Origin of the sequence: Paenibacillus sp. FSL M7-0802, from assembly GCF_038004945.1 — a bacterium.
GTDB lineage: Bacteria > Bacillota > Bacilli > Paenibacillales > Paenibacillaceae > Paenibacillus > Paenibacillus polymyxa_B.
This window is the reverse complement of record NZ_JBBOSD010000001.1, coordinates 3,975,172-4,090,514: the sequence shown is the minus strand read 5'-3', so window position 1 is coordinate 4,090,514 and position 115,343 is coordinate 3,975,172. Positions and strand designations below refer to the sequence as shown.

The window sequence follows — 115,343 nt, the reverse complement described above, 5'->3', positions numbered from 1 at the left end:
GTTGTACTCCCGCTCCACAGCGGGCCAATGTTTTTTGGTTCCCATTTCATCATGCCAGCGGTAGTTAACCAAGGACTCGTTCAGAAAAGGAAATGGATATCCCGCTATCATTACTCGGTACCACATATCCAGATCATGTGTGTACGGTAGCAGTTCATCAAACAAACCGATATGTGCAAACAGCTCCTTTTTAAACATAACCGTGCATCCATTAACCGGATTTCCTTGCTGAAAAAAACGGTAAAACTCCGTCATAGACGGAAACACGGCGGCTGCCTGGTAGCTTGTGACTTGGCTGTATTGATTGATGAAATTGAAATTGGTGTGGGAGATGTACGCACCGTTTTCCACCATAAAAGAAACCTGATTATTAATTTTGTCCCTATGATAGGTATCGTCGGAGCTGAGCCACGCAATATATTCCCCGCTGGCATGTCGGATACCATGATTCAGGGCGCTGGCTGTTCCACCGTTGGATTTGCCCAAATAATGTATATACGGAAGATAGGCCTGAAGCATATCAACATGTTCCGTGGACCCGTCATCGACGACAATAATCTCGAGGGGCCCATAAGTTTGCTCTAGTGCACTTTGCAAAGCCTGATCCACATAGGCACAGTTATAAAAGGGAATGACGATTGTTACTTTTGGTCTCATATCGTTCCTTCCTTTCCAGCTCGGCGGTATTGAATCATATCCTCCAGAGATTGCCCCAGCTGTATGGTCGGCTTCCAGCCCATATCCTCCAGCTCTTTCGCACGATATGCCTCGGTGGATGCTGACTCTTCCACATCCCCCCATTGTATGGGAATAGATGTTTTGGCCAGCGCAACCATACGTTCCACGATATTGCCCAGTTCCACAATGCGGCCTGTGCAGACCGAGTAAACTTGGCCTGGCACCCCCTGTTCCAATAGCACACCGTATGCGCGAACGGCATCACGAACGTCGAGGAAATCACGTTGCGCATGTCGGGAAGATACCCGGAACGGGGCAGTTTCAGTTACGGACTGCCCCTCCAGACGTTCCGTCTGAACGATATACCCCGCGAGTAATGCACAAAATCCGGTAGATGGACCCGGACCGATCAAGTTGCAAGGCTCTGCTAGCATGACGGATTGTTCGAACAGCGCGCCCCACGAGAGCGCGACTGCCTCTTGAAGGCTTTTGCTAAGGCTGTATGGATGAGTTGGATGATACGGAGCCTGCAAAGCCGTCTTTAGCCGAGAGCCCGCCACGACAATTCTGGCTTTGGGGAAAGGTCGCAGTACATCGAGCAGATACAGGGTGGACAGTACATTGGATTCCATGTATAGCAAGGGACTCTGCCAAGATTCAGGGACGGAATTTTTACCACCCAGGTGAAGCACATAATCCGGTGCAATCTGTCTAATGACTTCGCCCAGACGTTTCTTGTCGAGCAAGTCACACACATAAGGCGTAATACAGTTACGTGTCTCCGCCTCTGGACTGTTATTTTCATCATCGCGAGCCAATAAGATCAGTTCTGAGACGGAAGCGACAGTGCGAGTCAGCGCCGCTACCTCCCAGCCGAGCTTTGCAAAATGGCGGCAGGCATGCATCCCGGTATAGCCCGCCGCTCCGGTAATGACTATGACAGGCCGACGTTGTTCCGCTGTGCTTCCGTCCATTCCAGCAGCTCCTTCAGCATGATGCTGTAGTGAGGAACATCGTAGAGCAGATCGGCCCGGGTAGAACGAAGCGTCCGGTCCTGCACCGGCTCATCTTTCGGCACGATCCGAATATCCTCCCTATTCCAGATGTCTTTGAACAGCAGCAGCAAACCATGCTTGCTGATCGGTTCAGGGTGAACCAGATGAATGAGTCCGTCCAGCGGCTCATTCATCTGCACCTGTATCGCCTTCGCTAATTCCAGCGTCGTAACCCCGTTCCAAAAGACCCGGCGATACCCGTTAACGTCTCCGCTCTGCTGCAAGAACCAGTGCAGCAGACCAATGCCTCCCGGCCGAATTTCCGGCCCGATAATGGAGGTACGGATAGTCAAATGTCCTGCTGCCTTTACTTCTCCGAGTATTTTCGTCAAAGCATAGGCACTTGTCCCATCGGGTTGATCCGTCTCTTTATATAAACCTGGTACCCGATTTCCCTCGAATACGCAATCCGTGCTGATATGAATCAGTCGGGCACCGATACTGTCCGCTGTTCGCCGGAGAAGATGTGGCAGCAATCCATTGATTTGGTATGCTGCGATCTGATTCTCCCCGGCATGCTGATTCAGTACGCCTACCGCGTTAATAATAACGTCTGGCCGTACACTCCGTACCAGCTGCTCCACCATAAAGCTGTCCTTTACATCCAGCAGCAGACCGCCTTTATTTTCGGGATCACGGGTGGTGTAGAACACGTTATACCCGCTCTGGTTTTGGAAATACTTAACCAGAACATGGCCCGCCATGCCGTTACCACCCAAAATAAGCAGCTTCATTTGATGAACCCCCCGCTTTGGAGAATGCTGCGAATCTCCTCTTTGGACATCAAATTGAACTCCGAGCTAAAGCTGCTGAACGACACCGGAGGGCACTGAGTATAGCGGTCCTTTAATTGAGGAATATTCAGCGTTGGGAGAATAACCAAATATTGCTCGTCATAGACTACCGTCGTCAGGCTTTCAAAGTCACTCATCAGAATTTCATGAATTTTCTCGCCGGGACGCACACCTTTTTCTACAATTTCTACGTTTTCCACACCTGAATCCTCAATGAGCACCTCAGCCAAGTCCACAATACGGCAGGTTGGCATGGTCATAATAAAAATTTCCCCGCCGACACTTTCCACCGAGGCTTTGAACAGGAGACTGATCGCATCACGCAAGGTCAGGAAGAAGCGGGTCATGTTCATATCTGTGATCGAAACCTTACCCTTTTGGCGAATCTGGCTTTGGAACAGATGCACCACGCTTCCGTTTGTGCCCAAAACATTACCGCCGCGCACCGTCACGAAACGTGTATCGCTATTCAGCAGATTGGCGTAAACAATCAGTTTTTCTCCAATCGCCTTCGTCATGCCATAAAAATTAGACGGATTTGCGGCCTTGTCAGTCGATATATAAATGACTTTCTTTACCTGATTGGCAACAGCGGCCTCGATCACGTTTTGGGTGCCTACGACATTGGTTTTGAGTGCCTCATAGGGCTGATCCTCACAGACGGGAACGTGCTTGAGCGCTGCTAAATGAAATACATAGTCCACTCCTTGACAAGCGGTAGTCAGCGCATCCTTATCCCGAATATCTCCAATACAGAAGCTGAGTCGTTCATCCTCAAACTGCCTGTTCATGGCAACCTGACTGGATTCTCCACGTGAAAAGATAATGACCTCTTTGGGGTTACGCGGCAGTAACTGGGCAACCAGCTCATGCCCCCAGGAGCCGGTACCGCCGGTAACCAAGATACGTTGGTTTTCAAACATGCCGTTTCCCTCCAAGCAGAAATTTAACTACCTTATCCGACACATCTTCCGCCAGATAGCCCGCAGGACATTGCCACTTATGGGTCATCCCGGTCATTATGGCTACCGCGTTTGCTATAACCTCGCCATCAAGACCAGACACGATATTGCTGCCGCAATCTACTGTTTCCGGCCGTTCGGTCGTCCGGCGCATCGTAACCGTCGGTACCCCCATGACACAGCATTCTTCCTGTACGGTACCACTGTCCGTCAAAGCGCAGCGGGCATGCCGCTCCAGCAGAACGAAGTCAAAAAAACCGAACGGTTCGTGAAATTCCACTAGCGGGTCAAGCTGGATCGGCGGATGGCTTGCGATTCGGGCGGCAGTGCGGGGATGAATACTGCAAATGACCCGCTGCCCGAACTGCTGGGCTACCCGGTTAAGACCATCTAAAATAGCCAGCAAATGCGGTGGATGGTCCACATTTTCAGCTCTGTGAGCAGTGACCAGGAAATATTCTCCCGGCGACAGTCCCAACTTTTTCAAAATTCCACTGTCCGATACCTCTTTCTTATAGTGCTGCATCACTTCGTAGATCGGATTTCCAGTCAGTATAATTCGTTGACTTGGAAAGCCTTCACGTAGTAGGTGCTGCTTGCTTTGCTCCGTATAAGGCATATTAATGCTAGATATTGCATCAATGACACGCCGATTCTTCTCCTCCGGCACATCCAGATCATAACAGCGGTTCCCCGCCTCCATATGCACGACCGGGTAACCCATACGTTCCGCAAGCAAGGCACATAAGGCGCTGTTCGTATCACCGAGCAATAACACATGATCAGGGCGTTCCTTGTTTAAAATATCCTCCATCTGCGAGTACATGACGGACAACTGTTTGCCCAGTGTCCCCGCTTTCTCCTGAAGTACATAATCCGGGGCACGCAGTCCCAGCTCGCGAAAGAACTGCCCGCTCAGGCTTTCGGTGTAATTTTGGCCCGTATGCACAAGCACATGTTCATCTGCATGGCGGTCCAGCTTCGGAATGATCAGGCTGAGCCGTATAATTTCCGGTCTTGTGCCGAGCACGGTCAATATTTTCATGGTTTTGGAACCCACCTTTGCTGTCGTTGTTTCATTGAATTGTGGCGTTCAATGAATGATAGCCATCCAGCAGACTGGCTGTGCTCCAGCTTAACGTTCATCTCAACGGTCCGGCGTAGATTCACCCGGACCGTTGTTTTGTATGCTGTCCAGCCTTGAGTGTGACTCGCTTCTGCTTGTGCGCGTTGTGCCGTCGTGACCGGTGCTTGAATTTCCGCTTGAGCTTCTGTCTGGACTTGGTTTTCGGATAAAGTCCCTTCGACAACGGGGACCCGTGAATTTTCTTGAGGCGACTCTTGCCGCCGCTTCTCTTATACCTGCGATTCCGCAATCTGGTACGCTTGCGGCCCTTTGGCCATCTCGCCCGAACACTACGCTTGCCGCGGAGCAATTCGGGCGGTGACTCAGGTAAAGGGGATGGTGGTTGTGGCAAGCCCTGAATGGCTGCATATTCGATTGGCGGCAGACCCAGCACAGGCAGTTGACACACCACCGATTCGGGAAATTCTCGAATCGTGCTGGTATATCCCTCCGGTATAGCAGTGACCTGACGCAGTCCTTCGCCTTCCCTCGTCCATACTGGTCCACCTGGCTGCTGAATCAACGGGAACCAATGCGGATGATGACATACCCATTGACTGACCATGAGGTGCAGACTGCTTCGGTAGGAATCAGGTCCGTATACACGTGTAGCCGCACTGTTGTTACGCACACCAATCCGTTCCACTTCCTCGGGATGATCGAGCAGATAGCCCACTTTTTGCGCCAGCATGTCGCTGTTGCCCGGCTCTACCAAAAAATCTGTATTTCCGGTCGCCTCCATCAATTCCACAAGTCCACCCTGCGCAAAGGCTACCACGGGCTTACCGTAAACTAGCCCTTCCAGGGCGGTCAGGCCAAAGCCTTCCTCCACCATACTTGGGATCACAACAATATCCATTGCGCTATAGGCCGTTGACACGGATTCCTCGAATGAATTGAACTGGAAGCGGCGGCTATAACGAGATTGGCGGATTAAAGAGACACATTTTACGTAATATTCCGAGTCCACCGAGCTGCCGATGATCCAGAAACGACACCGCGAATTGGTTTCGCACAGCTTTAGAGCCATTTGGACAAAAGGTAACAGCCCTTTGGCTTCGTAGATAAAGGAAGAAATATAACCAATGCAAATATGAAAATCCCGCAGCCCCAGTTTTTCACGTTTCCTTCTCCGTTCCAGCACATGCTCTTTGGGAGACGGCATATCCATATCCCGGCAGGGAGACAACACCGTATGCGGACGTGTCAGTCCCCCACCATGCAAAGGACGCATTACAGCTTGCGAAATGCCGATGACCCATTGGCTATAGCGATCTATGATAGAAACAGAAACGGGCGTATACGCATTCTGGTTAATGACCTCGGTTATTTTCCAGATCACTGGAATATTAAGCTCTTGGGCAGCCATTGCAGGCATGACGTTCACACAGGTATTGACCAGCACCACATCAGGTCGAGCATGCCGAAGCATTTGGAACAACGGTGCATACGCCACATGGGTCCGCAAATTCTCCGCATCTTGCGCCAATCCCTCATATGGGGTATACATGCCATGCAGCATGAACAGGTTCTGTGTCAGAACGGTGATTCCGCGCTTGCGGGCCATTGAGGTCAGCCGCCCTTCACCAGGCGTTACGAGAATACAATCGAAGTACGTACGCATGTCTAGACAAAATTGCAATAACAGTTTCTCTGCCCCCGTAATACTGCGGACGTTGCTAACATGGCTGAATAGCATCATTTTCGGCTTGATCGGAGTTCACCTCCTTTAAAATAGCAACCATCGGACGTGTGAATCACCTTATGGAAATATGACCGATAACAGTTGGTCAATCCGGTGACCATAGGTGTGCTCCCGCAGGGTTCGTTCCAGAGCACGCAGGGCAATCTCATGGCGCTCTTTTTCATGCGTTAAATAAAACTCAACCTTCTCCAGCAGTTCCTGCTGAGAGCTGTAGGTCTCTATCTCTTCCCCCGGCTTGTAAAAACGAGCCAGATCATCTCTTGTATCTGTCAGTTGCAACGTGCCACTGGCAGAAATTTCAAACGTGCGCGGGTTGGGCGAAGCCCCTGGAATTTTCAGTGAGTTGTTGTTCACCGAATCATCCTGATGGGAACGATGAAGATTAATTACGATTTTGCTGCCGTTATACGAATCATTGGTCTCGACCGGAGACATCCAGCGACCCAGCTCAATTTTGTCACCATACGACTGATAATCCGGGAGACGATCCCACCAGATTCCGTTGATTTTAATGTTACGGGCCATGAGCTGAGGCATAATCGGATTGAAGAAATAGATGCGGTTCCAGTAGGCTGAGCCTGTAAACCCAATCTCACGTCGTACCGAAGCGGGCGAGCTGAGTGGGAAATAGTGAGTCAGAAATGCCCCAAAGGGCAAATAGTGCACAGACGTGCAACCCAACTGACGGTACAGCTCCAGGCAGTTCATTTCTAACGTGAACACATAATCATAATTCGTAACGATTTTGGTCGTCGTGTCGGTGTAATACGGATCGTCCGTTAGCCAGATGGCGGTGGGGATGCCCAACTGGCGTACCGCAGTAACCTGCTCCAACGGAAGATCCATTCCATCCAGTGCCAGCATCAGATTCGGACGGAGCTGAGCGGCAATATCTCCTACCGGCTGACGTGGGTCTGTTACGGTAACCTGAGCCGTCATGCTTTGCAACGTGGTAATGACCGCCTCATCCAGCGGAGAATACGGAAGGCCTTTGCCGGAGACGACATACAGTACATGGATTTGTCGAAAAGGGAAAACTGCTTTCATCCGCCCAACAATTGCGTTAGCACGTCCGCGCAGATATCCTTCGTCGTATCCGTCATGCACTCCCGCAATTCTCCCCCTTTCCCAGGAGGCTGCCGCCGTCTGGTGAACAGCCGGGTCATACGGTCCTGTCGTAGATATCGTCATCACTTTCACTCCTCACTGTTTATGGTGTTTACTTTAGGCCATCGCCTTGTCCAGCAGTTCTTCCATGCGATTGGAGTACATATGCTTTTGCATAGTCGTGTGCAATGCGCGCCAGGCCATGCGTTCGCGTTCCCAGTCATGCTTGAGATAGTAGTCCAGCTTCACTTTCAGCTCCTCTGCTCCAGAGAAGGTTTCAATGTCATAGCCTGGTCGGTAATAACGGCTCAAATCCTTCCGAATATCCGTCATTTGAAGCGTGCCGCAAGCAGAAATTTCGTATGTCCGAGGATTGATGGACTCCGCTGAAAGCTGGTGTGTATTCCGATTATCCAGTCCGGGGTCTGTCGGGCGGTGCATATTGATGACAATTTTGGAGCCGTTATAATACTGAGCGGTCTCTTCCGGCTCCATAAAACCTGGACGGATAAAGCGTTCCAGCACATCCCGCCGGGTCAGCCGATCCCAGTGCCCACCTACGATCAGCACTCTTTTGTCCGCCAAGAAGGGAGCAAGGTAGTCGAACAGCTTCACACGGTTCCAGAAGGCATTTCCAATGAAGCAAATATCATGCTGATGTTCCCGCTCTACCCGCCGGGGATAAAAGATACGAGTTGACGCAGCCAGCGGCAAATAGTGAACCCTCGTTACTCCCTGATCGCGATAAAACGGCAGGCAAGAAATTTCGTGCGTAAATACGACATCGTAGGATTGACAGATCAACGCCGTATCCTCCGTAAAGTAAGGATCATCTACAAACCATATGGCCGTCCGAATGCCTAGGGCTCGTATTTGCTGTACCTGCTTCAGATGATCCACCGGAAAAACATGCAGCCCGTTCATGACCAGCACGAGGTCTGGACGTTGAGCCTCGGCGTCAGCTAGCATCGTAGCAGGCGTACCGATGGCGCATGAGCTGCATATTTGGCCTAATGCCTCTTGCACACCTGTGTCTATAGCTGCGAAACCTTGCGGAATATATAACACTTTCAAATGACGAACAGCAGGCTGTATTGCCACGACCTGTGACAGAGCAGCCGTGCAACCGCCCATTCTGCGTCCTTCCCGATAGCCGCATCGGTACGCTTCGCGTTCATTTCCGCTTTGTTGATCGTTCACATCCTTCACCCTGTCCTGTTGTGGGATAAACTTCTGTCACTCCTAAACTATATGCGGAGGGGTCAAACGCATCATGGACGACTGCCACTGCCCGGACAAAATTGGCGTTTGCCCGTCCAACTGCCGAACCGCAAATAACCCCAAAGCTGTTAGCTTCGGGGGAGAACAGTAATAGATGATTTGCACAGTTTACTGAGCTTTGTAAGCGAGCTGGTGTCCATCTTCATAACCTTTGGCAAAGCCTGAATTGAAACCCTCGTTGTAAGCTGCATCATATCCCTGCTGAAATGCCTGCGGATCATGCTCCAATACAACAGTCCCGGGCTGTGGATTGTCCGCAGAAGGGGCTGCCGCCGGGTTAGCTTGAGGTTTTTTCCGCCGCCGCAAAAGAGGATGTCTTCTACGTGCAGAATGAAGTCCTCTTTTACGGCGTCTTAGAGCAAGGAGACGTCTTCTTCTCCGTTTTAATCTCCGCATGCTGGAACGCCGGGCATCTTTACGTCTTTTGCGGGCTTTGTCCCGAGTGGCGCGTTCCCACCTTGTACTCATTTTCATTCCTCCTTTGCTTTCTCGTGGTGGTTTCATTTTTCTGAACAGGCACATGGAGCCACGGCTTAGTCGGTTTCCCATATACCTGTCGTCTTAATGGAATACCCGCCAACATTTGCGTGATTTCTCCCTGGTAGTTGCTGAGTATACGAATGGTTTCTTCCAGACGGGTAGCCGACATATCCGCATGGGGCGTCAAGTCCGCAAGACTGGTCAGCATCCGAGCAACGGCGTGCTGGCTGGCAGCAATAGACTCCATCATATCCAGCTTGATCTCACGTTCACGCCTCATGCTCATTAGTTCATATCCCCCGAGCCCATTCCTCCCATCATCCCTTCCATGCCGCCACCCTGCTGCTCATCCTGATCCAGCAATGCTTTGAGATTGCTGCAAAGTCCAGTCTGAAGCCGCGTTAATCCCTCCAGCATTTCCACCATTTGCTCGTGAATCTCCAAAGGTCGTCCCAGCTGTTCTTCATCGGTTTCAAAGGCGTGGGGCGCCAGATGGTTCAGCGCCCAATTACGCACTTTTTCTGCTTCGACCGCCTTGGCCTCCAGAATCATAGACACATTCCGCTGCATTTTGGAGGCTGCGTCCAGCATGTGAATCATTGCTTTTTCCCTACTCATGTGTTCACTCCCTGCCCTCGGTTGTTACGTTACTCCTCTTCCGGGTATGCCGTTTCCTTCACGACACGAACGAGCATTTCAGCCATTGCTTCCTGAAGATCGGCAATACCGTTCAGATAGGCCACAATGCTTTTGTTTACTTGTCCCGAGCTGTCGAGAATGCCCGGAATTCCATCAAAACGCGGCTCCTCATCTGGCAGTTCATGTATGATCTGCGCCATGCGCACAACCACCTGACGTTCCGCATCCAACAACCTTGACATCTGCTGCTGCGAGTGCGAAATGTGGATCAGCAAATCATCTAACTCGTTATGCATAAGCCCCTCCTTTATGTGCTCCGCCGTGCGGAACGCACGAATTACCTACGGGCTTTCCGCTACTACAGCGTATGCCGCAGCGAGTAGTCGGTTCCGCCTAAAAGCGCCTATTCAGATCATTACAGATGCCCGTGCAGCACTGGTGGAGCAATAATAGGCTGCTTCTCCACCAAAGCCGACAAATCTCCGGGAGACAAAAACTGAATTCGGTAGTCCTCTGCCCGCCAGCTCATCGCAGCGTACAGGGTAAGGAACGGCCTTTTCCAGCCGTTACCGATTTGATACAGTTGCCCGCCCTCAGCATACAATACCTCAATCCATCGCTTGCGTTGAGCCGGTATATTCAGTGTGGGCAGCATGGACATGTTCTCCAGATCGGGAGCCGCCAGTACAGGAATGGGTTCCTCTGGCGGCTCAGCTACAGGTGCATCAATGCTGCCGGAAACTGTGGCCTCCGGCTTCCCTACCAAGGGAAGCACCAACAAATCCAGCTGAGACACTCTAACAGGGCGCACATTTTCACCTCCCGCAGCACTGACTCCATGCAGATACCGCCTTCTTCCCGGCTCTAACCGAAATACTGCTCCAGACGGTCCCTGAACAACCGCTCCGATGGGATAAAAGCTTGCCGCTGATACGTGTGTTTCCTTACCTGTTGATATCTGGCCGTCCGTCTCCGCTGTACTGAATTTCAGGTTGTGGAACAGCTTATCCGCGTCCCCCCACTTTTGTACAAAAAAGGATCGGTTCCGGCTGCTTTCCTCCATTGAACCGCTTTTTTCGGTCGTTTGAGGAAAAGCATACACCGTATCCCGATCTCTTTCCTCATAATGGATAAAAGCATCTCCAGCAATTTCCATACGTATCCCCAACAAACGCACACGCAGTAGCCAATCTGCATGGGCTTCCTGAGTACTGTGGCAGCCTTCGTCCCAGTAGCCCGTTTTTTCCAGTGTCTCTCTGCGCAGCAATAAACAAAATCCGGCTAAGCTTTCGGTCTCTCGCCATGCATCCGGGTTAGGCATATTGTAGGTCATGGCAAATTGACGTGCTCCATTTTCGTTCATATAAGGAACCTCAATCTGCTGTTCTTTGAATGGACCATTCGTTACAGGCCCAACAACACCGATACGCGGATCGCTGTATAAACACGCTAACAACCGATCCAACCAGCCGGGGGTCACCATGGAGTTTTGATCCAGTACCACAATAGTTGTGCCTTTTGCCATCATCAGCCCCTGATTCAGGCTACCTATCATTTGAACATCCTTTTTTAACAGCGCATAACGCACAGCGATGCTTTTACGGAGCAAATAGGTGGATGTCCCGTCCGTCGAGCCGCAGTCCACCACAATAATTTCGTGAGGATGGCTCGTATTCTCCTCAATACGGTGAATGCATGCACGGAGCTGTTGAAGCTGATTGCAGGACGGAATGATAATACTGACGCCTTCAAAAACCTTGCCGAACGAAGCCTGGCCCAACCTGTTGCCTTGCTCCTGGCCCCTTTTAAATCCTGACCAATAGCCTTTCTTTCCGAGCCGCTTGCTGTGTTTCCTTTGCATATTCAGGCGTTTCATGCCGTTCACTCCTCCGGGTGGCATTATGCCTATACTATATGCCTGGCCCGGCCGGATGGTGTTTCATTGAGATCAGGGTAGAAGTCCTTTCATTTTCACTCCAGCTTCCTGGAGGGAATCGAAGGTTCCTGCGTCGCTCCAATAGCGCCGTAAAATATCATATTCCAGCTTGCCTTCAGCGGCATAACAGTTGTTAACATCCGTGATCTCAAGCTCACCGCGTGCCGAAGGTGTAATTTGCCGGATCTTATCGAACACGGCAGTATCGTACATATAGATACCCGTAACGCAATATTTGGATTGGGGATGCTGTGGCTTTTCTTCAATCCGCATAATGCTCTCCGGGCGCTCAGGATCAAATACGGGTACCCCGTAACGACGAGCATCTGCCACCTTTTTCAACAACACTCTGGCGCTCCCCGGGGGCTGTTGCTTGAACCGTTCGATCACAGGTCCCAAGTCTTCCTTGAACAAATTATCACCTAACAAAACAGTGAATTTCTCTTCTGCCTGCATATAGCTTCTTGCCAGTTCGAGTGCTTCCGCAATGCCGCCCGCCTTTTCTTGAATCCGGTATGTCAGTTGGACACCATAATCGCTGCCACTGCCCAAAAAATCGGTATACAGTCCGGCCGATTGTTTACCAATAATAATAAGCATATCGGAGATCCCCGCCTGTCGCAGCCTCTCGATACCATATACGATCATGGGATACTTGCCGACCGGAAGCAGATGCTTGTTGAGTAATGTAGTCAACGGATGAAGGCGCGATCCGGTTCCTCCTGCGAGAATAACCCCTTTCATATCTTCCTTCCTCCTTCGACAGCATGTTCAGTGCATACAACCCCAGCGTTTCCAGTTTCGATGAACATTCTGGGATCTATACTCCATTTCTCTATAAACAAACGATAGTTCCGCTCGATCAGCTCTTCCATCCAGGAAGTTTCCGAGCGTGAGAAGCTCGCATTCCCCTCGTGATAGACAAAACAGTCGTTGCACATGAGCAGCTTGTAGCCATGCACGCGTGCGCGTAGACAATAATCGTCATCCTCATAATGTCCGGGGCTGAACCGTTCATCCAGCAATCCGATCCGTTCCATCAGATCGCGCCGGAACAGCAAACAAAATCCGACCAACCGCTTGACCTCCTGCCATCTGGAGGGATTACTTGCATTATTCTGCTCCGCATATCTCAGACAACTGGCCAAATCTCCTTCTAATCCGTGTATCTGCTGAATACCGCTGACGTAATTCGTCACCGGTCCCACCAATCCCACTATGCTTTCGCTCTGCAATGCAGCCAACATATTCGATAGCCATCCCCGCGTAACCGTCACATCATTGTTTAAAATAACGAACTGGTCACCGGAAGCCAGCCGGAGCCCCGTATTACATGCTGCTGGAAAGCCTCTGTTTTCAGGAAGACGTATGCTGATCAGCCGCTCGGATGCGCAAAAATCATCCGTTCCGTCATTCGAAGCGTTGTCCACAACAATGATTTCATACGGTACATCTATCGTATGTGTCCGAATCGCCTCAATGCACGGCTTTAACAGATGCAGGCCGTTATAAGTCGGAATAATGATGCTCGTCAGACTCATTGTGCATTCCTCCCTTTGGCAACGTCTACCCGTGTTGGAACAGGCCCGAGCGGGGAATACCCGGCTACCTGAAACATCGCCGTCAGTGCCTCTGCATGATCACCGACGATCAACTGTTCCATAGCGTTCCCTTTGCCAACATTGAAGGTCCGCTTACGGTTTGTTTTAATGACATCGACAGCATGTACTGCCGCCACGATCATGCCATGCAGAATTGCCATGGCGTGGGCTTTTGGCGGTACGGCAAGCACGGCTGAGCCAAGCTGATCCAGTAAACGCCGAGATAAGGCATGCGGTACGGCAGTCAATGAGCTTGCTCCCAGATCCGGCCTGCGTAGTACGCGATTCAGGAATGCTTTGCACCGTGTCACGCTGTCCTGCTGGGCATAGGGCGGCAAATGTCTGCCCAGATCATTAAGCGCAACATCCGTTCCCTGATCCACCGCGTGGAGAAAAGGTAACAAATCAGATGCTGGAATCGGCAAATCTCCGTCCACGAACAGCACAATATCAGCCTGCGTCATACGCGCGCCTACTGCACGGCCAACATCATGCCCCAGTCGATCCGGCACGTTGACGAGAGTCACACTGGGATGATGTTTGGCTACGGTGGAGCGCGTGCCGTCCGTGCAGCCGTTCAATACGACAATGATATCCGTAAACGGAAGTTTTTCCAGCTCGCCCAGTACCCGGTCAATCGTTGACTCTTCATTACAGGCGCTGACCACGGCCGCTGCCGTTCCCTGTAACACAATATCTCCCGGAACTTCGCGTTCCACAGGCGGAGTCACTTCGGTCATTCCTTTCGCCCGAGGTGTGGGCTTTCTCACCCTACGGCTATGCATTGAAGTCGTCGTTCCTCGTTTTCGCTGAACACGTCTGATCCCCCAGCTCGGTTCTTCACGCTTCCCTCTGCGATACTGTCTACTCACAGTTTCACCTCGTCTCTGATCCGTTTGCGCCCCAAATCCGTATATCCCGCACGCGTTCCCAGACGCGATGTAAGCCAGGCAATGGCATCCAGATGATCCTGAACAATTACATCTGCCAGCGGGTCCTTGCCGTTCTGTTTTTTACGTGTCGCATTTATTTTACCGACAGCTATTCCATATACAGTCACCACTCGTAACCCGGAGGCGATGGACATAGCTTGAAATAAAGGAGGTTTCTCCAAGGGCTTTAGACCTATTTCCTTTAGAGCCTTTTGACTTATGGCGTGTGGAATGCCAGTCATAGATGCTCCCCCTAAATCAGCACGATTCGACAAGATATTCAATACATGCTTTGCCTCCACTACAGGATGTACGGGCGTACGATTCACAGGTCCATGGTAATCATTCAGCACCACATCCGCCCCTGCACATATGGCGTGTATAAACGGCCGGAGTCTAACGCAGGGAATGACGATATCCCCATCCAGGAAAAGCAGGATCTGTCCGGATGCCGCCTCCGCTCCAATACGACGGCCAACATCATGTCCGAGCGGTTCCGGGAAAGAAAGTACACGAGCTCCCGCCGCTGCTGCCACCTTCGCCGTTCTATCGTGTGATCCGTTCTCAACGACGATAACCTCTGTATGTGGATGGACACGGCGCGCTTCGCGAATCACAGCTCCGATTTTTTTTTGCTCATTCATGGCCGGGATAATGACAGATACGAAAAACTTTCCCACTGATGACAGTTCAGATGGTCGCTCTTCTCCGCTCTGTGCCCCTCTCTCCGTGTCGAGTACCTCCCTCATGGCAGGGGCTACCGGATTCTTATGCATGTTCGGCATTCGTAACGGCAGCCACATCTTGGAATGATAGTAAGCGCCGGAATGCCGCCTCCGTTTGATCTTGTATCCAGCTCTTCCCTGCTTCTTCATGCTCCCGTCTCACCTCCCTTCCTGCTGTATAGATGGACAGCATGATTAGGACAGTTCAACATAACCTATGCGGTCCAAAAGCCGTGTGTAACGGCAATCGTGGAGTCTTTTCGACACAGCAATTTTCGACTTTATTTTACAAAACTTATTAATCCTATTAAATAAATGAGTTATTAGGGTCTAAAGAATCATTTTGGATAAATTTGTGACATAGATCTTCTCGTCCGTCATTCTCTGTGCTAATATCAGAGCCAGATGATGGGAGTTCAAAAAATCAACATTTGTTTTTTTTGCATAAGTCATTTTTTTCCATTATCCACCATTATTCTATTTTCTTTATATACGACAGGAAAGGAGGAGTTTGTCACCTTTTTAGGCTACATGCTTCATATTGCAGTACCCTCTTTTCACGTACGCTTCATGAAAAACACTTCGGTATTTCTCTTCATGTTCCATTTTCTTCTATTCCAGACGACAACACGACCTACATAAATGGCGCAATGCCTTATTCAAGACAGGATGATTCATCCTGAAATTAATCGAGGAGAGTGAATTTTTAATGAAAAAAGTATGGGTTTCGCTTCTTGGAGGAGCTATGTTATTAGGGTCTGTCGCGTCTGGTGCATCAGCGGAGAGTTCCGTTTCGGGGCCAACTCAGCTTACACCGACTTTTCACGCCGAGCAATGGAAAGCCCCTTCCTCGGTATCGGGGGACGACATTGTATGGAGCTATTTGAATCGGCAAAAGAAATCTTTACTGGGTGCGGACGACTCTAGTGTACGTGAACAATTCCGAATCGTTGATCGCACAAGCGACAAGTCCGGTGTGAGCCATTATCGGCTGAAACAGTATGTAAACGGGATTCCCGTATATGGAGCTGAACAGACTATTCATGTGGGCAAATCTGGTGAGGTCACCTCTTACTTAGGAGCGGTGGTTACTGAGGATCAGCAAGCTGAAGCTACGCAAGGTACAACTCCAAAAATCAGCGCTTCTGAAGCGGTCTACACTGCATATAAAGAAGCAGCTGCACGGATTGAAGTCCTCCCTACCTCCGACGATACGATTTCTAAAGATGTTGAGGAACAAAGCAGTGTAAGCAAAGACACTTACGCCGAAGCAGCTAACAACGAAAAAACGCTATCTACTGATAAGGACGAGCTGAGTCTTGATAAAGCATCTGCCCTGAAAGATAGCAAAATTGAAGCGGTGGAAGCAGAAAAAAGTTCCATTGCCAAAATCGCTAATCTGCAGCCAGAAGTAGATCCTAAAGCCGATCTGTACTTCTATCCTAAAGGGGATGACCTGCAGCTGGTTTATGTAACAGAAGTCAATGTTTTAGAACCTGCCCCACTGCGTACTCGCTACATTATTGATGCCAATGATGGCAGCATCGTATTCCAGTATGACATTATTAATGAAGCGACAGGCACAGGTAAAGGTGTGCTTGGTGATACCAAATCATTCACTACGACTGCTTCCGGCAGTAGCTACCAGTTAAAAGATACAACACGCGGTAACGGGGTTGTGACCTACACGGCCTCCAACCGTCAAAGCATCCCAGGTACCATTCTGACCGATGCCGATAATGTATGGAATGATCCAGCCGGCGTGGATGCCCATACGTATGCTGCCAAAACATATGATTACTATAAGGCCAAATTTGGACGCAACAGCATTGACGGACGCGGGCTGCAACTCCGTTCGACAGTCCATTACGGTAGCCGTTACAACAACGCCTTCTGGAATGGCTCCCAAATGACTTATGGAGACGGGGACGGTAGCACATTTATCGCATTCAGCGGGGACCCCGATGTGGTAGGTCATGAACTTACGCACGGTGTCACAGAGTATACTTCGAATTTGGAATATTACGGAGAGTCCGGTGCATTGAATGAGGCTTTCTCGGACGTCATCGGTAATGACATTCAGCGTAAAAATTGGCTTGTAGGCGATGATATTTATACGCCAAACATTGCAGGCGATGCTCTGCGCTCTATGTCCAATCCTACCCTGTACGATCAACCAGATCACTATTCCAACTTGTATACAGGCAGCTCCGATAACGGCGGCGTTCATACGAACAGCGGTATTATCAATAAAGCCTACTATCTGTTGGCACAAGGTGGTACTTTCCATGGTGTAACTGTAAATGGAATTGGCCGCGATGCAGCGGTTCAAATTTACTATAGTGCCTTTACGAACTACCTGACTTCTTCTTCCGACTTCTCCAACGCACGCGCTGCTGTGATCCAAGCGGCAAAAGATCAGTACGGTGCGAACTCAGCAGAAGCAACTGCAGCTGCCAAATCTTTTGACGCTGTAGGCGTAAACTAAATCATATACGCTATAATCCTCATATCCCGTCCATAGACCTTTGCCGTTGTGCAACTGTCACTTGGCCCTGACTCATACAATGGACGAAAAAATAGGGGTGCAGTGTACAAGTCTGCGCCCCTTCCCCCCTTATTTATGGCGTCCCCTCAAAGGGGCGCCCTTTTCTTGTTCATCGGGTCCCTTCGATCATTTTCGACTAAATAAGACAAATAAACATAAATCAGGGACTAAAGATTCATTTTGGGGTATTTTGTAAAATTAACCTTCTCGTTCGACAACCTCTGTGCTAATATCAGAGCCAAGACGATGAGATTGCAAAAAAATAAACCTTAATATTTTACATAAGGTAATTTTTTTCAATCCTCTTCACGTTTCAAAGGAGCAACAAGACTTACATATATGACGAATAGCTTCTGCAAACAGGGTGTTTTTCACCACAATATTAATTAGGGAGAGTGAGTATGAATTGAAAAAAGTATGGGTTTCACTTCTTGGAGGGGCTATGTTATTAGGATCTATAGCGCCGGGGGCCTCCGCAGCTGAAAATTCTGTTCCCGATCCGACTCAGTTTACGCCAACATTCCAAACGGTGAACTGGAAGTCCCCTTCAACGGTAACAGGCGACAATCTGGTCTGGAGCTTTTTAAATCGACAACAAAAAACATTATTGAGTCTGGACAATACCCACATCGGTTCCCATGTGCGCGAGCAATTTCGTATCGTGGATCGTACCAGTGACAAATTTGGTACAAAGCATTATCGGTTAAAACAATACGTAGACGGAATTCCCGTATTTGGAGCCGAACAGACCATCCATGTAAACAAGTCTGGTCAAATCACCTCTTATTTGGGAGCAGTCATTTCAGAAGATCAACAAGCCGATGCTAAAGAAAATACAACTCCAAAAATCAGTGCTACTGAGGCTGTATATACGGCATATGAAGATGCAGCTATACGGGTTCAATCTCTCTCTTCCTCCGTCCAAATCGTTACTGAACCTTACGAGGATACAAGTAGTGTAAGTAAAGACACTTACGAAAAAGCATCTAACAATGAATTATCAATCTCTCTTGATAAGGACTCCTTGGATTTGGATAAAGCAGCTGAACTGGAGGACAGTAAATTGGAAGCGGTAGAGCCTGCATCCTCTATCCCCAAAATTGCCAATCTGGAACCAAGCGTGGACCCTAAAGCAGAACTGTATATCTATCCCGATGGAGACTCAACACGTCTAGTCTATGTAACCGAAGTTAATACTTTACAACCCACTCTGCTGCGCACACGTTACTTTATTGACGCTAATGATGGAAAAATCGTATTCAAGTATGACATCCTTAACGAAGTGATCGGCACAGGGCGCGGTGTATTCGGTGATACCAAAACATTTGAAACAACAGCTTCGGGCAAGAAGTATCAACTAAAGGATACGACTCGTGGTAAAGGAATCCTAACTTATAACGTCCACAACACCGAGACGCTCCCCGGCACCCTGTATACAGATTCAGATAACGTATGGGAAGATCCGGCTGCGGTGGATGCCCACGCTTACGCTATCCGCACTTACGATTATTACAAGGATAGATTTGGACGCGACAGCATTGACGGGCATGGCATGGCCATCGCTTCGGCAGTCCATTACGGCGCAAAGAACTACAATAATGCCCACTGGGGCGGCACTCATATGCTTTACGGAGACGGAGACGGCACGTTATTTGCCCCTTTCAGCAGCGACCTTGAAATTGTTGCCCATGAGCTGACACACGGTGTGACCGAGCATTCATCAGGGCTCGTGTATTTCGCTGAATCTGGTGCATTAAGTGAAGCCATCTCAGATATTATAGGCAACGACATTGAGCGTACCAATTGGGACTTCGGCAAAGTCGCTTATACCCCTAATATTAAGGGCGACGCCATTCGCTCCCTTTCCGATCCTGTCAAATACGGTCAAGTCGATCACTACAGCAATCTCTATCCTGATCCTAACAACGAGGATTATGGTGGAGCCCATATTAATAGTGGCATTATTAATAAAGCCTACTATCTACTGGCACAAGGAGGCACCTTCCATGGTGTCAAGGTAGATGGAATCGGACGTGATGCAGCCGTATATATTTATTATAATGCCTTCACCAATTATCTGACTTCCACGTCTAACTTCTCCACCGCGCGTGCCGCTGTTATCCAAGCGGCCAAAGATAGTTATGGTGAAAATTCAATAGCCGTAACCTCTGCTATTAAGTCTTTTGACGCTGTAGGTGTAAGATAAGTGAAAATAATACAAACTTCCCCGATATTATAAGTCTCCCCCCTTCCCTCTTATGTATACGGCGTCCCACTGTGGGACGCCTTTTTTCTAGTATGAAGTTGATTATTGGCGATTATATTTCCGGCTTCTTATTATTGCCCCATCGCAATCCAAAGGACCAACCCTTCACATAGCGGACCTGAGTGTATGCGTTCCACAGTAAGTACTGCTGAATACCTCTGACGTTGTGTGACGGATACCAGCACTCCCGGTATACTCGCACTGGCAGTGATTACATATTGTGTATCTATAAAAGGCTTCTCAAATACAACGCTCACTTCGCCCCTATCCGCTCGTGCGGGGAGGTGAAAAGAAATGCTCCCATATTGAGATGAAGCTATATGATCGTCAGAAGCCTCGTCACTGGTCGCTGATCCGTCGTGAATGGCATTCAAGTTTAATTCTTTCTCCGTATCGAAAGCTAGATCGATATCTTGCTCAGGCAAGACCACGCGTTGCTTTGGGCGGTGTCTTCCTTCCGCAATGTGAATACTGGTTATGGAACAATCCAGTAGCGAATCTTGCTCTGCCTGATCTTCCGTCGTAATAGACGGTATGTCGTTATCCGTCCTGTATTCCGTATCTGACTCAGGCACAGACAACAGCAGTACAGATGCTCGATTCATCTGCATCGCTTCCTCTAGCGTTTTGGGAAGCTTATGCTTCTTCCATGCCGCTTCCTCTACAGCTTGAACCGAGGTATCTTTCACTACGGGGGCAGGGACCGTTGCCGTCCCGCGCTGGCTCGGTCTATGACTGCCGGAAGTCGAAGCCGCTTTCTCCTTGTTAACACGGGGTGAGGGAACCGCATTGGGAAGGTTACGCCGCGCTGTTCTTTTATCCTTAGGGCTATGGTTCGTACGATGGTTCATGGTGATCGCTCCTTTGGCACAGGAGTGAACCAGCGGTCGCCCCGCTTCATTCACCCGGCTGGAAATCATGGCTAATGCCTATAAGATAGCCTATGCGCGTAACAGCACCTACGTCACTCCGTTGCGCAGTCCGTTATGATTTGTGCCCAGCGTTGTGCTGAGTGCTGCCATAAAAATCGTCTTCGTACCTCGCCAAGCCCGGCTTCTCCCATCCGTCGTCGCAAGCCAGGTTGCTGGAGCAGCCTGATGATGGCATCGGCCATTTCCTGCTCACCGTGAGACGGATACACAAGCCAGCCTGTCTCGCCGTGTTGTACAACTTCCGGAATACCGCCGATTCGTGAAGCGACCACAGGCACTCCTGCTGCCATGGCTTCCAGATTGACCAGCCCGAAGGCCTCATCCTTCACTGAAGGAACAACGGTCACATCGGCTAGCTGATATAGCGAGGCCAATGCTGGATGCGGAACATAATCTAGGAATTGCACATGCTTCCCCAACCTTAGTTTACGCATCTGCCGATGCAACGACGTCGTGTACGGCGTGAGGCGATCATGCCCGTAATAGGCACTGCCTGCAATGAGCAGCAGTACGTCCGGGCAGGTGCGGACGACATGCCGCAGGTCCTTGAGCAGTCGGTGAACGCCCTTTCCTGGCATCAGTCTGCCCGCGAATAACACGATTTGACGGCCTGACCAGCCGAAATCGTCCAATCGCGCCGATCTGGCCGCTTCTGCTACAGGAGTCCACCTTGGTAGGAAATCACCGGGATGGATACCCAGCTTGTTTATGACGATGCGTTCCCTGACCGCGTCGGGACAGTCAGAAGCTACGATTGCCCCCAAATACGCACTGTTCACGATAATGCGATCCATCGATGCCAGCAGCCTACCCATCTCCTCCCGTTTGAGGTGGGGCTCCCGGATGAACGTGGTCGAATGCAAAGTCAGCACAACCCGACTATCGGGTAAAGCCTCGCGAATTGCATACGCAACTGCCGGACGGTTGTGTACATCTACTACCGCTGGTAACCATCTCTTTAAATCAGCAATCACCTCAGAAATATAACCTGCTCCCCGCTTATAACGCATGCAGGGAATTCCGTCGACATCGCCATGATCAGGTGCCTCTGCTCCCTTTATGCCATAGATCTGCGCTTGGAGCTCATGACTAGCCAGCGGTACCATGTGGGCAATTACCCGCTCCACAGAACTGCTGCGGGGCGAAGGTATAACAAAGGAGCCCGGTGTAACGACTGCTACCTTCGGCCTCTGCATCACCTCACCTACTTTCTGACCCTATTCCAACACTCTTCAACAATCATCTTGTATCATATCGTCCGCCTCCCTGAAAGGTGCCTCGCTTCTAACTTTGGGCTTACCGCAAGGCTAGCGTCCATGCCTGGCCGGTCTTTGATACATATGATGGACTAGAATCACAGTATGATCAGTTGGAGTGACTACAAGGAGGGCGGACATACTCATGTTGCATGTCGGCGTCATGCTCAACCCGGCAACCTACCGGGGCATTCCCGCCATGAGGACGCGATATGAATCTATCGCCAATTACGAGGACGCCGGGTTAAGCTACGAGCTCATCCCCTGCTTTCTTCGTCTGGAGGATATTCATATAGCGACCGGAACATGCCGGGCTTTTGTTAAACACGGCAACGAGTATCGGCAGATGACTCTTCCGTTGCCGCCGGTCATCCACAATCGGACTCTCTATCGGCAAAATGAAAATGCTAGCGATATCAACAAGCTTGTACAAAAGGGATTCTATATTTTTAATGAACAAAACCGTTTCCACAAAGACCATATACATGCAATTCTGCAAGAAGACCCTTTGCTACGCATCCACCTCCCCAAAACATTGCAAGGCAACCTTTCCTCCATCCATACCTTGATGGAGGAAACCGGAGATGTTGTAATTAAACCCAGTAGCGGTAGCGTAGGTAGAGGAATTATGCGTCTGCGGCATTCCCGCGGAGGCTGGACTTTGCAATGTGCTCATCCGGCTATACCTGAGCGTTGGTCCACACTACGTTTGAATGTTGGGGAACTCCCATTATTTCTACACAAACGACTGCTGCATGTGCCTCATATCGTACAGGAAACCATACCGCTTGCTTTGAACAATAATCGTCCGTTTGATGTCCGTGTGTCAGTTCAGCGCGGATATGGCGGTATCTGGGGTGTGACAGGCATGTATGCTAAAATTGCTCCTTCCCACACCTTCGTTTCCAATGTTGCACAGGGCGGTACGGCCCGTTCCCTACTGGAGGTATTATCACAAACCGAGACGGTTCAGACTTCGAACGCAGTCCGGCTGATGAATGAATTGGAGCGACTCTCGTTACAAATCGTGCACCGACTGGCACAAACCCTTCCCCGTCTCGCCGACGTCGGTCTGGATCTGGGAATTACCCATGAGGGCAAGATTGTTTTTATCGAATGCAACGGTCGTGATCAGCGCTATGGCTTCAGCCAGGCGGGCATGCACAATGTCTGGAAAGAAACATACACTCAGCCGATGGCTTACGCTCGTTGGCTTCTCGAACGGATGCCTTCGTCAGACACCGAACGTTCACCAGGCCGTCCACTGTATTGATTTACGTCACATTCTGTGTCAATATAGTTCAGAGCGGCCGGACAGGTTCCGGCCAAGACGGCTCGGAAATGAACAAGGGGGATCTGTAATGGCAAAACAGTGGCTGCGGCTCATGACGGAGCTATCATCGCGCAAGTGGGTGTGCCGGATTGTAGGCTCCTTCGCGCAAAGCGGTGCAAGCCGACTTTTTATCCCCACCTTTATACGTACGTACCAGATCCAGACGCATGAGGCGGAACAGGAATGGAAGGAATACCGTTCCCTAAACGCCTATTTTACACGCAAATTAAAAGCGGGCATGCGCCCGATTGATACGAACGCCGAGGTGATGACCAGTCCGGTGGATGCACGGATTACTTTCACTGGCCCAATTACGTCCGGCACTCTTTTGGATGTCAAAGGGCAGGACTATACGCTGGAAGAGCTTCTTAACCGTTCTCCGCGTCTTGAAAAATACACACACGGCTATGCTTTTGTACTCTATCTCAGCCCGACGGATTATCATCGCATTCATGCACCAGTATCCGGTACGCTGGTAGAAAAAGAACATCTGCGCGGCAAGGTATACCCAGTGAATGACTTCGGCTTGCAACATATGCGAGCAGTTCTTAGCCGCAATGAACGACAGATTACGTACATTGCCCATGAATATGGTGAGGTGGCGGTCGTCAAGGTTGGCGCAATGAATGTGAGTAGCATCAAATATACGGATGATAAAGCCGTCTCATGGACAAAAGGAGACGATCTCGCCTATTTCGAATTTGGATCAACTGTCGTTTTGCTAACTGAAAACGGCACGTTTGATCCAGACCCCGCATTGAAGCCGGGGGATGCGGTGAAAATGGGACAACGTCTGGGTTGCTTTCGACATGATCCCAAAGCATAAGTGAATTTACCGTAACCGTATTATAGCTACACATATGAGCATCGGGATCGGATGATGCTAAATTGCTCATAAAAAAAGGACCCGGCGTAACTGCTCGGGTCCTTTTTGGAATTTATCCTTTATATTCGTTATTCGTTAATCCCATTACGCCTAAATCCGAAACAGCTTGTCCACTGTCCATAGCATTACCGGATCTCAGACGGACTTTTCCCCGTATACTGCTTGAATTGGCGGCTGAAAAAAAAGATGTCACGATACCCCAGAGCCTCTGCCACCTCGGTCACATTCATTCCGGCATGTAGTAATAGATGCTGTGCACGCTCAATCCGCATGCTGATAATATGAGATTGCGCGGACACACCCAGCAGCTCCTTGAATTTAATCGAAAAATAACGCGGTGACAGCCCCGCCCGTGCAGCCAAATCCTCGACGCGATGAGGAAGTCCCGGATGCTGACGCACATAGTTGGCCGTTTCCCGAATGACCTCGGTGAGCTGGTTACTGGCCTGTTGCTCCTGAGGCTCCTTGCGGTCCGCACGCAGCAGATGAATCATCAGTTGTTTCAGGATTAGCTTGCCTTCCTCGTCAGCTCCGTAAGCACGCTCCAGACGTAGTCGAACGTATCTGGCAAGCATATGCTCTACCTCGAACGTTTCCTCCAGCATACGGTAGCTTGCAGGGATAAGCTTTGGCTGTTCGATAAGATCAAAATGAATATAGGTAAGTATGAGCGGCTTTTGCGGGTTATGTGTGGCACGGGTATCATCCCCCGGCTTGAACAGGAAGCAACTCCCCTTGCTTACCGGATACGACGTCCCGTTTAAGATCACTGTTCCTTCTCCGCTCCATACATAAAATAAATCATAGTTTGGCATCGGCTTCTCGCGTACCTGCCACTTCCAGCCCGGCTCGCACACAATTTTGGCGAAAGCCGACAACAGGATAAACGATGACGCAGATGTATCCAGCAAAATCTGCACCTCCTCTTGTTCATCTTTGGTTGTCCTTTATCCCGTTAATTTATAATATAAGCTCAGCGCCGTCATTAAGCAAAAAAATGCGCTTTTATGTTCCAGATGCTTTTGCGTGACGCTTACCGTGTGTAATGCTATAATATGTAATCAAAATGACTTGGAAGGATGAAACGGGAATGAATCCACTGGCAGCGCAGTTAAACCAAAACATTCAGACAGGCAACGAGCATGTATATCAAATGCTTTCTCTTTTAGGGAAAGAAATTTATTTCCCAAAAGAAGGGATTTTGAGTCAATCCGCAGAAGCAGGGAAGCTTGCTAAAAAGTACAACGCCACGATTGGCATTGCTACTGAAGGCAATGGTCCTATGCATTTGGAGGTCATTCAGGAGAAGTTGTCCGCTTACAATCCCAAGGATTTATACCCTTACGCTCCCCCTGCGGGCAAACCTGAACTTCGTAGTGTATGGCGTGACAAAATGCTGAAGGAAAACCCTTCATTGGCTGGGAAAAATTACGGCCTTCCCGTAGTTACGAACGCGCTGACCCACGGTTTGAGCATCGTTGCCGACCTGTTCACGGATGAAGGGGACGCTGTCATTTATCCAGACAAAAACTGGGAAAACTATGAGCTGACTTTCGGTATTCGCCGTCATGGACGTTTGGTGAATTTCCCGTTGTTCACAGAGGATCAACGTTTTAATAGTGAAGGATTACGCGACGCGCTACTGGCACAGAAAGAATACGGCAAAGCGATCGTTGTGCTGAACTTCCCGAATAACCCAACAGGCTACACACCGGGAGTGGAAGAGGGTAAAGCAATTGTTGCTGCCATCCAGGAAGCCGCGGAAGCGGGCATCAATGTCGTAGTTGTGACGGATGACGCTTATTTTGGTCTGTTCTTCGAGGACTCCCTGCATGAATCACTATTCGGTCAGTTAGCTGGACTTCATCCGAGAATTCTACCCGTCAAAATTGACGGAGCTACCAAGGAAGAATTCGTTTGGGGCTTCCGTGTCGGATTTATTACCTTTGCTTCGGAACATCAGGATGTACTGAGCGCACTGGAACAAAAAACATTAGGGATTATTCGGGCAACGATTTCGAGCGGTCCTCACCCATCTCAAACCTTCGTCCTGGATGCCCTCAAGTCAACGGACTTTGAACAACAGAAGAAAGAAAAGTTCCAGATTATGAAGGGACGGGCTAACAAAGTCAAAGCGTTGCTCGATAGTGGAAAATACGGAGATGTATGGAGCTACTATCCTTTCAATTCGGGTTATTTTATGTGTCTCAAGCTGAACGGCTTGTCCGCTGAACGACTGCGCACACATTTGCTGGAACAATATGGGGTAGGAACAATTGCGCTGGGTGAATATGACCTCCGAATCGCATTCTCATGTATCGAGGAAGAGTATCTGGAAGACCTGTATGACATTGTTTACCGTGGCGCACAAGATTTGTTGAACACCTAATATGTAACAGATTAAATATAGCATCATTAGCGGTATGCCAGATGTTGCGCATACCGCTTTTTAATGGGCTGAATCATTGTGAATGACACTTCGAAACAAACTATCCTTCAGCAGCGAGCAAAGATTTCTGTGCGAGTGGCAGCAGGATGACTACCTCAGTTCCGACTCCGGGCTCACTCTCATAGTGTATACTTCCGTTCATGGCTTCAATGATTCGAAAGGAGACGACCGTTCCCAGTCCTGTTCCTACCTCTTTGGTTGAAAAAAACAAAGTCCCCACTCGCTCCAGGTGCTCCTGACTCATGCCTTTTCCCGTATCCCTAATATGCAGACATGCCTTCTCTTCCTGAATCGCCAGCTTTATGTATACCCTGCCTCCATCATCCGCAGCTTCGATCGCATTTTTCGTCACATGTATTAACGCCTGTAACAGCTGATTACGATCCATATGTACGTATATTTCATTCCTTAGCTCAGTATACAGTCTTACGCCTTGCTTGGTCGCCATCGGTTTCAAAAGCAAAACAATTTGTTGAACCATGCCAGACAGATCCATCAGCTCTGTGTTCCCAATCTGCGGTCTGGATAAGTTCAGATAGTCGCTAATAATTCTTTCAGCCCTATCGACCTCTGCTAGTGCCAAAGCAATATATCTGCGATTTTTCCCTTCTAGCCCTGACTGAACCATTTGCAGGAACCCTTTAACAACAGTCAACGGATTCCGTACTTCATGAGCCATAGAGGCAGCAAGTTCACCTAACGTATTCAGATGCTCAGCATATTTAACCTTCCTTCTCATTTCTTCCCGTTCCAAACTAAACTCCATCCAGAAAGAGGAGGCTCCAATGCTTAGGAATTGAATCACACCGAACCAGAGTATTGCCCGGATCAGCTCGATCTCATCCTTATCCAGCCTGCCATTGGCCCAGGAATGTATTAACAGAATTATAAGCATGGCAATATTGGTCCATATACTCATTAGCATATTCATGCCCACCCGAAGCAACATACTATTGAGCTGCATAAACTTCTTTCTCACCAAGAGAGGGCCCAAATAACACAACATCATACTGGGAAATCCTACCACAATAGACTCAGGACCTATATACATACGAGCCATCACCATCAGCGTTATATTTAGAAGTCCTGCCTTAGGACCAAAATATAAAACAGAAAGGATCAGAGGAACATATCGAAGATCCCAATATAATCCATACCAGATGTACGAAAACATAAGGCAAAGCACAGAAGACACACCCAACACCCCTCCCATAAGCAACGGGGTATGTTTCCTATGCCGATGATCTGACAAAGAGCTATATACTAATAATGGTACAAACACAAGAAATATGTTCACGAGCAGCTTATCTACCAGCATCTCGTCTTTCCCACTTTCCAAGTGATAATGACTACGTACTTCTTCTATTCTCGATAATACGTGCCTTTTCCTCTCTCCTCCCCTACATCTGATGAAAAATATAAGGCGATTCGGCAACACAACTGAGCATTGGCCCACGCAATCTGAAAATCCACTTCATAAGATACGATGTATCCTTTATCACAATGACCGAGAGGAGAATGAGCATGGGAGCAGAAGAAACAAGAGGCGGTTACGGTGGTTACGGCGCATTTACAAGCACAGGAACAATTCTGGTACTGTTCATTTTATTAGTTATCATCAGCAAAACGATCTTCATATAAGCAGACGATTATCTGCACCCACAGCTACGATAGCAGTGAGCATACAAAAAAAGGCTAATTCGCAGACAGCTCTTGCTGCTTGCGAATTAGCCTTTACTTTATTCACATAGATACACATTACACTTCTTCTTCATCCTGCCCGTCCAAACGCCATTTTTTGGCTTGAGCGCCTCGTAACAGGAACACTACTGCAACTCCCCCAAGCAGCGTGAGCAGTGTAGACAGTAGATCTTCCGTTCCTTTTGCCAGAAAAGGAAGCCACAGAACCACAGCAGCCGGCAACGTCAACCGAACAACAAAGTCGAGAAAAGACGCACGACGACTATGCGCAGGAATCGGATATAACTGAAGCCATAACGAATCCTTGTGATACTGCCTTAGTGAAGTGACCTGTACACCAATGAGGAATATGAAAAATAAATATACTGCAATCCCAATCCAGCTAGCATGGGTGATATATATAATTAACAACCCCAGAATTCCAAGCCGAATGACAATACCTGCTGGCTCTGTACGCAGGAACGTCTTAAACAGCAGGTAACGATACGCTCCCCTTCTGTTCCAAGGTATGTTACCTCCCAACCAGGACAGCCAACGACGTGGCGTCACTCTCTGCGTAAGGGCGGGCACATCGACAAACCAGCCCAAAGTGCGCATCACCCGAGCAGCCTGCATACCCTCTGTACGAATCAGCTTTTCCCAAGCCACTAGCAGCTTGACCGGAAAACGCAGAACAAGCACGTACACCACACCGACCAATATGATAAATGGCACGCTGTGTAGTGGAGGCTGCCATAGCCATGCGGCTACCATCAGCACAGCCAACACCCACCGAAGCAGACGATAGCCTACACTCCCGCCAATCGATACCATGCGAAGCTCTTGCCAGCCGCCGTAGCTGAATAGCAGCTTTAACAGCACGAACAGTAGCAGGGTCAGTAGCAGCGGCTTAGGCGCGGTATCACTGCGAATATACAGCGGCCACACGATAATAGACAGCAATAGCAAACCGAATATTTTATACACCACACCCCGAATCCGGCTGGCCTTAAAATAATCGTGCATCGCGTGCTCCTGTGGACGGAGGAAAACAATATCCGCCGCGTTTAAATACGTACGAAAGCTCGCATGAGCAATCGGAATAGCCACAATAAGCATGATCCAGCGGATGGGCAAATCCGGTGGAGTATGCATCAGCAGCGACGTGTACCATGCGGCAAAGGCAATCAGTGCAAAGCCGAAGACCACCGCCAGACCGCTCTGAATGACATAGCCCAGATAGGGCAGCACCTGTCCCCAGAACGCTACACGTCTTTCTTTATGCAAACGTTGCAAATCCATGCTCATTCCCTGCCCTGTACCAGCTCATAAAATGCATCTTCCAGCGGCATGCCCGGCTTACCCGCCTGTGCTGTCACTTCGTCCAGCGTACCCTGTGCAATGATGGCACCCTGATGAAGTACAATGAAACGATCGCAATAATTTTCAATCGTGGACAAAATATGAGAACTGAGCAGAATGGACGAACCCGAACGCTTCATCTCTAACATAAAGTCAAGCAGGGAACGAATACCAAGCGGGTCCAAACCCAAAAAAGGCTCATCTATGACATACAACGGCGGTCCCGCTAAAAATGCGCACATAATCATCACTTTCTGGCGCATCCCTTTAGACAGATGCATCGACATACTTCCACTTTTATCCCGCATACGGAACAAGTCCAGCATTTGATCACTGCGTGTGCGGAAATCTGCTTCGCTAACTCCGTACGCTCTGGCCGTGAATTCCATATGCTCCATCACCGTCATTTCAGGATACAGCTCTGGAGATTCAGGTACAAAAGCAATGGCTCCCTGATACTCCTCGGGATTTTCATCCTGCTTATGACCCTGCACACGAATTTCTCCGGCCTGCGGTGTCATCAGGCCCAAAATATGCTTCATGGTCGTACTTTTCCCGGCCCCGTTCAGACCGATCAATCCTACCATTTCGCCCGGTTTCACATCCAGCGAAATCTGATGCAGCACCGGGCGCTTGGCGCTATATCCGCCGGTCAGTCCGTTAATTTGCAACACAGGCTGTTGTTCCATGGCTCCCCCTCTTCTCCCTTACTCGTTCGGTTTTGATCCTTTTTCCTTCAGCCATCTTGGTGCACCCTTGTTTTTGCGATCACGCTCACGCTGTGCTTTTCCTGCTTTGGACAAGGCTGCTCCTTTGCTCTTGCCTGGAGCTGAACCGTTCGCGGAATTCCTGCCAGGACGTCCGTTTTCGGTACGAACAGGTGCCTTACGGTTTTCCGCCTGTGCTCCGTCAGACATGGATCTGGCCTCGGATGGTCTTACAGATGCACGCTTAGCATCCGCCGGACGCGGCACAACTACTCGACCTCCATGCAACGCACGCTCTGCGATCTCAATGCCCAGTTCACGGGAGAACTTACGCATGATGAACGTTTCACGGTCGGTGACAACCGACGCCACCAATCCTTTGCGTCCCATCCGTCCTGTCCGTCCTGCACGGTGAACATAAGCTTGACTATCCGTAGCAGGATCAAAATGAATGACCATTTCAAGTCCCTCAATATCCAGACCACGGGCTGCCACATCCGAAGCGACCAGCACTTTGAGCTTGTCTTCGCGGAATCGGGCCAACACGTTGCTACGCGTGACTTTATCCGCATCTCCATACAAGGATGCCGTAGTCAGCCCCATATGCTTGAGCTTGGCTTCAATCTCCCCGATGGCATTGGTTGTATTCACGAACACCAGCGCTTTTCTTGGATTAAAATGACGCACCAGACGGCGCAGCATATCCACTTTATCCCGTTCTTCAGATACAAAGTAATAGTGTTCCAGTCCACTGGCCGTCTTTTGGTCGGGATCAATCCCAATTTCTACGTATTCACGCATCTCCCGTTTCGCCAGCGACTGAATCTCATCGTTCAGCGTTGCGGACAGGAATACCAATTGACGATCACGTTGGGCGGTGCCCAATATGTTTGTTACATCGCCTGCTCCGCCGAGCTGGAACATCTGATCCACCTCATCAATGACAATGGCTGTAATATTGTGCATTTTCAACTTTTTCGAAGCGATGAGTTCCCGTACACGTCCTGGTGTGCCCACGACAAGCTGTGGATGATCCTTGAGCTTTTCGATTTGACGTTTGATAGCCGCCCCACCAATCAGACCGAGTACACGGATTCCGCGATGCTCTCCGTAGCGCTGACCCTCACGTACAATTTGCATGGCCAGTTCCTGGCTTGGAGCTAGTATCAGCTTTTGTGTAGCCTTTTTCTGTGGATCAATCGCTTGCAACAGCGGCAACAAATAAGCCAGTGTCTTGCCTGTGCCAGTTTGTGAACGCGCCAAAACATGCTTTCCCTTCATTATTTCCGGTATAGCCTCTGCCTGAACTGGCGAAGGCTGTGTAATTTCATGCTCAGTCAGTTTGTCCAACAGATCTTGTTCAACGCCGAGCGATTCAAAATTCAATGTCATGAAAAGGTCCAACCCCTATACGTAAATTCGTTACTCTCCATTATATGCGAAAATAGCCCTGTTACCAAATCACAAAAATAAAAGATGTCCCTCACCATAGCTAATGGCTTACGGGACATCTTTTATTTCTTATTCATCACGCCATGACCCAGCCTATCGGTTAGTCTGGGAGCTAACTGATACAGCTTGAGAAAAGGAGATACCCACCGTGGCAGATTAACCTCCTCTTTGCCAAGCTCCATCGCTCTTACGATATGCCGTGCTACCTTATCAGGTTGTAGCATAAACCAGCTTACATTTCGAACATATCCTCCTGAAGGATCTGCCAGCTCAAAAAACGGTGTGTCGATCGGCCCCGGGTTAATCGTCGTTACAGTCACTCCACTCCCGCGCAGCTCTTGCCGGAGCGCATTGCTGAAACCCAGCAATGCATGCTTCGTCGCCGTGTAAGAAGACGATTTGGCTGTCCCGATTTTCCCAGCCATTGATGCTACATTGACAATCTGTCCATGGCCCCGCTCTGTCATTTGCGGCAGAAACGCCTTGATGCAGCGAACAACACCCATGTAGTTCACGTCCATCATTTGTTCAAACTCCGTCAGGTCGGTTTCATTAAAATACTCAAACTTTCCGTAGCCCGCATTGTTAAGCAATATATCGACCCGTCCGTACTGTTCCAATACTCGTGCAGCAACAGCCTCTACCTGCTCCTGGCGGGTGACGTCCAGTTGGATAAGCTCATGCCTACCGCTGATTCCCGCAGATACTTGCTTCAGTCGCTCCTGCGAGCGTGCTGTTAAAATAGGAATCGCGCCCTTTTCGCTTAACAACTGAGCGCAAAGGGCGCCAATTCCACTAGATGCACCTGTAATCACAACTATCTTGTCCTGTAGTATACTCACGGTCATCCCTCCACATTAAGGAAACTTGCTCCTTTAATATTAAGAGATCATCACCTGAATATCCAGCTCGCCGATTCCTTCCACCGTGAGCGGAATATAAAGGGCACGCTGAGGCACAAAAGTGGTCAAGTTTTCTGATTTCATGACCTGCGGAGGCGTAATATCCACGACAATTCCCTGATTGGACAAAATCGTACTGGCATTACCACTAATCATATTGCCCAATTCTGAAATTGCGCTTTTTCCCATCTCATCAATTTCAGTCAACACAAATCCGCCCATCATCGCTGATACCATACGTAGCGCCACCTGTTCATTCAGGCCGAACACAATATTTCCGCTAAGCTGTCCGGTCATCCCGATCATAATCCAGATGTGGTCGTCCACCAGCTCGACATTTTTCACACCAAGATTTCCGGGTGAAGGAGATACTTGGATCAATTGTTCAATGACCCGTCGCGCCGACTCCAAAAAAGGATTTATCACTTCTGCCTTCACGATCAAAGCGCCCCTTTACGATGGGCTTTTAGACATACAACAAAAGTCCCATTTAAATTAGAATTTTTTAATTAAATATTACTGTAAAACGCATCGATCCTCAACAAAATGCTCTCTCTATCACTTATCGACAGCTGCCCGGTAATTTTTTATAGCTAAACCACAAAAAATGTGAATAATGTCCTATATCTTTGCTTCTTACCGATTTTAGACTGATTATTTTTGAAGGATATCAGGACTTTAGTCTTTATTTCCCAATATACCACACTTTAAGGTGCTCTGCTTCGATTCATTGCCCTTCCTGCTCGAATAACCTATAATTTAATGAAATAAAGCATAACGACGGTTTTACATATGAACCTATGGATTGGCTAAAAATATTCATTCTATACAGCTGCGACAAGATTAAGAAAAGAGAGGAGGAACTTCATGAACATCAGTCAACTTGAAACACTTATCATGATTTCCAAAACAATGAGCTTCCGCAAAGCCGGAGAACTTCTCAATTTGACGCAGCCGGCGGTGTCCGCCCAAATTAAAAGTCTAGAGGATGAGTTCAAAACCATTCTGATTGACCGCAACCAGCCCGTCACCCTGACCGACCGGGGAGCTGTTTTTTTGGAACACGCCGAGCGCATATTGGAGGTTGTTGAGGAATTAAGACAAAAATTGTACGATCTAAACGAAACACCGCAGGGTCACATTGCGCTGGGTACCACAACATCCATCGCTATTCAAATTTTACCGCGCGTGCTTTCCTACTTTCAGGATCAGTTCCCTCTCATCAAAACCTCCATTCAATCCATGGCTTCCTCAATGATTTATCAGCAGGTGGAGAACGGACTTATTGATGTTGGCATCGGCTATCTGATCGAACGTAATCCCAATTTAAGCACTTCGGTTCTGTATTACGATTCCTTCGAGCTAGTCGTGTCTCCTACTCATCCGCTGGCCTCACAACCACATGCTACCATTGAAGCCCTTCGGGAAATTCCGCTTATTCTGCTCTCTCCCGATACGGTGGGACGAAAATTCGTGGACGATGTATTTAAAAAGCACCAAATCGTACCTCATGTAGTGATCGAGTTGTCCAGCAGTGAGGAAGTCAAACGGATGGTCGAAATTAATCTCGGTGCTGCCATTATTTCCAGACTGTCGGTCACTTCGGAACTGCGTGCAGGCACATTAAAAATGATCCATATTCCCGAGCTGGAAGTTAGTCATCCGGTAGGAGTGATTTATAAATCCGGCCGATATCTAAACTCAGCCATGCAGCAATTTTTAAGTGATCTGAAGGGGATGCCGGAGACGAATTTTACCAGTTCTGAATAACGTAATTCACTATGAACAACATACGCAATATAAACTTGGTTACGAAAGGAAGACAGGCTATGAAATTTGATCTGCACACCCATCATTTCCGCTGCGGTCATGCAGACGGCAACATTCGGGATTATATTGAAGCAGGTATTCAATCTGGCTTACAAGCTATTGGCATTTCGGATCATTCCCCCTTTCTATGTAGCGAACAGGATCAGGCTTTTCCTAAAATTTATATGGCTAAGTCACAGCTTGCTGAATACGTAGAAGAGGTACAACAGCTCAAAAAGGAATACGAAGGCCGTATTGACGTGCTCCTCGGATTGGAAACGGATTATTTTCCTGATTTCGCTGAATTATATCGTTCTACTCTGGCTCCTTATCCATTTGATTACCTCATTGGGTCGATTCACAATGTCGAAGGGGACAGCATTTTTAACCGTAACCGTTGGAACAAATTAAGCGACGCTCGTAAAATTGAGGTCAAACAAGCCTACTATGCGCTCATTCAGGAATCTGCGCGAAGCGGCATGTTTCAGATATTAGGTCATATTGACGCAATGAAGGGGAACTTCCCTGCCTTTTCAGACATTCCTGCCGATACAGCCATTGATGAAACCTTGCGGGTAATTGCGGAATCCAATGTGGCGATTGAAATTAACACTTCGGGTAAAACCAAGCTGAGTGGCGGATGGTACCCGTCTGCTTCTATTTTAGAAAGAGCGCACCATTTTGGTGTGGAGGTCACTTTTGGTTCGGATGCCCATAAGCCTTCGCGGGTAGGCGATGATTGGGAAGAAGTAAAGGCAATGCTGAAGGATATCGGCTTCCGGGAATGGGTCTATTTTAAAGAAAAACGTAAAATTCCTGTGGCGCTTTAAAATTTAAGGTGGGAATTGCCGCTCCGCAAATCATTTGATCTTACGAACGCTGCTGCAATGGGATTGTTGGGGATTGTAATTTATAAGGTGATAATCCCATTGCAAAGGCGAATGCTTAGCAAGATTATGACATCTATGTGTGAGGAGAATTACATATGCACTTGGAAGATCCTATGGACAAGATCAAAAAGCTAAAGCATGACATCACGCGATTTATGCTAATCTATAAATTTGCGCTGGACGAAATGGAAACCAAGATTGAAATATTAAAACAGGAATTTCAAGCATTGCACGATTACAGCCCTATTGAGCATACCAAATCACGCCTTAAATCTCCTGAGAGTATCATGAACAAAATGCTTCGTAAAAATAGCGAGTTATCCCTGGATGCTGTCAAAAATCATATTAAGGATATCGCCGGCTTACGTATTACTTGCTCTTTTATTTCTGACATTTACGATGTCAGTAACATGCTTCAGAGACAGAGTGACTTGAAGGTGCTGGAAATTAAGGATTACATCAAGAATCCCAAGCCGAACGGTTACCAGAGCCTGCATTTGCTGGTTCAAGTTCCTGTATTCATGTCGGATTGTGAGGAGCTAGTCTGCGTAGAGGTGCAAATTCGAACCATTGCCATGGATTTCTGGGCCAGCCTGGAGCATAAAATCTTTTATAAGTACAACCAGTCCGTTCCCGAAAGTCTGACACGTGAATTAAAGAACGCAGCAGATTCCGCTAATGCGCTAGATCTCCAAATGGAGCGTCTACATCGTGAGATCAAGGAAATTAAAGACGCTAGAGGTGAAGAAGACTCCATAGAGGAGCTTCGGAAGATTATGATTAATAATCAGCAAATTACGGTGCCGGCCAATTTCTTGAAGCTTCTAGGAGAGTAAGATTAGGCGGTGCTCCACCGCTATGCGAATAATTTGATCTTATGATCAACGGATTGCATGCTTGTTCAAAAATGAAAGAATAGAATCATTGATTAGGACCGGCTTCTCTCTAAGCATGTGCGGTCGATGACTACAACCCGGAGCAATTAGATAACGTGAGTCTTGGACCCATAAGCATAATTCCAGAAGCTGCTCTTCAGTGGCAAAATCATCATGTTCACCCGCGATAAATAATGCAGGGCACGTAATGCTGCTTAGCTCGTTACGTGTCAATTGCGGATATTGGCGCCAATCCTGTGCGCTCTGTCGCATAAACTCTTGCCAATTCCCCTGATGTGCCTCCTCATGCCGTTCCATCATTTGATGGATCATTTCATAACGTTCGTTTTTGATGAGCCACTCCGGTTCAAATTCATCTGCCCCTACAGGACATGCGACTCCACTACAGCCTATGATCCTCCTCTTTTTACTTAACTGTTAGATGAACTATGTAAATAAACTAAGTATATGATAGATTGCAAAATGGCTCCTCACTAAGAACACTTCATCAAAGTATGTTAAGCTCTTTTCATTCGCTCTGTACCCTTTACAGTCATTATTTCGTCTACCTTAATATCTGAGGATTTTGCAAAAAAACAATAAGCGACTGGAATCGAATTTTGCAAAATCCTGATCTATGAAAACCATTCCGAAGGAGTGATAAAGTATGAGAAAGGTACTTGTATTGGGAGGAACGCGCTTTTTTGGCAAGAGACTAATGGAACGTCTGCTGGAGAGTTCCGAGAACTCGGTTACCATCCTCACACGAGGCCAAACAAGTGATTCGTTTGGTGACCGCGTTCAGCGGATCTGTGCAGACCGTACCGACCCGCAGGCACTCGCAGAGGCGGTAGGTGAGCAAGTGTGGGATGTTGTTTATGATAATATTTGCTTTTCTCCAGATGAAGCCAGCGAAGCCTGCCGCATTTTTGATGCTAAAGCCAAGAGGTATATTGTGACCTCCAGCCTATCCGTCTATGATTCGAGCCCGGAAGTGCTGACAGAGAGCATCTTTGATCCTCAAACTTACCCGGTTCGCAAGGGCGGGAAAGACGATTTTACATATCAGGAGGCTAAACGGCAGGCAGAAGCAGTTTTTATGCAACAAGCTACATTCCCTGTAGTCGCTGTTCGTTTTCCGATTGTATTGGGAACAGATGATTATACGAAAAGGCTTCATTTTCATATCGAACATGTTCGTGAAGGAAGAGAAATCGGAGTACCTAATTCCGCAGCACAAATCTCATTTATTCGTTCCGATGAAGCCGCAGATTTTCTACTTTGGCTTGGTCACACTCCTTTAACAGGGCCTGTAAATGCTTGCTCCGACGGTACAGTGAGGATTGGGGAGATCATTTCGATCATTGAGCAGACAACGGGAAAACAAGCTGTGGTGAAAGAAAAAACAGCAGACGAGCACATGTCTCCATTTGGTATTACACAATCGTGGTACATGGATACGTCCAAAGCCCAGTCAGAGGGGTACTCATTTCTCTCCCTAAATGAATGGCTTCCAGAGCTGATAACCAGCCTGAACCGTTCCTAAAATCATAAAAAAAGAGGACCCGAAGCTTCGGGTCCCAGCAATATATATAATTCAAAGGGGGTCATATCTATGTTGTACCCACTCTATGTTAAAGTAACTTTGCAGTTATGTTTCATCTTTGTAACAAAATGAAATGCAATTGAGTCCAGCCAAGGCAAGAACTCCACTCACTGCCACAGAAATAGAGAATGCTCTGATATAATCTGACAGATTAGCTTCTGAAAGCGTGTGATGGAGCAAGGAAGAGAACAAGATACCGATCAGAGCGACTCCCAACGAATTAGCCAAGTACATAAAGGTCGTAAACAAGCCTGAACCCGTTCCTGCCTCTTCAGCCGATACAGCACCAAGGACGACATGGGCCAGTGGCGTTGTGGCCATCCCGAGACCCAGACCATATACACCTAGTATCATGATATTTTGAATATGACATAAATGGATTGCATCTAGATGTAACGATCCAATGAGCAGAAAGCTACAAATCCCCATGATTAGCATACCTGATTTCAACACCTTGCTCCCCCACTTCTTTACTAGCCTGGACGACCATAATGAGGTGAGAAAAAAGCCAACACCAAGCGGCAAAAAGACCATACTTGTGGATCGAACATTGTATTTCAAACCGGATTGTACATAATAATTTAAAATAAAGAAGAACGAAAACATACTAAGATAGATGACAATTACCGTCAATATCCCTGCGCCGAATGAACTCTTTCTAAATATAGATAGACGAATAAAAGGCGAGCCTTCCCTCTTTTCTTTTCCCATCTGCGTAACTATAAAAGCAACCAAAACCAGAATGGACAACAGCAGACACCCCCATGTCCATAAAGCCCAGCCCTGCTTTTGCCCGGTTGTCAACGGATAGACAAACAGCAATAAACCAAGAAGCAACAGAAAAGCCCCACTCCAATCCATATTCGGCACGGATCTGCCATAGGATTCCGTAATAATAGGACAAAAGAGTAACACTAACAGCCCAAAGGGGACATTAAAAAAGAAAATGATGCGCCAGCCCAGGCCGAAAAGGTTCCAGTCTACCAAAAATCCACCCAGAATTAAACCAAGTGTAAATCCAACCCCAATGATAGCTCCGTAAATTGCAAATACCAGTCCCTTCTCTTTGGGAAGAAAGCTGCTTTGCATGATAGATAGAACCTGGGGTTGAATCATGGCAGCTGATATCCCTTGAAGCACACGAATCATAATGATTAACGTAGGCTGCGATACGATCCCCCCTAACAGAGCCATCAATGTAAACCCCAACACCCCGATACATAACATGCGTCTTCTACCATACATATCTCCAAGTTTGCCGCCCAATATCAAGGCCACAGCCAATCCCAGAGAATATCCCGTAAATATGAGCTGTGCCTCGGAAAAACTGGCATGCAGGTCCGCCTGCATCATCGGAAGGGCAACCTGCATCATATAGTTGTTCAGTGAAATTAATAAAGTAGGAAGTAAAATAAGAGCTAATGCGTACCAGCGACGCGAATCTACCTGCTGTACTGCTTGAGGATTAGTCATGGCTATGGCAAATTGATCTTTCATTGTAGTTCCTCCAACCTATAATGGGCATCTTTAATCTTTTCATTTCTTATCTCAACTGATAACCATTATCATCTATAAAGCAAGGAGGTCTCTACCTGCAAAGGTATTTTCTATCCCTATAGAAGGAGCACCAATAAAAAACCCTCCAAACATGATGGACATGCTTGAAGGATTGTTTCATTAAGATTTATTCGTAAATGTATCTGGATTACGTATTTTTTTGATATATTCGCTAGGATTACAACCATAATACTTTCGAAAGGTTGTCGTAAAATTACTGGCGTTGCTGTACCCGATTGAAAATGCCGTCTCTCCAATGTTTAATTGTTCAACTTCCAAGTACCAGAGAGCTTTTTCCATTCTTTGCTTACGCACCATTTCAAAAATAGTCATTCCGAATAAATGGGGGAATCCTTTCTTTAGCTTGAATTCATTAAGCCCAACCTTTCGGGCCAACGCTTGAATGGACAGGGGGTGCTCAAAATGAAGAATGACGAATTCACGAGCCTTATGGAGCTTTGATATATCTTCACGACTTATAAAATGGCTTGTCCCCCTTGTTACATGTCCATCCATCACCCCAAACAATGCAATAAACTCCATTGCCTTACTTTCCATGTATAACCGTTTCATCGTCCCATTGTAGTTACAATGTATCATGTCATAAACACACTTGTGCATGGCGGGCGTATCCGCGTAGGCGTCAATATTCCCTTTGTAACGTTGTAACCATGTTTCTATGCTATGCTTTTCTGCAATATCTCCGGCGTAAGAAAATAGCTCTTGTGGAGAACACCTTATTTCCACTATTTGTTGGTGAACGCCTGCCTTCTTTTCCTCATAAACCAGTTCATCCTCTAAATATAAAACATTCCCGGTCAACCGATTGGTATGACTTTCTTTGCCGTTCCATTCACAGTATATTTCACCGTTTAAGCAATAGCTGAGTTCAAAGAGCGGACAAGCCTCCTGAATATGAAGCTTCATATTCTGTTCAAAGGTGAGATCCGTGACCACGATTTCCATACCTGGACGAATCCGTGTGCGAGTCATACTTCCCTTACCTATATGCGGGGGAATCGTGAGTTGTTGCTCCGATTTTTTATGATGAATATGACCATCCACAAGCTCAGTGAATTGGTCAAATAAATGATGAATGTCTGCACTCCATATATTCAAAGCCAATGCCAGTCCTTCTTTCCTGTTCAGTTCTAACTATAGGATAACAAAAAAAGAGGACCCGAATCATCGGGTCCCAGCAACATATATTATTCAAAAGGGGGTCATGTCTGTATTGTACCCGTCCTGTGTTAGAGTTGTTTTGCAGTTATATTTCATCTTTGTAACAAAATATTCCACTGCCATTTCTACGCATAATCCCCTTGGGTCATCGAAAATACCAATACACTCGGTACCTCGCCTGAGGGATCATAAGCACCAATTGTACGCAGCAGGCGCATCTTATTTTTAATAAGCACGCGCATGGAAGCCTGATTATCCTCTTGGCAACGACTTTCGATCCGCTTGAGCTTCAAAGATCCGAAACCAAAATTCAGCATTTCTCCTACCATTTCTGTAGCCAGCCCCTGTCCCCAAAAAGGACGATCCAGAATATAGCCCAGTTGTGCCTCACCCGTTCTTTCATTCCATTGCTGAAAAGAGACGATACCGAGCAACGGTGAGGAGGTAAGCTCATTGGATTCACTAAGTAAATTGCTTTCTCCTGTATTTCTCTGATGCCATTCCACCGCAAAATGCAGGGAATCTAGTGAATCAGCAGATATTTTAATTTGCGCAACCAGACGCCGCATTCGTGTATAGACTGGCTTGCGAATTCGATTCACATATTGGATCACCAATGGATCGGATAGGATCCGTTCCAGCGCGGGATAATCCTCCGCTCTTAACTGGCGCAATCGGACTCGACGGGCGTAAAGCTCCGGTAGCCCAAGACGAAGCATTTCTCTGGTCAGCACAATGTTCCCTCCTGCGGATGGATTGGCTTTTAGAAATGAATGTTTCCATACTTAATCCAGGTCCTGAATCCCCCGATAAATTCCTGTGCGCAGCTCTCGAATATAATACGGCAAAGAAGGTACAGCAGCTTCCTCCGCTTGTTTTACCGCCAGTTCTATATCATAAGGTACACGTACAAAATGAATGGAGAAGGACGTAGGCTGCTCCTCTCCCATCTCCCCCTCTAAAATGCAGTAGGAAGCCTGCGTAACATCCAACGGATTCCCGACACTACCGACGTTAAAAAGTGTTTTTCCCTGAAAATGCTGGATAAAAGCATTGTGCACATCACCATATCCCACGACATCCGGAGCAAAAACAACTTTTCCATTTTCTTCTGCTAACGGATCGAACATGGCAAGCCGTTTTTCCGGCTCATCCCATGGCTGCACACGGTGATATACACTTTGCGGCGAGGCATGCACCAGACGGATACGGCGTCCGCTCATTCTGAAATCATAATGAAACGGTAACTGTGCCAAATACTGCACTCGTTCTGCCCCCAAGCGTTCGGCTTGCCAGCTAAAATTGAGATCATCCGTAATACTAACCAGCTCATCCCAATTCCCCCGCACGACCACTTCACAACGTTGACGGACAGCATCCAGAACCTCGCACGGGCTAGGCCCTTTGCCGATCAGATCCCCCAAACAAAACACACGGCTAATGCCTCGGGAAGCAATATCCTCCAGCACCGCCTCACAGGCAGGCCAATTGCCATGAATATCTGAAATGACAGCAATACGATCCATCTGAACCTCACTCCTTTGTCCGAAACGACTACATCTCTACACTACATTCGAGCCATCTTTATGTAGTTCCAACATATATGATAAAGATGAAAAAAAGATCATGGCCTATTGGCCGGATTTTAACGTAATGACACTAAGCTCCGGTCTGCACAGCACGCGAATCGGCAGATGTGTCATGCCAATGCCTCGGCTGACATACAGCGGCATTCTCTCCGTTCCCACATGAAATAATCCCTGGATGTACTTGCGTCCACCCGGAGGCGGCATCGGCGCTCCAATGACCGGCAAGCGTACCTGTCCTCCATGCGTATGCCCTGACAGTTGAAGATCAAAGGACATTTGCGCCGCCACATCTGCATAGTCCGGCTCATGCATCAGCAGGAGCTTGCACATCTCATCAGGTAGTCCGTGAATGGCACGCTGCGGATTGGGCTTGCCCATGATGTTATCCTCTAAACCGACCAAGGCTACACGCTGTCCCGCAAGCTCTACAATCGCATGCTCGTTTCTCAGCAACGTAAACCCGGTTTTCGGATACAATTCCTGTACTCCGGCTGGTAAGCCTCTATAATCATGATTGCCCAGAATAGCAAATTTGCCAAGTGTGGCGTGCATAGAAGCCATAACTGGAACAGCAGCCTTCATGGATACTGCATAGTCATCCACAATATCGCCTGTAAAACAGAGCAAATCTGGCTTCAGACCTGCTATACGGTCCGCAAGCTCGCGTAGATCCTGCTCATCCATGTGAAAACCCAAGTGCACATCACTAAAATGTACGACCCTGATTCCGTCAAAAGCAGACGGAAGACGAGGGAGAGACAAGTTGAAGCGTGTAATTTCCAAATGATTAGGCTCCCATAAGGAAGCATATCCTCCAGCCAGAAGCGCGGTTCCGGCTGTGGCTAAAGCCGCTTTTTTCAAAAAATGGCGGCGCGAAGGATTGGCTGGTTCATTTGAAATGGAACGCCGCGAAGAACCGGGAGGGATAGCGGACCCCTGATGCGGGCCATCCTGACTCTCGCGGCGGGTGTGCGGCGTCTTCTCCATATGCATTCCCCCCTGCAATCTATTCCTTGATCTCACTTTTTAGAAATTCTTACTGTCCAGAAGCTTTAGCGGTAGTTGGACAACCACTGCTCCGCATAGTCTACCAAATCACGTTGCCTCGCGAAAAAACATGAAGCCTCCCCAATGTTCACCCGCGTAAAGGCTGAGGGACAGTCCCGTTCAAAATCAAGTCCCAGCTTCTCAAAGTCATCTGAGGTAATATTAAAATCCTGAAAAGATACCCACGCTTTTGCTCCATCCACCATCATAGGAGCTTGATGCGTGATCACTTCTCGTCCATTATAGGCTGTTCGATATTCCGCCAAATGCAAGGACGTGTTGCTGTCATGTTCGCAGCCCAACAGCAGTACATAGGCATCTGCCTCATACAGCTTTGCCAAGGGCGAATGCTCACCCAGCCCAAAATCAAGCTCATGCGCCTCCAGCAAGTCTGAAGCAGCAGGTCCACGTGCCGCCAGAGAAACATGCGGATGCCCGCTGCGCTTGGTTCCCGGCAGACCACGGAACGTTTCTACAATGACGCCCATCCCTCCGGTCAGCGTCCAAGCCGGATCATAAGCGGGCATTTCCTCGCGTACCAGTTCCCACCATGACTCATCCAGAGGCGGGTTCATCCAAGTCGAGGGATCAGTCAAGTCATGAGACTGTGTCGGCATTACCAGCGTCCCTTCCGGACCAACCGCTTCGGTTAGCGCGGCAAGAATGGCCGAGGCCCCGCCTGGAACAAAGCGTCCAAAGCTGCGCATCGACGAGTGAACAAGCAATGTCATGCCGCTCCGAACTCCCAGATCCTTTAATCCCTTCATTACATCCGACCTAGTGACAGGTCGATTCGTTATCGGTTGCACAGTCACCTGTCCAGCCTCCTTTTCACCAAAAACGATACACAATACCATAATTATACCATAACTGCTATCCCGCGCTCCTTTCTCCATGTTACCCTCCATCATTCCTGAGCGCAAAAAAAACAGGCTTTCTCCAGTTTGAGAAAAAGCCTGTTTGTGCATAACCTATTCGCTGTCTAGTGCTATACAGTCAGCCAGCGCTTGAACATATGCTTGGTCGTTTCCTTGTTCATTTCGGCAATAGAAGTTGTCAACGGAATGCCTTTCGGGCAAGAGCGTACGCAGTTTTGCGAGTTCCCGCACCCTTCCAGCCCGTCGTCCGTCATCAACGCCTCCAGCCGCTCTTCCTGATTCATTTCCCCTGTCGGATGGCTGTTGAACAGGCGAACCTGAGAAATCGCCGCAGGTCCGATGAACGTCGTCTTCTCGTTGACGTTCGGGCAAGCTTCCAGGCAGACACCGCAGGTCATGCACTTGGACAGCTCATACGCCCACTGACGCTTTTTCTCTGCCATTCTAGGACCAGGACCCAGATCGTAGGTACCGTCAATCGGAATCCACGCTTTGACCTTCTTGAGCGCATTAAACATCCGGCTGCGGTCGATGACCAAATCCCGAACTACCGGGAACGTGCTCATCGGCGCGATCGTAATTGGCTGCTCCAGCTTATCGACGAGCGCTGCACAGGCCTGACGCGGCTTGCCGTTAATCACCATGGAGCATGCTCCGCATACTTCCTCCAGGCAATTCGACTCCCAGCACACCGGAGCCGTCTCTTTACCGTGGCTGTCCACCGGGTTACGCTGAATTTCCATCAGCGCGCTAATCACATTCATCCCCGGACGATAAGCCAATTCGAATTCTTCCGTATAGGAACTGGCTTTAGGATCAGCTTGACGGGTCACAACGAACTTCACTGTTTTATTCGACTTCACTGCTTGCTCCGACATCTAAATACACTCCCTTCCGTTATTTGTTCTTGGAATAATCCCGAATACGCGGCTTGATCAGCGAAACATCCACCGCTTCATACGAGATTTGTGGTCCTTCCGGTGTCCAGTCCGCAATCGTCGTTTTCAGGAAATCCTCATCGTTGCGATCCGGGAAGTCTGGTTTGTAATGGGCCCCGCGGCTTTCGTTGCGCAATAGCGCACCTTTGGTCATCGCTTCGGCCAGCTCCATCATATTCCACAGTTGCCGTGTAAACGCCGCACCCGCATTGTTCCAGCGCGAAGCGTCATTGATGTTAATGTTAGAGTAACGCTCCTTCAGCTCCTTGATCTTGTGGATCGTAGCTTCCAGCTTGTCATTATAACGAACCACAGTCATGTTGTTCGTCATCCACTCGCCCAGCTCTTTATGAAGAACATAAGCATTTTCTTTTCCGTCCATATGCAAAATACGCTCATACTTCTCCGTCTGCTGATTCACTGCCGCATCAAATACGGAAGTAGCTATATCCTGTGCAGATTTTTTCAAGCCTTTGATATATTCCACAGCCTTAGGTCCAGCTACCATCCCGCCGTAAATGGCTGACAGCAACGAGTTCGCACCCAAACGGTTCGCACCGTGATATTGGAATTCACACTCACCAGCCGCGAACAAGCCCGGTATATTCGTCATCTGATTGTAATCGACCCACATGCCGCCCATTGAATAATGAACAGCCGGGAATATTTTCATCGGGATTTTGCGCGGATCGTCACCGACGAATTTTTCATAGATTTCAATAATGCCGCCCAGCTTTACATCCAGCTCTTTCGGGTCCTTGTGGGACAGATCGAGGTAGACCATGTTCTCGCCATTAATACCCAGTCCATCATCAACGCATACACTGAATATTTCACGTGTTGCAATATCGCGAGGGACCAGATTTCCGTAAGCCGGATACTTTTCTTCGAGGAAATACCATGGCTTACCGTCCTTATACGTCCAAATACGACCGCCCTCTCCCCGTGCCGACTCGGACATGAGACGCAGCTTGTCATCCCCTGGTATAGCCGTCGGATGAATCTGGATAAACTCACCGTTCGCATAGCGTACGCCTTGCTGATACACCGCACCAGCAGCTGTGCCCGTATTAATGACGGAATTCGTGGTTTTACCGAAAATAATCCCGGGGCCACCAGACGCCAAAATAACTGCATCCGCTGCAAAAGTCTTCACTTCCATCGTACGCAAATCCTGCCCGCAAATCCCTCGGCAGATGCCTTCATCATCCAGTACAGCCTGTAAAAACTCCCAGTTTTCATACTTGGTCACCAAACCAGCAGATTCCCAGCGCCGTACCTGCTCATCGAGAGCGTACAGAAGCTGCTGTCCTGTCGTCGCGCCAGCAAAGGCGGTCCGATGATGCTGGGTACCGCCGAAGCGACGGAAGTCCAGCAGTCCTTCCGGTGTCCGGTTAAACATGACGCCCATGCGGTCCATGAGATGAATGATCCCTGGAGCCGCTTCGCACATCGCTTTTACCGGAGGCTGGTTGGCCAGAAAGTCCCCGCCATAGACCGAATCATCAAAGTGAATCCAGGGTGAGTCTCCCTCACCCTTGGTATTTACCGCACCATTGATGCCGCCTTGAGCACAAACGGAGTGGGACCTTTTGACCGGAACCAAAGAAAATAAATGAACGTGAACTCCCGCCTCTGCCGCCTTGATCGTAGCCATTAGACCTGCCAGACCGCCGCCCACGACAATAATGTTGGATGCTGCCATTTCTGCTCACTCCTTTTTTTCAGGATTTTAACCAAATCCCCTTTTACGTTTAAAAATAGAATCTCAACACGATGTATAATGGATATGACTCATTTACAGTAGCTGTTTAAAAGCGCTGCATTGCACCAAGGCAGTTGCCGTTTCCTGAAATTCCGCGCTGCGGAATGCAAGCAGGGAAGCGATGAAGCCGATAGACACCACCACGAACAGGGTCATACAGATATAAGAAGATACTTTTTGCGCACGTGGTCCCACAGTAATCCCCCAACTGACCATAAATGCCCACAGTCCGTTAGCAAAGTGAAAGGATGCCGAAACGACACTGATTAAATACAAAATGAAATAAACCGGGTTCGTCACGATGCCATGCATAACGCCGCCTAGCTCCTCATGAGTTACTTTACCCAGAGCTACCTGAAAGCGTGTGTCGTATACGTGCCAGATAATAAATACAAATGTAATGACGCCAGAAATACGCTGGAACAGAAAGCGCCAGTTACGTGAATAGCCGAACCTTTTGACATTCGGGTCAGCCTGATAAGCGATATACAAGCCATAAATCCCGTGGAACAGTAATGGCAAGTAGATGAATAACGTTTCTAGCACAATAACCAGCGGCAAACCATTCAGGAAGGCCACGCTGCGATTAAATCCTTCCTTGCCGCCCTCCACCGCTGTGAAGTTCGTCACCAAATGCTCAACAAAAAATAGAGCCAACGGAATGACGCCAAGAAGCGAATGCAGCTTTCTGGAATAAAATCCTCTCATCTAGGTCATGCTCCCTTCTCCCAATAATAGCGTTTTCAATAGTAATATAACATATAAAATGACAGTTCCCGACAGGAAATGTCCAACAAGGTGTCCCTTATTAGGAAAAACAAAAGTGTGAACATCTTGTGTCGCTTTCATGTTACTCCTTTTCGGCTTATAATGGAATTGCAATATACGTATTAATTATTATGTCTTTTTTGCATATAGAGAGGAAGTGGATGATTTGTTTGAGGATTTGAACGCTTTTGCCGTCATTGTCGAGCAGTCCAGCCTGAATAAAGCCTCCAAACTGCTGAATCTGTCCCAACCTGCCCTGTCTCGCAAAATTGCCAAGCTGGAGGAAGAGCTGGGTGTGAATCTCTTTGATCGTCGGGGCAAACGGCTCGAAATTACGTCCACTGGCCGATTTGTTTATACATTCGCACTAGAGCAACGGCAACGACAGCTTCGCTTTTTACAAAAGCTGTCCCAGCACAAAAATGAAGCCCAGAGTATGCTTACACTCGGCGCAAGCCTCACAACACTCCAAACGACGCTGCCTACCCTCGTCGAAGCTTTCATGAGCAAGCATCCTCAAACCGAGCTGAAGCTGCTCACCGGTAAAACCCATGAAATCGTCGCCTTTGTACGTGATAAAAAAGCAGACGCCGGTATTGTCGGGTCTGCCATTCATGAAGCTGGACTGCGTTGCATTCCGCTATTTGATGATCATTTGGAGCTTGTTGTTCCCATTGGACATGAATTAACCGTCAAGACAGGAACGGCCTCGATGAAAGACCTGCAAGGATTGCCGATGATTATTTTCTCCAAAGGAACCTGGTATCGCAGTCTGACGGATGACTTATTCCAGCGCAGCGGCATCATGCCGGATATCCGCATGGAAATCGACTCCTTCGAGGCAATTGTACGCCTGCTTCCAACCTGTAAGGCTTCCGCCTTGCTACCCAAATCCTATTTGCGCAGCGAACTATTACGGGATAATGGACTCACTGCATTATACTTGCCCGATTTGAAGGAGACACGCCGAACGACCTCCCTCATTTACTCGGAGACGACCGATCTCGGTCCGACAGCACGACGCTGGATTAGCGAGACACGTGCGTCGTTTGCAGGCTACCGTATGGTGTAGAGGGTTTAGCCCTCTTCATTGACATTAACAACCTCATCCTCAAAGCGACCGATATTGTCATTCGAGCCGATGATGACCATAATATCGTCTGCTTTTAGCCGATCCATAGCCGTCGGTGCGATCAGGATACCGTTCGCCGTATGAAGCGCCACGACACTACAACCAAAGCGAGTACGGGCATTTAGCTCTGCTAGCGTTTTTCCATTCAGACATGCAGGTACATTGAGTTCCACAATACTGTATTCTTTGGACAACTCCAAATAATCGAGCAAATTAGGCGTGACTAGCTGATGAGCCACCCGGATACCCATATCCCGTTCTGGATAAATGATCCGGTCCACACCGAGCTTCTCTAACGCACGCCCGTGCAGCACAGATATGGCTTTGGCTACGACTTTTTTCACACCCAGCTCCTTCAGCAAAATGGCGGTCAGGATGCTTACCTGAATGTCATCACCAATAGCAACAATGCCGCAATCGAAATTACGGATGCCCAGTGATCGCAATGAGTCTTCATCGGTAGCGTCCGCCACGACAGTATGTGTCAACATCTCACTCATACTGTCCACCACATCCTCATTCCGGTCAATGCCTAGCACCTCGCACCCCATATCCACCAATTGCAAAGCCAGGCTTGAGCCAAACCGCCCCAAGCCAATAACTACAAACTGCTGCGTTTTCATATCTACTCGAAAACTCCCTTATCTGAATCAATTTCATAAATGAGGATTTTACAAAAATCCTGAAATAATTAAACCAACGAAATGAATATGAAATGATTCATCCTATAATCATTTTGCCTTCCGGATGACGATATAATTCTTTACCCTTTTTCGGCCCCAGTGCATAAGCTAGCGTGAGTGGCCCCAGTCTACCTGCAAACATCGTCAGGGTAATCACCAGCTTGCCTATGACTGTCAAATCAGGTGTAAGCCCTATCGACAGCCCCACCGTACCAAACGCAGACACCGTCTCGAACAAGATCATCAAAAAATGATGATCTTCGGTTGCCGACAAAATCATGGTCACCCCGATCACGAACAGCAGCCCCAGCAGTGTAATGGTCAAAGCCTTGTAAATTCGTCCCTGCGCAAGTCGGTACCTGAACAGCACAATATCTTCACGCCCCCGTAGCATCGAAATCACGGCTCCAATGAGCAGCGCGAATGTTGTGGTCTTAATCCCGCCTCCAGTAGAGCCAGGAGAAGCCCCGATAAACATGAGTATGATGATAAAAAACTGCGTAGCCTGCCGCAAGCCTCCAATGTCCAGCGTATTGGCACCTGCGGTACGGGGGGTAACGGACTGGAATAAAGATCCCAGCAGTTTACCACCCCAATCAAGCGAGCCAAGAGTCTTTGGATTCGTAAATTCAAATACAAAAATCACGAGCGTGCCGACTACAATCATAGCGCCCGTCATGCTGAGTACCACCTTAGTATGCAAGGACAGTCTCTTGCGCTTGCGATATTCTGCCAGATCCGACATCACTACAAAACCAATGCCGCCTGAAATAATCAGGAACATAGCTGTAAAATTAACAATCGGATCATATACATAACCTGTCAGGCTGCGAAAGTGCCCGAATAAGTCAAAACCAGCATTGTTAAACATGGAGATGGCATGCCAAATCCCAAAATAAATCGCCCTGCCTACAGGCATATCAAACGACCAGCGAATCGCAAATATTGCAGCACATACGCCCTCAATGACCAGCGAGTACAGCAGCACCTTACGAATCAATCCGACAATTCCTTCGACAGAGGTCTGATTCATCGCTTCCTGTAAAATGAGGCGCTCCCGTAAGGAAATCCGACGTTTGAACACCAGCGCGATCAAGGTAGCCATAGTCATAAAGCCCAGGCCGCCGATCTGAATGAGCGCAGCGATAACAACTTGACCAAAGGTTGTAAAAAAGGTCCCCGTATCCTTTACGACAAGCCCTGTAACACAGGTCGCGGAAGCGGCAGTAAACAAAGCGTCTATAAACGCAAGTGGCTTTCCTGTTGTATTGGAGATCGGCAGCATTAACAATAAACTACCTATTAGAATGATAATGGCAAAGCCCGCAACGAATATCTGCGGTGGAGAAAGCCGGAGCCAGCTTGCATTGGGATTCATCTATTCATCACTTCTCTCCTAATCCTTAAAACTATAAAAACAGTGATTTAATACGGTGTAAGCCCGCTACGCGTTCCATTTGATCTTCCGATCGTCGTTGCCCCTAATTTTTTTGATTTTTCCAAACCTTTAGTAACTATAATTAGCATTCCCTGAATACAGGAAGAATGCATGTCAAGCACTACTCTGCCCCCTGTGCTATTGGCGGGCAGCAGCGAAGGAAGCAGAATTGTTCTGAAGAAGCGAAGCGTTTGCCTTTATCTCCGGATTTTAACCATTAAAGGGGTTATACAATCAAAAAATCCGGGGATAACAGCAATCGGAAGAATAATCTGCACCCGCAGCGGTCTAACCAATCCAAACACTTTTATACGCACAAAAATAGACACCGGAAAACCGAGTGCCTGACTTGGTTCCTGCTCATAGCCTACGAGGTTAGCTGACGGATTCGGGCAGCACAGTATGCCCTATTTACACATCCAATCCAGCAGGATCGGCTGTAAAATTCACCCCAGTAACATGGTTCCCCCGTTTTCTCATAGAAATTCGGCTCAACTGTATATCATTACCTATGTATTTTATAGGCATTGCCTCAAGATTATAATCCTTCTATATCCAGATCACAAAACCGATTTCGCCGAAAAAACGTGAAATTGGCTTTATTTTGCGAATGGGCATCGTTTAATCGCAGCTTATCTTATTTTATTGGAACTTTAAAGTGCTTTCACTCTATTTTCATGAATATCGCTGGTCTGTTGGCGGGAACCTGTGCAGTATGATATCTTTAATGGATGTTCTTATTTACAGATTAAGGAGGAAACTCATGAATCCTATCGGGAAACCGGTCGTGCTCACGGCCAACTTCAAAAAATTAGGCTTGCTGGGCGGGATTGGCCTGATTTGCTTTTTTATCTTTCAATTGCTTATTCCCTCGCTTAGTAATCCGAGTCCAGAATCAGTAATGAACGCAAAGGTCATCAGCAAACAAGAAGCGGTCATACACGCATTGGACTTTGCCCGCTCCGAGTTGGGCTATACTGAATCACAGCCAGAGGAGCCTGTCGTGACCTATCAGGCCGAAACAGATTTGTACGGTTATTTATCTAGAGAAAAACTGCTTCAACAGTACGACCGTACATGGAAGAAAAATTACCCTTACGAAACCTTTCGGGTTGATCTGCCTGAATCCTCAGCGAAAAGCAAACTGCAAATTCATGTGGATTTATCCACTGGGAAGGTCGTTAGCTTTAAACGGATCACCTCCAGTACCAATTACACACAGGCTGATATTTCTACGGATGAAGAAGCACGTAACAGGCTTATACGTGTAGCTGAGGACGGCATGACGCTTGAAGCCAAGGAGCAGGCGGCCGCAGTATGGGTCAAGCGCTTTGGCTTTAAGCCGTCGGACTTGAAGCTCGCCACCACTGAAAAAGAAGGTGGATTAAAGTATACCGTAGACGATAAAAAAATCGGCGCCTCGGTACTTACACTGGCTTTTACTTTCGAAGACGGTGATGTTCGCTCCTTCTCTCAAAGCTTTTCGGCCCCGTCGTCCTATACCGATTATATCGAAAAGCAAACATTTTGGGCGAATTGGATGACCTATGCGGGTTATGCCCTATTTAGCTTTGTGCTGGGTGTTCTTGCCATTGTGTATGCGTCACTCACCCGACGACATACTTCATTTGTACGCGGCATTGTTCTGTCCCAGCTATACTTTATTGCAAGTATAGCTGGGACAATGAACATGCTGCCTTTATTGCAAGCAGAAGCAGGCGGTAAGGGCATGCTTATATTTCTTATGGTGTTCCAGATTGGTGTTACCTTCTTCATGGCAGTAGCGCTCTACTTCTCCTTGGTCGGCGGTGACGGACTTATGCGTCAGGTTGGACTGAATGCATGGCCGCGTGCGAAAGAGCCGGGCTACGGGCTGTATGTGCTTCGCAGTATGTATGTTGGCTACTTGTGGGCCTTTATTTTACTCGGGGTACAATCCATCTTATTCTTTATACTGGAGCGCACATTTAATACATTCTCCACAACAGATGCCACGCAATCCCCTTACAATATGGCTTATCCATGGTTACTGCCGATTATGGCCTGGATGGCAGGTATTGGAGAAGAGACTGTCTACCGTCTGTTTGGTATTCCGATGGTCAAAAAAATAGTGAAAAACACTTTTGTTGCTTGTCTGATCACCACGCTGATTTGGGCACTGGGACATACACTTTATCCGATCTATCCGGTGATTTCTAGACCTATTGAGCTGACTTTTCTTGGTTTGCTGTTCAGTTTTGTGTTCCTGCGTTACGGTTTTATTGCCGCCATGTTCAGCCACGTTATTTTTGACAGCATTCTAATGGGGCTTAGTGTAATGAGTCTGGGAGACACTGTGAATGTGAGCGCTGGTCTATTCTGGATCTTACTTCCAGCCATTGTGGGCTACATCATTTATTGGTTTAGTCCTAAAAAGCCAAATCGAATTATGTTTGAACCTATTAAAAAAGAGGAGCCGTATTCTACGACTCCTCCTCCCGAAGGGCAGCTATAATCTGACGCGCAAGCTTATCCCCAATAGAGAGAGGCCGGAATTCTTCAACGCTGGCCTCTCTTATTTTTTTGAGTGATCCAAAATGCTTGAGCAGTAACTTACGCCGTTTCTCGCCGATGCCTGGAATAGAGTCCAACCGAGAAGTCACCATAGATTTGCCGCGTTGCTCGCGGTGGAACGTGATGGCAAAACGGTGAACCTCGTCCTGAATCCGTTGCAGCAGATAAAATTCTTCGCTATTGCGTGCAAGTGTCACGGCCTCAGAGGACTCTCCCACTAATAGTTGGGAAGTTCTATGTTTGGCATCCTTCACCAGACCACACACAGGAATGAACAAACCCAGCTCATTTTGCAGTACATCGGTCGCCGCCTTAATTTGTCCACGTCCACCATCCACAACGATCAAGTCGGGACGTTCCAGATTTTCCTTAAGCACACGTTCATATCTACGCCGAATAACCTCACGCATCGTTTCATAATCATCGGGTCCCTGTACAGAACGGATCTTATATTTTCGATACTCCTTCTTGGCAGGCTTGCCATCAATAAACACGATCATGGCGGAGACTGGATCGGAACCCTGGATGTTGGAGTTATCAAACGCCTCCACCCGGTGCAAGCTATCCAGCCCAATGGCACGTCCGAGATTGCTTGCAGCTTTGGATGTCCGTTCCTCATCCCGCTCGATCAGCTTAAACTTCTCATCCAAAGCAACACGTGCATTTTCCGTCGCCATGCCTGTCATTTGCTTTTTCAGTCCACGCTGCGGTACAAGTACCTTAACATCCAACCATTCAGCCAGAGCGAGAGCCGCCGTAGCTGGGTCCTCCAGTCCACCGGATAGTTGGGTTTCTGTTTCCTTTATCTCTGCATCTTGGTCACCAACTTGACCTTGATTCGTTGCTGCTGCATAAGCTGCTCGTTCTTCAGCCACCAGCAATGAGTCAGCAGAATGCTCTGTCTCCGTTTGTATCGCTTTGTCATCTGTCTGTCCGGTAGCATCGGCTATAGGTGCACTGTGAAGTGCAGTTTCTGCCGCAACCGGTTGATCGACATTGACCTGTTCCGCCTGCATCATCTTAGGAGAATCCGGCAGCAATATTTCCTGCGGCACTGCTGGGTTGTCACTATAATATTGCGTCACATAGGACATAAAATCACTGTAAGCCTCACCGTAGAAAGGAAAAGTCGACATATGGCGCTCGATCATTTTACCTTTGCGGACATATAGGATTTGTACACACATCCAGCCCTTATCTACTGAAAAACCGAATACATCTCGATCTTTCGCATCCGATGTGGTGATTTTCTGCTTTTCCATCATCGCGTCGATGCTGATAATCTGATCTCGCAGCTCCTTGGCCCGCTCAAAATACAATTCCTCTGCGGCCTCCTGCATTTTACGCTGAAGATCCTTTTTAATTTCCTCATGTCCCCCGCTCAAAAAGGAACCAATCTCCTGACCAATCTGCTCATACGTTTCCTTCTCGACCTCTTTCACACAAGGCCCCAAACATTGATGCATGTGATAATACAGGCACACTTCCTTGGGCATCACACCACACTTGCGTAACGGATACATACGATCCAGCAGCTTCTTCGTCTGATGTGCCGCGTAGGAATTGGGGTACGGTCCAAAATATTTTGCTTTATCTTTCAGAACGCGACGGGTCACCTCCAGCTTAGGGTGTGCCTCGTTCGTAATTTTCAAATACGGAAAGGTTTTATCATCCTTCAATAGCACGTTATAGCGCGGCTGGTACTTTTTAATGAGGTTGCACTCCAAAATGAGCGCCTCCATATTACTGCCTGTAACGATATATTCAAAATCACGGATATCGGAAACCAGTCGCTGCGTCTTGCCGTTATGGCTACCTGTAAAATAGGAACGGACCCGGTTTTTCAACACTTTGGCCTTGCCGACATAAATAATGGTGCCTTCGCTGTTCTTCATCAGGTAACAGCCTGATGCATCCGGCAGTAACGCTAATTTGTGCCGTATGTTTTCCAGCGCCTTCTCCTGATTCTGCAAGTCCTCCGCATAAGGTTTCATTCGCCCGGTTCCTCCTTCCATTCTTAATGACTGCTCAACTAACTACTTATAATATATAGGAATAATACACAAAAACGCCCCCGGTATTTACAACCGGAGGCATTGACCTTTCATGGCCGCTCCACCAAGCCCCCGCGGGAGCATGGGTCACATGCGATGATTATTGGTGTTTAGTAAGCATGCTTTTCAGCGCTTCTTTGGAGTTTAGACCTACCACTTTATCAACAGGCTGTCCGTCTTTGAAAACGATCAGGGTAGGAATACTCATCACGCCGAAACGGGAAGCAGACTCTGGATTTTCATCCACGTTCACCTTCGCGATTTTGACGCTGTCGCCAACTTCTGTGGACAGATCCTCCAGAATGGGAGCGATCATTTTGCAAGGACCGCACCATGGCGCCCAAAAATCAACCAAAACGGTTCCTGTGCCTTCGACTTCTGCGTTGAAGGATTGATCGGACACGTTAACAATTGCCATTGTATGTTCCTCCTTTATAGAAAAGTCAAGATTATTATAACCTGTAATGTCTGTTTCGACACCTTTTAATTATATCACAATAGTCTTTTAATTGTAAGATATCAAAATAGCAGACGGATAAACGCTTACCCCCGCTGATTTTTTCCCTTTACGGTAATGACATCTACAAAAGGACGAATCCGGTCCATCAAGCGTTGTCCTTTGTACATTTCCTCTCCGTCCTTGCTCGTAAAGCTGAGATGCTTCTCCAGCCCCTGCAACGAATAATTGGAAGTATAAAAAGTAGGTTTGCGGTTCATTCGGTAATTCAAAATGGAACCCATCACATGGTCCCGTACCCACGGGCTTAGATTTTCGGCACCAATATCGTCAAATACGAGCAGATCACAATTTTTGAGCATTTCGGTCGTTTCCTTCAGCTTCTGTCCATCCTGAATCATGGACTTTAAGTCCTCCACAAAATCAGGCATATACACGATCACACCGTTCAGACCCGACAGAGCCAGCTCGTGCAATAGATAGCCCATCAAAAAAGTTTTACCCGTACCAAACGTACCTTCCAGATACAGTCCTTTTTTGGATAGACCCTGACTTTTCGTTTCTTCAATATAACGGAATAGCTGTGTGACGGCAGGCATACGTTGTGAATCTTTGCGCGCAATCTCAAGAGCGTTATATCCCTCCAGAAGTGCCCGTTCATCCACATAAAAGCTTTTAATTCTCTGACGCACCCGTTGTTCATGTTGGGAAGCAACCAACTTCGCACATGGGGTCCGAATGTCCACGATTTCGGCTGTTCCATTCGGATATTCCACGCCCAGCTTACAAAAGTGGCCCTGAAAATCGTTAGGACACCGTTCCAGCCCCGGACAATTGTCGCAATTTCGACGATCCCGGGCATACTGAAAGAGCATGCTCATGTTGAGTCGCAATTGTGTTTCGTCCACATCAGGATGCGCAGCACAAAACTCCTGCACGAGCGGATCATTTAGAACTTGATCGGCTACATTGCGAGTGCGCTGGCGAAACGAAGGGTTCTGCATCTGCTGTAGCAAATCGCCCAGTGATTCCAAGAACGCTCCTCCTTTCTTAAAATGTGCAGAGTTATGGGGGAGACGCTTCGCGGATGGATCATTCTTACGATGCTGTTGCCACCAGATTTTTTCTATCGTAATAGAAATTTAAAGGTGAAAATCCGGTGGCAAAGGCGAACGCTATCGCTTCTCCAGAACGATTCCATCCGCTCCGCTACTGACCGCCATAAAGTCGACATCTATTTGAATTGGCTTCGCTTAATAGTTTCATAAAACCTAAAATTCACTAGACTTTTTTCTGTTTTCCGGATTGCATTCGTTCGGCCAGACGCAGCAGTTCATCCAATTCTTCCTCAGATACAGACTCCTCGGAAGGGTGATCCTGAACGATTGGAATGGATGGCTTGGCTGGCCCGTTATTTTTGGCATATGCGCGGGATCGGCCGCCGGAAGGAGAAGCAGAGGACTGTTTTCCTTTTACCTTGGCTTGATCCCTTATATATTGAACGGCTTTTTCGTAAGTGTTTACCTGCTTAAGCAGCATGTTGGAAGCAACGGCCTCGACAAAGTTTCGGTTAATTCGCTGATCGCTCCCCGATACGAGCAGTGACATCAAATAATGGATCAGCACATTGATGACTTCACCGGGCAGCTTATAGCTGATATCAATTTTCTCAAATATATCCAGCAGGTTACCGGGAACCGTGCCGGGGAAAAAGGTTTGCAGCAAACGGCGATAAGGCTCGTTGCGCAACATCATATTATATTGGTGAATGTCACACTTGGCTGTGAATTGTGGTGGAACCTCCACATAAAATTCCATTTCCACAGCCTGTTCTGCAGGCGGCTCTTCAGGTGTGGAAGCTTCTCTTTGGCGCAAGGCGACCACTTTGGCGGCCTGTACCTGCTGTTCCTCCTGACGCTTCCGATCCTGTCTGGAGTGCTGACTAGCCCGAAGCTGAAGCTCGTCAAGCAACAAGTCGCCTGCTTCGGTAAAAATACCATCCTCATCCAGCAAGCGACTAATATCCTGTACAGAAAGGTCAAATTTGCGAACAACGTAATTGACCATGCCTAACTGCTCGTGTTCAAACCGGAGACGCTCCACGTGCTTGCGATTGGCAGATTCACGCGGAAAACGGAGAATAATATCTGCATAATTCAATGCTTCCTCCGATTCTGACGCTAGTGGTCCAGTCTGACGGCTAGTGGACACCTCGGACAGCGCCTGTTCCAGTTCGTAATCTATAACATGGGTATTCAATTCAAATAACTCGTAGAAAGGAATCGAAATATTTTCTTTATTATAAGAAGATTGCGACCATTCGCTAGATTCCCTACTCCACAACGATTCTCTCAGAGAAAGCACTGCAAACTTACCGATTTTGTCTCTCAACAAAAGGGTGAGATGCTGCGTTCTGAAAAATTCAGCAGGTGCGAGCGGCGGCTGCATCTCATATTCATACATATAGTCGTCCGTTTCGGGTGCATACAGCCTGGACGTCTGTAACAGACCGACGGCCTCCAGCTTGGAGGTCTGTTCAATCAAATACTTGCGTCCCTTCTCACTCGGCTCCAGTCCCAGTGTCAGAAAAAGGCGACGCTGCTGTTCCAACGGCGAATAACCGATTTGTCCGACTGGCACATGCTGGAACAACAGTCGATACAGACTGACCGCAAATGCGCCTACCATCGGCTGATAGACGCTTCCCAGCATCAATTCATCCAGTGCGCTCAAGCCAAATTCCCGATAAACGCAGTAGCGGTGGTTCTCAGTATAGTGCAGCAGGTTTTTCATCCGCATTCCAACATTCTTCCTTTCCTGACATAACGGTCTCCAAGATGTTTTTCTATTCTATCATACTTGCCTTCTCGTGGGACCAACAAAATAAGGGCAATTGTTCTCCTTTTTGGCAGCCGTATTCGTCTGAGTTCTACTTTTTTCGAGAATACTAACTATTTTAAGACTTTGTGACCTGTATCATGGTAAAAATAAAATTCTTCACACTTCTTTCATTGGTGAAAAGCTTTACTTTGAGCTACAATATAATGGTTAAGCATCACGTATTGGATACAGGAATGATATAAGGAAGTACACATATTTCGGCTAAGCTGATTATCATTTACAGACGTAAAGGAGTGTAGATCGTGAGTCAACATCAACCTCAACAAACCCCAGCAACTCCCAACGAAGTAGCCTCCACACTGGAAGGCTGGTATGCGCTTCACGATTTCCGGTCCATCAACTGGACAGCATGGAAGACCGCAGACGATGAAGAGCGCGCCGGAGCACTGGACGAGCTTCAAGAGTTTATGAAGGAATGGAACGTTACCGAGGAAGCGGGTCTGGGCAGTTCAGCTGTCTATACTGTTGTCGGACAAAAGGCTGATTTTGTCATGATGCACCTGCGCGAAACGCTGGAAGACCTCAATAAACTGGAAAATGATTTTAACAAAACAACCTTCGCCAAATATACAACCAAAACCTATTCTTATGTGAGTGTGGTGGAACTGAGTAATTATTTGAGCAAGGATGAAGATCCCATGCAAAATCCACAAATTGTCGCACGCTTGAAGCCCGTATTAAACAAGGCCCGTTATATTTGCTTCTATCCAATGAACAAAAAACGTGATCTGGACGATAACTGGTACATGCTTTCGATGGACGAGCGTCGCACCTTGATGCGCAGCCACGGTTTAATTGGACGCAGCTATGCTGGCAAAGTAAAGCAAATTATTTCCGGTTCCGTCGGCTTTGACGATTGGGAATGGGGCGTAACACTGTTCTCCGATGACGCACTTCAGTTCAAGAAGCTAATCTACGAAATGCGTTTTGATGAAGTCAGTGCCCGTTACGGTGAATTCGGCTCCTTCTATGTCGGCAGTGTGTTAAATGAAGAGACATTTGAAGACATGTTGAAGCTGTAAACCATAAGCGTCGGAACTATGTCGCAACATACAATCAAGGATTCCGCGAACTCCCACTTTCGGGACGACGGAATCCTTTTTTATAAGACCTAAAGCTATAATAGAAGAGAAAAGGCCCCTCACGGGTGCCTGATTAAATCGTATTCTTTATGATTGCCAGGTCATAACCAAGGAATGATATCTCCGATTATTGCAGCACAGGCTCGCCCCCTACGGATGTATCCTCACTTTTCGCCAGCTTTCTTTTCTCCAAAGCGATCAGGATAAAGATAATAAGCAGCAAACCACTTAGTAAGATCAAAAATCCCCCCAATTCGGGAATAAAATATTTTAAGCTTCCACCTTTAAAGCCCATACCTCTTAAAAACTTGAAATGCCAGGTCAATGGGAGAATGTTACTTATATATTGCAGCGATGGAGGCAGCATAGCCACTGGCAATTGAGCGCCGCTCAGTAAAAACGAAGGCAGTATAATTAGCATGAGGCGTGGGGAAGCTTTTCCAGGATTGGCCGCATTCCACCCTAAAGCCATCGCAAACAAACCCAACGTAATCGTGTACAGGAGAAATGGAATACTGAGCTGCCATACATTCGCTTCAAAGCGTAGTCCGCCAATTTGCTTAAGTAAACCAATGGACAGGTAAAAGGACACACATCCTACTAACGCATACGGCAACACCCTAAGAATCAAGCTATACGAATGCTGAAGCTCCTCTTTTAATCTTCCTTGCTCCCGCAATCGCGGGACAATTGTCAGTACAGTAGCACCAATTAGTGAAATCATGACCGTATTAATGAACCCCATAACCGAGGTCATCAAAGTAGCATTGGTAGGATTATATAACAGGCGCTGCTGAAGCAGCATATTGGAAGTAAGCCCTGTAACCTGACTGTCACTCATTCCCATACCCTTTAATCCACCACCAGCCAGCATCGCATTTTCCGTCGCCATGATCTCTGTGACTGCCGAGCGTAGATTTCCAGTAGCCTGACCTACCGTATTATCTACATAAAAACCGATGTTGCTCTGAACTCCTTTAATCCTATTTTCCTCCAACCCAGCTGGAAGGTAAATCACCGCAAAAAACTTTTCATTATATAAAAGTAAATTCGGATCGGTTTCGTTCTCTTGCACATGGCGTACATCAATATACTGCGATGCATCTAATTTATTAATAAGCTGTCGGCTATAACTGCTATGATCTAAATCGACTACAGCTACAGAGGCATCGTTAAGCTGATTATTTTTAAAAACAAATCCAAAGGCAACAGCTACAACGATAGGAACGAGCAGCATAATAAAAACCATTTTGCCGCTGATCATCAGCTTCCATTCTTCTATAAACGCCTTCATTTCGTCACAACCTCTACCGTCATTCCAGGTAATAATTCAGATGTTCGCTGGACATCCACCCGTATTTGGAAGGAGCTGATATCCGACAGACCTTTGTCCCGACTCATTCTCATGTTGGTATACTGAGGGGCAGAAGTAATGTACCTCACCTTGCCTTGGACATCTTTATCTAAAGCTACAACGTGCGAAGTCACATTTCCCCCAGCTTTAAACTGTGATATGGAATCCTCGCCCACATAAATATCGTAGTATAGCTGATTGGTTTCAATAACGGCGCCCGTTGCCCCCGTAGAAACGATCTCTCCCATTTTAGGTACAATACGTGCCACTTTACCATCTGTAGATGCCTTCAGCACCATACGTCCGCGCTGCAATTCCAAAGTTTTGAGTTGAACACTCAATGCCTGCTTTTGTTGAGCCAGAAGATCCACATTGTATTCGCTATTCTTAACATCTTTTCGTGTTTGCGAGGTTTGAGTCAAGGCTTCCTTGGCTTTTTCTGTTTTGATACGAGCCTGCTGGCGTTCCTCAGCAGTCGCGCCAGCCTCCATTTTATCCAAAGCGGTTTGCTGCTGAGCGATCCCATTTTTAGCAATGTCCGATTGTTTGCTAGCCGCTGTAATCTGGTTATTGGCAATTTCAACCTGATCCTTAGCTGTATCTAACGCGATTTGGGCATTATCCAGTTGGTTTTTGGCGTTATCCAGTTCTGCTTTGGTTCCAGCTCCGGCATCATATAACGCTTGGATACGGTTGTAATTCACTTTAGCCAAGTCCAGAGCCTGTTGTCTGGATGCTACTGTTTTTTGCGCGATTTCCGCATTTCTTTTGGCTGTCTCTACTCCTGTCAGAGCTGCGTCCAACGATTGCTGTGCTGCTTCAATAGCCAGCTTTTGTCTTACAATATCCTCCGCACGTGTGCCTTGGTTTAATAAGGACTCTCCCGCTTGCGCGGCTTGAATGTCCAATTGCCCCTGTTTTTCTGAATTCGAAATTTTCTCCGACTGATTTTGCAGCGCGTCTTTAGCCTGTTTTATTTTCACATCAGCCTGTGCGATATCCGTTTTTAATTTCTCAATTTGCAAATCAAGGTCTACAGGATCGAGGGTCATGAGCACATCCCCTTTTTTCACCTGTTGTTCTTCCTTCACCTCAATCGTGTTTACTCTTCCCCCTACGCCCTGAAAAGCAACATTCACGGTATCTGCCGTAAGCAGTGTATTTTTTTGTTGGGCTGCCATACTCACAGCATCCTTGCCGCTCATTGCCATTAGCGTACCCCCGGTACCTAACGCGACAATAAGTAATACGTACACAATGATCTTTTTGTTCATTACAATAAACTCTCCTTCATGATGATTTAGCCAATGATAGTTAAAAATAATAGTCAAAAACAAATAAGGAGCCTGATAGTACGACGTCTAACTATTTAAGCCGGGAAATTTGATTATTCCTGTTTTATCCGTTCAACACCTGAGGAAAGCTTCTGTAAGAGTGTTGCAAAAAGATCATGATCCTCCTGCGTAAATTCATTCATCAAATCCGAAAAAAGCTGAATGAACAGTGGAATTCTTTCCGTCATTAACTGTTTTCCTTCATCAGTCAAAGAAATCGCGGTCATACGTCGATCCGTTAGCGTACTTCTTCGGATGATCCCGTCCCGTTCCAGCTTGTCAATTACGCTGGTTACTGTTGAACGTGTAACTCCGGAATACTCAGCCAACTCGGACGGAGTTAATGAACGGTCATACAAATACAAAGGCATTAGAATTTTAAGATTTCCAATAGATACCCCATACTCAGACAGTCTGGAAGACACCCCATTGTACACCTCGTGAGCTGTCTGCACGAAAAGTACTAACGTATTCAACGATCGGGAATCCACATTTGGAAACTTTTCAGTCAATAAATTTATTTTCCTGGGATCAGCATTGATGTTAAAATCAGAATTCAATGTGAAGCTCCCCCTCTGTAATTAGTAATCATACTATACGTCGTCTAATAGTTATGAGTCAATATCTTTTTTTGTTCACCTAAATAAAAAAGGTCTCCAAGCTCCTTTAGAGGAGTCATGGAAACCTTTTGGCCTTAGAAAAACCGTCCTTTTTTCAGTACCAGTGGAATTCCGCCAATGATGAATAGGTAGCGTAGATCTACGATTTTTTTCAACTGTGCTGCGATCCAGCCTTTTATTTTACGTTTGCCCACCACGGCGACGGCTTCGCCTTTTCCAAGCGAAGCAACCGTCCCTTTGTTGGAAAATACGAACTTGTGCAGCTCCTTTTTGCGAAGAGTAGCGGCCAGATTCTTGGCACAAAGGACCCCTTGCTGCATCGCAATTTGGGCAGTCGGTGGATAAGGACGTCCTTCGGGATTAAACATCAGGGAGCTGTCCCCGATAATAAAAATATCATCGTGGCCCGGTGCACGCAGAAAATCGTCAATTTTCACCCTTCCGCGCATCACTTCGAATCCGGCTTTCTCAATTAATCCGTTCCCACGAATCCCTCCCGTCCAGACCACCGTGCAGGCTTCGATTTTCTCACCCTCACCAACGATTACACCATCCTGCAAGCATTCCTTAATCGGAATTCCAATGCGGAAGGTAACTCCTTTACGCTTAAGGACATCCATCGCATACTCCACCAGTTCAGGATCGAACCCTGGCAGTGCCGTAGGAGCTGCCTCGACGTTAATGATTTGAATCCGGTTGAAATCGATGTCATAGGCTCTGGCCAGCTGTGGCAATCGATCCGCCAATTCTGCTACAAACTCAATGCCGCTAAAACCAGCGCCTCCTACGACGAAATTGAGGCGACCTGGCTTACCGTCATTTTTATACAAGGCCAGCTGGTATTCAATATGCTCACGAATCAGGCGAACCGAGTTAATACTGCGAATCGTCAGCGCGAACTTATCCATCCCCGGAATACCGAATGTTTCGGGCTCCCCGCCTAGTCCGATGACCAAATAATCGTAGGACAGCGAGCCATCCTCCAGCACGATTTTTTTCTCCTTTGGTATGATTTCCTTAACCGTTCCTTTGACTAAATCCACCTTGAACTCATCGATTAGCTGCGCAATCGGAATCCTTGAATGTTCAATCGTATCTGTACCTGCCGCAGGCATATGAAGATGTGTCGTAATATAGTGGTAATCATGTCGATTGATCAGTGTGACATCCGCCTCATTGTGCTTGAGCTCCTTTTGCAATTGCTGAGCCGTCAATATACCGCCATATCCGGCGCCCACAATGACAATTTTGGGAATACTGCTCATGCTTCTACCCCTTCCGATATACATAATCATTAATTATTCACAGCTGTTCTCTCAAAACGGTTAATTTATACTCACAGAAAAGTCTTCATCAAATATTAATCGCTTTAACTTTGCAAGCGGAACCCAGCAGTTTATAATGATAAACAGTGAATCATGCGTTCGGCGGCTATCTGAACCTCTATGCGGCTGATTCAATATCTACAAATCCCATACTATCCCTTTCGGAGGTGTTTTAGAGTGACAGCTCAATCCACAGGTGCGGAAATCCGCGATCTGATTATTATCGGAGGCGGTCCAGCCGGTATTTTCGCCGCTTTTTACGGGGGAATGCGTCAGGCGTCCGTCACCTTAATTGAAAGTATGCCCCAACTGGGCGGCCAGCTTGCAGCCCTTTATCCTGAAAAATATATCTATGACGTCGCTGGCTTTCCTAAAGTGACTGCACAGGAACTGGTTAACAATTTGGTTCAACAAATGAACCACTTTAATCCAGAGGTGCAGCTAGAAGAGAAAGTCGTATCATTAGAGAAAAAGGAAGAACGCCACTTCATCGTAAAAACAGACAAAGGTGGCGAGTATCATGGTAAAGCGGTTATTATTACCGCTGGTGTGGGTGCTTTCGAGCCGCGCAGACTGGAGCTTCCAGGTTCCGAACGTTTTGAAAAAACGAACCTGCATTACTTTGTCAGCGACCTGAGCAAATTTGCAGGCCGAAAAGTGCTAATCAGTGGTGGTGGTGACTCTGCTGTAGACTGGGCACTTATGCTGGAACCGATTGCAGAACAGGTTACATTGATTCACCGCCGTGACAAATTCCGTGCGCATGAACACAGTGTCGAAAACCTCCTCGCTTCCAAAGTAAACGTTATTACACCAACGGAAATTACAGAATTGCATGGAGAAGACACGATTACAAAAGTCACTCTTGCTCATGTAAAAACCAAAGAAACACAGGAAATCGAAGTGGACGATGTGATCGTTAACTTTGGATTTGTATCCACACTTGGCCCAATTGCTGAATGGGGAATTGAAATCGAAAGTAACTCTATCGTGGTCGATTCTCGCCAGGAAACTAATATTCCCGGCATTTTCGCCGCTGGGGACATTACGACCTATCCAGGCAAGCTCAAGCTGATTGCGGTCGGCTTTGGTGAAGCTCCTACGGCAGTCAACAACGCCAAGGTCTATGTAGATCCAGATGCCAAGTTATCTCCTGGTCACAGCAGTAACATGAAATTGTAGTCTAGTTTAGACTATGACAAAAAAGGGTATTTTACTCCAAATTTGAATCTTTGGAGTGAAATACCCTTTTTTACGGTGTGCCTATTCGTTGCAGTGATTGTCCGTAAAGTCATCCGAACCCTGAATGACTTCACAGTCGCAGTACGAGAGCTTGTCCGGTCTAATGAAGGACTACGGCTGTATTCATCTCTAACTTTCTTTTGTGAATCTCAGCCAGCAACAGTGCAATGAAGTCACATTCAAGTTTAAGCTCGATTGCCATCTGATAGGAATCCAAAAGCATTTCATCCGTCAGCATAGCCATCCTCGACACAACCTTTCCTTTTATTTCAAAATCTATTCTATCAAAATACCAAAATCGGAACAAGCGTTCTGTTATCCACAGTCAATTGTGGAAATCCTGTGTATAAATTGTTGGTAAGTGTCGTTAACCCATATATGTGACAGGGGATAATGTGGACAATATTTATACACAGAATTTTGACGCTCGAACACAAAAAAAATATTTTTATTATTTATATAAATATATTATATTTAGCGTCTTGTTAATAGATTATATTGGAATTTTTTTAAAGAAATCAGAAATTTATTGAGGTCTTGTATTAACCTCTAAAATCCATACCCGTCCACTCTGATCAAGCCCGTAATCAAATCCCAGTTGTCCGATCCCAGGAAATCTTCTTTCCAGTACAGGAATACAGCGCTGTGTAAGTTGAATGATTTCTCGCCGCTTTTGAATAGCAAGCCGCCGGGGATATATCATCCGAAGCGCCTCTGTTCCCTTCAGCAAAGTTCCCCCTTTGCACAGATTTGTAATGACCAGTCCGGGACGAGCATGACGTGCAACCACCGCACGAAAATCCCATCTCTGCCCTTCCTTCACGACTTTGACTCGATAGTCGACAGGTCTACCTTGAATACTTGCCAGTTGGATGCCTTGTTGAATGAGATATGGACGTTGGATTCGGAGCTTATTGATTCCGAATACAAGTGCTCTAAAATGACTGAACCGATGTGTATGCTCCATACGCGTACAGGCGTATCCTCTACGCTCCTTTGCCACACGCATGACTCCGATTCCTCCGCCTCCTTTTACAGGTTTTATAAATACAAAAGCATGCCGCCGCAGCATCATGCGCAATTGATCTTCACTATATAGACAGGTTTCCGGTATATAAACGGCGGTATGTGGATGGTGCAGCAGCGCCTTCGTCTTTAGCCATTTGCTTGCAAGTTGTCTCATCTAACCCTCTCCTTTCGCCGTCAGGTATACTTATACATACTCAACAGGAAGGTTCTATTCTTGGATGATTGTCGGTGGCATGTGTCTATTTCGACAAGATCATGGCGAACGGTAGCATGCACCGAACATCACTGGTACAATGACAATAATCTACTACCATTTGCACGGAGCAGCGGAAATTACCGGCAAATCGTTTTTTTCAACAAGGAGGTCAACTCATGAATAGCAAAATTGGCATCATGGACATTGGCTCAAACTCCATACGTCTGGTGATCTATGAAATGACAGAGACAGGAGCCTATCGAATTGTGCAGGAATGCAAAGAAGCTGCCCGACTGAGCGAAAAGGTTGGGGCCAACGGCCGTATGGAACGAGAGGCGATTCGAAGCATCGCTCCATTGCTGCGCCAATTTATGGCGGTATGCCATATGCACGGGGTTGTCCGTATGCGTGCAGCAGCAACAGCAGCCATCCGCAATGCCACGAATTCGGACGAAATCGTCCAATGGATCGCGGAGGAGACAAATTTAACACTGGAAATACTGAGCGGAGAGCAAGAAGGCTATGCCGGTTTTCTGGGAGTAGTGAACACTATGAATGTGAGTGACGGAATCATTATTGACATCGGGGGTGGCAGTACCGAAATTACGTTGTTCCGCGATCGAGAACGACTGCATACTGTGTCATTTCCCTTTGGCGCCGTCAATATGAATTGGCGCTTTGGACGTGAGGTCAAGAATGGCGAATGGTCTCCTCAGCAGATTGAGGAAATGGAGAGCTTTGTCCGTTCTTCCCTGCAAAATCATGATTGGATCTTCTCCAATCCGGGTCTGCCATTCATCGGGCTAGGTGGAACCCTGCGTACTTTGGCTAAAATCAATCAGAAACGATTGGATTACTCACTTCCTGTGACGCACCATTACGAAATGACGATAGAAGATGTCAATTACTTCTATGGAAGTCTGCCCCATCTGCCCTATGAAAAACGCAAAAAAACAGCCGGCCTGTCCAAGGACAGAGCCGACATCATTGTACCGGGTCTTATTATATTGAAAACGATATTTGAAGCTGCTCAAGGCTCCGCGTATTTGGTCAGTGGAGCGGGTCTGCGAGACGGCCTATTTCATGAGCTGGTCAACGCTGAACAGCCCGTGGTAGCTAATCCGCTTATCACATCCATTCGCAATATCCTTTCGTTTGCTGTCCCGGTTAGCGAAGCGCATGTCAAGCGAGTTAACGAGTACGCCGTCCGGCTCTATGACACATTAGCTAGCGGAACCTCAGCTGCTATGGACAAACGCTTGTTACTGACCGCAGCAACTCTTTACAAAACGGGAGCTGCCTTGAATTACTATCATTTCCGCCAGAATTCCGTATTCTGGATCTTACATGCAGGCATTGGCGGTTTATCCCATAGGGAAACGGTACTAGCCGCGTTGATCGCGGATTACCATCCCAAGAACCGGACACCCCGTTTGCTACGCACACATGCGGATATTTTGGAGCCTTCCGACGAGGAACGTGTACATCGGCTCGGCTCGCTGCTCCAGCTCGCGATTGGCATGGATCGGAGTGAGTCCGGAATGATTAGCAGCATCAATCCCACTACAGGGGATGATGCACTGCATCTTCGTCTGGAAAGCAAGAGTGAACCCATATTAGAACAACGGGAGCTGGAATCAGTTGCCAAGGATTTCCAAAAGGCATGGAATCTTACATTGTCGTGGTCCATTCTACCTTCTTCCAATTTCTAACCTTCATCGCTTCAGATTGGCTCCTGATGGGAGCCTCTTTGTCGTTTCTGGACACAAATTGATAGCTGCCGTTAGGCATAAGCTGGCGTGCCTTCACATTATCTCTTAACGATAAATGCAGAATATCTGCCAGCATTTCTTTGATCCCGTCATCATAAATCGGGCACATCAGTTCAATTCGGCGGGTCAAATTTCGCGTCATCCAATCCGCACTGGACAGAAACAACTCGGAATTGCCTCCATTTTCAAAATAAAACAATCTGGAATGTTCCAGGAAGCGGTCTACAATACTGATGACACGTATGTTCTCGCTGAATCCTTCCACACCCGGACGCAAACAGCAGACCCCTCTAATGATAAGATCAATCTTCACACCTGCTTGGGAAGCCGCATATAGTTCATCGATCATCTCCTGATTGGATAAGGAGTTGATCTTGGCAATAATCCGGGCGGGCTTACCTGCCAATGCTTGCTCAGCTTCCCTACGGATGAGTTCAAACAGCTTGTTCTTCATTCCCGTTGGAGCCACCGTAAAAGCTTGCAAAGTCTTGAGCGCAGAGAATCCCGTAATTTCATTAAACAGTTCGGAGGCATCCTCGCCAAGTACCGGATCCGACGTAAACAATCCGATATCTGTATACACGCGCGCCGTGCTTTCATTATAATTGCCTGTGCCTACGTGCACATATCGTTTGAGTGCGTTGCGCTCATGGCGTATGACAAGAATGATTTTGGCGTGCGTCTTCAAGCCAACCAGCCCATACACTACGTGACAGCCTGCTTTTTCAAGCGTACGCGCCCAGGCAATATTACGTTCCTCGTCAAAACGGGCTTTCAGCTCCACCACCACCGTTACCTGCTTGCCCGATTCGGCCGCACGTGCCAATGCCGGAATCAGCTTCGATTCCCCGTTGACACGGTACAGGGTCATTTTGATTGCCATCACATCCGGGTCCTCTGATGCCTCAATGATAAAATCAGTTACCGCATCGAATGATTCATACGGATGGTACACGAGCACGTCCCGTTTGCGAAGCACGTTGAAAATATCCTCTTGCGGGGGCAGTTCTTCCGGATACAGTGGTTTGATTGCCGGAAATTTCAAATGCGAATACCCCTCCAAATGATCGGCAAAAGACGACAAAAACGTCAGATCCAACGGCCCGTCCATCTCAAACACATGATCGAACAGCTTGAATTCGCGTTGAAGCTCCATCAGGGCATAGGGATGAATCCCTTTTTCTACTTCCAGTCTTACCGGCGCCCCCCGTCGTCTTCGACGCAGCTCTTTTTCAATCTCTTCGAGCAAATCTTCGATCTCTTCTTCATTAATGGACAAATCGGAGTTACGCGTAACACGAAAGGCATGAACCGCCTCCGGAACATATCCGGTGAACAGCGTTTGAATGTGATGCTTGATTAGTTCCTCAATTAAAATAAATGATTTCTTCTTGCTGTTCGACCGCAAAGGCACCGTAACAACACGTGGAATATTCGAAGGCACCTGCACAATGGCAAAAAGTGGTTTATCCTCCTCTGTATCCCCGGGACGTCTCAAGACGACCGCTAAATATACGTATTTATTGTGAACGAGTGGAAAAGGACGGCTCTGATCGACCGCCATCGGCGTGAGCACCGGAAATATAATTTCATGAAAATATGCATCCAGCGACTTGCGCTGTGTCGTATTTAAGCCTTCATATTCGAGCAGTAAAAGACCCTTTTTCGTCAAGAGGCGAGAAATATCACGATAGGTCCGGTATTGTTCCGATACCATCGAGACGGTACGCTTGATCAGGCGTTTGTACAAACCGGAGGGGGTATATCCCGTAAAATCCTTTTGCATAAAACCCGCCTTGATCTTCTCGCGCGTCTCTGCAACACGTACAGCCATAAACTCATCCAAATTGCTAGATACAATCGCCAAAAATTTGGCTCTCTCCAGCAACGGTGTATCTGCATCCTGAGCTTCCTGAAGCACACGGCGATTAAATTCAATCCAGCTTAAATCTCGGTTAAAGTAACGTTCTGACCCGGCTTTATCCTTATTCTGACTCTCTATCAACATATGGCCTCCATCAATTCATGCAGTATAGTTACCCTTTATTGTACTATTAGATGAAACGCACTAGCATCACAGCAGTGTAAACGCAATGTAAAATGTGTGTAAACACAAACTGGATGTTTGAAAAGGTCAATCGGATGCTTTACAAAAATAGCATTAAGCGGTACAGTGTTTACGTCTGTTTCATAGAGTAGATTGACGAACCGTTCCTTTTTCAGTTGTTTATGTTCATTATGATGTGTAGTAACCACTTAGAAGCCACGTTCAATTGCTGATTTTCAAATGGCATGATATAGGGAGGATTTACGTTATGGAACCCAAGAAAACGCCACGCGTACTGCAAAAAAACATCGAATTTTTCACCGCGGCGCTATCTCAACACCTCGTTTCGGTCTGGCAAGAGGACCCTACAGGTGTATACTGTGAGATTGGCTGTGGATATATCGAGTTATTCAGTAGCGAGATGATTCGGGTGCGCAATCAAGATGGAACCCCAAGCCATTATGACCGCAATATTACCATGTTTCAGTTAATCACGAAGGATCAGCCGATATAATTATTATATGCTATGCCTGCGCTGTTCTTCCAGATTAGAATTGTTTTATGTTACAATTACCGATTTTCATATCTGCTGAATCCTGCAGTTTTTCCAAAAAGCGCCTCAGAGCGCTTTTTTTGTCGACTTTTTTTGAACATCGTTTCGAAAAGCAGTATGATAAGGGAGCATATTACCTAAATTTAAAGGGGAATCAACCGATGGAGCATACAACATCAGATGGACGCATCCTGGTTATGACCGCGGTTGAAGGCGAACGGGAAGCTGTACTGCGGGGCCTGAAAGGCGATACCCGTTTTGTGGTCGAGCTGGCTGGCGTGGGCGCACCGTCCGCAGCGGCTTCAACCGCGCTAGCACTGGCGGCGGCTGGTGACTACCGACTGGTTATCAGCGCCGGAATTGGTGGCGGCTTCGTGGAGGTCGCTGAACTGGAAAGCGTCGTTGTTGCTGACGCGATCATTGCCGCCGACCTGGGTGCCGAGACGGCAGAGGGCTTCAGCAGCGTGGACGAGCTGGGTTTCGGCTCAAGCCGAATTGCCGTGAATGTTGCCACCGCGCAGCGATTCGTTCAGGCGTTGCGTGCCGTTGGACAGACAGCTGTCGCGGGGCCGATCCTGACCGTCTCCACGGCCACCGGTACGGCGGCAACAGCGGAACGACTGGCCAAGCGCGTTCCCGGAGCCGCTGCCGAAGCGATGGAAGGCTACGGCGTAGCCGTGGCGGCAAATAGGCTGGAACTGCCGACGATGGAAATCCGTACGATTTCCAATGCTGTCGGTCCACGTGACCGTGTAGCCTGGCGGATCAAAGAGGCTTTGCAAGCGTTGGAAGCCGCATTTTCTACATTAACGGAGGTTATATAGATGCAAATTGCTTTTTCACCTTGTCCTAACGACACTTTTGTCTTCCATGCCCTGGCGCATGGATTGATTCCGGGCGCACCCGCGCTGGACATTACATTTGCCGATATCGACATCACCAACAATCTGGCGATCACACCAGACGGACTCGATATCATGAAAATTTCGTATGCTGCACTCCCTTGGGTGCTAGATGAATATGCCCTGTTGCCTTGCGGGGGCGCACTGGGCCGGGGTTGTGGGCCGCTCGTGCTGACCAGGGAAGGTTCCACGATCGAAGGCCCGGAAGCCCTGTCTGGCAAGCGTGTAGCCGTTCCGAGTGAACGTTCCACTGCCTATCTGCTGTTCCGCCTGTGGGCAGCCAAGCATGTGCCTGGGGGTGTCGGCGAGATCGTCGTGATGCCGTTCGACCAAATCATGCCTGCTGTCCGTGACGGGGAGATAGATGCCGGACTGGTTATTCATGAAGCACGGTTCACGTATCCGTCCTACGGACTTAGTAAGCAAGTCGATCTGGGGAACTGGTGGGAAGAAGATACAGGGCTGCCGATCCCGCTCGGAGCTATCATTGCCCGCCGTACGCTGGATCTGGATGCGATCACAAACTGGATACGCGCCTCTGTCGAATATGCTTGGAAGCATCCTGAAGCTTCGCGTGAATATGTATTGTCTCATGCGCAGGAACTTTCACCCGATGTCGCCCAATCGCATATCGACCTTTACGTAAACGATTTTACCGCCAATCTGGGCGACAGCGGATATGCCGCCATCGAAGCTTTGCTTGGTCGCGCTGCGCAGGCAGGGCTGGTACCTTCGTTTGATTTAGCCCAACTGCGCCCTACTTCCACAACAACACGTTAAAAGGGACAGACATGCCATGCATGTTTTCATGCTGAATAGAGTAGTTTAAACATATAAAACCTCCCGAACGAGCACATGGCCTAGCCAGGCGCCCCATTCGGGAGGTTTTATCATTTCATATGGCGAATCCTCATTCGGACTCGCTTGATCCTTATTCTTAGTTCTGTTCCTGCTCCACAACCTCGGTCTTAAATACGTTATCCAGTTTGGTACCCAATCTTTTGACCAGCGGCACCTTGATATCCCGGCTCAGCTCCTTGAAAAAAGCGTCCATGTCACAATTAATCTTATCCAACACGACCTTCACGGTACCCTCTTCCAAGATCTGCTCATTCAGATCCTCCGGTACGGTAACCGAGATATCATACTTCTTGCTTAACGTTTTAATGTAGCGGGTAAAGATTTCGATAAGCTCCTCATTGTTGAACTTCTCAACTGCAACTTGCCCTTTGTTAGTAAATTTCAAATTCACTCTCACGTTAGCATTTCCCCTTTTCCTTTTGACCATTTATTTTGGATAAACGTTGAACCTTTCAGAGGCTCTTCAAAGAAAGGGCCTTACCGGTCGTTTTAGACTCTTGTCCTTTGATATACTAAGTATAACACATTAAGGCCGTTTTCATTTCCCAACTTGTCGTTTTATGATAAAAAATGATACAATTTGCGCATTTTCAGCATAAATTCTTTCTTTTCATGCCAATCATTAGAAATAGTTTATACACAAATACACAAAAAAACGCCTATCTCGCAAAAGAAAGACGTTTCCGTATAGATGCCTAAGTGGTATGCATTTACAGAGGTTTCGTACATTCCCAACCGTGTGAACGATACTCACGCACAGCGTCTCGTATATCCTCAATATCATCAGAATGCAGCAAAACGGCAGGTAGAATTACCCAATATTCATTCTCCGCTAGATCAATAAATACGTCCTCGACATCGTAATATTGCATATCGCCAAATGCCGTATCCCTAATTTTCTGTCCAACCAAAGGTGTAAACTGGGAATCAAATGTTTTCATCACCTTCGTATATTCCTTCACGCCCGTTGCCGAGATCTGCTGTGAAATAATGACGCTCAATGCTGTTACCTCCCTGACCTAATAATGCTCATTATACCCTTCTCTCAGACCTTCTACAAAACCTTGTGCAAAAAAAATCATAAAAATCAATAGGCCGATGCCAATAGCTACGGAGCTGATTACGATAATGAAGATCCCCTGCGTGTCTCTTTGTTCCATCTTTTTAGTCAAAATTCCGAAAACAAGACCTATGATCCCCAACAAGCCTCCAACGACAAAAAAACTAAATACGAACCCCAAACCTGCAAAAATCCAGCCAAATAGAGCGAGCACCCAGCCCTGCGGCTGTGGCTCACTCTGTTTCATCTGCCAGCGTTCCCTCGCTGTAGGTGTATATCTGTCCATTCCTTAGCTCCCCCGCTCATTGCATCTCTTAAGAAAAAAATTCGCTCGCCTTCTCCCGATGGACAGGCTTGATATGCATGTCCAACACTTTCAAAGCTGCCAGCACAATCCCCGCATCATCTGTAAAACCCAACATTGGAATAACATCTGATATAGCATCTAATGGAGAAATAAAATACGCTAAGGCTCCGAATGCTACCCCTTTGGCATACAGAGGCGTTTCAGGATCTATCGCACAATAGTACATAGCCACCGCATCCTTCACAAAGGGAACTTTTCCAGCCGTGGACTTTACCTTATTGAAAAATCCCTTTTTCACCTGTTCTTCCTGTTTTGGATCATACTTGGCTTTGGTTACGTCAAAATCCTTCATAGGTTCCTCCTCTTGCTGACTGGTGAGTTTGAAAGTGCCACCTTCCCGCTTACCAAGCGGATAATTTTGAACCGTCATTTTCACTAACTCAACAGACTTATAGTCATATTTTACTATGACCTCCTTTGATATTCTAGTATATTTTTCCTATTCCTTGCTCCTATGTATTTGTACATGCTTTTGCTTACGATTCCAGAACAAACTAAACGACCTTTCCCATTAGAATTTCGAGAAAAGGCCGTTACTAAAACAATATGAATCTTTTACTGTTTACCGTTGCTATAAATCGTGCTTAACTTGGATGTTGCTCTGATGCCATTCGGACCTTCAATAATGGCATGTCCTTGTTCAGTATAGCTCGATCCTGCCCAGTCGTTTGACATATCCAAATATTCTAGACCTGATCCATTTCCTTTCCAAGACCATCCAAGATAACCTACACCTTTTTGTTGGGCATAACTCATAATGGTGGCCTCGTCAACATCACCATTTGTATGCTTGATTCCGAATTCTCCAATGATGAGAGCTAGATTTTTGTTTAATACATTGTCAATATTGCTTTTTACTGTTTCGGCATTTCCCCCAGCGTATTCGTACATATGAATGGAGAACATCGTATTTTTAAGCGGATCGGCATCAAACACTTGCGTTCCGTAGTCAAAAATCGACTTCGGATATTGCCCCCACCCAGCGGCGTCAACCATAATGGTATTTTTGATGCCAGCATTTCTTAGCTTTGGAATAACTGATTTGTACCCCTGTGCCCAGCCGTTCCCATCCCAAGTACCAAACCATTCATTCGCGATGTTGAGAATGACTGTATTTTCTTTTCCAATCAGTGCACTTTTCATTTCAATCCAGTAATCTGCGATTTTATTCAACACAGCAGCATTATCATTTCCCGTACCATCATGTACTTCAAGGATAACAACCAATTTGTTTTGTTCTGATAAAGTGATCAGGTTTTGCAACGCTGACAAATCATCTTTCGTCCATTGTTGACCGTCAGACAGCACGATTCTAATCGTGTTCGCTCCGGTTTTGGCAATTGCAGGTATCGCAACCGACTCTTGACCTTTGTACCAAGTGTAAGCGTGATTAACTCCTCTCATGACAAAGGGATTTCCGTTGCCATCATAAAGCGTCGTACCTTTAACATAAAATCCTGTATTTTGAGAGGAGTCGGAACTTGTTGTTACTTTTAAGACATTACTTGGTTCCGAAATATTGCCTGCTGCATCTTTCGCTTTTACAGTGAAGTTGTAGGATGTGTTCGCAGTGAGACCCGTCACTGTATAACTTGTTGTGGTGCTCGTGCCTACCAGATCTGTTCCGTTATAAATAACGTAGCCAGTTACACCTACATTGTCTATTGAGGTCGTCCATGTAAGAGTGACAGATGTGCTCGTCTTGGATGAGCTTTGGAGGTTTGTTGGGGCGGTTGGAGGTGTCGTATCTGTTGTCGTATCAATCTGTGTGAATCTCCACCTTTGCTGAGCGCTACCGTTGTCGGCCCATTGTTGAACGTTTGCACCGTCATGGGTATAACCACCGACAACATCCAATGCTTTACCACTAGATTGCGAGATCAGCTTATAATATCCACCACCAACGTCAATGATTTTCCATTTTTGCTGAGCGTTCCCGTTGTCTGTCCATTGTTGAACGTTCGCTCCGTCATGGGTATTACCACCGGCTACATCCAATGCTTTGCCACTAGATTGCGAGATCAGCTTATAATATCCACCACCAACGTCAACCACTCTCCACTTCTGTTGCTCCTTTCCGTTATCGGTCCATTGTTGAACATTCGCTCCGTCATCCTTTGATCCCCCTTCAACTTCCAGGCTTTTTCCGCTATGCTGTGCAGTAATTTTGTAAACAGCATCTGAAATAATATCCGATTGGGCAGACGGTGTTGAATTAAGCGCTAGATTAGTAACTCCATCATTGTTAGCGCTTACAATCATGGTCGGCAATATATAAACAAGCATACTCAACGAGATCAAACACGACAATAACTTCTTCATTTTGTAACCTCCAGGTAACCAGCGTTACAATTCACCGTTTGCTCGAAGTTTCCAACATTTCTATTTAACTGCATCTCGACTTACCCCTCTCCCTTAGCTTATATATTCAAATTTCCATCCCTTAGGCACGTACTACGATCTCTCCCTTCCGGCCATAATTCGGAAAAGAAAAAAGAACCAAAAAGAGCTCTATCCTAATATTAGGTAAACGCTTTCAATTATTCCAAACTAATTATGTGATTGGGAAATGAATTCTTACTCATTCTAGTTTACGTTATACTAAATGTCAATTGTTAGCATAACAAAAATACGTAAAATACAATAATTATAAAAAACAAATATCCTATAAACATAACAAATCAGTGATATTGAGTACCAAGGTTCTTCCATTACCTCCTTTTTTGCTCTGAAAAAATTATATTCATTGTTTTTTTTACACAAGGACGAAAAATAGAAAAAAACAAAAACATTTAACTTCATTTTGTTAGTCTAATGTTTTTGGAACAACCATCTTGTTAGCTAATTTTAGCACGACAAACCTCTACCATAAATTTAAATTTTTTCGATGATCTTGAATAGCATAGCAAATGAGTTCTTTGAAAATCATAGTTAAAAAAAGCACGCTATATTGGTACTACCAATATGCGTGCATGAAAGAAGATATTGAAGTTCTTCTTGATCCATCACCCCCGTTAATCCTCAAATGTATCACCGTTCTGATCCTTGGTGGATAACTCTATTCTTTCTTTAATATTTACCAGATACACACTGCCTGCAATCAGCACCAGCCCCACAACAAACGTCAAAGTAAGTGATTCATTGAGCATTACCATACTAAAGACCGTGGACAGCACCGGAATCATAAATGTATATGAGCCGACGGTTCCCGCATCTCCGTTGTCGATCAGTTTAAAATAAATCATCCAGCCCATTGCAATTACAAATATCGAAATAAACAATAAAATCGCGATAAAAGAGGTCGTCCAGTGAATATCGCTCCATTTCTCGGTCGTAAATCCAATCCCATTGAGTATGATCCCCCCAAAAATGAGCTGCATCGTCACCGCCCAAATGGAATCCAACTGCTGGCTTTTTTTCTTCATATAAATCGTTCCGAGCGCCCAGCACAGTCCTGAAGCTAGCCCCAACGCAATGCCCAGTACCGATAAATGCCCTGCCATTCCACCAGAGCTAATCACGATCACCCCGCCAAAACCCAGTACCAGTCCAATGACCTTCAGGGGAAACATGCGCTCCCCCAACCACATCCAGGAGAATAATCCCAACAGGATCGGCTGAAGGAATACTAAAGTGGAAAATAACCCAGCAGGCAAATAACGCAGCCCTACCGTCTGCAAGCCATAGTAGCCTGCAATATTAAATATGGCCAGCACAAGATAAGTCCACCCATTCTGTCTAAGGCGCAAGGTTTCCCGGCGACGCATAGCGAACAACAGTAGAATCACACCACCCAACAGGGTGCGGATTCCTGAAAAAAATATCGGCGGCGTATCTGGCAAAGCCAGCTTGGTCAACGGCCAGTTGATCCCCCATACCATCACTAATATCAAGACAAGCCACAGTGTAGCTTTAGGTGTTAATTTTTTCATAGATGTCTTCTCTCCCTTAGATTTTCATCGCTCATTGCTACCGACTAAAATCTGAATAGCCGTTTGCAAAGTTTTGCTTTACTAGCGTATACTGTGATCACTAATAAATAAAATGAATGTTTTCAATAAGGGAGATAACTTTTCACTTATGACCATTACTCAAATTATGATCTTCGTTCGCGTAGCTGAAACGCTAAGCTTCACCCAAACTGCTCATGAGCTGCATATGACGCAGCCCGCGGTCAGCCATGCCATCGCCAGCATCGAAAACGAGCTGGATGTTCAGCTATTGCTGCGCGACCGAAAAAAAGGAGTGCTGCTGACAGACATCGGGCACAAGGTACTGCTGCAATTCCGTATGATGCTGCAAAGCATGGAAAAGGTACAGCAGCAGGTGGCTGCTGAAAAAGGTCTAGACGTGGGCACGATCACGATCGGTGCCTTTCCTTCTGCCTCAGCCTATTTTCTGCCCCCGATTATTCATCATATTCGTCAGCATTATCCGAACCTTGTTTTCGACCTACATGAAGGCTCCACGAATGAAGTCAAGGAGTGGGTTCATACCAGAGAAATCGAAGCGGGTATCATCCTGCTACCAGACCCTCAGGTAGATGTCATCCCTTTATGTCAGGATGACATGGTTATTCTCCTGCCAGACGGTCACCCTCTACAATCGCACAACAAAATCGCCATTCGAGACTTGAATGAGCAGGATATGATCTTTTGTAAAGGTGGACATGAGGTCGCCATTATGGAAGGTTTTGAACGCGAGCAAAGTCAGTTGCAGGCACAGTTCATTACTCATAATATCAGCACCTTGGTCAGCATGGTTCGACAGGGACTAGGTATGGGTATTGTTTCTTCACTTGCCTTGTCCACGTTCCCTCATAATCTGACCGTCAAGGAGACTTCACCTCTGATCACACGGCAAATCGGTATCGCTGTACCATCTCTGCACAATGCTTCACTTGCTGTACAGTTATTTGTGCGGACCGCGCAGGAGCTATTTACGGATTCGAAGCAGTAGAAGCATTGGATCATGATCATAAGGAGGTCTATTCATATGCAGAGAAATCAAATCATTCGACCAAATAGCTAAATTTCTAACCCATTTCAGGTGGTTTTAGGGAAAGACGGAAACAATTCGTGGGGCCGAAATAATTGGTTGCCTATGCTGGACTACGACAAAGAGCAAATCAAAAATTAAAGGTCTATTAAGAAAAGAAAAAGAAAGAAGGCAAGCCTTACAAGGTAGCTCGGATCGCCTGCGCCAACAAGCTTATACATCACATATAATGCATTAATTCCACTGGTATATTATTCTAGTGCAGCGGGTAACCTATACTGAATACCTGCAATTTTTAAACTAGGAGGGTTTTGCATGGACCATCTCGTTATTTTGATCAGAAGTTTCTCTGCATTCGTTATACTCATGCTAATTGGTAGAATATTGGGGAAGCAAACCCTCTCCAATATGAACTTTCACGAATTCGTGACGGCGGTCATATTAGGGGCTATAGCAGCCAACTTTGCCTTTAACGAAAAAATAGAAGTTGTCCACCTATTAATAGCCCTGTCTGTTTTTACAATTACTTCTTATGTTTTATCCAAGTTTTTTTTGAAATTCAGAAACTTTAAGATGTGGACAGAGGGAGCACCCACCGTGCTCATAGAAGGAGGGTTCATTCTCGAAGATAACTTAAAAAAAAATAATATGACATTAGATTCTTTAAATCAACAGCTTCGCCAGAAAGAAATTTTTAATATAGAAGAAGTGGAGTACGCCCTCCTTGAGATTAACGGAAAACTATCTGTTCAAAAGAAAAAGGAACTGCAAGCCGTGACATTAAAAGACCTGCAGTTGAATGCAGGTAATGCCACACAGTTCCCAATTGAGCTTGTAATCGACGGACAGCTTTTACATGGCAATTTAAACTCCAATCATATTCCCGAATCATGGCTGCTGTCTCAACTGAAGGCACGCGACAAAAAGTTAGAGGACGTATTCTATGCCGTTAAAGGCAGCAACGGCCAACTCTATGTGGATGAATATAAGGATAAAATCCAGCATCCAATTGATGTGGAGTAGTATTGACTTTCGATCAATAGTTACCTGAGATTCAACGTAATCAGATAATTGTATTTGGCAGCGTGCTTAAGCTCATCCAATATGATACCGTACACCGTGTCCTTATAGATGCCAGCAGGCAATCCAAACCAGATGTTGCGGTATCGTTCCACCGCACCCAACTCTCCCATCAAGGCGCGCTGTAAACCTTCTGTATAAGATTGCACCCTCTCATATTGCTCACTACTGATGCCTGCAATTTCTTGTCCTGTCAAAGCCCGATACATCTCTCTGAACATTTTATTGTGGCCGCGCTCATCGTTACGGATGCTTTCAATAATAGCCACCTGCTCTTGTGAGGGAGCCAAATTGATCAATTCATCGTAGAACAACTCATCGTTACGCTCCCCTTGTACCGCTTCCTTTATCATTTGTACTGCTTTCGGAAATCCTGTGTTCCAGATAGGTACAAAATTGGCCCGCATATAGTATGAATTTCCCCAGTAAGAAGGTACTTGATACAAGTTTATCTCCTCCCGATGTTAGTTTTTAGAAAGTATATGCGCATCTGCCCATGTCGGTTCCTAGCATTAGGAAAATATACTGATGATAGCTAACACCGGGGAAGAACTCACTAAAAAATCAATTACAATTTGTGTCCTAGTTGAAAGTGCTGCATCTATTGCTATAAGCTACAGAGAAATAGACGAGGGACTCCTTGACAAACATTAGCTGGTTTTCTTGTCTTAATATGGTCTACTAAAAAATAAAAAAGAGTTTTCCATAAACGGAAAACTCTTTCGCACTTTAAACAAACTGCTTCTATACTTTCTTCAATGTCGGACCAATCCACCAGCCAAATCATCCCATCGCCAAGAAACCTCATGTCCATGGAGATGCAGCCCCCCAAACCACTCGTCGATCCCTTGAACTGCAATGCGGTCCGCTGATCCATTCAGTACCTCATTACCCAACTCTGTCAGAATTACCTTTCGGTTCAGAAAATCCGGAATTTGTCTGAAATCCAAGCTGGCCTCATCCCCGTCAATGATCAGCAAAGGATGTTCGCCTTGCGCCAAAGCACGAATAAATTTCCAGTATTCGAGATCACCCATCCCAAGCACATGCAGGACGTCAGTTACCTGACGAAACAATTCCAATGGCGTATTCACTCCATTATGAACGGCCTGAAGCGTGGTCTGTTCCACAATGCCAAGACCATTCTGCTGCGAGGGCAGCCGCTTGAGATGCGCTGTGAAGGCTTCATAGGCAAAAGGCAGGCCGGATGCTGCCAGTTCTGCCTTCTTGTCTTCCAGCAGATTAGCCATTTGAACAGGATCAGGAGAAGCATACGCCTGCCAAAGCTCGCTTCCAAGCTCCATTTCTTGCCGCCCAATAGTCCGCCAGGTCCCGGATAATGTTTGAAGCTGTGCCGGAGTGAGCTGTCCCAGACCATGAAACCGTTCGATTCCCGGAAACTCCCCAATACAGAGCAGGCTCAGCTTCGTGCGGCCCAGTTTCTGTCTTTTGAACCAGTGGAGCAGATAGGCGAGCATGCTCTGATCAAACAGGTCATGCTCAAACCACAATACGACTTCATCATACTTAATAAACTCTCGAAGTTTCTGCTCTTGTTCCTCACAGCTCGTAATATATTTGCTGGCCGGAATACCCATCGTTTCTTCCAGGACCTGGGCCCGCAGTACCCGTTCTTCAGCCCCCGCTGGATTTGTAAATATCGGTCCTGCCGGATATACCTCTCTCCATACAAGCACGTCACCTTGTACAACACCCTGCTTCAACATGTCACCTACAACATCACCGTTAACAATATGTAGCATGTTTTGCCCTCCCTCATACAAATGATTGAACACGGAAACGAGGTCGGCTACCGGGAGTGTACCTTTCAACTTTCGGCGGGCATCGTGCAGCCGCTTCTTAAGCGTCGGGACCGGAGTGCCCAGATAATCGGAAATTTCCTGCAGAGAGTAGCCGTAAAAATAAAACAATCGCAGAGGAACGCGCAGCTTGGCAGACAGTGCCTTCACCGATTGTTGCAGAACTTGACTCTCCTCCCTACGCTCCGCAATTTCTGCTACACCCGGTACTCCTCCGGAAACCTGCACAGCCTCTTCCAGAGGAAGCATCGAATGATGCTTGCGCCGCAGCATCCTCTGGCACTGTCTTACCACAATGGTCTTGAACCAGCCTGGAAAAGCGGACGGGTTCTGTAGCTTCTCCAGATTCTGATAAGCCTCTATGAACGCATCCTGCACGGCATCTTCCGCGAGATGAACATCCTTCAGCATGTCATAGGACACCGCATAGGCCATCCCGCGAAAATGCAGCATCAGCTGACCGAACGCTTCCGCATCCCCTAGCCGCGCCTTTTCAACCCACTCCCTCATACGTTCCTAGCCTCTTTTCTTTCGTGTTCTTAATCTTAAGTGCTGGCTTAGTGGGGAAAGGTTACAAATCATGTTGATGGAAAAATGAAATGATTGATAAATAGCGTCACTGAATACAGCTGTACACAGCAACCATATTAACAGATTCTTTCTCAAAAGAAGCATAAAGTAGCTACAGGTTGTTGGTTTTCAATAGAAATATATCATCCTTTATTTTTCACGAGGTTAAGCTCAATTCCATTATCCCTATCCTTCTGCATTAAAAGCGCATACTAAAATTATAGAGAAGATAAATTATCACTATAAGAAGTTATGCAATAACAAATGCTGATTAAATGTACAGCCATAAAAAAACACTAAAAGGTGCCCGCCTTTAATTGGCAAGCACCCATTTAGTGAGTCAATTTAAAAACTAATTAATTTACCACGTAAGAGATTGGGCTGTCTTTATGTTGTGTCATTGTCGACTCCTCTGCCAATCCATACATATGATAGAAGCAACCCTGAAGCTCTATTAATTCACAAAATGTCCCTTTCTCTATAATTGCTCCATCAGCGAATACAAATATCATATCATAGCGCTCTAATACTGGTTTTGATAACCGATGAGTAACCATCACGCATGTAGTATTGTCTAAATTCAGAACTGTTTCTTCAACAGCATTTGCTGTTTCCTGATCAAGTGACGAAGTCGGCTCATCCATTAACAATAGGGGAGTGCGACGTATTAACGTCCTTGCTATGGCTATTCTTTGCTTTTCACCTCCAGACAAAAAACTTCCTTTCTCTCCAACCTGTGTCTCCATTCCATTGGGTAGCTTATTAATTAGCATACTCAGACCAGATTTTTGAATAGCATCTTCAATTTCCTTATCAGAAAACATCTGGTGTAATACAATATTTTCCTTAATGCTACTATCAAATAAAAAAACATCCTGATGCAGGACAGACTCCAGTCTGCACCAATCCTCCATATTGATTTCCTTTAAATCTACTTCATCAATACTGATCCTGCCTTTGTAGTTCTCATATTGCTTCATTAAAAGCCGTAATACCGTTGATTTTCCTGACCCGCTCGGCCCGACTAAGGCATACTTCTTCCCTAACTCCAAATCCATATTTAATCCATGTACATTATAGCAGTCATCTTTATAACCAAAAGACACTTCTTTTAACGATACTTTATCCTGGATAGTCGGTTTGCGAATGTAAATCTTGTCCTGTTGCTCTGTATGTAAAAGTTGTGTAATCTTTGCCGAGATATCACGTAACGACTTGATTTGAGTTATATATTGAATACTCATTTGTATCGGATTAACGATGCTATTAGTTAGTTGAACACAAGCAATCATAGTTCCCAACGTGATAAGCTGCCGTAAAGTAAGGAAACTCCCAATAATAAATACTGAAATAAACATAAATCCACCAAATACTTCACTAATAGAGGTAACCCAAGCACTCAATTTCTGAAATCTATATTTTTGATTTTCCGTCTCCTGATTAATACCATCAAATTGTCCTTGTACATGCCCCTCAATGCCAAAGCTTTTAATAACTGCAAATCCTGAATACATATCATTCGTATGAATCATAAATTTTTCTAAAGCTTCAACTACTTTTCTCTTACAATTTACAAGTTTCTTTTCAAACATTCGAGGGATAAACATAGATGACAGTGTTAATAAGACAAGGGCTATGACAATTGTAGGACTGAGTAAAAACATCGCTAACAAAGATGCTGAAAAAGATATAAATGTCCCAATTAACGAGAATATATTTTTAAAATAATCATCTTCAATCATCTTTATATCATTACTAAAAATAGAAATATACTTGGCGCTATGATTTGAAGAAAATTGTGTTAGACTTTTATTTAAAATATGCTCAAATACAATTTCTTTTAGATTAAGCATGGTCTTCCTCATATAAGAAGCATGAGATAAATTCGTTAGTAATCGAAGTATTGCACCCAGAATGATTAAAAATACAGCCAAAAAAGCTGATTTAACAAATTCTTGTTCACTTCCGGTTGTAACAGTGTCTACCAATTTCTTAAAGATAAAAGCCATATACATATTCATGAGACTTGATAAAGTGATGCAAATGATAAGTAATATTAACTTAAATCTATACTTAAACAAAAAAAGCTTCATCACTAACCCCCATTAGAATATATTTTTGCTGATCATTGACTGCGAGATTTTTCTTGTATATTTTAATTTATAATTTTCACACATTAATCATCCCTCTATTTTTAGCAGCAACTACAGCTTCTAATCTCGAATGCACCTCAAATTTATTAAAAATATTAGTTAAATAATATTCCACAGTCCTTTGACTAACACAGAAGATGACAGCGAGTTCCTTATTGCTTTTCCCCTCTGCGATGCATTCCAAAATAGACCGTTCCTTGTTGTTGAGCACTACATAATCCATTACTCCTTCACGGTGATGAAGTTGTTTTAATAAGGCTACGGGTAAAACGGAAATACCGTTTAACACGTTTCTTATAGTCCAAATTAGTTGATCGTGCGAAGGATTATTTTCAATAAATGCTATAACGCCCAGGTTTAAGAGTTTATCCATCATTGTATATGTATGAACCTGTCCAATAAATAGTATGGGTATATCCTGAATTAGATGGATACATTCCAAATCTACAGGAAGCATTTTATTCAAATGATAGATACATAGATTAAAATTATATTTAGTTAAGTTCTCTTTTGCTTCCAAAATAGTTCTGATAAGTGTGACATGTATATATTGATCTTGTTCAATCCACGACTTGGTAACCTCTCCTGATTCAGGATGATCATCAATAAGTAAAATGCTGTACATTTGACTAACCTCCTGCGTATTTTATACTTACTAATATAATTCCTCGACAAAGTAGCTAAATAACCGCCTGTCTACTAAAGATAAACAGGCGGTTTCATAATAAAGAAGATTACCAGGAGAAAATAATGCAACCATGATAATACCAACAAGTACTGGCAGGTTCAACAGAACTTTGGGCTGCTTTTGGCTCTACAATCCAACGCATATTTCTCACCTCCTTTCAAAACTACAAAAGAGCGAAATAATAGAAAGTTAATACTTATACTTCAAGTCGGTGATAATTAAATTTAAGCATTTCACCTAAATTGTACTTGTACTCACAACAAACAGGCTGTTTGTCGATACTTTCAAACGCTTGCTGGGCACAACCTCCGCCACATAACGGCAGTACTGAGCAACTTCGGCATTTTTCAATTTTATATGGGGAATAATTAAGCCACTTCTCCGTACGCTCATTAGAATTTATACCATTACTAATATGACCTATCGCATAATTTGAGTTTCCTACCGTATTCCAGCATTTTTGAATCCAGCCATCTGGCTGCACTACAATTGAATTATCTGCAATAGCAGCACAAACAACAGGTACATATTGAGGGTAATAAGAAATATTAAGCCCTTTTTCCAATGCTTTCTCATACAAGCTCAGAATAACTCCAGAGAATTCTTGATTGGCAAAGCAGCTATTACTACTTGAACAACCTCCTGCCACATAATCAGTGGTGGCAGAAAAATAAATATTCACTTTTCCCCTAAAGTCTTGCTGCCCTAAATAATCCATATAATCTTCCATTGAAGCTACGTTGTTCAAATCTACATTTGAGCGTATATTAATGTGAATAAAATCACATGAATCTCTAATATTATTTATTATTTGATCAAATGTCCCTTGTTGGTTCGCCAAAACCCTTCTTTTATCATGATTCACCTTATTACCATCGATCGTAATTTGAATACTTTTCAAACCCAAATCTCTTAAAATAACGGCACGACTTTTAGTTAATAAATATCCGTTGCTAACCATGTAGTGCGCTATTTCAATATGTTTCAGCGCTGCCATAGTATTCATTTGATCCATGAGCCGAGTAACCTTTTTAAATTCAAGTAATGGTTCTCCGCCTGTCCAATTGACAGTAATATGTTTCAAATCTGTAGCTTCCATTGCACTTTCTATATATTTCAAAATATCTTGCTGAACTTGATCAGTGAAAGAATGATTACCTGTTTTCTCAGTCAAATTTTCATAGCAATAAGAGCATCTGAAATTACAATTAAACGTAGGTAAAATTGTAAGATGTAATGTGCTTTTTTGATATCTAGTTGTAGTGAATGACTTCTCCATTATCTCTAATTCATTAACGGGATTCAGATATAAAAATCGTCCTTGTATTAAATGTTCTAACTCTTCACAATTCGTTAGATAGGAAAAATCTTCATTAACGAGGGCATCGTATAAGTCCTTCTTTATTTCTCCTAACCCGTTAGTCAGGCTATTATATATTAAGTATTTCCCTTCTCCTTCCTCATCTAGTTTCAAGTACTCGTTGTAAGAAGAAATTTTCATGTGTACCCCTTCTATCATTTAGTATTAAGTACTAGATTGACCTACTTCCACAATGCACTGAACTAAATAACTATTTATTACATCATTTTACATCAGAATAATCATTAACCATTCATTCATCTATTTGATTATATTTTACCATTATCTTTCTTAAAAATCACCGCAAATTAACCGCAAATTATAAATAAAGCAAAGATAAAATCATAGAGTGTAAGACAGACTATTTAACAAAAGTGGCCCTAGTTCCCCTGTTTCTACCCACTGGCAGAAACGAAAACACAAAAAACCTCCATAACGATATAGTACGGGACTATACCGCTGGAGGTCTTAACTCACAAACCTAAAATAAATATTTACATTTCGTAATTGTTAGCGTTCATCATGCAAGATTGTACGCGCTCAAGCACACTCAATAACCACACATAATCTGCAATTTTTTGTATTAATTATCGTTCAGATTTATTTTCATACCACCACTCGAAAAACCTGAATTAACAAGGCTCTTCGTTCGGTTTCCCGGCATCCGTAGCTGTACGGAAGCTTGAACCACAGCCGCATGTAGCTACAGCATTTGGGTTATGAATCGTGAAGCCGCCTGACATTCCAGACTCTTCAAAGTCGATTTCCAGACCGTCCAGGTAGCGGATGCTTTCCTTTTCCACTACAATCTTCATATCCTGTACGTTCATATATATATCCTGATCCGTCTCGTTGTCGTCAAAGCCCATTGCATACGAGAATCCAGTGCAACCACCCGGCGTAACACCCAGACGTAAAAACATATTCGGCGTTTCCTGCTGCTCCAGCATATCTTTCAAACGCTCAGCAGCGGAATCGGTGATGTTAATCATAGCTCCATCCTCCTCTTTTACTTCATGTTCTCCTTCAGTATACTCCACTATTAGCAGGTGCTCAAGTCATGGAATGTCCTTCCCTTACAGGCTTAAAGACCTGTTTTTCTATTCGTTTGTATTGAACACCGGTGGTGTGAGGTTTATAATAGGTGAAGAGTGTGTAAAAGAAACTGTCGGAAATTTGTCATTTCAAAGGCGATATTTTGAGACATTCATCATTGTAGCCTGGCATTGTAACATTTTTCACATATCGTATATCCGCGCTGCCGGATTCTTACCGACGGAACGGGACATCCTGTGCGCACCTAGCGCTTGTGCCGCTGATTTAGCGGACAGCCTCGCACAGAGCAACTTGAAGGAGGAATAGGCATGTCCACATTAGTTACACCTTTTACAGACCGCAGAATGGCGGAAATTGTAGAAAAGGTACAGAACGGTATTCGTTTAAACCTTGAAGACGGTATATATTTGTATGAAACTGACGATATCCTCACACTGGGTCAGTTGGCTAACGAAGCTAATTTACGCAAGAACGGAAAAAAGGTTTATTTTATCGAAAACATGAGCCTGTACTTCACCAATGTATGCGAAGCGCGCTGCGCGTTCTGCAATTTCCGCAAGGATCAGGGGGAGGACGGCTCTTATACGTTGTCCGGGCAGGAAATGATTGATTATGTAGAGCAACACATCCATCCGGGGGTAAGAGAATTTCATATCGTCGGTGGTCATAATAATCATGTGCCTTTCCAATACTATGTAGACTCATTGAAGGCGCTGAATGAAAAGTATCCCCACGTTACACTGAAAGCTTACACTGCAGCGGAAATTGACTTTTTCACACGCATAAGCGGCTTGAGTATTAAAGAAGTGCTTCAGGAGCTGCAAAAGGCTGGACTTCAATCCCTGACTGGTGGTGGCGCGGAAATCTTGTCCGACGAATATCGGAAGAAGATGCGTGTTACGAAAGCCAACGTGGACCGCTATCTCGAAGTACATCGCACGGCCCACAATCTCGGCATGAAAACTCATACGACTATGCTGTACGGTTCGGTCGAATCGTATCAGGATCGTATTGAACATATGCTGCAAATTCGCGAATTGCAGGACGAAACGAACGGATTTATGGTATTTATTCCACTGTCCATGCAGCCGAAAAGCAAAAACGCCAACATCATGCGTCGTAACTCCGCTTACGAGGATCTCAAAACCATTGCGATCAGCCGCCTGATGCTGGACAATATCGACCATGTCAAAGCTTACTTCATTAATATTGGCCCGCAATTGACGCAGGTCGCTCTCACCTTTGGCGCATCAGACGTCCATGGCACGATTGTGCGTGAGCAGATCAGCCATGCCGCAGGTGCGTTAACCCCTGCCGGATTGACCCGTAAAGAGCTAATCTGGCTGGTCAAAGGTGCAGGACGCATACCTGTAGAACGGGACACCTTCTATAACGAAATCGAAGTTTTCGAATAAATGTAATATCGGATTCAGATTTCCCGCGAGCATTTCATCCCCATTACTCACACCATGCAGCATCATGCTGCCTCGGAATACGCTGGTCTGCCTGACAAAGGCAGGCCCGATTCTCGGGTTTTATAACAACAAAAACTTGTGTTTGATCGATAAGACACCAGACCATTTGCCGGGGACACGGTAGCGAAAGGAAGGCGGATTTTGATGAAAAATTTCGTTATTCTGGGGGGCGGCTATGGCGGCCTTACCATTGCCAAAGAATTGCTGGATAAACACATTCCCGACGATGTTCAAGTTATTTTAGTGGATCGAATGCCCTTTCAGGGGTTGAAAACAGAGTACTATTCCCTAGCGGCAGGTACGGTTTCTGATTTTGATTTGCGGGTGCATTTTCCAGATGAACAACGTCTTATTCGCAAATATGGAGAGGTCACCTCGATGGATCTGGAGAATAAGATTGTCCATTTTCAAGACGGTGAACCCTTGCCCTATGACCAGCTTGTCATTGCGTTGGGTTGTACCGACCGCTTTCACAATACACCAGGGGCTGAGGAACACAGCTGTACGATCCAGTCATTTAACCATACTCGCCAAACCTATCTGCGCTTGAACGAAATCAAGCCATATGGACATGTTCATATTGTAGGCGGCGGTCTTAGCGGTGTTGAGATTGCTGCGGAGTTACGTGAAAGCCGCACGGATTTGAATATTACCATTATGGATCGGGGCGAGCGGGTGCTGTCGGCATTCCCGCAACGTTTGTCTGCCTATGTACATGCTTGGTTCAAGGAGCATCAGGTAAATGCGCTGAATCATGTTGCGGTTTCCCGTATTGAGCCGGGGGCTATTTATAACCGTGACGAGCAAATTGTAACGGATGCAGTGGTATGGACGGCTGGGATTCAGCCGGTAAAAATTGTGCAGGATTTAGCCGTCCCTAAAGACCCTCAGGGTCGTATCGTGCTCAACGAGTATTATCAAATACCAGATCATCCTGAGGTGTATGTGGTCGGAGACTGTGCGAGCCTTCCCTACTCTCCAAGCGCTCAGGCGGCAGAAGTGCAAGGGGAGCAAATCGCACACATTGTACGCGACCTGTGGAAAGGTCAAACGCCTCATCCGCATCCTTTAAAGCTGCGCGGTACATTAGGCGCACTTGGCAAGAAGGCCGGGTTCGGCTATGGCTTTATGGGCAGTACCTCATTGCGCGGACGAGTACCACGCCTGCTTAAAAGCGGCGTGCTCTGGAAGTCCAAACGCCATTTTGGCTAACCGCATGCTCAACAAACAAAGAAGACCCGCTCCCAGAGCAGGTCTTCTTTGTTTGTTGAGTGTATGATGATGTATATTTCCTATACAAAAGGAAGCTGGTTAAACGGACCATTCTATTTCAATCCAAATCTAGGTTATCCCATGCTTCAGCTTCCTTAATTTTGTTCATAATCACTTCGTACAGAAGCTCTGCTGAATCTGCGGATACAATCTCACCGTTGACCATCGCATAGGGTTCGGCGTTGCACTGACCACAATTGCTTAGGCATCCGTATTCAATCACATCATAATCTGGATTCTGCTCCAGCTTGGACATGATTTCATCGGTACCCCAATGCATATTACTGGTGCAAAACTCAATAATAGGCCTTAACATTTTTTCACCTGCTTTGGATGACGGGCATTTTAATTTGGCCCGCTTTGTAATATAATAATAAAGGTATAGGAAAGGAGTTGAATTCTAATGAGCGAAACACAAAGCGTTCAAATGTATGACGAAGTAGCAGATGTACTGGATAAGCTCCGTCCGTTCCTGCAACGCGATGGTGGCGACGTTGAGCTGGTTGACGTTGAAGACGGCATCGTTAAGCTGAAGCTGGTAGGCGCTTGCGGCAGTTGCCCAAGTTCCACAATCACGCTGAAAGCAGGGATTGAACGCGCTCTTCTCGAAGAAGTCGACGGCGTCCAAGAAGTGGTACAAGTATTCTAATGCTTGATGCATAATGATCATGAGAGTCTTGACTTCGGTAACGAAGCTCAAGACTCTTTTTTGTATTACAGCGTCTGAAGGATCACTTAAGCTTATATGGTTGGCCGAATGGGATCTAAACCTCCCGATACATCCATAATATTGCCTGTTATAAAATCCGAATGCTCCTCACATAAATAGGCGATCACTCGTGCAATGTCCTCTCCGCTCCCCGGACGTCCACGCGGTGTCTCTTTATCCTGCATGCCGATGACATCGGCGATTGACATTTCCTTATTTGCTCCTCGGATGTCCCCTGGACAGATCATATTGACCGTAATGCCATAAGGAGCTTCCTCCACAGCCAGTGACTTCGTAAAAGACACCAGCCCCACCTTGGCGGCTGCGTAGACGGCACGATGCGGCCAAGCCCTTGCTTCTCCAGCATGACCAAAGCCAAAATGAATAATACGTCCCCAATGCTGGCTACGCATGTGGGGCAATACCAAATGATCCAGCAACATGGTACCGACCAGATTTCCTTGTATCATGGCATGAATCTCAGCCACACTGTAATCCGCAAACAGACGGCGTTCCCGGATGAACGGTCCGGCATTGTTCACCATAATATCGACTCCGCCCAGCCGATCCTGTACTTCACCAATCAGCCTCGTGATATCTTCCTGAACAGAGATATCCCCTTGTAAAGACAGGCAGCGTACTCCCTTAGACTCAATCACCCGCTTAAGCGCTTCGGCTTCTGCTTGGCTATGCACATAATTTAGCGCAATATTACAGCCTTCATCCGCCAGACGCAAAGCGGTCGTTTTACCTAAACCTTTGGCACTGCCGGTTATGAATGCGACTTTATCTCTCAACAATTTTCCTCCTGTTCACAGAGAACGGTCACCCCCAAGTATAAAATATTTAAGCTTCCCCTACAACTCCATCCAAAAAGAAACCCCAGTCCTCTTGTTCAAGAGAATCTGGGGTTTGCGTGCAATGCGTTCTCGTTCCCTGCTTAAAATGCTGGAATAATCGCGCCTTGGTATTTATCTTCGATGAATTTTTTAGTTTCTGGAGATTGCAAAGCTTTGATTAGCTTCTGAATCGCTTCGGAATCTTTATTATCAGGACGTGCTACCAGAACGTTAGCATAAGGAGAATCTTTATCTTCCAGTGCCAGTGCATCCTTCGTTGGATTCAGCTTCGCTTCCAGAGCGTAGTTCGTGTTGATCAACGCAATATCCACTTCAGGCAACTGACGTGGCAGCATAGCCGCCTCAAGCTCCTTGAATTTCAGGTTTTTCTTATTTTCAGTAATATCTTTTACCGTAGCTTCAATGTTGCTTGCGTCTTTCAGCTTGATCAGACCTTGTTTCTCCAACAAGAGCAATGCGCGGCCTCCGTTTGTCGCATCGTTCGGAATGGCTACAGTTGCGCCATCAGGGATTTCATCAAGCTTTTTATATTTTTGGGAGTAGATACCGAATGGCTCCAAATGAACTGCGCCCACAGAAACCAGATCCATTTTGCGCTCTTTGTTCATCACATCCAAGTAAGGTACATGTTGAAAGAAGTTAGCATCCAGTTGCTTGTCAAACAATTGTACGTTCGGCTGTACATAGTCGTTAAACTGAACGACTTGGAGACGAACCCCTTCTTTTTCCAACTGAGGCTTGATCGCTTCCAAAATTTCCGCATGCGGCACAGGAGAAGCTCCAATTTTCAGCTCCACTTCACGTGGTGATCCGCCTGTATTTTCGGTCGCATTGTTTGTATCCGATGTTGTGCTCTTTGTACCGCAAGCCGCCAGCACCGCAATTAATGTCAAGCTTAGTACAGCCAATACCCATTTCTTCATGTTATTACCCCTCCAATAATTTGTAATATTCAGGATCAGACGTCCTGATCAATAAGGATATCTATATGTTTTCCCTATTTTCGAGTATAATGCCGCACGAGACGATCTCCCGCCATTTGCAGCAATTGTACCAATACGACCATCAGCACGACCGCAACGATCATGACAGCCGTTTCATAACGATAATAGCCGTAGTTGATAGCCAGTGTACCCAGTCCACCGCCCCCGATCATCCCGGACATTGCCGTGTAGGATACGAGTGTAACGACGGTAATGGTTAATGCAGCGAGCAGACCCGGAAGTGCCTCACGTAACAGCACACGCCGGATAATTTGTCCTGTCGAGGCACCCATCGCTTGTGCGGCTTCAATGACGCCCTTGTCCACTTCACGCAGAGACGTTTCGACAAGACGTGCGAAGAATGGGGCAGCCCCAATAACCAATGGTGGAATGGTTCCCAACACCCCGGTCGAGGTACCTACCAGCGATCGTGTAAAAGGAATAAGTGCAACGATCAAAATGATAAATGGTACGGAACGTAAAATGTTAACGATGAATGATAATACAATGTATATCACCTTCATCAGAGTTAACGAGGAGCGACTCGCCAGAAACAATAATATGCCGAGCGGCAAACCAATAATGAGGGTGAACAATGCGGATGCCCCGAGCATCTGAAGGGTTTCCAGCGTAGAATTCCCTAGCTCTTCCCAACTCACTTGTGAAAAATCAAGTTCGCTCATTGTCCGATCACCTCCACATCAAGTCCTTGCCCAGACACTTCGCGCAACGTATGCTCTATATCTTCATGGTTTCCTTCAAAACGAACGATCAGCTGTCCATAGGGTACATTTTTAATCGTAGATATGGTTCCCTGCAAGATCGCAAAATCAACACCAGTGCTTCGAGCCGTACGCGATAGAATCGCATCATATGTTTTACTGCCCAAGAAGGAGATACGTACCACCTGCGCCGACTCGCCGCCACCTGCTGCCGCAATCGCTGCTTGCAACTCCTCGGGATGTTCTGACTCCCGTTGGATAAAGTCCTTGGTTACCTGGTGCTGTGGCTTCAAAAATACTTCCGCCACTGGGCCTTGCTCCACGATGTCGCCCTGATGAATGACGCCAACTCGATCACAAATGCTTTGAATGACATGCATTTCATGTGTAATCAGCACGATGGTTAAATTAAAGCGCTGATTAATATCCAACAGCAATTTCAGGATAGACCCCGTCGTCTGCGGATCAAGCGCAGAAGTCGCTTCGTCACACAGCAATACATGAGGATCACTAGCCAGCGCCCGTGCAATTCCTACCCGCTGCTTCTGTCCACCTGAGAGCTGTGACGGATACTTTCCACTGTGTTCTTCCAGACCCACCAGTTCCAGCAGCTCACGAACTTTCATGTCCAGCTTTTCCCTGGGAGTGTTTACCAACCGCAAAGGAAATGCAATATTGTCATACACCGTTGCCGAAGATAACAAATTAAAATGCTGAAAAATCATTCCGATTTTTCGACGTTGCTTCTGTAACTGGGATTGACTCACAGTAGCGAGGTTTACCCCGTCTACCCATACTTCACCTGAAGTAGGGCGTTCCAATAAATTAATACAGCGGATCAATGTACTTTTCCCCGCCCCGGAGTGACCAATCACTCCGAATATTTCTCCACGCTTTATAGAAAGATTCAACCCAGATAGCGCATTAACGCGTCGGTTGCCTTTGCCATAATGCTTGGTTAACTGCTTAAGCTCTATCAACGTGCTGCGACCCCCTTCACTTCTTCCTTACCCTTTTAACCAGTTGTCATCTCTCAGAATTGTATAAAATCGCTATTTATTTATACAAAAAAGAGCCCCTTTCACAGAATGAAAAGGGCCCCACCTTGCGAACCTTTTCTCATCTGCCAAAATCGCTATAACTCTAGCGGTTTTGTAGGAATTAGCACCATCATGTTCCCTCCCAGTGTATTACACCGGGAAAGAACGGGTTGCCGGGCTTCATCGGGCCAGTCCCTCCACCTCTCTGGATAAGAAAAATATGTTAAACTCCAGCTTTAGCTGTCCGTTAAGTTTATATAAAAAAACATAATTCAAGCATTTTTCTGAAACTAGGTTTCAGTATAGATAGTTTACATTGCTTTGTCAAAGGATATTTTCTATCATATTTTTGGGCGTACTGCCCGATTCTCCCATTGTTTCGCAGTATAAGTAAAGGCGTTTGACAGCGACCGACATACCATTTCCAAGCCCTGCTGCAAATCTTCCAAATGGTGATCGAGGTCCTCCAGTTGGATTTTTCCATACAAAGCTCGGTGTCGTTGCCAGAGATCATCCTGCATTTCCGTATTCATATAGTGTATCTCCGTATTCCGACGCTTACGCAGCCGATTGATGGCATCGTTGTAAGTATCCTTGATATCAATTAAATTATCGGTCAATACAGGATGCATTTTGAGATACTTGAGCTGCCGCAACACGGTAAAATAAGAATAGTGCGCCTTATACTGCCCTGTTTTTAAATCATACAGATCATTTAGCCAGTTACCCAGCTTATCCAAAATAGAGAAAACCCGAACAAACCCATCTTTATAAAAGAAAACATATAACGCATAATCGGATTTTTCATCCTCACTCATATCTTCAGCATATCCGGCTTTCACTTTCATACGGAAAAAGGCGGAAGCATGATGGCTCTGCTCCAGTTCATCCAGAGATGACATTAGACCGCGTGTTAAAATATCCGCCTTCCGAAAATCGTGGGTCGGATCTCCACCAGCCTGAATTTGCCGCTCCAGCAGGTTCAACATAGCTGACATGCTATTCATGGCATCTAGCAGGATGCCTTTGTTCACACGTGGTGGCTCACCCAGTAGCTTGCGTATCATGCTTACGCCTCCTTATAAATGTAAAATCCGGCTGTAGGTTTAATTAGGGCGTCAAGCGAAATAACTTGTCCATCGTTGATCTACAAGCTTAACAATATCCTCACGCGGTAACACCTCATCCGGATACCCCGGCTTCATACGCGCATCCACTACAATCGGCAGCTTATAGTTCAGATGATGCAAACGCACTTCGCTGTCTGCGTACATATCTGTAGCCGGGTTAAAGCGTGTGAATACCGTCCACAGGAACGAGGCTTGAGAGCGAACGACTTCTTTGGCATCGTCTACAATGAAGACGAGCGGCCACTCTTGCTCACCCGCTGCTAATCGCTCCAAAACACGTGCCGCCAGCTCAGGCTCCTGCTCAAAGGACGCACCCGATACGACAAGGCAACCTCCGCAATAGGGCTCAATTTCACGAATTCCCGGCAGATCGCCACCCTCATAAGCACGAGGCAATTCACGTACAGGCTCACCTATCCCCATCAGGATGGCCTTACTGCCATGATTCAGCTTGCGGCCTGTGTAATCGAGTGTATCGTGTGACGTGTGATTGAATATAAATAAATCCCTTGCTGGATTAAATCGCTCCAGAATGGTTTCCAGCAGCAGGTTAAAGTCCGATAAATCAATTACCCGATCCGTCAGCATCAGGAATTTAGTCAACGACAATTGACCTTGACCCAAAATAGTAAAACCGGATACAAGCGCTTCACGGGAGTAGCTTTCACGTACCACTGCCGCTGCTAGCGCATGTACACCCGTTTCCGCATACGCCCACAGGGACTTGACGGAAGGCATCACAAGCGGATAGGCAGGCGACAGCAAACGTTGCAAAAACTCACCGAGATAGTAGTCTTCTTGCCGAGGCTTACCTACAATGGTTGCCGGATAAATGGCATCCTTGCGGTGATGCATATGTTTGACATGAAATACAGGGAAATCATGCTGTAATGAATAATAGCCAAAATGATCACCAAACGGGCCTTCCGGACGGCGTTCATGAGGCGGTACATAACCGCTGATTGCAAATTCTGCTTCTGCTGGAATCCGGTGACCCCCAAGCGGGTCTTCTGTCATGGGCAGCTTGCCTCCCATAATAAGCGAAGCCAGCAACAGCTCAGGCAAGTTTTCCGGTGCTGGCGCAATGGCAGACGCAATCAGGGCAGGCGGGCCACCGATAATAATCGTCGTAGGCAATGGCTCATTACGCAGCTCCGCTTCATGATAATGGAAACCGCCGCCTTTATGAATTTGCCAGTGAATGCCCGTCGTCTGATCATCATAAATCTGAATGCGGTACATCCCCAAATTATGATCCTTGGGCTGACCTGGCTTCTCAGTATACACGAGTGGAAGCGTAATAAACGGCCCTCCATCCTCATGCCAACTGGTCACTTTAGGCAGTGGTGCCAGCGGAGCCTCTGTACGGCGAACTCCCAATACAGGGGCCTCGCTATGAGATACTGTTTTTAGCCCTACTTTTAGCATGTCCTTAATCAGGCCACGTTCATTCCACAATGCTTTAGGTGTAGGTGGAAACAATGTTTTGGTCGCTCCTACAATCGCATCCACCAGCTGCTCTGGGCGCGGACCAAAAGCCATGTCCACACGGCGATTTGTGCCAAACAGATTACTGGCTACAGGAAACGGGGTTCCTTTTACATTCGTGAACAGAAGTGCCGGCCCTTCTTCCTCAATGACTCTTCGATGAATCTCAGCCAGCTCCAGGTAAGGATCGACAGGTGCCTCTATAATTTTAAGATGATTTTCTTTACGCAGCGCTTCAATAAATTGGCGCAAATTCTGGTAGATCAACTGGACGACTCCTCCTAAGCAAATCAAGCCCTCGAGAAACTCGCGGGCCTGGTTTGTTTCTTATATGCTATTATACGTGTTAAAACGCCTCTTGGGCAAAAATCCGCTTGACTATGATCTATGGAACGCTTAGGTACGTTGTGCTTGGGTCGGAACAAGCTTGCGGTCCGGTGACAATTGCCATACACGATAGCTCAGATAAGCCAAGATGGAGAACAACGATGCAATCACCAGCATATGTCCCAGCACGATAAACATGTAGATTTCAGGTTTGTTGACGTACAACAAGATAATTCCAATCACCACTTGAAGCAAGATTAACAAGACCGATACGGCACCCAATATACGGATATCCCGGTGATTCGGGTGATAACGGTATGAGTAGTGACCCACAGCCAAGATAATGACGAACAGCAGACCAGCTGAAATCTGATGAAGCAGCAGTGGAGATATGAAGCCCCCAATATTTACAACCTTCTGGATGACCGAGTGACTAAGCAACGCCCCTGAATAGACAGCAATATAGGTATAGATCGTCGATAACCATATAAAGTTACGAAAGCCCCGACTGACAGGCCCAGGAATCAGACGCGGGGTGTGGCGTGAATCTGCATGCTCCTGCCAGGCCCCCAACGTCATCATAGTCGCACTGGCAAAGGCGATAAGCGCAAAGCCAAAATGCAGTCCCATGACTGCAGCCGATTGGGAAAAGACGACAGCCAACGCCCCCATTGCACCTTGTATGATGACAAACATGAGCGTGAGCAGCGAGAATAGCTGCAAATCCTTCCGATGCTTCATAAACAGCAAAAAGCCAACAAATGAGGCGATAGAAAGAATCCCGGCCATGGCACTGACGGAGCGATGAGAGAACTCAATAAGGGATGCAATCGTATGTGCCGGAACCAGCTTGCCATTGCACAGCGGGAATTCCCGGCCACAGCCGAGACCCGAATCCGTCCGCGTCACGACACCTCCACCGAAGGTAGCCAAAAACATGACAATACATGTTACGAGTGCCAGCCATTTTAATATTCTGATTTTGTTATTCAAAGAATTCACCCGTATCCTTCCAAATATAATATTTATTCACTTTATATGTTGTGAAATGATCACTTAAAGTAATTATAACTGATATATCGTTCCTTGACATACGAGCTTTGTTGACAAAATGTGAACGTGTCCGTGAGAAAGCCGCCCCCTGAGAAGGAAGCGGCTTTCTGAATGTCTTGATGTTATTTTGCCAAGCTCGCGTGGACTTCAACAGCCCGATCCAAAAATTGCTCAATCTCCTCGCGGGATTTGCGCAGTCTGTTCACCAGACGTACCAGTTCTCGCCCTTCACTGTAAGCGATAAAGCTAGGAATCCCCAATACATTTTGCTCTTGACTGACGCTTTCGGCCTGTTCTACATCAATCTCAATTAATGTAAGCTTATCTGCATATTGATGTTCCACATCAGGCATGAACGGATCGATGAAATGACAATCCTTACACCAGTCCGCCTTAAACACAGCCACCGTTACGCCCGGAGTAGATATTGCCTTATTAAAGTCTTCATGAGAGACGATTTTTTGCATGGATGATTCCTCCTTAAATTCTTTTTGTGCTGAAAAGATTGCACTTTCTATTGTAACGCCAAGTGAAGCTTTTGCACACTCCCCCATTCTGCTCACATGCCGATTGGGAGCCCTCTCATTGAGGCATACTAAAGATATACTTAAGAATCCACATAAGCGACGACATCCTAACAGCATACCCAACATACTTGGCAGGATACGGGGATGCTTGCAGTTGGAAAGGAGGTTATTTATTCATGTCACTTACCGAATGGCTCCATTCAGCATCTCGACAGCTTCAAGGAGGACTAAAGTTACTGGGTTCCGTTCCCCGTGTTGCTGAGGAAGCTTGGGAGGGCAAACGGGCGGCTTGGACCGAATCCCGCAAATTACGCTCCCCCTTGCGTGAACTAGCGTGGGATTATCATACGGCACAGGCCGCTATGAATGAAGCTGAAGCGATAATGCTGGTGAACGGACCCGCTACGCGTCCCTCTTCTCTGAATATGCCCTTATGCGAAACAGACTGTGAGCTACTGGAACGGATCAAGAACGATACAGCACAGGAGAATCGCAGCAACGTTACCCGCACTGCCGCTTACCTTGAATGCTATCGTGGCTACCCGGAGTTACATTGGGCATTACTGGCCCACCTGGTTTCTCGTAATGGCGGCTATAATATGACCGATCTGAAAGGGGGACTGATTGGCAACCTGTTCGGTGAACAGGAAAAGGAATGGCTGTATCGGCTACTGGAGCGCTGTAACGCCCTTATTTTTCAAGACGCTTATCCGCAGTTGCAACTTTACATGCACAGCCGTCATTTAGGTCGAAGTTGCTTTCATTTGTTGCCTTATTTTCACGTTTCGCCATTCATGAAGCCCTTTTGGGAACGTTTCTGGGCTTGGCGGGATAGCTCTCTGTTGACTGTGGCGCTCATCATTAATGAACAAAACTATATTGAAGGACGTGTGGTAAAAGATCCGTATTTTCAAAAATTTGTGACACACAAGCCGGGGTTTTATTTGCATGACTGGCTCCAGCTAAATCAGGTTATATTTCCACTTGGACTGAACGGTGGACTTGCTGGACTAGTAATGGAGCGTTTCGGCCATTTGGACGAGCGGATCGGCTTTGGCAAAAGTCTCTATGCTATGCTCTTTGGCCATCAGCAGGTGCTGGACCAGGTATCCGCATTCGCTAACAGTGTGCCGCATACAGGTTCACGCAGCGACTATTGGCCCGGATTGTTCACACCGAATGAACAAAAAGCGCTGCACTCTCTAGATGAAAGTGCAACGCTTTTAGCACATGAATGGCTACCGCCAGGACAACGTCTGTACAGTCCGGAGCTGAACGCCGTCTGGTCCGATACAGCTTATGATCCAATCCCCCGGTATGACTGGTTTCAGGACGGCTCCACACTTGGACATCTCAGCGAACCAAGGCGACCGCTGTTATTTGCCATGCGCCATGAGCATCGTCATGGCATTCAAAAAACAGCAATGGCCCACGTTGCCCATAACAGCTTGCAACCTTTCCACTGAAAGACTGGGGGACTCTTTTAGCCTCGTTGTCCTGTGGACTCACGCTGTAGACGCATTAACGGACGCAGTACCTTTTGCAACATACGCGGATAGTTGCCCAGCTCGTCCCTGCGCAATACGCGCAGTACAACCAGCAACAACAAGTAGCATACCAGTACAGCTGCCCCGGCAATGCAGCACGCGATCAAGAAGGCCACACGCGCAGGCATCAGATGCACCAGCAGAATACAGGCTTCATTTACACCGTATCCGATAGCTCCCGAGACGACGACTGCGGTTAAGAACCCTGCCCAGCGACGGCCCATGATGGAAAAGGAGACAATCCCTTTAAGCACACGCAAATTCAGCAACGTGATCACGAGGAAACATAATCCGGTTGCAGCAATGATCCCATAAATTCCAAGCCAACCAGCCAGCAGCCAGCTCGCTGCAAACTTGACGACGATACCGACCATGACGTTAACCATTGAAATACGCGGCTTGCCCATACCGATCAGTATCGAATTAGAAGTCATCATCGTAATCTGGAATATCGTTCCGAGTGTCAGAACAGCGATGATACCACTGCCTCCAAGCGAGCTAAACAGTAAACCATTAATAGAATAGGCGGTTACACATAAAGCCAGCACAATCGGCATCCCAGTCAAAATAGAGATACGCAAAGCCAGCGTCATCTGATTTTGTAAATGCTGCTCATCCTTACGGGCAAATGCCGCTGAAATGATCGGAATAAGCGATTGGCTGAGCGCAATGGCCAAAATCGGCGGAATTCCCGCCACACTCTGTGCCCGAGAGCCTAGATAACCCAACTGAGTAGTCGCCTGATCCAATCCCACTTGACCAGACAATAGTCTCACCACAATAGACGTATCAATAAAGTTGACCGCCGGAACCGTCAGAGACGACAATACAATGGGAATGGAAAGCTTGAAAATATCTTTGTAAATGCGCATCATCGGTAGCGCGGAGCTTTCCTCTTGGAATTGATCTTGACGATCCTGTCGATCCTGGCGACGCAATTTCACCGTGTAGTACAACATAACCGCTAGAGCGCCAAGACTTCCCATGACACCTCCAAAGGAAGCCCCAGCCGCAACCTCGCGATCTCCATAACCTAGCTTCAAAATAATAAAAGCGAGTACAATAGCGGTCGCTACCCGTGCAACCTGCTCCACAATTTGTGAAATACCGCCTGCGGTCATATTACCGCGCCCTTGGAAGTATCCACGCATCATGGCAATGGCAGGGAACAGCAGTAATGCTGGTGCCAAAGCCTGAATGGCCAAAGCGGATTGCGGAACCCCTGCTACATGCTCGGCAAAGTAAGGCGCTCCAAAATACAGCAGCGCTGTAATAATAATGCCTGCCGCGGCCGCGAATATCAAAGCCGCACGATACACACGTCGCGCTTCCGAAGGCCGATCCAGTGCATAACGTTCTGAAACCATTTTGCTCAACGTGCTTGGAATTCCGGCCGTAGCGACCGTGAGCAGCATCAAATAAGCGTTGTTCGCAATGGTAAACGAGGCGTTCCCGACGGAACCGAGCAGATGCTCCAATGGAACACGCTGTACCAGACCAAGCACTCTGGCCACCAAGGCGGCAGCGGCTAAAATAAGCGTACCTTTAAGGAATGTTTCTTTATTGGACAAAATGCGTTCCCTTCTTTCTTGCTGTTCACACGCATGCAAAAGCCCCGCACAAACAGTCATGGCCTGAGCCATCACCGGTGCGGAGCCGCATGTCGATTCTGTCTCTGCAAATCATAATAAACCAAAACGAATCTCGGGTCATAACACCCAAATTAAGAATACAATAATCATGGCAAGCTGCAAAATCACTTTCATCACGGTGCTGGTAAAAAGGCCTAATACAGAGCCAAAGCCCACTTTTATAGCTCGATCCAGTGGGGCTTTGCTTATCAGCTCACCTAGCACAGCACCAATAAATGGTCCCAAAATCAGGCCAAATGCCGGAATAACGAAGGGGCCGATAATAATCCCGATGGTACTCAGTATCGCCGACAGACGCGAGCCGCCAAATCGCTTGACACCCCACGCATTCACAGCATAATCCGCAACAAAAAGGGCAACGACGATTAGTGTTTGTATAATCCAAAACAATGCATTGTATGGAGCAAACGAGAAAAACCAGCCGTATACAAAAAATGCAAAATAGATGGCGAGCGCCCCCGGCAATACGGGATATACCGCCCCGGCCATGCCCACAATGAACAGCACAATAACAACAATCCAGCCTACAACGTCCATGGGCCTCCTCCTTCTCGTCCATTCATCCGGCCTGCTGCATTATTCATTTTATTACACAAGCACATAATCACGGATCACTTCTACAATGCCGTCGTCATTATTCGAAGCCACGACCAAATCAGCGGCTTCTTTAACCGTATCCTGAGCATTCCCCATTGCTACGCCCAGTCCAACCGCTTGAATCACAGCCAGGTCATTCAGACTGTCGCCAACGGCAACCACCTGCTCCAGAGTAATGCCAAGCAGATCGCACACTTCAGCGATTCCACTGGCTTTGGATATACCAGCTGGGTTAATTTCCAGATTTGTCATCGAAGAATTGGAAATTTCAAGTCCACCCATATCCTGAAGCTTAAGTAAAATTTGGTGGCGAATTTCGTCATTTTCCGTATTATAACCGAATTTGAGCCACTCCTGTGTGTCCAATGTATCCGGCCAACGATCCCTATTATATAATTCCTCCGTTGAGTAAGCCCAGAACCAAGAGCCTGTTTCTACAGCAATTTGGTGCATCTTACGAACGAGCTCCTTATCAAGTAAATAACGGCGCCACAACTCGTGGGGTGATTTCCACACCTCACTGCCGTTTACGGTTACCATTGGCGTCTCCAGGCCGAGTTGCTGACCGTAAGGCAGAGCATGCATCGCTGCACGTCCGGTGGACAAGCATACATGAATCCCTTCCTGAATCGCCTTGTTAATCCAGTTAATCGTTTCCAAGGAAATTTCATGATTATCATTCAGTAAAGTTCCATCCATGTCGAGCGCAAGCAGTTTGTATTTATATTGGTTTTCTCCCATAGTCTCTCTTCCTCCTGTATGTCCCTTATGTCCAACGACATTTTACCATGAAAAAGAGAAGCCCACAAAAGTATTCAAGTCCTCACTTTGCTGCCAGAGGCTTTTTAGGAGTACCATCTAGCCCATATACTTCGTCATACGCATCAAATATTTTACGCGCAACCGGTCCTGCGCTCGTCGCACCAAAGCCCCCTTCAGGAATGATGACCGCTACTGCCAGCTTCGGATTTTGACGCGGAGCAAAAGCGATGAACACCCCGTTATCTTTAACCGTACGTCCCACCAGCTGCTGGGAAGTCCCCGTTTTGCGGGCATAATCATAAGGAAATCCATTAAAGGCTTTAACATCCGTGGCCATACCTCGAATCACTGTATTCCAGTACGTATCTGAAAAAGCGACCTCATTCAGCACCTTCGGCTTAAATTCACGTACAAGATTCCCCTGATCATCTACAATTTTGCTGACCAAATGAGGTTGCATACGCTTGCCCTTTGTTGCCAACACAGTCGTATACTGGGCCAGCTGCATCGCCGTATACTTTCCCTGCTGACCAAAGGATGCCTGCACCAATCGTGTCAGCGCACTTTCATGCTTGCTCGTATACTCAAGTCTACCTGCCCACTCGCCCGGCAGATCTACTTCTGTCGGAACGCCTAATCCAAATTCCTTCATATACTTGTCCCATACGTCAATTCCCTGATGTACCCCTGCATTACTTCCGTATTTGCCATACAGCGGCTTGCCGATCATATCCACCATAAACGTATTCGACGAGACCTCAATTGCCCTGCTAGGTGTCAAAGAACCATACACATGTCCGCTAGAATTCCCAACCCGGCTGGAGCGATTTTTGCCGTAGTACGCACTTCCCGTATCCAGATAAGTTTGTCCGGGAGAAAACAGGTTTTCCTTCAACCCGATCAGCACGGATAGCGGTTTAATGGTTGAACCCAGAAGCACCGAGGATTCTGGATGTGGACCCGCTTTTCCGCTAGGCACGGATTTAATGGTTCCATTTCCCATTTTATGCTGAATTTCGTCATATACCGAAGGCGAGGTACTTCCACTTTTCCATACATTAGAGTCATAATCCGGCATACTGGCCATTGCCACGATATTTCCGGTCTCTACCTCCATCGCTACAGCGAAGCCAGTGGTAGCGTCTTGATGAAGCTTCCCCGATACGGCATGAGTATGAAGCCAGCGAAGCTGATCCATAATGGCCTGTTCGGTTTTCTGCTGAATTTCCTTGTTAATGGTGGAATATAAATGATGTCCTTTTTCAGGAGGAGTAATGGATTCAATGCCCTCCGGCATGCTGCGCGGATTGACTTCTACCGTTTTATATCCGTTTTTTCCTCTCAGCTCATCCTGGTACTGAAGCTCCAAGCCATCATATCCGACCGTTTCACTTTCCGAATACACCTGTGTCGGTCTTAGAACCTCCGAATTAGCTTCATAGAGCTCTTTATATTTGGGCCGGTTCGTTCGAGCTCCTTTGAACTTGTACATATATCCAATCATTTGTACCGCCACCCGATCCGGGTCATAATGGCGTATACTTTCTTCTACAACCTCTACACCAGGGAACTCTGTCCGATGTTCCAGAAAATAAGCGATTTCCTCCCGACTCAGGTCGGATTTGACCAAACGTGGGGTAAATCCCCTATATTGATTATAGTCCGGGTCCAGTCGCTTTTTTATTTCCTCTGCATTAAGCTGCTCTCCTTCGTTACGACCCAGTTCGTTTAATTTGGCAGCAAGCTTGGCAGCAAAAGCATTGAGCTCAGGGAGCAGCTTTTCCCCCGGCTTGCGATCTTTCTCCGTACGCTTGCTATAATCCTTAGATAAAGTTACATACAGGGACTGTACTGGAGTCGAATATGCCAGCTTAACCGTACCTGTAGAATCATAAATCGTGCCGCGACTCGGGGCTAACGGGACATTTTTCGTATTTACGGATTGCTGCTGGCCCTTCAGCTCCTCCGATTGTACAAACTGCAATACAGCTAGTCTGGTAATGATCAGGGCAAACAGCACAAAAGCACTAAAAAACAGTAGGTTGGTTCGTAAAACCGTCCGTTTTTTTCGTGACTCTTCATTCTCTTCAACATTTTTCTTTTTAAATGAAAACTTTTTATCCAAACTTCCTCTGTCCATATTAGCTGGTCATTACTCCTTCCGATTAGGGTTTCATATTCCTGATCCTACCATATCTAAAACAATAAACGATGAATTCTAAGATGACAATTTTGTAAGAAAACGTAGAAAAAACATAAAAAAGCTTCCCTCAGCCCTAAGGCTAAGAGAAGCTTTCATGAAATGATATCGTATAAAATGATTATGGCTGTTTGATTGCGTTAGGATCGGTTGCTGTGGCATCCTTTTTCTTAGGTACCCCGTCCAATCCATAAACTTCGTCGTAGGCATCAAAGATTTTACGTGCCACAGGTCCAGCACTCCAGGCCCCGAAGCCTCCTTCAGGAATGACAACGGCTACGGCCAGCTTGGGATTCTGACGTGGGGCAAAGGCAATAAATACCCCGTTATCTTTTAGTTCTCTGCCCACACTTTGCTGTGATGTCCCCGTTTTGCGAGCAAAGTCATAAGGGAAACCTTTAAATGCGCTGACATCTGTTGCCATCCCTCGTATGACTTCATTCCAGTATGCATCCGGAAATTTCACTTCATTCAGCACCTTCGGCTTAATTGTTTGAACTACATTGCCGTTGGTATCTTTAATTTGACTGACCAAATGCGGCTCCATACGTTTACCCTTGGTAGCAATCATCGTTGTGTATTGGGCAAGTTGCATAGGTGTATATTTACCTTGTTGACCAAAGGATGCATATGCCAATTTAGAAAGTGCTGACTCTGATTTACTCGTGTACTCCCGCCAACCCCGGAACTCACCGGGCAAGTCTACTCCAGTAGAAACACCTAATCCAAACTCCTTCATATAACGATCCCATACGTTAACGCCCTGGTCTTCTGCGGTATTGTTGATGTATTTGTTATATAAGCGTTTGCCAACCATATCGACCATAAAGGCATTGGAGGAATGGCGAATAGCGGTTGCCGGGTCCATTGAACCGTACACATGACCAGATGAGTTGCGCACCCGTGAGGAGTTGTTACGTCCGAAATAAGCCGCTCCTGTATCTTGATAGTACGTATTTGTTGTAAATAGTCCTTCTTCCAATCCAATAAGAACGGACAGCGGTTTAATAGTTGATCCAAGAAGTACAGTAGAATCAGGGTGCTGTCCAGATTGGCCAGAGCCAACGTTCTTAATTGTGGCGTTTTGATACACATGTTCAATCTCTTTATATTTATCTGTCGAAATTGTACCCGTTTGCCAGTAATTCGCATCATAATCCGGCATGCTCGCCATGGCTACCACATTACCAGTATCCACTTCCATAGCCACAGCGAAGCCTGTTTTGGCATAAGGATGAGTCTTTCCAGAAACCGCGTGTGTATGGAGCCATCTCAATTGATCCATAATGGCATTTTCAGTCTTAACCTGAATTTCTTTGTTAATCGTGGAATAGACATTATCTCCTTTTTGCGGAGGAGTAACGGAATCTACACCTTCCGGCATATTGCGCGGATCTATCGGAACGGTTTTATAACCATTTTTCCCTCGCAACTGTTCCTGATATTGAAATTCAAGTCCATCAAAGCCTACAGACTCGTTATCCATATAGATGAGACCCGGATCATTTTCAGCTGACATGGATTTTTGAATATTCTTATATTTATCCAACGTTTCACGCGCACTTTTATAGCTTTTAATGTAGCCAACCGTTTGGACAGCTACCGTATCGGGATCATAATGACGTACCGTTTCCTCTACGACATCTACCCCGGGGAACTCGCTCTTATGCTGCATAAAATAGGCAACTTCATCTTTATTAAGATTCGTTTTAATCAGACGCGGCGTAAAACCGCTAAATCTCTGATAGTTTCGGTCCATAGCGTCCATAATTTGCTCTGCCGTCATTTTCGGTTCATCTTTATTACCATATTGAGCAAACCGATTTGCCAGCTTTTGTGTCATATTTTCCAGCTCAGGCAACAGCTTTTTATCAGGATTACGTAACTTTTCCATACTGTCACTATAGTTCTTGGAGAGCGTGATATACAGCGATTGTACAGGTGTAGAGTACGCCAGTCTGTTTTGCCCGGTGGAATCATAAATCGTTCCGCGAATCGGCGTAAGCGGTACATTTTTAGTAACATTACTGGCCTCCTGCTGCTTAAGCTGAGGTCCATCTACAAATTGAAGTATCGCCAGTCTTACAATAATGACCGTAAATATAATGAACGAGCTGAAAAAGAACAGATTGATCCGAAAGCTGAATCTTTTTCGATCAGACGTCTCGTTGTCTTTTCCCTGCTCGTTGTCTATCTTTCTCATGTGCCCTTTTCCACTCCTTATTAAATCACTTTATCCTTGATATGTGTTTGGGCAAAACCAGGCGGATTAAACCAGTCCCCACTTTGCGCCCAGGTCGGGTCTAACGGTACCCACTGATCCTGCGCGCTCAAATACACTTCATTCCATGCATGGGAACCATATCCTCCCTGTCCGTTATATCCAAGCCCTGTCACCACCTTGACCTGTAGTCCCTGCGACCGAGCCATCATCGCATACAGGCGGGCATAATCAATGCAGACTCCTTTACGTGTATCAAACGTATCTCTGGGGGTCTGTTCATGCCAGTCACCACGCTGCTCATAGGCTTCTACCTTACCGAAATCATAGCTAATACGGGTACCTACCCATTCATACAACGCTCTGGCCTTTTGCTCATCACCGCTCATCCCCTGTGTAATCTTGGCCGCAGCCTGACCGATATCGTTCGGAATTTCCCGGTCAATCATTTCGTATTTTCGCTGCAGGATACCATTTAATTCCTTGGTAACGGCCTGCGTAAATACGGGCAATTTATCCTTAATCAGTGTACCGGATAACGGCTCAATGACCGATTGCGCTCCCTGCTTATAAATCGGTGAAGCTTGGACGTAGCTGCTAAACCCGCTGTCTGGATACAGACTTACGCCGATGAATAGCAGGGCTATAACCATGATAGCGCGTGCTCCACCGATAAGAGTACCTATTCCAGCCCCTGCCATCCTGCTGAGAAAGCCTGATTTTTTTTCATGCTCACGGAGATGAGAATCTGACTTGCCACCTACCATCAACACATAAATTGCACGTAGTACAAATTGGGCGATCGCATAACTGAGCATGAACAATACGGCGAACCGCAGCAGCGGAAAACCTTCTAACCCCGCCACCAACGTATAATAAAATTGCTCAATCCCGCTTAGTTCTCGCTGAGGCAAATGTTCCATGTAAGCCGCCAGCCATTGTTGTACCTTCGGTGAAAGCCACATGGCTAATCCGAGCGAGCACAAAATACCCGCCACAGTCAGTATGCCATCCACAATGAGACTGAACAGCGCCCCTACAGATCTGGAAGCTCCTCGTCTCCAGCCCTGAATCAACGACAGCAGTACAATGACAATCAAAAACACCGTCACGCCATTCCAATGAAGAATAGGCTCCAGCCAGGATGGTTTCATTGTGTTCCTCCTGTCTCTACGGCGACTGTGGCGACTGTGTTACAGCCGAGCCTTTCGCACCTTCGATATATTTCTTGACGGTATCGCCCATACTCCACTCGCCCAGCGACATCCCCTGAAACCATACCTTGACCTTGTCACCATCAAATGGACCTTTCACTTCCAGGTTGGAGCTGGTTACCGAAAACGTACCATCCGCGTTGGATGTGTATTGGGCATCCCGTCCCTCTTTGATCATCATGTTCAAAGCCTCGCTCTGAACCTTGTTAATCGCATCATCCTTTGCCTGAGTAACGACCTTGCCGACCTGTTCAAAGGAAATGCCACTGTAGATAAGCAAGCCTGCAATTACGACAATAACAATCAGCCATTTTATGAGAGTTCTTACAACCTTCAATATGACTAACAATAGGACAAGCCCAATTAATATATACAGCCAGTTATCCTGAACGATCTGCCAATTATGTTCCAAAAACTCTGTCCAGACGCCCTTATCCATTTCGCTACACTCCCGTTTTCAACTACATCATTTAAATCACAAAATTGTCTCTGTAATTATACATGATTACGTGATGCCCTGTCAGCTTAGCTCTTTTACATACCTTGTTATTCAATTCTTGTCCATACAAAGTGGTCTATGTTCGTCCACTCCAGCGTACAACTTAGGAAGGGCCAATACGTGGTACAACATGAAAGTTTACATTAGGGAAGGGGGTCATCCCATGAAAACAGCCCTCTGGCTGTATCTCTTTTTATTCATTGCTTTTTTCGATCTGCATGCACAATATCCTATTTTGACACCATTCGCTATCTCCCTGGGTGCAGCACCTACTTTTATTGGCTGGATGATGGGGATTTACTCTCTAACTCACCTGCCTGGTAATTTGATGGCCGGCCCCAAGGTCGACAAACACGGCAGCCGCCGATATATTATGTTCAGCCTAACAGCCGCAGGCATCATTCTTATCATTCAATCGTACATCCACACACCGTGGGAATTACTTTTTCTTCGGGCGATTAGCGGTTTTGTGTTGGCCTTTTTATCTCCAGCCTGTCTGGCCATGTTGGCACAGCTATCCGATCATCCAGTTACGCAGGGCAAATATATGTCGGGACATGGTGTCGTTCACACATTGGCCTCTGTCCTGTCTCCAGCCGCCGGCGCATTTATCGTAGCCAGTTTCGGCTTTAGTGAGACGTTTAGTTCCCTTGGCATCATTCTCGTAGTCACGGGACTTATGGCTTATTTCACCTTGCCCAAAAGAGCTCCCGCTCCACAGGCCCAATTATCAGATGGTCATGCGACACCCGCTCCACTATCCGGGGCACAGAAGACGCGTTTACCATTCAATTGGCGTTACCTGCTCCTGCCTTTTGTTTTGGCGTGTGCACAAGGCATTTTATTTTACGAAATTCCATTACGGAATAACGGTTCTGCGTCCATGATGTCCACCGGATTGCTCTTTTCCATCATCAGTTTGGGAGCACTTTGTACGCTCAGCCTGCTGTTTCTGAACAAATATTCACCCATGGCGCGACTACTTTGTGGCATTATTTTGATGTCTCTAAGTTTTTACGCACTCGCCACCACGCCCGAAGCGGCGATTGGCATCATACTTTTTATTTTGGGAACAGCCAAAGGCATCATTTTTCCAGCGCTGGCCTCTCTTTTCATACGAATTGGAGGTGCGCGACTGGGCAAAACCTTTGCACTACAGTCTATTGCAACATCTATCGGCTCCTTTGCCGGACCTGTACTGGCAGGTCAGCTACCCGATCACATTTCTCCTTTTTTTATCGCATTTCTGATTCTGATGGCTGGCCTGCTATTCGTTCCCGTTAAGCGCTTATCTCCGACGCCGCCACTGTCTGCCTCAGGACCTTATCATTCCTAGCTAGTCTGAGGCAGTGGTTTGCTAATATGCTACCTTTAAAGCCCAAAATGCCGTTCAAGAGGGCAAATGCACAGTACACCATTCCCCTATCCACATAGACTATTTTGACTGAACATTCACTAACAAAGGGAGGTGCAGCCTGTGAGCCACTGTCATCCTGTAAACCCTTGCCCTGTTTTTGGAACTTCAACTGGCACCATTCTTGTTCTTTATATTTTACTCGTCATCATTCTCCGTACTTGCTGGATTTAATGTCCGAATTGCCCTAACATGTTGCCCCTTGTGCCCATGCCTGCCACTTCTGGCAGGCTGTTTTGTTATTTTTTGCATGAGAACCCTATTTGGAGCTACACTATACACATATTCTTCATTTCCCGGGGAATTTCGAGCATATGTATCAGACAAGGGGTGAGCTTACATGGCGATAACCGTGATCGTCGAAGGGAAAAATGACCGCAGCAAACTTCGCCGATTACTTGACCCGGAGGTCCACATTTTATGCACCTTCGGCACACTAAACTCTATAAAACTGGAATCCCTCCACAAGCGGGCCAAGCACGACGAAATATATTTATTTATGGACAATGACAGCTCAGGGAAAAAAATAAGGGGTGTACTTGCAGACTCTTTTCCGGATGCCTACCATATGTATACCCGCAAAGGATACGCTGGCGTAGAAGGCACTCCAGACGAATATGTGATCGCTCAATTGGAAAAAGCAGGGTTGGAAGAATACATTATATACCCGCCACCTGTTCTTTAGTCTTTAAAATAACAAAAAGCTGTCCTCAGGCCGCTTTCATGCCTGTTGGACAGCTATATGGTGCACTATAAAATGCCTCTAAAATGACATTAGAACTTATGAACCGTATCGACGATCATCAGCAAGAAACTGAGTGTCAGATGGTTAATGGAAAAGAAAAATACTTTCTTCGCCCAGGAATCCGTTTCTTCTTCCTTAATCGTAAAACCTTTAAAGGCATAGAATGCCCACAGCACGGACAGTAACACGGACACGATCATAAAAATCATACCGGCATATCCATAAGCATACATAAGGATGGGTACCGGAATCAGCAATACAATATAAGGAATCATCTGAATCTTCGTCCGATGGATACCTTTTACGACTGGCAACAACGGAAATCCTGCTGCGCGATATTCCTCAACTCTGCGAATAGCAAGTGCCCAAAAGTGAGGAGGCTGCCATAAGAACAGGAGAGCGAATAAGAGCCAAGCGCCCATATCAATACGACCCGAAGCGGCCACATAACCAATCACCGGAGGCATTGCACCAGAAATACCGCCGATGGATGTGCTCCATGTAGACGAACGTTTTAACCAAAGTGTATAAATACCGACGTAGACGAACATACCAAGTAATCCCAGTAATCCTGCCGTTACACCAGAGAAGGAGAATAGAACAGCTAACCCAACAACGCCCAAAATAATAGCGTATGACAACACCGTTGTAGGGGTCAGACGCCCTGTTGGCAGTGAGCGATTACGTGTACGCTCCATTTTCAAATCCAGCTCACGGTCAAAATAGTTGTTAAAAACACAAGAAGACGCCATAACCAGCATTGTACCTAAAAGTGTAAGAATTAGCTTTATATAGTCAACATCCCATTGCGATGCTAACCAAAAACCACCAAAGGCTGCAACCAGATTGGTACGAAGGATGCCTGGCTTGGTAACTGTAATAAAATCTTTCCAAGTGCCCGCTTTACCGGGTGGTTTAGATTTTACAGAATAGGTAGCCGCATCCGAAGAAGTCTTATAACTTATATTATCCATTGTGAGTAACTCCCCCTTAGAGATGTATGAATTCGGGAGTAAGTTGAACTCCGATATAAATTTTATCATATACCTACCCCAAAAAGTTTGACAGAAAACGCACAAAACGTTCACAATTCCGATGGCAAATCGCCCCTGCTGATCGTTTACAGTAAATTTGGGTAGTAATAAGTACAGGAAACAATACAAAAGGAGCGACAGATATGGATACAGCCACACACTTTGTCATGGGAATCGGATTGGCCGGGCTGGCCTACACTGATCCTGTCGTCGCCGGAGATCCAAAGTTGGCCGCAGTCATACTGCTCGCTACAGTCGTAGGGTCACAAGCTCCGGATTTTGACACTTTGCTTCGGTTGAAAAACAATGCAGCCTACATTCGCAATCACCGTGGACTGTCGCATTCAATTCCCTTCTGGTTGATATGGATCTTGTCCATAACAGGACTGATTTGCCTGATCTTCAGAGATGTGCCCCCAGGTCATGTAGCATTATGGGTAACGATTGCCGTCTGCCTGCATGTATTCACAGATTTATTTAATACGTACGGAACACAGGCATTCCGACCGTTTACAAACAAGTGGATATCTTGGAATATCATCCATATTTTCGATCCCTTTATTTTTGGCACCCATGTTGCTGCGATTATGCTGTGGATCACCGGATTGACTCCACCCGCTCCCTTATTTATTACGTTGTACGTTATTATTGGCCTATATTACATTTGGCGAACCTGGAGTCATTTTATAACCAGAAAAGCGGTACGTAATATGGACAATGAGCGTCAGGAGGGCGACATCTATTATATCATTCCCACCGTATCATGGAACCGGTGGCATGTGGTAAAAGCTCATCAGAATGGAAGTTATGACATTGGCGGATTAAATGGCAAACACTTATTTTGGACGAAACATGCAATTCCATCCACACATCCTGCCGTAGAAGCATCTAAATCCTATCGCGATGTGCAGGCATTTCGCTATTTTTCCTCCTTTGCCGTTGCCGAGGTGGAGGAACTGGAATGGGGCTACATTGTGCGATGGGGAGACGTGAGGTATCGACACCGGAGACAATATCCATTCGTGGCTGTGGTCGCGATGGATAAGCAGTTCGGACTGATCAACAGCTATATTGGATGGCTCAGTGACGAAAAGATGCAAAAACGCCTTTCCCTGCATACGAATTAAAACCTGCTTACAAGCTAACAACAAGCCGTATGAACAACAGACAGCAAGTTCCCCTTAATCTGGGAGCTTGCTTTTTTTGGTCATTCCCGCAAAAAATCAGATCTCATGAAAGCGCCCTCTTGACGAAGCGGACTTGCGTGATTCACAATGGTCATAAGCCATGCGTAAAAAAATCCGGAGCATGATCGCTCCGGATTTTCTTCATCACAGTTGCTCATAATACAGCTTCCAAGATGGAGTGTTTATGTGTATTACTGCAAACGGCTGCTGCCCGACAAGGATTGTTCTGCTTGTTGGACCAGCTTTTTCGTGATATATCCCCCAAGCGAACCTGTTTCGCGGGAAACAACATTACCGAAG

General features: G+C 46.6%; 106 protein-coding genes and 2 riboswitches (2 of these 108 only partly in view). Of the genes, 27 read left to right on the top strand and 79 right to left on the bottom strand.

Annotation, left to right across the window (positions count from 1 at the left end; all coding sequences use genetic code 11):
* The 17 genes from MHB54_RS18835 to MHB54_RS18755 form a co-directional block, all read right to left on the bottom strand.
* A protein-coding gene (locus MHB54_RS18835) for a glycosyltransferase (RefSeq protein ID WP_028541477.1) crosses the window boundary here: on the bottom strand, positions 1 to 657 show its 5' portion. The gene continues 60 nt to the left of window position 1, outside the view; the window shows 657 of its 717 coding nt (coding positions 1-657); the start codon lies at positions 655 to 657; the stop codon falls past the left edge of the window.
* Entirely contained in the window at positions 654 to 1,652 is a 999-nt protein-coding gene (locus MHB54_RS18830) for an NAD-dependent epimerase/dehydratase family protein (RefSeq protein WP_023990104.1), read from the bottom strand. Before MHB54_RS18830 ends, MHB54_RS18835 begins: the two co-directional genes overlap by 4 nt.
* A complete protein-coding gene (locus MHB54_RS18825; protein ID WP_076264912.1) occupies positions 1,613 to 2,467 on the bottom strand; it encodes a dTDP-4-dehydrorhamnose reductase family protein in 855 nt (284 codons plus the stop codon). The genes MHB54_RS18830 and MHB54_RS18825 overlap by 40 nt, the downstream gene beginning before the upstream one ends.
* On the bottom strand, positions 2,464 to 3,450 hold the full coding sequence (locus tag MHB54_RS18820) for a polysaccharide biosynthesis protein (RefSeq protein WP_025722608.1): 987 nt from the start codon (positions 3,448 to 3,450) through the stop codon (positions 2,464 to 2,466). Before MHB54_RS18820 ends, MHB54_RS18825 begins: the two co-directional genes overlap by 4 nt.
* Positions 3,443 to 4,534 carry a non-hydrolyzing UDP-N-acetylglucosamine 2-epimerase gene (gene wecB, locus MHB54_RS18815; protein ID WP_028541474.1) on the bottom strand — a complete coding sequence of 364 codons (1,092 nt, stop codon included), beginning with the start codon at positions 4,532 to 4,534 and terminating at the stop codon, positions 3,443 to 3,445. Before wecB ends, MHB54_RS18820 begins: the two co-directional genes overlap by 8 nt.
* 121 nt (positions 4,535 to 4,655) lie before the next feature.
* A complete protein-coding gene (locus tag MHB54_RS18810; RefSeq protein WP_075154701.1) occupies positions 4,656 to 6,317 on the bottom strand; it encodes a glycosyltransferase in 1,662 nt (553 codons plus the stop codon).
* Positions 6,318 to 6,377: 60 nt separating this feature from the next.
* The gene (locus tag MHB54_RS18805) at positions 6,378 to 7,511 is read right to left on the bottom strand and encodes a CgeB family protein (RefSeq protein WP_023990108.1); all 1,134 of its coding nucleotides are present in this window, start codon (positions 7,509 to 7,511) and stop codon (positions 6,378 to 6,380) included.
* A gap of 33 nt (positions 7,512 to 7,544) precedes the next feature.
* Positions 7,545 to 8,636, bottom strand: coding sequence for a CgeB family protein (locus MHB54_RS18800; protein WP_264454609.1), 1,092 nt, complete (start codon positions 8,634 to 8,636; stop codon positions 7,545 to 7,547).
* Between the two features lie 180 nt (positions 8,637 to 8,816).
* Positions 8,817 to 9,176, bottom strand: coding sequence for a hypothetical protein (locus tag MHB54_RS18795; protein WP_028541471.1), 360 nt, complete (start codon positions 9,174 to 9,176; stop codon positions 8,817 to 8,819).
* Positions 9,124 to 9,474, bottom strand: a complete 351-nt coding sequence (locus MHB54_RS18790) for a hypothetical protein (protein ID WP_013311763.1) — start codon at positions 9,472 to 9,474, stop codon at positions 9,124 to 9,126. Before MHB54_RS18790 ends, MHB54_RS18795 begins: the two co-directional genes overlap by 53 nt.
* Complete coding sequence (locus tag MHB54_RS18785) at positions 9,474 to 9,806, bottom strand: restriction endonuclease subunit S (protein ID WP_069080653.1); 333 nt, start codon at positions 9,804 to 9,806, stop codon at positions 9,474 to 9,476. The genes MHB54_RS18790 and MHB54_RS18785 overlap by 1 nt, the downstream gene beginning before the upstream one ends.
* Positions 9,807 to 9,835: 29 nt before the next feature.
* Positions 9,836 to 10,123, bottom strand: coding sequence for a hypothetical protein (locus tag MHB54_RS18780; protein WP_013311765.1), 288 nt, complete (start codon positions 10,121 to 10,123; stop codon positions 9,836 to 9,838).
* A gap of 119 nt (positions 10,124 to 10,242) precedes the next feature.
* Positions 10,243 to 11,703: a glycosyltransferase family 2 protein gene (locus MHB54_RS18775; RefSeq protein ID WP_264454608.1), complete on the bottom strand. Its 1,461-nt coding sequence runs from the start codon at positions 11,701 to 11,703 to the stop codon at positions 10,243 to 10,245.
* 72 nt (positions 11,704 to 11,775) lie between these two features.
* Entirely contained in the window at positions 11,776 to 12,507 is a 732-nt protein-coding gene (locus MHB54_RS18770; RefSeq protein ID WP_069080651.1) for a sugar phosphate nucleotidyltransferase, read from the bottom strand.
* Entirely contained in the window at positions 12,504 to 13,304 is an 801-nt protein-coding gene (locus MHB54_RS18765; RefSeq protein WP_023990114.1) for a glycosyltransferase family 2 protein, read from the bottom strand. The genes MHB54_RS18770 and MHB54_RS18765 overlap by 4 nt, the downstream gene beginning before the upstream one ends.
* Entirely contained in the window at positions 13,301 to 14,236 is a 936-nt protein-coding gene (locus tag MHB54_RS18760; RefSeq protein ID WP_264454606.1) for a glycosyltransferase family 2 protein, read from the bottom strand. Before MHB54_RS18760 ends, MHB54_RS18765 begins: the two co-directional genes overlap by 4 nt.
* Positions 14,233 to 15,171, bottom strand: a complete 939-nt coding sequence (locus MHB54_RS18755) for a glycosyltransferase family 2 protein (RefSeq protein ID WP_075154703.1) — start codon at positions 15,169 to 15,171, stop codon at positions 14,233 to 14,235. Before MHB54_RS18755 ends, MHB54_RS18760 begins: the two co-directional genes overlap by 4 nt.
* A 559-nt stretch (positions 15,172 to 15,730) precedes the next feature.
* On the opposite strand from MHB54_RS18755, the gene MHB54_RS18750 reads away from it, so the two are divergent.
* Together MHB54_RS18750 and MHB54_RS18745 are read left to right on the top strand one after the other, a co-directional pair.
* Positions 15,731 to 17,509: a M4 family metallopeptidase gene (locus MHB54_RS18750; protein WP_264454603.1), complete on the top strand. Its 1,779-nt coding sequence runs from the start codon at positions 15,731 to 15,733 to the stop codon at positions 17,507 to 17,509.
* Positions 17,510 to 17,975: 466 nt separating this feature from the next.
* Positions 17,976 to 19,775 (top strand): M4 family metallopeptidase, encoded by a 1,800-nt coding sequence (locus tag MHB54_RS18745; protein WP_264454601.1) that lies wholly within the window; start codon positions 17,976 to 17,978, stop codon positions 19,773 to 19,775.
* 131 nt (positions 19,776 to 19,906) lie between these two features.
* On the opposite strand, the gene MHB54_RS18740 is transcribed toward MHB54_RS18745, so the two are convergent.
* Entirely contained in the window at positions 19,907 to 20,686 is a 780-nt protein-coding gene (locus MHB54_RS18740) for a WIAG-tail domain (protein WP_264454600.1), read from the bottom strand.
* Positions 20,687 to 20,799: 113 nt separating this feature from the next.
* Positions 20,800 to 21,963 carry a glycosyltransferase family 4 protein gene (locus tag MHB54_RS18735; RefSeq protein ID WP_264454598.1) on the bottom strand — a complete coding sequence of 388 codons (1,164 nt, stop codon included), beginning with the start codon at positions 21,961 to 21,963 and terminating at the stop codon, positions 20,800 to 20,802.
* A gap of 205 nt (positions 21,964 to 22,168) precedes the next feature.
* Here MHB54_RS18735 and MHB54_RS18730 point away from each other — a divergent pair, with 205 nt between their 5' ends.
* Positions 22,169 to 23,296, top strand: a complete 1,128-nt coding sequence (locus tag MHB54_RS18730) for a YheC/YheD family endospore coat-associated protein (RefSeq protein ID WP_023990121.1) — start codon at positions 22,169 to 22,171, stop codon at positions 23,294 to 23,296.
* Positions 23,297 to 23,384: 88 nt separating this feature from the next.
* Positions 23,385 to 24,182 (top strand): archaetidylserine decarboxylase, encoded by a 798-nt coding sequence (gene asd, locus MHB54_RS18725; protein WP_028541464.1) that lies wholly within the window; start codon positions 23,385 to 23,387, stop codon positions 24,180 to 24,182.
* A gap of 185 nt (positions 24,183 to 24,367) precedes the next feature.
* Here the strand turns inward: asd and MHB54_RS18720 are convergent, their stop codons facing one another.
* On the bottom strand, positions 24,368 to 25,153 hold the full coding sequence (locus MHB54_RS18720; protein ID WP_023990123.1) for a helix-turn-helix domain-containing protein: 786 nt from the start codon (positions 25,151 to 25,153) through the stop codon (positions 24,368 to 24,370).
* Positions 25,154 to 25,332: 179 nt separating this feature from the next.
* On the opposite strand from MHB54_RS18720, the gene MHB54_RS18715 reads away from it, so the two are divergent.
* Entirely contained in the window at positions 25,333 to 26,631 is a 1,299-nt protein-coding gene (locus MHB54_RS18715; protein WP_023990124.1) for an aminotransferase class I/II-fold pyridoxal phosphate-dependent enzyme, read from the top strand.
* Positions 26,632 to 26,731: 100 nt separating this feature from the next.
* Here MHB54_RS18715 and MHB54_RS18710 read toward each other — a convergent pair whose 3' ends face one another.
* Complete coding sequence (locus tag MHB54_RS18710) at positions 26,732 to 28,009, bottom strand: sensor histidine kinase (RefSeq protein WP_076159686.1); 1,278 nt, start codon at positions 28,007 to 28,009, stop codon at positions 26,732 to 26,734.
* A gap of 206 nt (positions 28,010 to 28,215) precedes the next feature.
* On the opposite strand from MHB54_RS18710, the gene MHB54_RS18705 reads away from it, so the two are divergent.
* Positions 28,216 to 28,332: a hypothetical protein gene (locus tag MHB54_RS18705; RefSeq protein WP_023990126.1), complete on the top strand. Its 117-nt coding sequence runs from the start codon at positions 28,216 to 28,218 to the stop codon at positions 28,330 to 28,332.
* Between the two features lie 117 nt (positions 28,333 to 28,449).
* Here the strand turns inward: MHB54_RS18705 and MHB54_RS18700 are convergent, their stop codons facing one another.
* The 5 genes from MHB54_RS18700 to MHB54_RS18680 all read right to left on the bottom strand — a co-directional run bounded on the left by MHB54_RS18700 (position 28,450) and on the right by MHB54_RS18680 (position 33,232).
* Positions 28,450 to 29,673 carry an ABC transporter permease gene (locus MHB54_RS18700; protein WP_053326036.1) on the bottom strand — a complete coding sequence of 408 codons (1,224 nt, stop codon included), beginning with the start codon at positions 29,671 to 29,673 and terminating at the stop codon, positions 28,450 to 28,452.
* 2 nt (positions 29,674 to 29,675) lie between these two features.
* Positions 29,676 to 30,422, bottom strand: coding sequence for an ABC transporter ATP-binding protein (locus MHB54_RS18695; RefSeq protein WP_013311782.1), 747 nt, complete (start codon positions 30,420 to 30,422; stop codon positions 29,676 to 29,678).
* Between the two features lie 18 nt (positions 30,423 to 30,440).
* Positions 30,441 to 31,832 carry a DEAD/DEAH box helicase gene (locus MHB54_RS18690; protein WP_264454593.1) on the bottom strand — a complete coding sequence of 464 codons (1,392 nt, stop codon included), beginning with the start codon at positions 31,830 to 31,832 and terminating at the stop codon, positions 30,441 to 30,443.
* 122 nt (positions 31,833 to 31,954) lie between these two features.
* Positions 31,955 to 32,734: an SDR family NAD(P)-dependent oxidoreductase gene (locus MHB54_RS18685; RefSeq protein ID WP_028541460.1), complete on the bottom strand. Its 780-nt coding sequence runs from the start codon at positions 32,732 to 32,734 to the stop codon at positions 31,955 to 31,957.
* A gap of 39 nt (positions 32,735 to 32,773) precedes the next feature.
* The gene (locus MHB54_RS18680; protein ID WP_023990131.1) at positions 32,774 to 33,232 is read right to left on the bottom strand and encodes a chemotaxis protein CheX; all 459 of its coding nucleotides are present in this window, start codon (positions 33,230 to 33,232) and stop codon (positions 32,774 to 32,776) included.
* A gap of 429 nt (positions 33,233 to 33,661) precedes the next feature.
* Between MHB54_RS18680 and MHB54_RS18675 the strand changes: the two genes are divergently transcribed.
* The 3 genes from MHB54_RS18675 to MHB54_RS18665 all read left to right on the top strand — a co-directional run bounded on the left by MHB54_RS18675 (position 33,662) and on the right by MHB54_RS18665 (position 36,329).
* Positions 33,662 to 34,564, top strand: a complete 903-nt coding sequence (locus tag MHB54_RS18675; protein WP_023990132.1) for a LysR family transcriptional regulator — start codon at positions 33,662 to 33,664, stop codon at positions 34,562 to 34,564.
* Between the two features lie 59 nt (positions 34,565 to 34,623).
* Positions 34,624 to 35,433 carry a histidinol-phosphatase gene (locus tag MHB54_RS18670; protein WP_028541459.1) on the top strand — a complete coding sequence of 270 codons (810 nt, stop codon included), beginning with the start codon at positions 34,624 to 34,626 and terminating at the stop codon, positions 35,431 to 35,433.
* A 155-nt stretch (positions 35,434 to 35,588) separates the two neighbouring features.
* Complete coding sequence (locus tag MHB54_RS18665; protein ID WP_023990134.1) at positions 35,589 to 36,329, top strand: GTP pyrophosphokinase; 741 nt, start codon at positions 35,589 to 35,591, stop codon at positions 36,327 to 36,329.
* A 45-nt stretch (positions 36,330 to 36,374) separates the two neighbouring features.
* Here the strand turns inward: MHB54_RS18665 and MHB54_RS18660 are convergent, their stop codons facing one another.
* Positions 36,375 to 36,701, bottom strand: coding sequence for an alpha/beta fold hydrolase (locus tag MHB54_RS18660; RefSeq protein WP_264454588.1), 327 nt, complete (start codon positions 36,699 to 36,701; stop codon positions 36,375 to 36,377).
* Positions 36,702 to 37,035: 334 nt separating this feature from the next.
* Between MHB54_RS18660 and MHB54_RS18655 the strand changes: the two genes are divergently transcribed.
* The gene (locus MHB54_RS18655) at positions 37,036 to 37,914 is read left to right on the top strand and encodes an NAD-dependent epimerase/dehydratase family protein (RefSeq protein WP_264454587.1); all 879 of its coding nucleotides are present in this window, start codon (positions 37,036 to 37,038) and stop codon (positions 37,912 to 37,914) included.
* A 105-nt stretch (positions 37,915 to 38,019) separates the two neighbouring features.
* Here MHB54_RS18655 and MHB54_RS18650 read toward each other — a convergent pair whose 3' ends face one another.
* The 9 genes from MHB54_RS18650 to MHB54_RS18610 form a co-directional block, all read right to left on the bottom strand.
* Positions 38,020 to 39,471 (bottom strand): MFS transporter, encoded by a 1,452-nt coding sequence (locus tag MHB54_RS18650; protein WP_023990137.1) that lies wholly within the window; start codon positions 39,469 to 39,471, stop codon positions 38,020 to 38,022.
* 180 nt (positions 39,472 to 39,651) lie between these two features.
* Positions 39,652 to 40,656 (bottom strand): AraC family transcriptional regulator, encoded by a 1,005-nt coding sequence (locus MHB54_RS18645; RefSeq protein WP_023990138.1) that lies wholly within the window; start codon positions 40,654 to 40,656, stop codon positions 39,652 to 39,654.
* Positions 40,657 to 40,838: 182 nt separating this feature from the next.
* Entirely contained in the window at positions 40,839 to 41,447 is a 609-nt protein-coding gene (locus MHB54_RS18640; protein WP_023990139.1) for a GNAT family N-acetyltransferase, read from the bottom strand.
* Between the two features lie 51 nt (positions 41,448 to 41,498).
* Positions 41,499 to 42,239: a metallophosphoesterase family protein gene (locus tag MHB54_RS18635; protein WP_023990140.1), complete on the bottom strand. Its 741-nt coding sequence runs from the start codon at positions 42,237 to 42,239 to the stop codon at positions 41,499 to 41,501.
* Between the two features lie 105 nt (positions 42,240 to 42,344).
* Complete coding sequence (locus MHB54_RS18630; protein ID WP_023990141.1) at positions 42,345 to 43,289, bottom strand: metallophosphoesterase; 945 nt, start codon at positions 43,287 to 43,289, stop codon at positions 42,345 to 42,347.
* Between the two features lie 65 nt (positions 43,290 to 43,354).
* The gene (locus MHB54_RS18625) at positions 43,355 to 44,164 is read right to left on the bottom strand and encodes an aminoglycoside N(3)-acetyltransferase (RefSeq protein ID WP_023990142.1); all 810 of its coding nucleotides are present in this window, start codon (positions 44,162 to 44,164) and stop codon (positions 43,355 to 43,357) included.
* 173 nt (positions 44,165 to 44,337) lie between these two features.
* Positions 44,338 to 45,105 carry a succinate dehydrogenase iron-sulfur subunit gene (gene sdhB / locus MHB54_RS18620; RefSeq protein WP_023990143.1) on the bottom strand — a complete coding sequence of 256 codons (768 nt, stop codon included), beginning with the start codon at positions 45,103 to 45,105 and terminating at the stop codon, positions 44,338 to 44,340.
* A 19-nt stretch (positions 45,106 to 45,124) separates the two neighbouring features.
* On the bottom strand, positions 45,125 to 46,870 hold the full coding sequence (gene sdhA, locus MHB54_RS18615; protein WP_013311796.1) for a succinate dehydrogenase flavoprotein subunit: 1,746 nt from the start codon (positions 46,868 to 46,870) through the stop codon (positions 45,125 to 45,127).
* A gap of 93 nt (positions 46,871 to 46,963) precedes the next feature.
* Positions 46,964 to 47,638: a succinate dehydrogenase cytochrome b558 subunit gene (locus MHB54_RS18610; protein ID WP_023990144.1), complete on the bottom strand. Its 675-nt coding sequence runs from the start codon at positions 47,636 to 47,638 to the stop codon at positions 46,964 to 46,966.
* 226 nt (positions 47,639 to 47,864) lie between these two features.
* On the opposite strand from MHB54_RS18610, the gene MHB54_RS18605 reads away from it, so the two are divergent.
* On the top strand, positions 47,865 to 48,770 hold the full coding sequence (locus tag MHB54_RS18605) for a LysR family transcriptional regulator (protein WP_028541456.1): 906 nt from the start codon (positions 47,865 to 47,867) through the stop codon (positions 48,768 to 48,770).
* Between the two features lie 5 nt (positions 48,771 to 48,775).
* On the opposite strand, the gene MHB54_RS18600 is transcribed toward MHB54_RS18605, so the two are convergent.
* Together MHB54_RS18600 and MHB54_RS18595 are read right to left on the bottom strand one after the other, a co-directional pair.
* Entirely contained in the window at positions 48,776 to 49,453 is a 678-nt protein-coding gene (locus tag MHB54_RS18600) for a potassium channel family protein (protein WP_023990146.1), read from the bottom strand.
* Positions 49,454 to 49,550: 97 nt separating this feature from the next.
* A complete protein-coding gene (locus MHB54_RS18595) occupies positions 49,551 to 50,891 on the bottom strand; it encodes a TrkH family potassium uptake protein (protein ID WP_068941829.1) in 1,341 nt (446 codons plus the stop codon).
* Between the two features lie 409 nt (positions 50,892 to 51,300).
* Positions 51,301 to 51,453, bottom strand: a riboswitch (cyclic di-AMP (ydaO/yuaA leader).
* Between the two features lie 261 nt (positions 51,454 to 51,714).
* On the opposite strand from MHB54_RS18595, the gene MHB54_RS18590 reads away from it, so the two are divergent.
* Complete coding sequence (locus tag MHB54_RS18590; RefSeq protein ID WP_264454577.1) at positions 51,715 to 53,445, top strand: CPBP family intramembrane glutamic endopeptidase; 1,731 nt, start codon at positions 51,715 to 51,717, stop codon at positions 53,443 to 53,445.
* Here the strand turns inward: MHB54_RS18590 and uvrC are convergent.
* The 4 genes from uvrC to MHB54_RS18570 form a co-directional block, all read right to left on the bottom strand.
* Positions 53,414 to 55,498: an excinuclease ABC subunit UvrC gene (uvrC, locus tag MHB54_RS18585; RefSeq protein ID WP_264454575.1), complete on the bottom strand. Its 2,085-nt coding sequence runs from the start codon at positions 55,496 to 55,498 to the stop codon at positions 53,414 to 53,416. The two genes, MHB54_RS18590 and uvrC, sit on opposite strands and share 32 nt — an antisense overlap.
* Before the next feature lie 160 nt (positions 55,499 to 55,658).
* Complete coding sequence (gene trxA / locus MHB54_RS18580) at positions 55,659 to 55,976, bottom strand: thioredoxin (protein WP_010347861.1); 318 nt, start codon at positions 55,974 to 55,976, stop codon at positions 55,659 to 55,661.
* A 125-nt stretch (positions 55,977 to 56,101) separates the two neighbouring features.
* Positions 56,102 to 57,049, bottom strand: coding sequence for a primosomal protein DnaI (gene dnaI / locus MHB54_RS18575; protein ID WP_025724035.1), 948 nt, complete (start codon positions 57,047 to 57,049; stop codon positions 56,102 to 56,104).
* Positions 57,050 to 57,296: 247 nt separating this feature from the next.
* A complete protein-coding gene (locus MHB54_RS18570) occupies positions 57,297 to 58,814 on the bottom strand; it encodes a DnaD domain protein (protein ID WP_264454568.1) in 1,518 nt (505 codons plus the stop codon).
* A 344-nt stretch (positions 58,815 to 59,158) separates the two neighbouring features.
* On the opposite strand from MHB54_RS18570, the gene hemQ reads away from it, so the two are divergent.
* Entirely contained in the window at positions 59,159 to 59,938 is a 780-nt protein-coding gene (hemQ, locus tag MHB54_RS18565; protein ID WP_023990152.1) for a hydrogen peroxide-dependent heme synthase, read from the top strand.
* Between the two features lie 187 nt (positions 59,939 to 60,125).
* On the opposite strand, the gene MHB54_RS18560 is transcribed toward hemQ, so the two are convergent.
* From MHB54_RS18560 to MHB54_RS18545, 4 genes are all read right to left on the bottom strand, one after another.
* Positions 60,126 to 61,292, bottom strand: a complete 1,167-nt coding sequence (locus tag MHB54_RS18560) for an ABC transporter permease (RefSeq protein WP_068941833.1) — start codon at positions 61,290 to 61,292, stop codon at positions 60,126 to 60,128.
* Entirely contained in the window at positions 61,289 to 62,626 is a 1,338-nt protein-coding gene (locus MHB54_RS18555) for an HlyD family secretion protein (RefSeq protein ID WP_023990154.1), read from the bottom strand. Before MHB54_RS18555 ends, MHB54_RS18560 begins: the two co-directional genes overlap by 4 nt.
* Before the next feature lie 113 nt (positions 62,627 to 62,739).
* A complete protein-coding gene (locus tag MHB54_RS18550; protein ID WP_069080305.1) occupies positions 62,740 to 63,246 on the bottom strand; it encodes a MarR family winged helix-turn-helix transcriptional regulator in 507 nt (168 codons plus the stop codon).
* 134 nt (positions 63,247 to 63,380) lie between these two features.
* Entirely contained in the window at positions 63,381 to 64,571 is a 1,191-nt protein-coding gene (locus MHB54_RS18545) for an NAD(P)/FAD-dependent oxidoreductase (RefSeq protein ID WP_264454565.1), read from the bottom strand.
* 237 nt (positions 64,572 to 64,808) lie between these two features.
* Here MHB54_RS18545 and MHB54_RS18540 point away from each other — a divergent pair, with 237 nt between their 5' ends.
* The gene (locus MHB54_RS18540) at positions 64,809 to 65,813 is read left to right on the top strand and encodes an NAD(P)/FAD-dependent oxidoreductase (RefSeq protein WP_076159668.1); all 1,005 of its coding nucleotides are present in this window, start codon (positions 64,809 to 64,811) and stop codon (positions 65,811 to 65,813) included.
* Positions 65,814 to 65,973: 160 nt separating this feature from the next.
* Here the strand turns inward: MHB54_RS18540 and MHB54_RS18535 are convergent, their stop codons facing one another.
* Both MHB54_RS18535 and MHB54_RS18530 read right to left on the bottom strand, forming a co-directional pair.
* The gene (locus tag MHB54_RS18535) at positions 65,974 to 66,117 is read right to left on the bottom strand and encodes a sporulation histidine kinase inhibitor Sda (RefSeq protein WP_023990158.1); all 144 of its coding nucleotides are present in this window, start codon (positions 66,115 to 66,117) and stop codon (positions 65,974 to 65,976) included.
* A 282-nt stretch (positions 66,118 to 66,399) separates the two neighbouring features.
* A complete protein-coding gene (locus tag MHB54_RS18530) occupies positions 66,400 to 67,056 on the bottom strand; it encodes a YheC/YheD family protein (protein ID WP_023990160.1) in 657 nt (218 codons plus the stop codon).
* A gap of 218 nt (positions 67,057 to 67,274) precedes the next feature.
* Here MHB54_RS18530 and MHB54_RS18525 point away from each other — a divergent pair, with 218 nt between their 5' ends.
* The gene (locus MHB54_RS18525) at positions 67,275 to 68,810 is read left to right on the top strand and encodes a Ppx/GppA phosphatase family protein (protein WP_069080304.1); all 1,536 of its coding nucleotides are present in this window, start codon (positions 67,275 to 67,277) and stop codon (positions 68,808 to 68,810) included.
* Here MHB54_RS18525 and ppk1 read toward each other — a convergent pair.
* On the bottom strand, positions 68,770 to 70,878 hold the full coding sequence (gene ppk1 / locus MHB54_RS18520) for a polyphosphate kinase 1 (RefSeq protein WP_023990162.1): 2,109 nt from the start codon (positions 70,876 to 70,878) through the stop codon (positions 68,770 to 68,772). The two genes, MHB54_RS18525 and ppk1, sit on opposite strands and share 41 nt — an antisense overlap.
* Positions 70,879 to 71,185: 307 nt before the next feature.
* Here ppk1 and MHB54_RS18515 point away from each other — a divergent pair, with 307 nt between their 5' ends.
* The 3 genes from MHB54_RS18515 to MHB54_RS18505 all read left to right on the top strand — a co-directional run bounded on the left by MHB54_RS18515 (position 71,186) and on the right by MHB54_RS18505 (position 73,152).
* Positions 71,186 to 71,431, top strand: coding sequence for a hypothetical protein (locus MHB54_RS18515; protein WP_007431922.1), 246 nt, complete (start codon positions 71,186 to 71,188; stop codon positions 71,429 to 71,431).
* Between the two features lie 200 nt (positions 71,432 to 71,631).
* Positions 71,632 to 72,294, top strand: a complete 663-nt coding sequence (locus MHB54_RS18510; RefSeq protein WP_069080303.1) for a futalosine hydrolase — start codon at positions 71,632 to 71,634, stop codon at positions 72,292 to 72,294.
* A complete protein-coding gene (locus MHB54_RS18505) occupies positions 72,295 to 73,152 on the top strand; it encodes a 1,4-dihydroxy-6-naphthoate synthase (protein WP_069080302.1) in 858 nt (285 codons plus the stop codon).
* A gap of 157 nt (positions 73,153 to 73,309) precedes the next feature.
* Here MHB54_RS18505 and MHB54_RS18500 read toward each other — a convergent pair whose 3' ends face one another.
* The 6 genes from MHB54_RS18500 to MHB54_RS18475 all read right to left on the bottom strand — a co-directional run bounded on the left by MHB54_RS18500 (position 73,310) and on the right by MHB54_RS18475 (position 78,592).
* On the bottom strand, positions 73,310 to 73,630 hold the full coding sequence (locus MHB54_RS18500) for a hypothetical protein (RefSeq protein WP_023990165.1): 321 nt from the start codon (positions 73,628 to 73,630) through the stop codon (positions 73,310 to 73,312).
* Positions 73,631 to 73,943: 313 nt separating this feature from the next.
* Complete coding sequence (locus MHB54_RS18495; protein WP_013311821.1) at positions 73,944 to 74,234, bottom strand: hypothetical protein; 291 nt, start codon at positions 74,232 to 74,234, stop codon at positions 73,944 to 73,946.
* 18 nt (positions 74,235 to 74,252) lie between these two features.
* Complete coding sequence (locus MHB54_RS18490) at positions 74,253 to 74,579, bottom strand: hypothetical protein (RefSeq protein WP_023990166.1); 327 nt, start codon at positions 74,577 to 74,579, stop codon at positions 74,253 to 74,255.
* Positions 74,580 to 74,607: 28 nt separating this feature from the next.
* Complete coding sequence (locus tag MHB54_RS18485; RefSeq protein WP_048481562.1) at positions 74,608 to 74,952, bottom strand: YkvA family protein; 345 nt, start codon at positions 74,950 to 74,952, stop codon at positions 74,608 to 74,610.
* A 263-nt stretch (positions 74,953 to 75,215) separates the two neighbouring features.
* Positions 75,216 to 76,982 (bottom strand): RICIN domain-containing protein, encoded by a 1,767-nt coding sequence (locus MHB54_RS18480; RefSeq protein ID WP_081326421.1) that lies wholly within the window; start codon positions 76,980 to 76,982, stop codon positions 75,216 to 75,218.
* Positions 76,983 to 77,674: 692 nt separating this feature from the next.
* Positions 77,675 to 78,592, bottom strand: coding sequence for a DMT family transporter (locus MHB54_RS18475; RefSeq protein WP_103049992.1), 918 nt, complete (start codon positions 78,590 to 78,592; stop codon positions 77,675 to 77,677).
* A gap of 148 nt (positions 78,593 to 78,740) precedes the next feature.
* On the opposite strand from MHB54_RS18475, the gene MHB54_RS18470 reads away from it, so the two are divergent.
* Both MHB54_RS18470 and MHB54_RS18465 read left to right on the top strand, forming a co-directional pair.
* Complete coding sequence (locus MHB54_RS18470; RefSeq protein ID WP_264454558.1) at positions 78,741 to 79,619, top strand: LysR family transcriptional regulator; 879 nt, start codon at positions 78,741 to 78,743, stop codon at positions 79,617 to 79,619.
* 354 nt (positions 79,620 to 79,973) lie between these two features.
* A complete protein-coding gene (locus MHB54_RS18465; RefSeq protein WP_071642818.1) occupies positions 79,974 to 80,681 on the top strand; it encodes a DUF421 domain-containing protein in 708 nt (235 codons plus the stop codon).
* Positions 80,682 to 80,701: 20 nt separating this feature from the next.
* On the opposite strand, the gene MHB54_RS18460 is transcribed toward MHB54_RS18465, so the two are convergent.
* The 6 genes from MHB54_RS18460 to MHB54_RS18435 form a co-directional block, all read right to left on the bottom strand.
* Positions 80,702 to 81,145, bottom strand: a complete 444-nt coding sequence (locus tag MHB54_RS18460; RefSeq protein ID WP_049828413.1) for a ferritin-like domain-containing protein — start codon at positions 81,143 to 81,145, stop codon at positions 80,702 to 80,704.
* A 348-nt stretch (positions 81,146 to 81,493) separates the two neighbouring features.
* Complete coding sequence (locus tag MHB54_RS18455; RefSeq protein WP_068941842.1) at positions 81,494 to 83,068, bottom strand: sigma-70 family RNA polymerase sigma factor; 1,575 nt, start codon at positions 83,066 to 83,068, stop codon at positions 81,494 to 81,496.
* 416 nt (positions 83,069 to 83,484) lie between these two features.
* Positions 83,485 to 85,221, bottom strand: a complete 1,737-nt coding sequence (locus tag MHB54_RS18450) for an ABC transporter ATP-binding protein (protein ID WP_068941843.1) — start codon at positions 85,219 to 85,221, stop codon at positions 83,485 to 83,487.
* Between the two features lie 76 nt (positions 85,222 to 85,297).
* A complete protein-coding gene (locus MHB54_RS18445) occupies positions 85,298 to 85,906 on the bottom strand; it encodes a response regulator transcription factor (RefSeq protein ID WP_068941845.1) in 609 nt (202 codons plus the stop codon).
* A gap of 259 nt (positions 85,907 to 86,165) precedes the next feature.
* The gene (locus MHB54_RS18440) at positions 86,166 to 87,470 is read right to left on the bottom strand and encodes a radical SAM/SPASM domain-containing protein (protein ID WP_068941847.1); all 1,305 of its coding nucleotides are present in this window, start codon (positions 87,468 to 87,470) and stop codon (positions 86,166 to 86,168) included.
* Positions 87,471 to 87,961: 491 nt separating this feature from the next.
* Positions 87,962 to 88,321 carry a HesB/IscA family protein gene (locus tag MHB54_RS18435; RefSeq protein WP_013311832.1) on the bottom strand — a complete coding sequence of 120 codons (360 nt, stop codon included), beginning with the start codon at positions 88,319 to 88,321 and terminating at the stop codon, positions 87,962 to 87,964.
* Between the two features lie 372 nt (positions 88,322 to 88,693).
* Here MHB54_RS18435 and mqnE point away from each other — a divergent pair, with 372 nt between their 5' ends.
* Together mqnE and MHB54_RS18425 are read left to right on the top strand one after the other, a co-directional pair.
* Positions 88,694 to 89,800 carry an aminofutalosine synthase MqnE gene (mqnE, locus tag MHB54_RS18430; protein ID WP_023990177.1) on the top strand — a complete coding sequence of 369 codons (1,107 nt, stop codon included), beginning with the start codon at positions 88,694 to 88,696 and terminating at the stop codon, positions 89,798 to 89,800.
* Between the two features lie 204 nt (positions 89,801 to 90,004).
* Complete coding sequence (locus tag MHB54_RS18425) at positions 90,005 to 91,072, top strand: NAD(P)/FAD-dependent oxidoreductase (RefSeq protein ID WP_069080299.1); 1,068 nt, start codon at positions 90,005 to 90,007, stop codon at positions 91,070 to 91,072.
* Between the two features lie 118 nt (positions 91,073 to 91,190).
* On the opposite strand, the gene MHB54_RS18420 is transcribed toward MHB54_RS18425, so the two are convergent.
* Positions 91,191 to 91,448 (bottom strand): YuzB family protein, encoded by a 258-nt coding sequence (locus tag MHB54_RS18420; protein WP_023990179.1) that lies wholly within the window; start codon positions 91,446 to 91,448, stop codon positions 91,191 to 91,193.
* 87 nt (positions 91,449 to 91,535) lie between these two features.
* On the opposite strand from MHB54_RS18420, the gene MHB54_RS18415 reads away from it, so the two are divergent.
* Positions 91,536 to 91,781, top strand: coding sequence for a NifU family protein (locus tag MHB54_RS18415; protein ID WP_013311836.1), 246 nt, complete (start codon positions 91,536 to 91,538; stop codon positions 91,779 to 91,781).
* A gap of 92 nt (positions 91,782 to 91,873) precedes the next feature.
* On the opposite strand, the gene MHB54_RS18410 is transcribed toward MHB54_RS18415, so the two are convergent.
* The 8 genes from MHB54_RS18410 to MHB54_RS18375 form a co-directional block, all read right to left on the bottom strand.
* The gene (locus MHB54_RS18410) at positions 91,874 to 92,638 is read right to left on the bottom strand and encodes an SDR family oxidoreductase (RefSeq protein ID WP_023990180.1); all 765 of its coding nucleotides are present in this window, start codon (positions 92,636 to 92,638) and stop codon (positions 91,874 to 91,876) included.
* Between the two features lie 143 nt (positions 92,639 to 92,781).
* Complete coding sequence (locus MHB54_RS18405) at positions 92,782 to 93,624, bottom strand: MetQ/NlpA family ABC transporter substrate-binding protein (RefSeq protein WP_023990181.1); 843 nt, start codon at positions 93,622 to 93,624, stop codon at positions 92,782 to 92,784.
* A 74-nt stretch (positions 93,625 to 93,698) separates the two neighbouring features.
* Complete coding sequence (locus MHB54_RS18400; protein WP_025723588.1) at positions 93,699 to 94,367, bottom strand: methionine ABC transporter permease; 669 nt, start codon at positions 94,365 to 94,367, stop codon at positions 93,699 to 93,701.
* Positions 94,364 to 95,386, bottom strand: coding sequence for a methionine ABC transporter ATP-binding protein (locus tag MHB54_RS18395; protein WP_053326058.1), 1,023 nt, complete (start codon positions 95,384 to 95,386; stop codon positions 94,364 to 94,366). The genes MHB54_RS18400 and MHB54_RS18395 overlap by 4 nt, the downstream gene beginning before the upstream one ends.
* Before the next feature lie 136 nt (positions 95,387 to 95,522).
* A riboswitch (SAM riboswitch) is annotated at positions 95,523 to 95,662 on the bottom strand.
* Positions 95,663 to 95,787: 125 nt separating this feature from the next.
* A complete protein-coding gene (locus MHB54_RS18390; protein ID WP_076159662.1) occupies positions 95,788 to 96,513 on the bottom strand; it encodes a Cthe_2314 family HEPN domain-containing protein in 726 nt (241 codons plus the stop codon).
* Between the two features lie 51 nt (positions 96,514 to 96,564).
* Positions 96,565 to 98,331, bottom strand: coding sequence for a UbiD family decarboxylase (locus MHB54_RS18385; RefSeq protein ID WP_264454557.1), 1,767 nt, complete (start codon positions 98,329 to 98,331; stop codon positions 96,565 to 96,567).
* A gap of 129 nt (positions 98,332 to 98,460) precedes the next feature.
* On the bottom strand, positions 98,461 to 99,393 hold the full coding sequence (locus tag MHB54_RS18380; RefSeq protein ID WP_053326059.1) for a COX15/CtaA family protein: 933 nt from the start codon (positions 99,391 to 99,393) through the stop codon (positions 98,461 to 98,463).
* Positions 99,394 to 99,566: 173 nt separating this feature from the next.
* The gene (locus tag MHB54_RS18375; protein WP_023990187.1) at positions 99,567 to 99,911 is read right to left on the bottom strand and encodes a thioredoxin family protein; all 345 of its coding nucleotides are present in this window, start codon (positions 99,909 to 99,911) and stop codon (positions 99,567 to 99,569) included.
* Positions 99,912 to 100,147: 236 nt separating this feature from the next.
* Here MHB54_RS18375 and MHB54_RS18370 point away from each other — a divergent pair, with 236 nt between their 5' ends.
* Positions 100,148 to 101,437: a DUF2515 family protein gene (locus tag MHB54_RS18370; protein ID WP_023990188.1), complete on the top strand. Its 1,290-nt coding sequence runs from the start codon at positions 100,148 to 100,150 to the stop codon at positions 101,435 to 101,437.
* A 17-nt stretch (positions 101,438 to 101,454) separates the two neighbouring features.
* Here the strand turns inward: MHB54_RS18370 and MHB54_RS18365 are convergent, their stop codons facing one another.
* The 7 genes from MHB54_RS18365 to MHB54_RS18335 form a co-directional block, all read right to left on the bottom strand.
* Positions 101,455 to 103,089 (bottom strand): putative polysaccharide biosynthesis protein, encoded by a 1,635-nt coding sequence (locus MHB54_RS18365; protein ID WP_023990189.1) that lies wholly within the window; start codon positions 103,087 to 103,089, stop codon positions 101,455 to 101,457.
* A 138-nt stretch (positions 103,090 to 103,227) separates the two neighbouring features.
* The gene (locus tag MHB54_RS18360) at positions 103,228 to 103,707 is read right to left on the bottom strand and encodes a DUF456 domain-containing protein (RefSeq protein ID WP_023990190.1); all 480 of its coding nucleotides are present in this window, start codon (positions 103,705 to 103,707) and stop codon (positions 103,228 to 103,230) included.
* Positions 103,708 to 103,758: 51 nt separating this feature from the next.
* Complete coding sequence (locus tag MHB54_RS18355) at positions 103,759 to 104,508, bottom strand: Cof-type HAD-IIB family hydrolase (RefSeq protein ID WP_023990191.1); 750 nt, start codon at positions 104,506 to 104,508, stop codon at positions 103,759 to 103,761.
* 82 nt (positions 104,509 to 104,590) lie between these two features.
* A complete protein-coding gene (locus MHB54_RS18350) occupies positions 104,591 to 106,669 on the bottom strand; it encodes a peptidoglycan D,D-transpeptidase FtsI family protein (protein WP_264454555.1) in 2,079 nt (692 codons plus the stop codon).
* A gap of 181 nt (positions 106,670 to 106,850) precedes the next feature.
* Entirely contained in the window at positions 106,851 to 108,932 is a 2,082-nt protein-coding gene (locus MHB54_RS18345; RefSeq protein ID WP_264454554.1) for a peptidoglycan D,D-transpeptidase FtsI family protein, read from the bottom strand.
* Positions 108,933 to 108,952: 20 nt separating this feature from the next.
* Complete coding sequence (locus MHB54_RS18340; protein ID WP_264454553.1) at positions 108,953 to 110,104, bottom strand: transglutaminase domain-containing protein; 1,152 nt, start codon at positions 110,102 to 110,104, stop codon at positions 108,953 to 108,955.
* Between the two features lie 16 nt (positions 110,105 to 110,120).
* Positions 110,121 to 110,603 carry a hypothetical protein gene (locus MHB54_RS18335; RefSeq protein WP_053326064.1) on the bottom strand — a complete coding sequence of 161 codons (483 nt, stop codon included), beginning with the start codon at positions 110,601 to 110,603 and terminating at the stop codon, positions 110,121 to 110,123.
* Between the two features lie 223 nt (positions 110,604 to 110,826).
* On the opposite strand from MHB54_RS18335, the gene MHB54_RS18330 reads away from it, so the two are divergent.
* Together MHB54_RS18330 and MHB54_RS18320 are read left to right on the top strand one after the other, a co-directional pair.
* Positions 110,827 to 111,999 carry an MFS transporter gene (locus MHB54_RS18330; protein ID WP_076264901.1) on the top strand — a complete coding sequence of 391 codons (1,173 nt, stop codon included), beginning with the start codon at positions 110,827 to 110,829 and terminating at the stop codon, positions 111,997 to 111,999.
* Between the two features lie 418 nt (positions 112,000 to 112,417).
* Entirely contained in the window at positions 112,418 to 112,762 is a 345-nt protein-coding gene (locus tag MHB54_RS18320) for a toprim domain-containing protein (protein WP_029518206.1), read from the top strand.
* 89 nt (positions 112,763 to 112,851) lie between these two features.
* On the opposite strand, the gene cyoE is transcribed toward MHB54_RS18320, so the two are convergent.
* Entirely contained in the window at positions 112,852 to 113,796 is a 945-nt protein-coding gene (gene cyoE, locus MHB54_RS18315) for a heme o synthase (RefSeq protein WP_023990199.1), read from the bottom strand.
* 203 nt (positions 113,797 to 113,999) lie between these two features.
* Between cyoE and MHB54_RS18310 the strand changes: the two genes are divergently transcribed.
* Complete coding sequence (locus MHB54_RS18310; RefSeq protein WP_023990200.1) at positions 114,000 to 114,983, top strand: metal-dependent hydrolase; 984 nt, start codon at positions 114,000 to 114,002, stop codon at positions 114,981 to 114,983.
* Between the two features lie 251 nt (positions 114,984 to 115,234).
* Here the strand turns inward: MHB54_RS18310 and MHB54_RS18305 are convergent, their stop codons facing one another.
* Positions 115,235 to 115,343, bottom strand: partial view of an alpha/beta-type small acid-soluble spore protein gene (locus MHB54_RS18305; protein ID WP_013311857.1) — the 3' end only. The gene runs 113 nt beyond the window's last position; 109 of the gene's 222 nt are visible here — the last part of the coding sequence; the start codon falls outside the window, past its right edge — the gene reads right to left on this strand; the stop codon is at positions 115,235 to 115,237.

Bases quoted from the DNA above. Each gene is read 5' to 3' on its own strand.
- MHB54_RS18830 (WP_023990104.1), bottom strand. From the start codon at position 1,652: ATGGACGGAAGCACAGCGGAACAACGTCGGCCTGTCATAGTCATTACC.
- MHB54_RS18825 (WP_076264912.1), bottom strand. From the start codon at position 2,467: ATGAAGCTGCTTATTTTGGGTGGTAACGGCATGGCGGGCCATGTTCTG.
- MHB54_RS18820 (WP_025722608.1), bottom strand. From the start codon at position 3,450: ATGTTTGAAAACCAACGTATCTTGGTTACCGGCGGTACCGGCTCCTGG.
- wecB (WP_028541474.1), bottom strand. From the start codon at position 4,534: ATGAAAATATTGACCGTGCTCGGCACAAGACCGGAAATTATACGGCTC.
- MHB54_RS18810 (WP_075154701.1), bottom strand. From the start codon at position 6,317: ATGATGCTATTCAGCCATGTTAGCAACGTCCGCAGTATTACGGGGGCA.
- MHB54_RS18805 (WP_023990108.1), bottom strand. From the start codon at position 7,511: ATGACGATATCTACGACAGGACCGTATGACCCGGCTGTTCACCAGACG.
- MHB54_RS18795 (WP_028541471.1), bottom strand. From the start codon at position 9,176: ATGAGTACAAGGTGGGAACGCGCCACTCGGGACAAAGCCCGCAAAAGA.
- MHB54_RS18790 (WP_013311763.1), bottom strand. From the start codon at position 9,474: ATGAGCATGAGGCGTGAACGTGAGATCAAGCTGGATATGATGGAGTCT.
- MHB54_RS18785 (WP_069080653.1), bottom strand. From the start codon at position 9,806: ATGAGTAGGGAAAAAGCAATGATTCACATGCTGGACGCAGCCTCCAAA.
- MHB54_RS18780 (WP_013311765.1), bottom strand. From the start codon at position 10,123: ATGCATAACGAGTTAGATGATTTGCTGATCCACATTTCGCACTCGCAG.
- MHB54_RS18775 (WP_264454608.1), bottom strand. From the start codon at position 11,703: ATGAAACGCCTGAATATGCAAAGGAAACACAGCAAGCGGCTCGGAAAG.
- MHB54_RS18770 (WP_069080651.1), bottom strand. From the start codon at position 12,507: ATGAAAGGGGTTATTCTCGCAGGAGGAACCGGATCGCGCCTTCATCCG.
- MHB54_RS18765 (WP_023990114.1), bottom strand. From the start codon at position 13,304: ATGAGTCTGACGAGCATCATTATTCCGACTTATAACGGCCTGCATCTG.
- MHB54_RS18755 (WP_075154703.1), bottom strand. From the start codon at position 15,171: ATGAAGAAGCAGGGAAGAGCTGGATACAAGATCAAACGGAGGCGGCAT.
- MHB54_RS18750 (WP_264454603.1), top strand. From the start codon at position 15,731: ATGAAAAAAGTATGGGTTTCGCTTCTTGGAGGAGCTATGTTATTAGGG.
- MHB54_RS18740 (WP_264454600.1), bottom strand. From the start codon at position 20,686: ATGAACCATCGTACGAACCATAGCCCTAAGGATAAAAGAACAGCGCGG.
- MHB54_RS18735 (WP_264454598.1), bottom strand. From the start codon at position 21,963: ATGCAGAGGCCGAAGGTAGCAGTCGTTACACCGGGCTCCTTTGTTATA.
- MHB54_RS18730 (WP_023990121.1), top strand. From the start codon at position 22,169: ATGTTGCATGTCGGCGTCATGCTCAACCCGGCAACCTACCGGGGCATT.
- asd (WP_028541464.1), top strand. From the start codon at position 23,385: ATGGCAAAACAGTGGCTGCGGCTCATGACGGAGCTATCATCGCGCAAG.
- MHB54_RS18715 (WP_023990124.1), top strand. From the start codon at position 25,333: ATGAATCCACTGGCAGCGCAGTTAAACCAAAACATTCAGACAGGCAAC.
- MHB54_RS18710 (WP_076159686.1), bottom strand. From the start codon at position 28,009: ATGCTGGTAGATAAGCTGCTCGTGAACATATTTCTTGTGTTTGTACCA.
- MHB54_RS18705 (WP_023990126.1), top strand. From the start codon at position 28,216: ATGGGAGCAGAAGAAACAAGAGGCGGTTACGGTGGTTACGGCGCATTT.
- MHB54_RS18700 (WP_053326036.1), bottom strand. From the start codon at position 29,673: ATGGATTTGCAACGTTTGCATAAAGAAAGACGTGTAGCGTTCTGGGGA.
- MHB54_RS18695 (WP_013311782.1), bottom strand. From the start codon at position 30,422: ATGGAACAACAGCCTGTGTTGCAAATTAACGGACTGACCGGCGGATAT.
- MHB54_RS18690 (WP_264454593.1), bottom strand. From the start codon at position 31,832: ATGACATTGAATTTTGAATCGCTCGGCGTTGAACAAGATCTGTTGGAC.
- MHB54_RS18675 (WP_023990132.1), top strand. From the start codon at position 33,662: ATGAACATCAGTCAACTTGAAACACTTATCATGATTTCCAAAACAATG.
- MHB54_RS18670 (WP_028541459.1), top strand. From the start codon at position 34,624: ATGAAATTTGATCTGCACACCCATCATTTCCGCTGCGGTCATGCAGAC.
- MHB54_RS18665 (WP_023990134.1), top strand. From the start codon at position 35,589: ATGCACTTGGAAGATCCTATGGACAAGATCAAAAAGCTAAAGCATGAC.
- MHB54_RS18660 (WP_264454588.1), bottom strand. From the start codon at position 36,701: ATGATCCATCAAATGATGGAACGGCATGAGGAGGCACATCAGGGGAAT.
- MHB54_RS18655 (WP_264454587.1), top strand. From the start codon at position 37,036: ATGAGAAAGGTACTTGTATTGGGAGGAACGCGCTTTTTTGGCAAGAGA.
- MHB54_RS18650 (WP_023990137.1), bottom strand. From the start codon at position 39,471: ATGAAAGATCAATTTGCCATAGCCATGACTAATCCTCAAGCAGTACAG.
- MHB54_RS18635 (WP_023990140.1), bottom strand. From the start codon at position 42,239: ATGGATCGTATTGCTGTCATTTCAGATATTCATGGCAATTGGCCTGCC.
- MHB54_RS18630 (WP_023990141.1), bottom strand. From the start codon at position 43,289: ATGGAGAAGACGCCGCACACCCGCCGCGAGAGTCAGGATGGCCCGCAT.
- sdhB (WP_023990143.1), bottom strand. From the start codon at position 45,105: ATGTCGGAGCAAGCAGTGAAGTCGAATAAAACAGTGAAGTTCGTTGTG.
- sdhA (WP_013311796.1), bottom strand. From the start codon at position 46,870: ATGGCAGCATCCAACATTATTGTCGTGGGCGGCGGTCTGGCAGGTCTA.
- MHB54_RS18610 (WP_023990144.1), bottom strand. From the start codon at position 47,638: ATGAGAGGATTTTATTCCAGAAAGCTGCATTCGCTTCTTGGCGTCATT.
- MHB54_RS18600 (WP_023990146.1), bottom strand. From the start codon at position 49,453: ATGAAAACGCAGCAGTTTGTAGTTATTGGCTTGGGGCGGTTTGGCTCA.
- MHB54_RS18595 (WP_068941829.1), bottom strand. From the start codon at position 50,891: ATGAATCCCAATGCAAGCTGGCTCCGGCTTTCTCCACCGCAGATATTC.
- MHB54_RS18590 (WP_264454577.1), top strand. From the start codon at position 51,715: ATGAATCCTATCGGGAAACCGGTCGTGCTCACGGCCAACTTCAAAAAA.
- uvrC (WP_264454575.1), bottom strand. From the start codon at position 55,498: ATGAAACCTTATGCGGAGGACTTGCAGAATCAGGAGAAGGCGCTGGAA.
- trxA (WP_010347861.1), bottom strand. From the start codon at position 55,976: ATGGCAATTGTTAACGTGTCCGATCAATCCTTCAACGCAGAAGTCGAA.
- MHB54_RS18570 (WP_264454568.1), bottom strand. From the start codon at position 58,814: ATGCGGATGAAAAACCTGCTGCACTATACTGAGAACCACCGCTACTGC.
- MHB54_RS18560 (WP_068941833.1), bottom strand. From the start codon at position 61,292: ATGAAGGCGTTTATAGAAGAATGGAAGCTGATGATCAGCGGCAAAATG.
- MHB54_RS18555 (WP_023990154.1), bottom strand. From the start codon at position 62,626: ATGAACAAAAAGATCATTGTGTACGTATTACTTATTGTCGCGTTAGGT.
- MHB54_RS18545 (WP_264454565.1), bottom strand. From the start codon at position 64,571: ATGAGCAGTATTCCCAAAATTGTCATTGTGGGCGCCGGATATGGCGGT.
- MHB54_RS18535 (WP_023990158.1), bottom strand. From the start codon at position 66,117: ATGGCTATGCTGACGGATGAAATGCTTTTGGATTCCTATCAGATGGCA.
- MHB54_RS18530 (WP_023990160.1), bottom strand. From the start codon at position 67,056: ATGAGACAACTTGCAAGCAAATGGCTAAAGACGAAGGCGCTGCTGCAC.
- MHB54_RS18525 (WP_069080304.1), top strand. From the start codon at position 67,275: ATGAATAGCAAAATTGGCATCATGGACATTGGCTCAAACTCCATACGT.
- ppk1 (WP_023990162.1), bottom strand. From the start codon at position 70,878: ATGTTGATAGAGAGTCAGAATAAGGATAAAGCCGGGTCAGAACGTTAC.
- MHB54_RS18515 (WP_007431922.1), top strand. From the start codon at position 71,186: ATGGAACCCAAGAAAACGCCACGCGTACTGCAAAAAAACATCGAATTT.
- MHB54_RS18510 (WP_069080303.1), top strand. From the start codon at position 71,632: ATGGAGCATACAACATCAGATGGACGCATCCTGGTTATGACCGCGGTT.
- MHB54_RS18505 (WP_069080302.1), top strand. From the start codon at position 72,295: ATGCAAATTGCTTTTTCACCTTGTCCTAACGACACTTTTGTCTTCCAT.
- MHB54_RS18490 (WP_023990166.1), bottom strand. From the start codon at position 74,579: ATGGACAGATATACACCTACAGCGAGGGAACGCTGGCAGATGAAACAG.
- MHB54_RS18485 (WP_048481562.1), bottom strand. From the start codon at position 74,952: ATGAAGGATTTTGACGTAACCAAAGCCAAGTATGATCCAAAACAGGAA.
- MHB54_RS18480 (WP_081326421.1), bottom strand. From the start codon at position 76,982: ATGAAGAAGTTATTGTCGTGTTTGATCTCGTTGAGTATGCTTGTTTAT.
- MHB54_RS18475 (WP_103049992.1), bottom strand. From the start codon at position 78,592: ATGAAAAAATTAACACCTAAAGCTACACTGTGGCTTGTCTTGATATTA.
- MHB54_RS18470 (WP_264454558.1), top strand. From the start codon at position 78,741: ATGACCATTACTCAAATTATGATCTTCGTTCGCGTAGCTGAAACGCTA.
- MHB54_RS18465 (WP_071642818.1), top strand. From the start codon at position 79,974: ATGGACCATCTCGTTATTTTGATCAGAAGTTTCTCTGCATTCGTTATA.
- MHB54_RS18460 (WP_049828413.1), bottom strand. From the start codon at position 81,145: ATGCGGGCCAATTTTGTACCTATCTGGAACACAGGATTTCCGAAAGCA.
- MHB54_RS18455 (WP_068941842.1), bottom strand. From the start codon at position 83,068: ATGAGGGAGTGGGTTGAAAAGGCGCGGCTAGGGGATGCGGAAGCGTTC.
- MHB54_RS18450 (WP_068941843.1), bottom strand. From the start codon at position 85,221: ATGAAGCTTTTTTTGTTTAAGTATAGATTTAAGTTAATATTACTTATC.
- MHB54_RS18445 (WP_068941845.1), bottom strand. From the start codon at position 85,906: ATGTACAGCATTTTACTTATTGATGATCATCCTGAATCAGGAGAGGTT.
- MHB54_RS18440 (WP_068941847.1), bottom strand. From the start codon at position 87,470: ATGAAAATTTCTTCTTACAACGAGTACTTGAAACTAGATGAGGAAGGA.
- MHB54_RS18435 (WP_013311832.1), bottom strand. From the start codon at position 88,321: ATGATTAACATCACCGATTCCGCTGCTGAGCGTTTGAAAGATATGCTG.
- mqnE (WP_023990177.1), top strand. From the start codon at position 88,694: ATGTCCACATTAGTTACACCTTTTACAGACCGCAGAATGGCGGAAATT.
- MHB54_RS18425 (WP_069080299.1), top strand. From the start codon at position 90,005: ATGAAAAATTTCGTTATTCTGGGGGGCGGCTATGGCGGCCTTACCATT.
- MHB54_RS18420 (WP_023990179.1), bottom strand. From the start codon at position 91,448: ATGTTAAGGCCTATTATTGAGTTTTGCACCAGTAATATGCATTGGGGT.
- MHB54_RS18415 (WP_013311836.1), top strand. From the start codon at position 91,536: ATGAGCGAAACACAAAGCGTTCAAATGTATGACGAAGTAGCAGATGTA.
- MHB54_RS18405 (WP_023990181.1), bottom strand. From the start codon at position 93,624: ATGAAGAAATGGGTATTGGCTGTACTAAGCTTGACATTAATTGCGGTG.
- MHB54_RS18400 (WP_025723588.1), bottom strand. From the start codon at position 94,367: ATGAGCGAACTTGATTTTTCACAAGTGAGTTGGGAAGAGCTAGGGAAT.
- MHB54_RS18390 (WP_076159662.1), bottom strand. From the start codon at position 96,513: ATGATACGCAAGCTACTGGGTGAGCCACCACGTGTGAACAAAGGCATC.
- MHB54_RS18375 (WP_023990187.1), bottom strand. From the start codon at position 99,911: ATGCAAAAAATCGTCTCTCATGAAGACTTTAATAAGGCAATATCTACT.
- MHB54_RS18370 (WP_023990188.1), top strand. From the start codon at position 100,148: ATGTCACTTACCGAATGGCTCCATTCAGCATCTCGACAGCTTCAAGGA.
- MHB54_RS18360 (WP_023990190.1), bottom strand. From the start codon at position 103,707: ATGGACGTTGTAGGCTGGATTGTTGTTATTGTGCTGTTCATTGTGGGC.
- MHB54_RS18355 (WP_023990191.1), bottom strand. From the start codon at position 104,508: ATGGGAGAAAACCAATATAAATACAAACTGCTTGCGCTCGACATGGAT.
- MHB54_RS18350 (WP_264454555.1), bottom strand. From the start codon at position 106,669: ATGGACAGAGGAAGTTTGGATAAAAAGTTTTCATTTAAAAAGAAAAAT.
- MHB54_RS18345 (WP_264454554.1), bottom strand. From the start codon at position 108,932: ATGAGAAAGATAGACAACGAGCAGGGAAAAGACAACGAGACGTCTGAT.
- MHB54_RS18340 (WP_264454553.1), bottom strand. From the start codon at position 110,104: ATGAAACCATCCTGGCTGGAGCCTATTCTTCATTGGAATGGCGTGACG.
- MHB54_RS18335 (WP_053326064.1), bottom strand. From the start codon at position 110,603: ATGGATAAGGGCGTCTGGACAGAGTTTTTGGAACATAATTGGCAGATC.
- MHB54_RS18330 (WP_076264901.1), top strand. From the start codon at position 110,827: ATGAAAACAGCCCTCTGGCTGTATCTCTTTTTATTCATTGCTTTTTTC.
- MHB54_RS18320 (WP_029518206.1), top strand. From the start codon at position 112,418: ATGGCGATAACCGTGATCGTCGAAGGGAAAAATGACCGCAGCAAACTT.
- cyoE (WP_023990199.1), bottom strand. From the start codon at position 113,796: ATGGATAATATAAGTTATAAGACTTCTTCGGATGCGGCTACCTATTCT.
- MHB54_RS18310 (WP_023990200.1), top strand. From the start codon at position 114,000: ATGGATACAGCCACACACTTTGTCATGGGAATCGGATTGGCCGGGCTG.